103 protein-coding genes and 1 tRNA gene (2 of these 104 only partly in view) are annotated in these 115343 nt (G+C 39.2%); 52 read left to right on the top strand and 52 right to left on the bottom strand.

What is annotated here, in order from left to right:
* The 4 genes from CHU_RS13180 to CHU_RS13165 form a co-directional block, all read left to right on the top strand.
* Window positions 1-99 carry the end of a T9SS type A sorting domain-containing protein gene (locus CHU_RS13180; RefSeq protein WP_011586069.1) on the top strand. The gene continues 894 nt to the left of window position 1, outside the view, so 99 of the gene's 993 nt are visible here — the last part of the coding sequence; the start codon falls outside the window, past its left edge; the stop codon is at window positions 97-99.
* 188 nt (window positions 100-287) lie between these two features.
* Window positions 288-1607, top strand: coding sequence for a saccharopine dehydrogenase family protein (locus CHU_RS13175; RefSeq protein ID WP_011586068.1), 1320 nt, complete (start codon window positions 288-290; stop codon window positions 1605-1607).
* 86 nt (window positions 1608-1693) lie between these two features.
* On the top strand, window positions 1694-2173 hold the full coding sequence (gene rnhA / locus CHU_RS13170) for a ribonuclease HI (protein ID WP_011586067.1): 480 nt from the start codon (window positions 1694-1696) through the stop codon (window positions 2171-2173).
* Between the two features lie 6 nt (window positions 2174-2179).
* A complete protein-coding gene (locus CHU_RS13165; protein ID WP_011586066.1) occupies window positions 2180-2896 on the top strand; it encodes a tRNA1(Val) (adenine(37)-N6)-methyltransferase in 717 nt (238 codons plus the stop codon).
* Window positions 2897-2925: 29 nt separating this feature from the next.
* Here the strand turns inward: CHU_RS13165 and CHU_RS13160 are convergent, their stop codons facing one another.
* Together CHU_RS13160 and aroQ are read right to left on the bottom strand one after the other, a co-directional pair.
* Window positions 2926-3966 carry an aminotransferase class V-fold PLP-dependent enzyme gene (locus tag CHU_RS13160; RefSeq protein WP_011586065.1) on the bottom strand — a complete coding sequence of 347 codons (1041 nt, stop codon included), beginning with the start codon at window positions 3964-3966 and terminating at the stop codon, window positions 2926-2928.
* Window positions 3967-3968: 2 nt separating this feature from the next.
* On the bottom strand, window positions 3969-4388 hold the full coding sequence (gene aroQ, locus CHU_RS13155) for a type II 3-dehydroquinate dehydratase (protein ID WP_041932754.1): 420 nt from the start codon (window positions 4386-4388) through the stop codon (window positions 3969-3971).
* A 197-nt stretch (window positions 4389-4585) separates the two neighbouring features.
* Between aroQ and xerD the strand changes: the two genes are divergently transcribed.
* The 5 genes from xerD to pyrF all read left to right on the top strand — a co-directional run bounded on the left by xerD (window position 4586) and on the right by pyrF (window position 11192).
* Window positions 4586-5485 (top strand): site-specific tyrosine recombinase XerD, encoded by a 900-nt coding sequence (xerD, locus tag CHU_RS13150; protein ID WP_011586063.1) that lies wholly within the window; start codon window positions 4586-4588, stop codon window positions 5483-5485.
* A gap of 358 nt (window positions 5486-5843) precedes the next feature.
* The gene (locus CHU_RS13145) at window positions 5844-6884 is read left to right on the top strand and encodes a quinone-dependent dihydroorotate dehydrogenase (RefSeq protein ID WP_041932753.1); all 1041 of its coding nucleotides are present in this window, start codon (window positions 5844-5846) and stop codon (window positions 6882-6884) included.
* 217 nt (window positions 6885-7101) lie between these two features.
* Window positions 7102-9675: an FtsK/SpoIIIE family DNA translocase gene (locus tag CHU_RS13140; protein ID WP_011586061.1), complete on the top strand. Its 2574-nt coding sequence runs from the start codon at window positions 7102-7104 to the stop codon at window positions 9673-9675.
* 34 nt (window positions 9676-9709) lie between these two features.
* Window positions 9710-10354, top strand: coding sequence for a LolA family protein (locus CHU_RS13135; RefSeq protein WP_011586060.1), 645 nt, complete (start codon window positions 9710-9712; stop codon window positions 10352-10354).
* A gap of 13 nt (window positions 10355-10367) precedes the next feature.
* A complete protein-coding gene (pyrF, locus tag CHU_RS13130; protein WP_011586059.1) occupies window positions 10368-11192 on the top strand; it encodes an orotidine-5'-phosphate decarboxylase in 825 nt (274 codons plus the stop codon).
* On the opposite strand, the gene CHU_RS13125 is transcribed toward pyrF, so the two are convergent.
* Complete coding sequence (locus CHU_RS13125; protein ID WP_011586058.1) at window positions 11182-12297, bottom strand: AI-2E family transporter; 1116 nt, start codon at window positions 12295-12297, stop codon at window positions 11182-11184. The two genes, pyrF and CHU_RS13125, sit on opposite strands and share 11 nt — an antisense overlap.
* Before the next feature lie 84 nt (window positions 12298-12381).
* On the opposite strand from CHU_RS13125, the gene CHU_RS13120 reads away from it, so the two are divergent.
* Window positions 12382-13677, top strand: a complete 1296-nt coding sequence (locus CHU_RS13120; RefSeq protein ID WP_011586057.1) for a DUF2851 family protein — start codon at window positions 12382-12384, stop codon at window positions 13675-13677.
* Window positions 13649-14914: a hypothetical protein gene (locus CHU_RS13115; protein ID WP_238379280.1), complete on the top strand. Its 1266-nt coding sequence runs from the start codon at window positions 13649-13651 to the stop codon at window positions 14912-14914. Before CHU_RS13120 ends, CHU_RS13115 begins: the two co-directional genes overlap by 29 nt.
* Here CHU_RS13115 and CHU_RS13110 read toward each other — a convergent pair.
* Window positions 14869-15966: a hypothetical protein gene (locus tag CHU_RS13110; protein WP_238379279.1), complete on the bottom strand. Its 1098-nt coding sequence runs from the start codon at window positions 15964-15966 to the stop codon at window positions 14869-14871. The two genes, CHU_RS13115 and CHU_RS13110, sit on opposite strands and share 46 nt — an antisense overlap.
* Window positions 15967-16093: 127 nt before the next feature.
* On the opposite strand from CHU_RS13110, the gene CHU_RS13105 reads away from it, so the two are divergent.
* The 3 genes from CHU_RS13105 (at window position 16094) to CHU_RS13095 (ending at window position 18832) form a co-directional block, all read left to right on the top strand.
* On the top strand, window positions 16094-16738 hold the full coding sequence (locus CHU_RS13105; protein ID WP_011586054.1) for an acetyltransferase: 645 nt from the start codon (window positions 16094-16096) through the stop codon (window positions 16736-16738).
* A 188-nt stretch (window positions 16739-16926) separates the two neighbouring features.
* Window positions 16927-17865 (top strand): rhodanese-related sulfurtransferase, encoded by a 939-nt coding sequence (locus CHU_RS13100; protein WP_011586053.1) that lies wholly within the window; start codon window positions 16927-16929, stop codon window positions 17863-17865.
* A 274-nt stretch (window positions 17866-18139) separates the two neighbouring features.
* Entirely contained in the window at window positions 18140-18832 is a 693-nt protein-coding gene (locus tag CHU_RS13095) for a lysophospholipid acyltransferase family protein (RefSeq protein ID WP_041932391.1), read from the top strand.
* A gap of 472 nt (window positions 18833-19304) precedes the next feature.
* Here CHU_RS13095 and metG read toward each other — a convergent pair whose 3' ends face one another.
* Window positions 19305-21374 carry a methionine--tRNA ligase gene (metG, locus tag CHU_RS13090; protein WP_011586051.1) on the bottom strand — a complete coding sequence of 690 codons (2070 nt, stop codon included), beginning with the start codon at window positions 21372-21374 and terminating at the stop codon, window positions 19305-19307.
* A 585-nt stretch (window positions 21375-21959) separates the two neighbouring features.
* Between metG and typA the strand changes: the two genes are divergently transcribed.
* The gene (typA, locus tag CHU_RS13085; protein WP_011586050.1) at window positions 21960-23768 is read left to right on the top strand and encodes a translational GTPase TypA; all 1809 of its coding nucleotides are present in this window, start codon (window positions 21960-21962) and stop codon (window positions 23766-23768) included.
* Window positions 23769-24088: 320 nt separating this feature from the next.
* Window positions 24089-25033, top strand: coding sequence for a tetratricopeptide repeat protein (locus CHU_RS13080; RefSeq protein ID WP_011586049.1), 945 nt, complete (start codon window positions 24089-24091; stop codon window positions 25031-25033).
* 433 nt (window positions 25034-25466) lie between these two features.
* Here the strand turns inward: CHU_RS13080 and CHU_RS13070 are convergent, their stop codons facing one another.
* Window positions 25467-25937 (bottom strand): hypothetical protein, encoded by a 471-nt coding sequence (locus CHU_RS13070; protein WP_011586047.1) that lies wholly within the window; start codon window positions 25935-25937, stop codon window positions 25467-25469.
* A 204-nt stretch (window positions 25938-26141) separates the two neighbouring features.
* Between CHU_RS13070 and guaD the strand changes: the two genes are divergently transcribed.
* The gene (gene guaD / locus CHU_RS13065) at window positions 26142-27479 is read left to right on the top strand and encodes a guanine deaminase (RefSeq protein WP_202944117.1); all 1338 of its coding nucleotides are present in this window, start codon (window positions 26142-26144) and stop codon (window positions 27477-27479) included.
* 247 nt (window positions 27480-27726) lie between these two features.
* Window positions 27727-27975, top strand: a complete 249-nt coding sequence (locus CHU_RS13060; protein WP_011586045.1) for a hypothetical protein — start codon at window positions 27727-27729, stop codon at window positions 27973-27975.
* A gap of 20 nt (window positions 27976-27995) precedes the next feature.
* On the opposite strand, the gene CHU_RS13055 is transcribed toward CHU_RS13060, so the two are convergent.
* From CHU_RS13055 to CHU_RS13040, 4 genes are all read right to left on the bottom strand, one after another.
* Window positions 27996-29516 (bottom strand): ArnT family glycosyltransferase, encoded by a 1521-nt coding sequence (locus tag CHU_RS13055; RefSeq protein ID WP_011586044.1) that lies wholly within the window; start codon window positions 29514-29516, stop codon window positions 27996-27998.
* Complete coding sequence (locus CHU_RS13050) at window positions 29516-30454, bottom strand: glycosyltransferase (RefSeq protein WP_011586043.1); 939 nt, start codon at window positions 30452-30454, stop codon at window positions 29516-29518. The genes CHU_RS13055 and CHU_RS13050 overlap by 1 nt, the downstream gene beginning before the upstream one ends.
* 173 nt (window positions 30455-30627) lie before the next feature.
* The gene (locus CHU_RS13045; protein ID WP_011586042.1) at window positions 30628-31608 is read right to left on the bottom strand and encodes a pyruvate dehydrogenase complex E1 component subunit beta; all 981 of its coding nucleotides are present in this window, start codon (window positions 31606-31608) and stop codon (window positions 30628-30630) included.
* A gap of 152 nt (window positions 31609-31760) precedes the next feature.
* Complete coding sequence (locus CHU_RS13040) at window positions 31761-33554, bottom strand: tetratricopeptide repeat protein (protein WP_011586041.1); 1794 nt, start codon at window positions 33552-33554, stop codon at window positions 31761-31763.
* Window positions 33555-33699: 145 nt separating this feature from the next.
* Here CHU_RS13040 and CHU_RS19300 point away from each other — a divergent pair, with 145 nt between their 5' ends.
* Window positions 33700-33918 (top strand): PspC domain-containing protein, encoded by a 219-nt coding sequence (locus CHU_RS19300; RefSeq protein ID WP_072355981.1) that lies wholly within the window; start codon window positions 33700-33702, stop codon window positions 33916-33918.
* A 50-nt stretch (window positions 33919-33968) separates the two neighbouring features.
* Window positions 33969-35183 (top strand): OmpA family protein, encoded by a 1215-nt coding sequence (locus CHU_RS13035; protein WP_072355989.1) that lies wholly within the window; start codon window positions 33969-33971, stop codon window positions 35181-35183.
* On the opposite strand, the gene CHU_RS13030 is transcribed toward CHU_RS13035, so the two are convergent.
* From CHU_RS13030 to hisS, 4 genes are read right to left on the bottom strand one after another with little or no spacing between them, the layout of a single operon-like run.
* Window positions 35175-36191, bottom strand: coding sequence for a glycosyltransferase family 2 protein (locus CHU_RS13030; RefSeq protein ID WP_011586038.1), 1017 nt, complete (start codon window positions 36189-36191; stop codon window positions 35175-35177). The genes CHU_RS13035 and CHU_RS13030 overlap by 9 nt on opposite strands.
* Window positions 36191-36529 (bottom strand): YbaB/EbfC family nucleoid-associated protein, encoded by a 339-nt coding sequence (locus CHU_RS13025; protein WP_011586037.1) that lies wholly within the window; start codon window positions 36527-36529, stop codon window positions 36191-36193. Before CHU_RS13025 ends, CHU_RS13030 begins: the two co-directional genes overlap by 1 nt.
* Window positions 36530-36537: 8 nt before the next feature.
* Complete coding sequence (locus CHU_RS13020) at window positions 36538-38436, bottom strand: gliding motility-associated C-terminal domain-containing protein (protein ID WP_143144016.1); 1899 nt, start codon at window positions 38434-38436, stop codon at window positions 36538-36540.
* Between the two features lie 4 nt (window positions 38437-38440).
* Entirely contained in the window at window positions 38441-39802 is a 1362-nt protein-coding gene (gene hisS / locus CHU_RS13015) for a histidine--tRNA ligase (RefSeq protein ID WP_011586035.1), read from the bottom strand.
* A gap of 134 nt (window positions 39803-39936) precedes the next feature.
* On the opposite strand from hisS, the gene CHU_RS19600 reads away from it, so the two are divergent.
* The gene (locus CHU_RS19600; protein WP_018344838.1) at window positions 39937-40074 is read left to right on the top strand and encodes a hypothetical protein; all 138 of its coding nucleotides are present in this window, start codon (window positions 39937-39939) and stop codon (window positions 40072-40074) included.
* Between the two features lie 57 nt (window positions 40075-40131).
* On the opposite strand, the gene CHU_RS13010 is transcribed toward CHU_RS19600, so the two are convergent.
* Window positions 40132-40632 carry a metallophosphoesterase family protein gene (locus tag CHU_RS13010; protein ID WP_011586034.1) on the bottom strand — a complete coding sequence of 167 codons (501 nt, stop codon included), beginning with the start codon at window positions 40630-40632 and terminating at the stop codon, window positions 40132-40134.
* Window positions 40633-40699: 67 nt separating this feature from the next.
* Window positions 40700-41341 (bottom strand): DUF6134 family protein, encoded by a 642-nt coding sequence (locus CHU_RS13005; RefSeq protein WP_011586033.1) that lies wholly within the window; start codon window positions 41339-41341, stop codon window positions 40700-40702.
* A gap of 141 nt (window positions 41342-41482) precedes the next feature.
* Between CHU_RS13005 and CHU_RS13000 the strand changes: the two genes are divergently transcribed.
* Window positions 41483-43858, top strand: a complete 2376-nt coding sequence (locus tag CHU_RS13000; protein WP_011586032.1) for an AsmA family protein — start codon at window positions 41483-41485, stop codon at window positions 43856-43858.
* Window positions 43859-43924: 66 nt separating this feature from the next.
* On the opposite strand, the gene pyrE is transcribed toward CHU_RS13000, so the two are convergent.
* Window positions 43925-44554, bottom strand: coding sequence for an orotate phosphoribosyltransferase (gene pyrE, locus CHU_RS12995; RefSeq protein WP_011586031.1), 630 nt, complete (start codon window positions 44552-44554; stop codon window positions 43925-43927).
* 147 nt (window positions 44555-44701) lie between these two features.
* Here pyrE and CHU_RS12990 point away from each other — a divergent pair, with 147 nt between their 5' ends.
* Window positions 44702-45382, top strand: coding sequence for an NUDIX hydrolase (locus tag CHU_RS12990; protein ID WP_041932390.1), 681 nt, complete (start codon window positions 44702-44704; stop codon window positions 45380-45382).
* Here CHU_RS12990 and coaD read toward each other — a convergent pair.
* The 3 genes from coaD to CHU_RS12975 form a co-directional block, all read right to left on the bottom strand.
* Window positions 45365-45817, bottom strand: coding sequence for a pantetheine-phosphate adenylyltransferase (gene coaD, locus CHU_RS12985; RefSeq protein ID WP_011586029.1), 453 nt, complete (start codon window positions 45815-45817; stop codon window positions 45365-45367). The two genes, CHU_RS12990 and coaD, sit on opposite strands and share 18 nt — an antisense overlap.
* Window positions 45818-45829: 12 nt before the next feature.
* A complete protein-coding gene (locus tag CHU_RS12980; RefSeq protein ID WP_011586028.1) occupies window positions 45830-46729 on the bottom strand; it encodes a DUF3822 family protein in 900 nt (299 codons plus the stop codon).
* 175 nt (window positions 46730-46904) lie between these two features.
* Window positions 46905-47390, bottom strand: a complete 486-nt coding sequence (locus CHU_RS12975) for an NUDIX domain-containing protein (RefSeq protein ID WP_011586027.1) — start codon at window positions 47388-47390, stop codon at window positions 46905-46907.
* Window positions 47391-47425: 35 nt separating this feature from the next.
* On the opposite strand from CHU_RS12975, the gene CHU_RS12970 reads away from it, so the two are divergent.
* The gene (locus tag CHU_RS12970; protein ID WP_011586026.1) at window positions 47426-48850 is read left to right on the top strand and encodes an ATP-dependent DNA helicase; all 1425 of its coding nucleotides are present in this window, start codon (window positions 47426-47428) and stop codon (window positions 48848-48850) included.
* 205 nt (window positions 48851-49055) lie between these two features.
* Window positions 49056-49451 (top strand): DUF1573 domain-containing protein, encoded by a 396-nt coding sequence (locus CHU_RS12965; RefSeq protein WP_011586025.1) that lies wholly within the window; start codon window positions 49056-49058, stop codon window positions 49449-49451.
* A 202-nt stretch (window positions 49452-49653) separates the two neighbouring features.
* On the opposite strand, the gene CHU_RS12960 is transcribed toward CHU_RS12965, so the two are convergent.
* Together CHU_RS12960 and CHU_RS12955 are read right to left on the bottom strand one after the other, a co-directional pair.
* On the bottom strand, window positions 49654-50031 hold the full coding sequence (locus tag CHU_RS12960; protein ID WP_011586024.1) for a DUF423 domain-containing protein: 378 nt from the start codon (window positions 50029-50031) through the stop codon (window positions 49654-49656).
* Between the two features lie 264 nt (window positions 50032-50295).
* The gene (locus tag CHU_RS12955; RefSeq protein ID WP_011586023.1) at window positions 50296-50958 is read right to left on the bottom strand and encodes a YggS family pyridoxal phosphate-dependent enzyme; all 663 of its coding nucleotides are present in this window, start codon (window positions 50956-50958) and stop codon (window positions 50296-50298) included.
* A gap of 61 nt (window positions 50959-51019) precedes the next feature.
* Here CHU_RS12955 and CHU_RS12950 point away from each other — a divergent pair, with 61 nt between their 5' ends.
* Entirely contained in the window at window positions 51020-52558 is a 1539-nt protein-coding gene (locus tag CHU_RS12950; protein WP_011586022.1) for a GH3 family domain-containing protein, read from the top strand.
* A gap of 40 nt (window positions 52559-52598) precedes the next feature.
* On the opposite strand, the gene CHU_RS12945 is transcribed toward CHU_RS12950, so the two are convergent.
* The 7 genes from CHU_RS12945 to CHU_RS12915 form a co-directional block, all read right to left on the bottom strand.
* Entirely contained in the window at window positions 52599-53909 is a 1311-nt protein-coding gene (locus CHU_RS12945) for a TolC family protein (RefSeq protein WP_011586021.1), read from the bottom strand.
* Between the two features lie 11 nt (window positions 53910-53920).
* Entirely contained in the window at window positions 53921-57013 is a 3093-nt protein-coding gene (locus CHU_RS12940; protein ID WP_011586020.1) for an efflux RND transporter permease subunit, read from the bottom strand.
* Window positions 57014-57015: 2 nt separating this feature from the next.
* Window positions 57016-58089 carry an efflux RND transporter periplasmic adaptor subunit gene (locus CHU_RS12935; RefSeq protein ID WP_011586019.1) on the bottom strand — a complete coding sequence of 358 codons (1074 nt, stop codon included), beginning with the start codon at window positions 58087-58089 and terminating at the stop codon, window positions 57016-57018.
* Between the two features lie 204 nt (window positions 58090-58293).
* Window positions 58294-58722, bottom strand: a complete 429-nt coding sequence (locus CHU_RS12930; RefSeq protein WP_011586018.1) for an SET domain-containing protein-lysine N-methyltransferase — start codon at window positions 58720-58722, stop codon at window positions 58294-58296.
* Window positions 58723-58727: 5 nt separating this feature from the next.
* Window positions 58728-59783 carry a vWA domain-containing protein gene (locus CHU_RS12925; protein WP_011586017.1) on the bottom strand — a complete coding sequence of 352 codons (1056 nt, stop codon included), beginning with the start codon at window positions 59781-59783 and terminating at the stop codon, window positions 58728-58730.
* Window positions 59776-60666: a hypothetical protein gene (locus tag CHU_RS12920; protein ID WP_011586016.1), complete on the bottom strand. Its 891-nt coding sequence runs from the start codon at window positions 60664-60666 to the stop codon at window positions 59776-59778. Before CHU_RS12920 ends, CHU_RS12925 begins: the two co-directional genes overlap by 8 nt.
* A complete protein-coding gene (locus CHU_RS12915; protein WP_011586015.1) occupies window positions 60659-61549 on the bottom strand; it encodes a DUF58 domain-containing protein in 891 nt (296 codons plus the stop codon). Before CHU_RS12915 ends, CHU_RS12920 begins: the two co-directional genes overlap by 8 nt.
* Before the next feature lie 57 nt (window positions 61550-61606).
* Between CHU_RS12915 and CHU_RS12910 the strand changes: the two genes are divergently transcribed.
* Entirely contained in the window at window positions 61607-61960 is a 354-nt protein-coding gene (locus tag CHU_RS12910; RefSeq protein ID WP_011586014.1) for a DUF4296 domain-containing protein, read from the top strand.
* Between the two features lie 65 nt (window positions 61961-62025).
* On the opposite strand, the gene CHU_RS12905 is transcribed toward CHU_RS12910, so the two are convergent.
* From CHU_RS12905 to CHU_RS12895, 3 genes are read right to left on the bottom strand one after another with little or no spacing between them, the layout of a single operon-like run.
* Window positions 62026-62739 carry a hypothetical protein gene (locus tag CHU_RS12905; RefSeq protein WP_072355982.1) on the bottom strand — a complete coding sequence of 238 codons (714 nt, stop codon included), beginning with the start codon at window positions 62737-62739 and terminating at the stop codon, window positions 62026-62028.
* Between the two features lie 40 nt (window positions 62740-62779).
* On the bottom strand, window positions 62780-63514 hold the full coding sequence (locus tag CHU_RS12900; RefSeq protein WP_041932388.1) for an energy transducer TonB: 735 nt from the start codon (window positions 63512-63514) through the stop codon (window positions 62780-62782).
* Window positions 63507-64091, bottom strand: a complete 585-nt coding sequence (locus tag CHU_RS12895) for a sigma-70 family RNA polymerase sigma factor (RefSeq protein WP_041932387.1) — start codon at window positions 64089-64091, stop codon at window positions 63507-63509. Before CHU_RS12895 ends, CHU_RS12900 begins: the two co-directional genes overlap by 8 nt.
* A gap of 195 nt (window positions 64092-64286) precedes the next feature.
* Here CHU_RS12895 and CHU_RS12890 point away from each other — a divergent pair, with 195 nt between their 5' ends.
* Entirely contained in the window at window positions 64287-66680 is a 2394-nt protein-coding gene (locus CHU_RS12890) for an endonuclease MutS2 (protein ID WP_011586010.1), read from the top strand.
* A 144-nt stretch (window positions 66681-66824) separates the two neighbouring features.
* Here CHU_RS12890 and CHU_RS12885 read toward each other — a convergent pair whose 3' ends face one another.
* The 4 genes from CHU_RS12885 to CHU_RS12870 are packed head-to-tail and all read right to left on the bottom strand — an operon-like array spanning window position 66825 to window position 70919.
* On the bottom strand, window positions 66825-68162 hold the full coding sequence (locus CHU_RS12885; RefSeq protein ID WP_011586009.1) for a TolC family protein: 1338 nt from the start codon (window positions 68160-68162) through the stop codon (window positions 66825-66827).
* Window positions 68163-68167: 5 nt separating this feature from the next.
* Entirely contained in the window at window positions 68168-69292 is a 1125-nt protein-coding gene (locus CHU_RS12880) for an ABC transporter permease (RefSeq protein WP_011586008.1), read from the bottom strand.
* A gap of 5 nt (window positions 69293-69297) precedes the next feature.
* Window positions 69298-70230: an HlyD family secretion protein gene (locus tag CHU_RS12875; protein ID WP_011586007.1), complete on the bottom strand. Its 933-nt coding sequence runs from the start codon at window positions 70228-70230 to the stop codon at window positions 69298-69300.
* Entirely contained in the window at window positions 70227-70919 is a 693-nt protein-coding gene (locus tag CHU_RS12870) for an ABC transporter ATP-binding protein (RefSeq protein WP_011586006.1), read from the bottom strand. Before CHU_RS12870 ends, CHU_RS12875 begins: the two co-directional genes overlap by 4 nt.
* 88 nt (window positions 70920-71007) lie before the next feature.
* Between CHU_RS12870 and CHU_RS12865 the strand changes: the two genes are divergently transcribed.
* Window positions 71008-71643 (top strand): MarR family winged helix-turn-helix transcriptional regulator, encoded by a 636-nt coding sequence (locus CHU_RS12865; protein WP_011586005.1) that lies wholly within the window; start codon window positions 71008-71010, stop codon window positions 71641-71643.
* A 34-nt stretch (window positions 71644-71677) separates the two neighbouring features.
* Here CHU_RS12865 and CHU_RS12860 read toward each other — a convergent pair whose 3' ends face one another.
* The 5 genes from CHU_RS12860 to CHU_RS12840 all read right to left on the bottom strand — a co-directional run bounded on the left by CHU_RS12860 (window position 71678) and on the right by CHU_RS12840 (window position 75433).
* The gene (locus CHU_RS12860; protein ID WP_011586004.1) at window positions 71678-72409 is read right to left on the bottom strand and encodes a DUF4197 domain-containing protein; all 732 of its coding nucleotides are present in this window, start codon (window positions 72407-72409) and stop codon (window positions 71678-71680) included.
* A 12-nt stretch (window positions 72410-72421) separates the two neighbouring features.
* The gene (locus tag CHU_RS12855; RefSeq protein ID WP_011586003.1) at window positions 72422-72937 is read right to left on the bottom strand and encodes a DUF4199 domain-containing protein; all 516 of its coding nucleotides are present in this window, start codon (window positions 72935-72937) and stop codon (window positions 72422-72424) included.
* On the bottom strand, window positions 72930-73763 hold the full coding sequence (locus CHU_RS12850) for an ion transporter (protein ID WP_011586002.1): 834 nt from the start codon (window positions 73761-73763) through the stop codon (window positions 72930-72932). The genes CHU_RS12855 and CHU_RS12850 overlap by 8 nt, the downstream gene beginning before the upstream one ends.
* 17 nt (window positions 73764-73780) lie before the next feature.
* Window positions 73781-74956 carry a trans-sulfuration enzyme family protein gene (locus CHU_RS12845; protein WP_011586001.1) on the bottom strand — a complete coding sequence of 392 codons (1176 nt, stop codon included), beginning with the start codon at window positions 74954-74956 and terminating at the stop codon, window positions 73781-73783.
* Window positions 74957-75019: 63 nt separating this feature from the next.
* Window positions 75020-75433 carry an OsmC family protein gene (locus CHU_RS12840; RefSeq protein WP_011586000.1) on the bottom strand — a complete coding sequence of 138 codons (414 nt, stop codon included), beginning with the start codon at window positions 75431-75433 and terminating at the stop codon, window positions 75020-75022.
* Between the two features lie 333 nt (window positions 75434-75766).
* Here CHU_RS12840 and CHU_RS12835 point away from each other — a divergent pair, with 333 nt between their 5' ends.
* From CHU_RS12835 to CHU_RS12815, 5 genes are all read left to right on the top strand, one after another.
* Complete coding sequence (locus CHU_RS12835) at window positions 75767-77908, top strand: nitrite reductase (protein ID WP_011585999.1); 2142 nt, start codon at window positions 75767-75769, stop codon at window positions 77906-77908.
* Between the two features lie 2 nt (window positions 77909-77910).
* Window positions 77911-78681, top strand: coding sequence for a uroporphyrinogen-III C-methyltransferase (gene cobA, locus CHU_RS12830; RefSeq protein WP_011585998.1), 771 nt, complete (start codon window positions 77911-77913; stop codon window positions 78679-78681).
* A 59-nt stretch (window positions 78682-78740) separates the two neighbouring features.
* On the top strand, window positions 78741-79334 hold the full coding sequence (locus CHU_RS12825) for a precorrin-2 dehydrogenase/sirohydrochlorin ferrochelatase family protein (protein ID WP_011585997.1): 594 nt from the start codon (window positions 78741-78743) through the stop codon (window positions 79332-79334).
* Window positions 79335-79416: 82 nt separating this feature from the next.
* Window positions 79417-79734 (top strand): rhodanese-like domain-containing protein, encoded by a 318-nt coding sequence (locus tag CHU_RS12820; protein WP_011585996.1) that lies wholly within the window; start codon window positions 79417-79419, stop codon window positions 79732-79734.
* A 102-nt stretch (window positions 79735-79836) separates the two neighbouring features.
* Window positions 79837-81081 (top strand): cation:proton antiporter, encoded by a 1245-nt coding sequence (locus CHU_RS12815; protein WP_011585995.1) that lies wholly within the window; start codon window positions 79837-79839, stop codon window positions 81079-81081.
* A gap of 125 nt (window positions 81082-81206) precedes the next feature.
* On the opposite strand, the gene CHU_RS12810 is transcribed toward CHU_RS12815, so the two are convergent.
* From CHU_RS12810 to CHU_RS12795, 4 genes are all read right to left on the bottom strand, one after another.
* Window positions 81207-82670 carry a DUF5723 family protein gene (locus CHU_RS12810; RefSeq protein WP_011585994.1) on the bottom strand — a complete coding sequence of 488 codons (1464 nt, stop codon included), beginning with the start codon at window positions 82668-82670 and terminating at the stop codon, window positions 81207-81209.
* Window positions 82671-82724: 54 nt separating this feature from the next.
* Window positions 82725-83462: a TVP38/TMEM64 family protein gene (locus CHU_RS12805; RefSeq protein ID WP_011585993.1), complete on the bottom strand. Its 738-nt coding sequence runs from the start codon at window positions 83460-83462 to the stop codon at window positions 82725-82727.
* Between the two features lie 107 nt (window positions 83463-83569).
* Window positions 83570-84040: a hypothetical protein gene (locus CHU_RS12800; RefSeq protein WP_049755568.1), complete on the bottom strand. Its 471-nt coding sequence runs from the start codon at window positions 84038-84040 to the stop codon at window positions 83570-83572.
* A 98-nt stretch (window positions 84041-84138) separates the two neighbouring features.
* Window positions 84139-85110 carry an OmpA family protein gene (locus CHU_RS12795; protein ID WP_011585991.1) on the bottom strand — a complete coding sequence of 324 codons (972 nt, stop codon included), beginning with the start codon at window positions 85108-85110 and terminating at the stop codon, window positions 84139-84141.
* 133 nt (window positions 85111-85243) lie between these two features.
* On the opposite strand from CHU_RS12795, the gene CHU_RS12790 reads away from it, so the two are divergent.
* The 6 genes from CHU_RS12790 (at window position 85244) to murI (ending at window position 90026) form a co-directional block, all read left to right on the top strand.
* Window positions 85244-86119 (top strand): SDR family oxidoreductase, encoded by an 876-nt coding sequence (locus CHU_RS12790; protein ID WP_011585990.1) that lies wholly within the window; start codon window positions 85244-85246, stop codon window positions 86117-86119.
* A 609-nt stretch (window positions 86120-86728) separates the two neighbouring features.
* Window positions 86729-86801: transfer RNA gene (locus tag CHU_RS12785), tRNA-Gln, on the top strand.
* 72 nt (window positions 86802-86873) lie between these two features.
* Entirely contained in the window at window positions 86874-87800 is a 927-nt protein-coding gene (locus CHU_RS12780) for a ribose-phosphate pyrophosphokinase (RefSeq protein ID WP_011585989.1), read from the top strand.
* Between the two features lie 21 nt (window positions 87801-87821).
* Window positions 87822-88400 carry a 50S ribosomal protein L25/general stress protein Ctc gene (locus tag CHU_RS12775; RefSeq protein ID WP_011585988.1) on the top strand — a complete coding sequence of 193 codons (579 nt, stop codon included), beginning with the start codon at window positions 87822-87824 and terminating at the stop codon, window positions 88398-88400.
* 253 nt (window positions 88401-88653) lie between these two features.
* Window positions 88654-89220, top strand: a complete 567-nt coding sequence (gene pth / locus CHU_RS12770) for an aminoacyl-tRNA hydrolase (RefSeq protein ID WP_011585987.1) — start codon at window positions 88654-88656, stop codon at window positions 89218-89220.
* Window positions 89217-90026 carry a glutamate racemase gene (gene murI / locus CHU_RS12765; protein ID WP_011585986.1) on the top strand — a complete coding sequence of 270 codons (810 nt, stop codon included), beginning with the start codon at window positions 89217-89219 and terminating at the stop codon, window positions 90024-90026. Before pth ends, murI begins: the two co-directional genes overlap by 4 nt.
* A gap of 849 nt (window positions 90027-90875) precedes the next feature.
* Here the strand turns inward: murI and CHU_RS12755 are convergent.
* Window positions 90876-91166: a type II toxin-antitoxin system RelE/ParE family toxin gene (locus CHU_RS12755; RefSeq protein WP_011585984.1), complete on the bottom strand. Its 291-nt coding sequence runs from the start codon at window positions 91164-91166 to the stop codon at window positions 90876-90878.
* The gene (locus CHU_RS12750; protein ID WP_011585983.1) at window positions 91157-91396 is read right to left on the bottom strand and encodes a hypothetical protein; all 240 of its coding nucleotides are present in this window, start codon (window positions 91394-91396) and stop codon (window positions 91157-91159) included. The genes CHU_RS12755 and CHU_RS12750 overlap by 10 nt, the downstream gene beginning before the upstream one ends.
* 601 nt (window positions 91397-91997) lie before the next feature.
* Between CHU_RS12750 and CHU_RS12745 the strand changes: the two genes are divergently transcribed.
* The 10 genes from CHU_RS12745 (at window position 91998) to gldN (ending at window position 106159) form a co-directional block, all read left to right on the top strand.
* Complete coding sequence (locus CHU_RS12745) at window positions 91998-93095, top strand: complex I subunit 1/NuoH family protein (protein WP_011585982.1); 1098 nt, start codon at window positions 91998-92000, stop codon at window positions 93093-93095.
* Entirely contained in the window at window positions 93096-94379 is a 1284-nt protein-coding gene (locus CHU_RS12740) for a 4Fe-4S binding protein (RefSeq protein ID WP_011585981.1), read from the top strand.
* A gap of 2 nt (window positions 94380-94381) precedes the next feature.
* Window positions 94382-94900, top strand: a complete 519-nt coding sequence (locus CHU_RS12735) for an NADH-quinone oxidoreductase subunit J family protein (RefSeq protein ID WP_011585980.1) — start codon at window positions 94382-94384, stop codon at window positions 94898-94900.
* Window positions 94897-95202 (top strand): NADH-quinone oxidoreductase subunit NuoK, encoded by a 306-nt coding sequence (gene nuoK / locus CHU_RS12730; RefSeq protein WP_011585979.1) that lies wholly within the window; start codon window positions 94897-94899, stop codon window positions 95200-95202. The genes CHU_RS12735 and nuoK overlap by 4 nt, the downstream gene beginning before the upstream one ends.
* Before the next feature lies 1 nt (window position 95203).
* The gene (locus tag CHU_RS12725) at window positions 95204-97261 is read left to right on the top strand and encodes an NADH-quinone oxidoreductase subunit 5 family protein (protein WP_011585978.1); all 2058 of its coding nucleotides are present in this window, start codon (window positions 95204-95206) and stop codon (window positions 97259-97261) included.
* Between the two features lie 19 nt (window positions 97262-97280).
* Window positions 97281-98975, top strand: a complete 1695-nt coding sequence (locus CHU_RS12720; RefSeq protein WP_011585977.1) for a complex I subunit 4 family protein — start codon at window positions 97281-97283, stop codon at window positions 98973-98975.
* A gap of 39 nt (window positions 98976-99014) precedes the next feature.
* Window positions 99015-100496 carry an NADH-quinone oxidoreductase subunit N gene (locus tag CHU_RS12715; RefSeq protein ID WP_011585976.1) on the top strand — a complete coding sequence of 494 codons (1482 nt, stop codon included), beginning with the start codon at window positions 99015-99017 and terminating at the stop codon, window positions 100494-100496.
* Window positions 100497-100508: 12 nt separating this feature from the next.
* Window positions 100509-102401, top strand: a complete 1893-nt coding sequence (locus CHU_RS12710) for an amidophosphoribosyltransferase (protein ID WP_011585975.1) — start codon at window positions 100509-100511, stop codon at window positions 102399-102401.
* A gap of 117 nt (window positions 102402-102518) precedes the next feature.
* A complete protein-coding gene (locus tag CHU_RS12705) occupies window positions 102519-105266 on the top strand; it encodes a PrsW family glutamic-type intramembrane protease (protein ID WP_011585974.1) in 2748 nt (915 codons plus the stop codon).
* Between the two features lie 86 nt (window positions 105267-105352).
* Window positions 105353-106159 (top strand): gliding motility protein GldN, encoded by an 807-nt coding sequence (gene gldN, locus CHU_RS12700; protein ID WP_041932750.1) that lies wholly within the window; start codon window positions 105353-105355, stop codon window positions 106157-106159.
* A 58-nt stretch (window positions 106160-106217) separates the two neighbouring features.
* On the opposite strand, the gene CHU_RS12695 is transcribed toward gldN, so the two are convergent.
* Window positions 106218-106673: a DUF1801 domain-containing protein gene (locus CHU_RS12695; protein WP_011585972.1), complete on the bottom strand. Its 456-nt coding sequence runs from the start codon at window positions 106671-106673 to the stop codon at window positions 106218-106220.
* A gap of 225 nt (window positions 106674-106898) precedes the next feature.
* On the opposite strand from CHU_RS12695, the gene CHU_RS12690 reads away from it, so the two are divergent.
* On the top strand, window positions 106899-107228 hold the full coding sequence (locus CHU_RS12690) for a YegP family protein (protein ID WP_011585971.1): 330 nt from the start codon (window positions 106899-106901) through the stop codon (window positions 107226-107228).
* Between the two features lie 55 nt (window positions 107229-107283).
* Here the strand turns inward: CHU_RS12690 and CHU_RS12685 are convergent, their stop codons facing one another.
* From CHU_RS12685 to CHU_RS12670, 4 genes are all read right to left on the bottom strand, one after another.
* Window positions 107284-108075 carry a hypothetical protein gene (locus tag CHU_RS12685; RefSeq protein WP_041932386.1) on the bottom strand — a complete coding sequence of 264 codons (792 nt, stop codon included), beginning with the start codon at window positions 108073-108075 and terminating at the stop codon, window positions 107284-107286.
* A 191-nt stretch (window positions 108076-108266) separates the two neighbouring features.
* Window positions 108267-110399, bottom strand: coding sequence for an OmpA family protein (locus tag CHU_RS12680; RefSeq protein ID WP_011585969.1), 2133 nt, complete (start codon window positions 110397-110399; stop codon window positions 108267-108269).
* Between the two features lie 40 nt (window positions 110400-110439).
* Complete coding sequence (locus CHU_RS12675; RefSeq protein WP_049755566.1) at window positions 110440-111432, bottom strand: PorP/SprF family type IX secretion system membrane protein; 993 nt, start codon at window positions 111430-111432, stop codon at window positions 110440-110442.
* A 32-nt stretch (window positions 111433-111464) separates the two neighbouring features.
* The gene (locus tag CHU_RS12670) at window positions 111465-112265 is read right to left on the bottom strand and encodes a M12 family metallo-peptidase (protein ID WP_011585967.1); all 801 of its coding nucleotides are present in this window, start codon (window positions 112263-112265) and stop codon (window positions 111465-111467) included.
* Between the two features lie 86 nt (window positions 112266-112351).
* Here CHU_RS12670 and CHU_RS12665 point away from each other — a divergent pair, with 86 nt between their 5' ends.
* Window positions 112352-115343, top strand: the 5' portion of a protein-coding gene (locus tag CHU_RS12665; protein WP_011585966.1) for a PKD domain-containing protein. 1409 nt of this gene lie beyond the right edge of the window; only the first 2992 of its 4401 coding nucleotides appear in the window; its start codon is at window positions 112352-112354; its stop codon lies off the right edge, out of view.

Here is a 115343-nt window from a genome sequence, read left to right as displayed (position 1 = left end):
GCTGCATTCGAAACAGCTTCTTTAGCTAAAGGTATGTATACTGTTACGTACGTTTTAGATGGTACGCCTGCTAAAACTGAATTAGTAGTTGTTAAGTAATTAACCGCTCTATAATAGTATTAAAACCCTGATCTAACGGTCAGGGTTTTTTTTTGATTATTTTTTATTGTTGAAGAATCCTTTTTACAGAATGTGTGTGTGATCCATGTATTCAGATACATTTCAATCTTACAGGCAAAACGATTAAATTTTTAAAACGTACAATATAAAACTTTCTATCTTTAAGTATGCAACAAATCCTTATTCTCGGTGTTGGCCGCTCCACCTATTATCTGTTAAAATATCTGCACGATGTGTTGATTCCGGCAGGTATTCGGGTAAAAGCAATTGATCTTCAGCAAGCACTGATTGATAACCGCCAGCAGGAATTTCCAGCCATACATTTTATGCAGTCTGAAATCAATCCGCAATCTATTGCAACATGTATCCGGGACACTGATCTGGTTGTATCTATGCTGCCGCCTGCTTTTCACTTGATGGTTGCAGAGTTGTGTATACAGCAGAACAAACATTTTTTTACGGCATCGTATGTAAGCCCGGAAATAAAAGCATTACATGAAGAGGCTAAAAAGCGCGACCTGCTTTTTTTAATGGAATGCGGCCTTGATCCGGGCATTGATCACATGTCTGCGCTTTCACTTATTGATACACTTAAATCAGGAGGTGCAGCTATTACATCGTTTGAGTCTTTTACAGGAGGCCTTGTACATCCGTCTTATACAAATCCGCCCTGGAACTATAAAGTGTCCTGGAACCCTCGTAATGTGGTCCTGGCCGGACAGGGAAATCCTGCACAATATCTGAAAGATGGAACGATCCAGTCTGTTCCATACAACAAGTTATTTATGCAACCCTCTTCCTGGAAACTTTCCGGAGAGCAAATATATGAAGGCTATCCGAACCGTGATTCGCTGAACTACCGCAGTTTATATGCGTTAGAGCAGGCCGGAACGTTTGTGCGCGGTACATTACGGTATCCCGGTTATTGTTTTGGCTGGAATTGCCTTATTCAGCTGGGCCTTACAGACGATACCAACATGCTGCCGGAAGATCCTGCACGCACGGGAAGATCTTTTCTTAAAAACATGTTGTCTGTTGACGATGCCGTATTAGAGAAAGAGTTACCGGGCCGGTGTGCAAACAATGCAGATGCGCTGAAATACATTCAGGCACTTGGGCTATTTAACGAAACCCCTATCTATACGGGCGCTGGTACAGCTGCACAGATTCTTCAAACCATTATTGAACAGAAATGGAAGATGCTGCCCGCAGATAAAGACCGGATTGTCATGATTCACCGGATCAAATACAACGCAGACGGAAAAAAACATGTCATACAAAGCAGTCTGGTTGTTGATGGGGAAGATGCAGAACGCACAGCTATGGCAAAGACAGTGGGTTTACCGCTTGCCATTGCGATCGACTTATTTCTGCACAATCGTATTTCATTGCGCGGAGTTGTAATACCTGTTACAAAAGAATTATACGGTCCTATCTTACAAAAGCTTACAGCCTTTGGAGTTGTATTTAACGAGCGCAATGAATAATCCTGAAATTGTACAGACACTTCTGAATACATAAAAAACGAATTACACGTACACTTTTAACTCTGCACTTTTCTTACCTTCGTACCATGATTACTCTTTATACAGATGGTTCATCGCGCGGCAATCCTGGTCCGGGAGGTTTTGGTGTAGTATTATTATATAAGCAGCACCGCAAAGAAATCAGCGGAGGCTTTCGTATGACCACAAATAACCGTATGGAGCTTCTGGCTGTAATTACCGGGCTGGAAGCATTAAAAGATCCGGGGCATGACGTGCTGATCTACTCAGACTCTAAATATGTGATTGATTCGGTAGAAAAAGGCTGGCTGATGGGTTGGGTAAAAAAGAATTTTAAAGATAAAAAAAACGAAGACTTATGGAGACGTTATTTATATGTTTCAAGTAAACATAAAATACGGTTTCAATGGGTACGGGGTCATGCGGGTAATATAGAAAATGAACGCTGCGATGTACTTGCCACGCAGGCTGCAGATGGCCCCAACAAGCAGATTGATTTTGGTTATGAAACAGAAAATGGTATGTTGAATAAAAATCATTTGTCTTAGTCCGGCATGTCAAATTCCTGGTTTCAATTCAAACAGTTTACAGTACAGCAGGATAAGACCGCTATGAAAGTCTGTACCGATTCCTGTGTATTTGGTGCTACGGTTCCGGTAACTACTTCAACATATACTATTTTAGATATTGGTACAGGCACCGGATTGTTGGCGCTGATGCTGGCGCAACGCAGCAATGCGGATATTGATGCGGTAGAATTGAACAAAGATGCGGCACAGCAGGCAACAGATAATTTTTTTAACAGTCCGTGGAATGAGCGATTACATGTACATACGTGTTCTATTCAGGATTATTTTAAATTCACTACTAAACAATACGATCTGATTGTCTGTAATCCGCCATTTTTTTCGGCATCACTAAAGACAGGCAATACGTCAAAAGACATGGCTTTACATCAGTCACATTTACTGATTGATGAATTAATACAGGTTGTCAGCTTTATGTTAAAGCAGTCTGGCGATGCGTATTTACTGATCAGTATCTACGAAGAAGTTAATTTTTTTCAGGCTGCCAATCGGGTAGGTTTGAACGTGAAACGTTTTCAGGAAATGTATGATAACGAAACAAAATTAATTCGCTACGTGCTGCATCTGAGGAAAGATACGGAACACATGGATCATGAAACACAAAATTTTATTATAAGGAGTGCCGACAAACAGTACACCGCGCAGTTTGTCGAAGTGTTAAGAGCTTTTTATCTTAACCTATAAGGTTTTTAAAAACTTTATAGGTTAAATAATTAAATAACCAGCAGCAGCTTTTTAAAATCTTCATCCGTATGTGCCGGGAAATTTGCAAGCCGTATGGTGTTTTCTTTCCAGACACCATAACCGCTACCAATAATAATATCCTGTGCCTTTAATGATTTTTTTACTTGCTTGATATATTCTTCATCACCTTTTAATGTCAATACCGTAGCGGATTGTACGCTTTTTTCAATTATGAGCGGCTGTAACGATGGATGAGAAGAAAAATGATTGTATAAATAATTCATGCGTTCATTACGGTTGAAAAATTCAGTGACATCGATTTCTTTTAGCCGTTGAGCTAATAAATAAATACCCAAAATATTAGGTGTATGTGTTGTTTGAAAAGACGCGCCGTTTTCAACAATACGTTTCAGCGAATTGTAGTGAATATCTTTGCTCCTGAATTCAACCGTGTGTTGTGCGGTAGGGGACAGAATTAATATGCCCAAGCCGGAAGGTAATCCAAAACATTTTTGTACAGATGCAAACCAAATGTCTGCATGTTCCCAGGTAACGGAAAGGCCTGCCAATGCTGAGGTTGCATCAACAGCGATCAATGCGTCTGAAAATGTTTCACGCACGGCTGCCTGAATATCTTTTGATAAAAATGTTCCGTTAGAAGTTTCTACTAACGTAGTACAAACAATTTCTGCAGCAGTATCGGGATTGATTTCTGTTACCGGAAGTTCTCCATGAATGTCAAAAACAACAGACGTATGTTCAACTTCCAGTTGTTTGGAAACTTCCATCCATTTTTTGCCAAACGAACCGTTGTACAAATGCAGGAAAGAACGGTTCGGAAATGATTGTGCAAGAATTGTCCAGCATTCCGTTGCAGCGGATGTGAAATAGACTTTATAATCTTTGGGCAGATCATAAAACTGTTCAAAATTTTCCTGGACCTGTTGATACAACTGCATAAAATCCATACTTCTGTGATTCATGCTCAGTATGCCGGATGTTATTGCTTGCTGCAGGTGCAGGTCAATATTTGCGTGCAGTTTGGAAGGACCGGGATAAAAATTTAACATGTTTATAACGTTGAAAAGTGATGTACAGCTAACGCATAGCTTTTCATTCCAAAGCCGGTAATAATACCCATACAATTTTTAGCCATCAGGCTTTTATGGCGGTATTCTTCGCGTGCATATACATTGGAAATATGAACTTCGATCACAGGTGTTTTAATACCTGCTACAGCGTCGGCAATAGCAATAGATGTATGTGTGTAGGCACCTGCATTAAAAACAATACCGTCGTAATCAAAACCAACTTCGTGTAATTTATTTACCAGTTCACCTTCAACATTGGATTGGAAATACGAAAATGAAATAGCCGGATAGGCTTTTTTCAGATCGTTGTAAATATCTTCTGCTGATGCAGCACCGTATATACCCGGCTCTCTTTTACCAAGCAGATTTAAATTCGGGCCGTTGAGTATAAGTATTTTCATGGTACAAATATAAGCCATTAAAAGTGTATAGTGCAAAGTGTATAGTGTAAAGTCATAGGGCAGACCACATAATCAACCTCGGGGATGGTTAAGCATAACAGTTAAACGTTACACTCTAAACGTTACACTTAAGTTGTTAGCGAAATTAATATCCCTTACAATTACACTTTGTTAGCTGCCTGCATTAACTTTACACCATGAATTGGAAAATCCTGATCCGTCAGTTTAGAGATTATTTAAAACTTGAGCGTTCATTATCCGGTAATTCGGTTGAGGCGTATGAACATGATGTGATAAAATTCATGCAGTTTCTTGAACTGACAGAGCCATCTGTCGGTCCCTTACAGGTAAAGGGTAAGCATATTCAGCTTTTTCTGGAATACATTACAGAGCTTGGTATGTCGGCGTATTCACAGGCACGCATCTTATCCGGTATCAAATCTTTTTTCAGATTTTTGTTAATGGAAGAAATCAGGGATGAAGATCCTTCTTCTTTGATTGACAGTCCCAAGCTTGGGCGAAAGCTTCCGGATACGTTATCTTTTCCGGAGATAGAACAGATTCTGCTGGCAATAGATCTTTCAACACCAGAAGGCATGCGCAACAGGGCCATGCTTGAAACGTTATACAGCTGCGGACTTCGAGTATCGGAACTGACAGACCTGAAAATTTCAAACCTGTTTTTTGACGATGGTTTTGTGAAAGTTTTGGGAAAAGGAAATAAGGAACGCCTTGTGCCTATTGGTCGTGATGCGCGTAAATACATTGGAATGTATCGTAACGAAGTGCGGTGCCATCTGGACATTGTAAAAGGTGCAGAAAACTATGTGTTTTTAAATCGCAGGGGAAATAAGCTTAGCCGGGTAATGGTATTTACCATCATCAAAAATTTAGCAGTCAAAATCGGACTGAAAAAAACAGTAAGTCCCCATACATTCAGACATTCTTTTGCCACCCATTTAATTGAAGGTGGGGCAGATTTGCGTGCCGTGCAGGAAATGTTGGGCCACGAATCGATTACGACCACAGAAATTTATACCCATCTGGACCGGGATTATCTGCAACAGATCATCAAAGATTTCCACCCCCGTTCGTAGGGGCGAATTGCATTCGCCCCCGTCAACAGGTATTGCATTCGCCCCCTTCCACAGGTAATACATTCGCCCCCCTTCAACAGGTAATGCATTGCCCCCTTCAACAGGTAATACATTCGCCCCCGTCAACAGGTAATGCATTCGCCGCTGTCAACGAATTGCATTCGCCCCCTGTACAACAGAATTGCATTGCCCCCGTCAACGGAATTACATTCGTCCCCGTCAACGAATTGCATTCGCACCGGCAGCCTTTAGGGCTGTCCAACCGGGCGAATGCGATTCGCCCCTACAGTTTTCCACAATTCTTTCCTTCTCAATGTGTCTTTCCGTATTTTTACGAACGCATTTAAACGATACGATCTTGTATAAACTTCTTATAAAACCCATTCTGTTCTGTTTTACACCTGAACGCGCGCATCACATTACCTTTACGGGATTAAAAATCTTATTCAAAATTCCGGGCGTAAGCAGCATTTTCCGTTCAATATATGCCGTACAAGATAAACGATTAGAGCGTACCGTATTTGGTATCACATTTCCCAATCCGGTTGGTTTAGCAGCAGGCTTTGATAAAGATGCTAAAATTGTAGATGAGTTTTCATCGCTTGGCTTTGGGTTTATTGAGATCGGTACAGTAACACCGGTACCGCAGGCAGGAAATGATAAGCCACGTCTGTTCCGTTTGCCGGAAGATAAAGCGATCATCAACCGCATGGGATTCAACAATGGCGGTATGAAAGAAGTAGCTGCGCGCCTGCGTAAGCGCAAATCCAGGGTGTTGATTGGAGGTAATATTGGTAAAAATAAAGTGACACCAAATGAAGAAGCGTTAAATGATTATATCAAAGCGTTTAATGAATTGTTTGATTGTGTAGATTACTTTGTTGTAAATGTAAGTTCGCCCAATACACCCGGTTTACGTGCCTTGCAGGAAAAAGGACCGTTAACGGAATTGTTAAACCGGTTACAGGAAGTTAATAATCAGAAAAGCGTTCCGAAACCAATTCTGTTGAAAATAGCACCCGACTTGACGAACGAACAATTAGATGACATCGTTGAAATAATTACCGAAACAAAACTTAGCGGTATCATTGCAACCAATACAACCATTTCCAGAGATGGTTTAACAACGGAAAAAGAAAAGGTAGAAAAAATCGGAATGGGTGGTTTAAGCGGCAAACCATTAACGGTAAGGTCTACAGAAGTAATCCGGTATCTTGTAAAAAAATCAAACGGTAGTATTCCGGTGATTGGTGTTGGTGGAATTCATTCACCGAAAGATGCACTGGAAAAACTGGAAGCAGGCGCTTCGCTGATTCAGTTATATTCCGGTTTTATTTACGAAGGCCCGGCATTAGTGGGAGCGATCAATAAGGAAATTTTAAGAAATATAAAGTACTGAGTACAAAGTACAAAAAATGGTAATTAAACTGTTTTTTGTGATAGAATGAAATGGTAAAGAAGTTAGATTTTGCTAAAGAAAATTATTTGTACTTTGTACTCAGTACTTTATACTTGATTTTAGTAATAAAAAGTTTACTTGTCCGGCCTGGTAACGCGTACCTGATAACTAGCAACTAACATATTATTTAGTTAACTTTAAGGGTTATAACGCAAATATGGCTGAGAATACCTATAAGGCTGATAATACGCCTCTTCCGAAGAAAAATAATAGAACAAATACAGCATCTGCATCAAAGAAAGCTGCCAAAGCCGATCCTCAGCCTGAGGAAACGGAAAAAGGTCCTTCTGCAATTATAACATTCTTTAAAGACCGCCGCTTTCATCTGGTATCGGGAATGTTTATCATGCTTTTTTCCTTTGCCTTACTGATTGCATTTACATCGTTTTTATTCAGCGGACGCAATGATCAAAGTATCGTAGAAGCGTTATGGAATACCAGCGTGCAGGAATCGGGAAAAGAAGTTGATAATTTACTGGGCATTGTAGGTGCTGCGTTATCCTATATATTTATTTACAAATGGTTTGGTATGGCATCGTACCTGTTCCTGCCTATCTTCTTTTTTGCAGGCTACAAAATCGTATACCAATCGTCTCCGATTAATATTTCCACGTTAATCAAAAGCACATTCTTTTTCCTGTTGTGGATCAGTTCCACGCTGGGGTTTGTAGTACTGACATTTAAAAACGATACCTATTTGTCTTTTCTAAGCGGTGGTATCGGTTACGACATGGCAGAATATCTGGATAATATCATCGGATGGGGTACACCTTTCCTGTTATTGTTTTTTATGCTGGCATTCATGATCTATTTTTTCAACATAACAAAAATGCCGTTGTTCGGTGCACAGAATATTGATGAAGTAGAAGAAGTCAATGGACTTGCGGTTAATGAAACAGAGGAAGAGGAAGAAGAGGAATTGGCCGAAGAAGGGGAAGAAGAAATAGAAGAACTTGAAGAAGAAGAAATAGAGGAGCTGGAAGAAGAGGAGCTGGAAGAAGAAGAAACGGAAGAAGAGGAAGAAGAATGGGTAATCGAGCGCAAAGAACCTGTTGCTGTTAAAGGTCCTTCTGAACTTCAGATTGAAACACCAATTATTGAACCGATGGTGGAGCCGGTAGTTGCAGCAAGTACCGGAACAGATGATGAACTGGCGCTGGTTGTTGAAAAAGGCGGTGATCAGGAAGCAGAAGATCTTCCTGAAAATTTAGAAAGCTTTAATTATGATCCAACGCTTGATTTATCTTCTTATAAATACCCTACATTCGATTTGCTGAATGAATATGATGCAAGCAAAGTTGTTCAGGTTTCAAAAGAAGAATTAAGTGCCAATAAAGATAAGATCGTAGAAACACTTTCGCATTACAACATTGGTATTGCAAGTATCAAAGCAACGATCGGGCCTACTGTAACGTTGTATGAAATTGTTCCTGAAGTTGGTATTCGTATCTCGAAGATTAAAAACCTGGAAGATGATATTGCATTAAGTTTATCTGCTTTAGGTATTCGTATTATCGCACCAATACCAGGTAAAGGAACCATTGGTATTGAAGTGCCGAATAAAAATAAAGAAATGGTTTCCATGCGTTCTGTATTATCTACAGAGAAGTTCATGAAATCAGATAAGGAATTGCCCGTTGTATTTGGTAAGACTGTTTCGAATGAAGTATTCGTAGTAGACTTAGCGGAACTGCCGCATTTGCTTATTGCCGGTGCAACGGGCCAGGGTAAATCTGTCGGCTTAAACGTATTGCTGGCGTCGTTACTTTATAAGAAACACCCGTCGCAGTTGAAGCTGGTATTGGTTGATCCGAAAAAAGTAGAATTAACCCTTTTCAATAAAATTGAACGCCATTTCTTAGCAAAACTTCCCGATGGCGGCGATGCTATTATTACCGATACAAAAAAAGTAATTCATACACTGAATTCTTTATGTGTTGAAATGGATCTGCGTTATGACTTATTAAAAGATGCACAGGTACGGAATATCCGCGAATACAATAAGAAGTTTGTAGAACGTAAACTGAATCCGAATAACGGCCATCGTTTCTTACCGTACATCGTTCTTGTTATTGATGAGCTTGCTGACTTAATGATGACGGCAGGTAAGGAAGTGGAGACGCCCATTGCCCGTCTGGCTCAGCTGGCCCGTGCCATTGGTATACACTTGGTTGTTGCAACACAACGGCCTTCTGTAAACGTTATTACAGGTATTATTAAAGCCAACTTCCCGGCACGTTTGTCCTTTAAAGTATCTTCTAAAATTGATTCACGTACCATTCTGGATGCAGGTGGTGCAGACCAGTTGATCGGTAAAGGAGATATGTTATTTGCCCACGGAGACATGGTACGTCTGCAATGTGCGTTTTTAGATACTGCTGAGGTAGAGCGCATTTGTGAATTTATTGGTTCTCAGCGTGGTTATGAAATGGCATACAAATTGCCTGAGTTCTCCGACGATGAAACCGGGCAGGATAAAAGTGACTTCAATTTCTCCGAAAAGGACCCGTTATTTGAAGAAGCCGCTAAAATACTTGTCATGCATCAGCAGGGAAGTACTTCTTTGCTGCAGCGCAAATTAAAGCTTGGTTATAACCGTGCCGGCCGACTCATCGATCAGCTGGAAGCTGCGGGAATTGTTGGCCAGTTTGAAGGAAGTAAGGCACGGGAAGTATTAATAAAAGATGAATACTCGCTGGAATTTCATTTGAAGAGCCTGGATCAACGTTAAAAAATAATTTATAATAACACGAATACTAAATACCATGAAAAAAATAATTCTGATTTTATTGCCTGTATTTTTTATTGTGATTGCGGCCTTCGGACAATATGATCCTAAAGCCCTGACCATATTAGATGAAATGAGTAATAAATTTAAAACGTATTCTTCATTCAAAGCAACTTTTACCTATACATTGAAGAATGCATCTGCAAGCATAAATGAGGTTGCCAATGGTGAACTGATGGTACGTGGCGGCAAGTATAAGATCAAGCTTCCTAAAATGGAAATCATCAATAATGGAACAACGGTATGGAACTACATGCAGGAGGCAAACGAAGTAAATATCTCTACATACGATCCTGCCGATGATGATATTTCGCCAACAAAGATTTATACCATGTACAAGAAGGGATACAAGTATACGTATATTGGTGATCGCGTTGAAGCAGGCAAAACATACCAGATGATTGAACTGGTACCGGAAGACAGAAAAAACAGATTTTTCAAGATTAAACTGGAGATCAATAAACTTGACAAATCAATCAAGAACTGGAAGTTATTTGAGAAGAACGGAAACATCTACGATTATACTATTAAAACATTTACCCCCAACACCATTTCAGACGATACACCTTTCACGTTTGATAAATCAAAATATCCGGGAGTAGAAGTAATAGATCTGCGCTAATTAAAAAATAATCATGAACAAAGCAGATTTAGTAACAAGCATTAAGCATAAGAAGTCCTACCTGTGTGTGGGTCTGGATACAGATACTACAAAAATACCTGCGCATCTATTAAAAGCTAAAGATCCGATCTTTGAATTCAATAAATACATTATTGATGCAACCATTGATTATGCGGTTGCCTATAAACCAAACCTGGCATTTTATGAATCGCTTGGCAAGGCAGGATGGGAGTCGTTAGAGAAAACACTGGAATGGATGCCGAAAGATGTATTTACCATTGCAGATGCAAAAAGAGGTGATATCGGTAATACTGCTACCATGTATGCAAAAGCATTCTTTGAACAGTTACCGTTTGATTCTGTAACGGTAGCACCGTATATGGGAGAAGATTCGGTTACTCCTTTTCTGGCGTTTAAAGATAAATGGGCTATTGTATTGGCTCTGACGTCGAATGCAGGCAGCAAAGATTTTCAGCAGCTTTCATTAAGCGATACAAATCAACCGCTTTATAAAGAAGTGCTTAAGAAATGCGCGGCTTGGGGAAGTGATGAAAACCTGATGTTTGTAGTAGGAGCAACAAAAGCTTCGTATTTCAAAGAAATCCGTACGATTGTTCCGGATCATTTTTTATTGGTTCCCGGTGTTGGTGCGCAGGGAGGGAACTTACAGGAGGTTTCTCAGTTTGGATTGAACAGTTCATGCGGCTTACTGGTAAACGCGTCAAGAAGTATTCTATATGCTGCAAACGATGAAACGTTTGCAGCAGCTGCAAAAGCAGAAGCAAAGCAGATGCAGCAGGAAATGAAAACATATTTAGAAGATTACCTTAGCTGGTAATCTTCTTTTTAAATAATTTCATTTTTATTTTTTTAAACGTTTTAGTGAAGAAACTCTCTTCTTCACTTTCATCATCACTCAGCAGAATACTTAGCGGTTTCAGCGCTTCAATATGATCACAGAAGATTTTGAAAATGCCTAACAGCGGGATGAATAAAACCATACCTGCAACTCCCCAGATCATACCGCCAATAATAACAATGAAAATAGTTGCAAGCGAATTGAGGCGCACATAACCACCAACTACATTTGGTGTAGTAATATTGTTATCAATAAACTGGTTGAACATAAAAATGGCCAATACACCGACCGGATACCAAAGCGAATCTTTATAGATCAATGCCATGATCATCGGTAAGCCTGCACCAACAAAAGAACCGATGTAAGGAATGATATTTAAAAAACCTGCCAGTAAGCCTAAGAAAATACCATGTTCAATACCTAAAAGTGTTAAACCAACCGCATTCATCACACCAATAATTGATAAGGCAATACACAGGCCGGTTATATAATGCATAACCAGTGATTGTACTTTGTTCAGTATCGATAATGCTTTTTCATGTTGTTGTTCATCAATCAGCGATAAAATAAACAATTTGATCTTTCCTCTGTAAAGCTGCAGGAAGAAGGTATAGATCATTACAAGTGTAAGGCCGAATACAAAGTTACCTACTCCAACCAAAAGGGTTGTGCCTTTCTGGAAACCCGATTTTAATAACTGTTCAGACTCTTTATCAAACCAGGCTTCCTGTTCCTTTTCATCCATGCCTGTATACTCATTCACTGTTGCCTGCAAGGCATGTGCTTTTGTTTTTATCTTGCTTTCAATCATATCATAATCTGAAATGATGTTAGAAACCTGTGTGGAGATAAAATAACTGACGCTGCAGATTATAATCAGAAAAAGCACCAGCGATAAAATGATGGAGCATACCTCATTCGGAATGAATTTCTGAATTTTTTTTGATACAGGCAGCAGTAGTAAAGATAGCAGGCCTGCAAAAAATACAGGCACAAGAAATGCTTTCGCATAAATCATTCCCACGACCAATAAAAAGACAAATACCAATAGAAGGGTTATACGGAATAATACGGTTTGTTTCATAGCTTTTTAAAAAGTTCTTTACTGAATATACAAAATTAATGTAATATTGTACGGGGATTTTTTATTTAAACTTTTTATATAGCTATGGTTAATGAAGAACTTTTATGGGTGCTTTGGCAGCACCTGTTATTTTCAGTTGAGTCGTTACACACAACAACAGGTGAGCCAATCATTATTAAACATACCGGAACATTGAATGTGCATGCCGGTCCGGATTTCAGTCTGGCAAAATTATGTATTGATGGTATTGAGTGGGCCGGCGATGTGGAGATACATACGAAGGCTTCTGATTGGTACAAACACAAACATCAGCACAATCCTGCCTATGAATCGGTTATTCTGCATGTGGTGTATGAGGCAGACATTGATATTACCCGTGCAGACGGGTCATGTATACCGGTACTTGAGCTAAAGGACCGCATTCATACAATGCATCTGGAAACTTATGGATATCTGATGGAAGAAAAAAAAACTGTTCCCTGCGCGCATGCTATTCATGAAATACCAGCCATTGTTATGGAACAAATGAAACAACGTGTGCTGATTGAGCGGCTTGAGCGTAAAACAGATGGACTGTTTCAATTATTAACGGATCAGCCGAACTGGAAAATGATTGCCGGAAGATTAATTTTCAAATCATTTGGTACCGGTTTGAACGATTATTTATTTGAACGTATGGCGCAGCAGATGGATTTTAATAAACTGGATCGTTTATCTTATGCACCCAAATCGATAGAAGCATTATTTTTTGGTTGTTCAGGTATGCTTGAAAAAGACTGGGCAGATGATTTCCCTGCTGCACTGAAAAAGGAATATACGTATCTGCAACGTACGCAAACAGTAACGTGTACGATTGATAGTTCTGAGTGGAAGTTTCTCCGTACCCGTCCGGTGAATTTCCCAACCATACGCCTGGCACAGCTTGCAGCTCTTTTCTCAAATACAGACTGGTATGCATCTTTCAGTTCGATAACGTCTGTTAAATATGCAGAAGATTTTCTGAATGTTTCCTTATCAGATTACTGGCTGAATCATTACCGGTTTGATGTGCTCTCTAAACCAGCACCAAAGCACATCGGCAAAACGTTTGCAAATACGTTTCTGCTTAATGCTTATATCCCATTTCTGGTATTGCATGCACGGTATTATAAAAATGAAACGACCTGGGAACAGGTATTTGAAATGCTGGATACCATTCAGGCAGAAGATAATGCAATCACCCGGGTATGGAAAGAACTGGGCATCCGAATGGATACAGGTTTTGATAGTCAAAGCGGACTGGAATTATACAAGATGTATTGTACTCATAAAAAATGTTTATCTTGTAGTATTGGATTTTCTATCTTACGTAATGCATCTGTTTCTGCTGTTGTTAAGTAGTTTTTTATTGGGTCTGATTTGTTTTGTATCATACAGGCAGATTGCTGTTGATATGCGCAAGAGCTTTTTATTTCTGATAAGTTACCGGTTTGTTTTTTTTTGTATTCAATCGATATTGTTTTATACCGTTTATCAAAATCAATTAGATGCGGTATTTTATCATACAGCACTGGTTGAGTTGTTTCAGGATTTTAAAACGCATCCGTCTGATCTGCTTATATTCCTGCAAGGCAATTATTCTGATCTGCATGTAAGCAGCTGGCTGCAGGCATATCTGTCAGAAGAGGTACGGGTAGCTTTTTTCCTGAAAATATTAAGTCCGTTCTTTTTACTTTCTGCAGCTGATTATTATTTATTGGGAGCCTGGCTTACACTTTTTGGTACGCTTTGTTTTATGCCGTTTCTCCGGCTGGTCAGAAATGAAAAAACGTTTACTATATGGCTACTTGTTTTGTGTGTGCCTTCCTTTACAATCTGGACAGTTGGTGTATTAAAAGAAGCCTTTGTAATTCCGGTATTGTTCTTCCTGTATTATTTACTGCATCACATCATTCAATCAAAAGGAAAAAATGTATTGTACATTGTTTTTTTTATCGGATTCATTTTACTGGTCTGGTATATTAAATATTATCTGGTAGCAGTATTTTTACTTGTATGCTTTATTTATTGTGCCGGTACGTTTATAAAAATAAACAGCACATCCATATTGATCACTGCAATAGTATTTGTACTTCTTGTGATAGGCCTGGGCCATCTGCATCCTGCTTTACAATGGAATGTTTTACCGGAAGTTATTTATATCAGTTACACACTTACCTGTACAAAATTTGTAGATGCATACGCGTGCATACCGTTTGATCTGGATATGAGCTGGAATTCAATTATACTGAATTATCCAAAGGCTATGCTGTATGCTTTTTTTAGTCCCTTTCCGTGGCAAATACATAATGTTACCTCATTGGTAGCTGCTCTTGAAAGTTATCTGTTCGTGGGCTTGTTTTGTATGCTGCTGTATAATGTTGCTGCAAAAAAAATAACGATATCAAAGATTGAAATACTGACGTTGGTATTTGTCTTATTTGCCGGCGCTTTATTAATTCTTGCATCACCGAATATCGGGAGCTTTAGCCGTTACCGGATTTTCTATTTACCGTTTTATGTATATATACTGTTAAAATATTCAGGTATTGGTTATACAATACTGTATTTACGTTTTAAAAACCGGATCGAAAAATAACTACCAAGTCCCGCCCAGATAAATACCACTGGCAGGAGTGGAGCAAGAAACCTGCCATCCCAATCGGCATAGGTAAGCATAACCAGCATAGAATTTATACCGCCATAAAGCAGCGTAGCCAGTGCCAGTTCCGCAAATGCATTTTTATATTGAATGAACCCGATGATTGCCATTACATAGGCCGGCAATAGATACAAAACTATATACACATTATGCGGTAAGCTGTAATAACTCCGCACATCCATCCATAAAGCGGCAAAGCGGCCCGTAAAAAGCTCCATACTTTTTGCCGGGTTAGAAAAGACCAGATGCACTATTTTAGCAATACTTCCGCTTGACGGATCATCTGCGATGCACATTCCAGCAGATGTGGTCCACTGATCATAGCCGCAAATAATTTCTCCTTTATTAAAGGAATCAAGCAGGAACTGATAAAAAGTATCAGTAAAGCTGTTTAACAGAAACAATATGATTGCCGCGCCTGTTATAAAAAACAACCATAATTTTTTAGCCTGACGGAAAAATTGCATGCCATACATACAACAGCAGGTAAGTAATACAATTCCCCCATTAGGGCGTGTAAGCGCTGCCAATGCAGCAAGTGAAAAAAGCATAAACCATTTATGAGATGTTTTTTCAAGTGAAAATGCCCAGACAAATAAGAGGATCACACTAATGAAAACGGATTCGGTGAGCAGACACGTATTCCATTGCTGAATGGGTACATACATTATTACGAGGAGCGTTGCAATAAAGGCTGCCTCTTTATTTTTTAATAATGTAGCAAGGCCCCGATAAAAGAATACCGTTGCGGTAAGGGAAAATACGTATTGAAAAACGATCGTTGGATAAATGGAATGAAAGACGAGTTTTGATAACGACAGAAATACCGTGTATCCGGAATACCACAGCAAGTAACTGGCTTCAATGTTTCCGTTTAGCCACGCATCTGCTTCGGCCTCAAAGCGTGTGGTGTCAATAGCGTATTTGATTCCTAAGAAATAGAATACTATTCCATTTATCAAAAGCCAGCAGCTGATTACAATGTACATATGTCTGTCGGGATGCATCAATTAAATATATAGCTTATAAAATAGTTTTTATCTTATATCCTGTATGCAGATATGAAACAAGGGATAGTTTTAATAAATTGCAGGTAAATTTGTGAAAAGAATAGATATGGAAAAGAAAGATGCAGTAATTATTTTCGGCGCTTCTTCCTTAGGAAAAGCTGCCTTGGAAATATTTGAAAGCAATGGGATGGTAGCGTATGGCTTCCTGGACGATACAAAGGCATTACACGGAACTGAAATAAATAATGTAACGGTATTGGGTTCAACAGATGATGATACCTATCTGAAATTAATCGGTGCGAGCTGTGATGCATTTATTGCAAGCGACGAACCAAAGCTGCGCGAAGGTTTGACTAAGATGCTGCATGAACGCAGGCAGACACAGGCTGTGAACGCGATCCATTCTACTGCATCAATCGCGCACTCCGCTTCTATCGGCCATGGTAATTTTATTAACGGCGCTGCGGTGATCAGTTCCAATGCAGAAGTAGGCAGTCACTGCCTGATTCACACCGGAGCCATCATTGACTTTGAAGCCGTAGTAGAAGATTTTGTACAGATCGGTGCCGGCGCCATTATTAATGCCGGTGCTAAGATTGAGAAAGGTGCGTTTATCGGTACCGGCGCAGTTATCATTGGCGGAATTACGATCGGTAAAAATGCTCGTGTAGGTGCTGGATCTGTAGTGATTGCACCGGTGAAGGATAAAGAAACGGTGTTCGGAAATCCGGCACAGGCAATGAAAGCCTAAAGGCAAATAACAAATTACAAAAGACAAATTACAAATGAGCTGGCCCCAGTCTTAGCGTAGCAGTGACTGGGGCCTATTATTTAGTAGTCTTTGACTACATTTTTCATTGATTCCCATCATTTTTTCATTTTTCATAATTTTCTTATCTTTGTATCAACACTTAGATTGAAACTAAGCTACGTTATACAATGAAAGATTATCAGATTCTCCTTTATTACTGCTATACCCATATAGCAGATCCGGATGCTTATCGGGAAGAACACCACCTTAAATGTCTTGAACTTGGTTTGCTTGGCCGTATCATTATTGCGAGCGAAGGTCTTAACGGTACTGTTTCCGGTACGGAAGAAGGCTGCCGTCAGTACATGGAATATGTAAAAGCCGATCCGCGTTTTGAAGCGCTGGAGTTTAAGATTGAAGCACACGAAGGGCATGCATTTCAGAAATTGTATGTGCGTGTAAAACCTGAGATTGTACACTCATCCCTGAAGCATGTAGACCCGACAAAACGTACGGGAAAGCATCTGGAGCCTGCTGAGTTTAAGGCGATGAAAGACCGCGACGATGTGGTTGTATTGGATGTACGTTCCAATTACGAACATCAGGTAGGTCGGTTTAAAAATGCCGTTACCATTGATATGGAAAACTTCCGGGATTTTCCGGAGAAGATAAAAGAACTCGATCACCTGAAAGGGAAGAAGGTGCTGACGTATTGTACAGGCGGAATCAAATGTGAGAAGGCAAGCGCGTTCTTACTGGAACAGGGCTTTGAAGATGTGTACCAGCTGCATGGCGGTATCATTAAATATGGTATCGAACAGGGCGGCGAAGACTTTGAAGGGAAATGCTATGTATTCGACGGGCGTGTAATCGCGGACGTGAACAAAGTAAACCCAAGCATCATTTCTACCTGTTATGTATGCGGTACCTTAAGCGACCGCATGGTAAACTGCTCGAACCCGGTGTGTAACCGGCATGAGCCGATGTGTGAAGCATGCGGTGAAAAAATGCAAGGTGCGTGCTCGGAGGAATGTAAATGTCATCCGGAGAAACGTCCGTATGATGGCACCGGTGCGTATCCGAAAGAGTTGAACGGATACGATCCGTATCTGCACGTAAAGCGGTAAATTCTTTTCGCGAGAAAATTCCATTCGCCGCGGCGAAAACAAAAAACAAATTTCAAACGGAGTAAATATTTTAAAGAGTGGTACTAATTAGTACCACTCTTTTTTGTTTTATTGAGCCTATCTTGAAGTCGCAAATTGTGACTTCAAGATAGGCTCAATAATCATTTCTTAAAAACAACTTTCTTTGTATATCACTATTTTTTAGAAGTTTTTACCGATATTTGAAAGATTATTATTCAATCAAATAACCGTTTGTTGATATAAATTCATTCGCATGAGTGCTATCCGTTTAACGGGAATGATCATCTGGTCTATTCTCTGTATCACGTCTTCTATTGTTGTCCGTATTCTTACGTTTTCTACGCACTTAGGTGTAGCGATGGCGCGTACCGTATGGGCGCCGGTAATATTGTGGATGGCCGGAATAAAATTAACGGTGAAAGGACTTGAACACATTCCTGCAGAAAAGAAACCCTATATTGTTGTATCCAATCACCAGTCGGTGATCGATATTCCGATCCTGTTTTATGTGCTGCCGTTCAATGTATATTTTGTTGCGAAAAAAGAAATTGCGAAAGTGCCTTTTATCGGCTGGTACATGTACATGATGGGTATGATTTTCATTGACCGTGGCAGCCGCGATAAAGCGCTGCAGAGTATGATCAATGCCGGTACGCTGATCCGTGAAGGTAAAAGTGTGATGACGTTTCCGGAAGGCACGCGTTCGCTCAATGAGAAGATCGGTGTGTTTAAGGCGGGTACGTTTGTAATGGCTGAAAAAGCGGGCGTTGAAATACTTCCTGTAAAGATTTCCGGCGCAGGCAAGATCTGGCCAAGCGGCGGTTTTACAATCAAACGCGGACCGGTTACTGTTTCAATCGGCGCACCAATCTCTACAGCTGGCCTGAACGATCAAACGAGAGCGAAGTTTATCGAAGAGGTTAAGGGGAGAGTAGAAGGGCTGTAATTGCTTAAGGCTTAAAGCTTAAAGCCTAAGGCGGAATGGTGTGGAAAATTTATACTTAGAGTTAGTATTATGAAATCAAGCTTAGATGCATCAGATATTCAAAAGAAGCTTAAACAACATACGAAATAAGGAAATCCTTCGAGCGTTGGAGGACCGCTTGCCGTATCCGGATTACTGCTAACTAATGAGAGTCGTCGGTTGTTGGTGGCCACGCGTTGTCTCCGGTTCATTATACAGATATTAGTACTTGCGCGACACCAACAACAGCGAGCATTATTCCTATCATAAACAAACAAAAGCCCGCGATCACTCACGGGCTTTGCTATTAGCATTAAACGCTCAATCTCTATGAGTTGTTGGTGACGCCTGAGTTTGATTTGTTCCTAACGATATATGCAGGCAGGCTAAACACCAACAACGGCTGGCGAATCTCTATCCGTTTGTTTTCGCCGCGGCGAATGGAATTTAAACGTTATCCAATCATACTGCCCGCATTCACCACCGCCGCCGGTTGGACAAATTTCAACGAACCATCTGCATCTTCAGCCATTAAGATCATACCCTGAGATACGATGCCTTTAATCTCACGTGGCGCAAGGTTGGCAAGTAAGGATACCTGCTGACCGATGATCGCTTCCGGTTCGAAGTGTTCGGCAATGCCGCTTACTACCGTGCGTTCGTCGATACCAGTTTTTAGCGTAAGCTTTAATAATTTTTTTGTCTTCGCTACTTTCTCTGCTGCAATGATCGTTGCTACACGAATATCCATTTTGGCAAAGTCATCAAAAGAAACATTTTCTTTCAATGGTTTTACTTCCGCGTTCGCAAGCAAGTTTGCCTGTTTGGTATCTTCCAGTTTTTTTACCTGTGCTTCAATGGTTGCATCTTCAATTTTATCAAACAACAACTCTGCTGTGCCTAACTGATCACCTGCTTTTAACAAGTCGATTGTGCCCGCATTGTTCCAGGTGTTTGCTTTCAGGTTTAGCATCGTAAATAATTTTGCCGATGTAAACGGAATGAAGGGTTCAGAAACGATTGCTAAGTTCGCTGCGATCTGTAAGCCGATGTGTAAAATCGTTTTTACGCGTTCGGGATTTTCTTTGTAGATCTTCCACGGTTCGGTATCGGCTAAATATTTATTTCCCAAACGTGCCAGGTCCATCATGAAACCAAGTGCTTCACGGAAACGGTACTGCTCGATCGATGCAGCGATCTTCGCCGGAAATTCTTTCAGCATCATGATTACACCTTCGTCCGAAGCTTCAAGCTTTCCTAAAGCAGGAATTACGCTGTCATAATATTTATGTGTCAATACCAACGCACGGTTTACAAAGTTTCCGTAGATCGCAACCAGTTCATTGTTGTTGCGCGCCTGGAAATCCCGCCAGGTAAAATCGTTGTCTTTTGTTTCCGGAGCATTCGCACATAAGGCATAACGCAATACGTCCTGTTTGCCTTTGAATTCTTCCAGATATTCATGCAGCCAAACGGCCCAGTTACGTGAAGTAGAAATTTTATCGCCTTCTAAATTCATGAACTCATTTGCAGGCACGTTGTCCGGAAGTATGTAACTTCCTTCTGCCTTTAACATAGCAGGGAAGATGATGCAATGGAACACGATGTTGTCTTTACCGATAAAGTGTACCAGCTTGGTATCGTCTTTCTTCCAGAAATCTTCCCAGGTATTATTCTTATGAACGGCTTTAATTTCAGAATTTTTGAAATAATCTTTTGCTGCAGAGATGTAACCGATCGGTGCATCAAACCATACATACAATACTTTGCCTTCGGCACCGGCAACAGGTACAGGTACACCCCAGTCTAAATCGCGTGTAACGGCACGGGGCTGCAGGCCCTGATCCAGCCAGGATTTGCATTGACCGTATACATTGGTCTTCCAGTTTTTATGATCTTCTAAGATCCATTGTTTCAACCAAGGTTCGTATTGATCCAATGGCAGGAACCAGTGTTTGGTTGATTTCATTACGGGCTTCTCACCGCTAAGTGTAGAGCGCGGATTGATCAGTTCAGACGGACTTAAGGTTGAACCGCATTTCTCGCACTGATCGCCGTATGCGTTTTCGTTGCCGCACTTCGGACAGGTGCCGATGATGTATCTGTCTGCCAGGAATTGTTCTGCTTTCGGATCGTAGTATTGTTCGCTGGTCTGTTCAATGAACTTTCCATCTTCATATAATTTTTTGAAGTATTCGGAAGACGTTTCCGCATGGATCTTTGAAGAGGTTCTGGAATAGATATCAAACGAGATTCCCAGTTCTTCAAACGATTGTTTGATCTGTACGTGGTATTTGTCTACCACCTGCTGCGGTGTAACGCCTTCTTTTTTTGCACGGATGGTAATGGGTACACCATGTTCGTCTGAACCGCCGATAAACAATACATTTTCTCCTTTTGAACGTAAAAAACGCGCATAAATATCCGCGGGTACATACACACCCGCCAAATGGCCGATGTGGACCGGACCGTTGGCATACGGGAGGGCAGAGGTAATGGTATATCTGGATGGTTTGTTGGTCATAATCGTAATCTAATGAACTGCAAATATAGAAAATAAGGCTTAAAGCGGAAGGTATTTTAGCCCAAAGCTTAAAGCCTAAGGCCTAAAGCCCGAAACATTAAGTTAGACATGAGAAGACGGTTAGAACACTTTTCAGGCTGAAAGCCTGACATATTTTAACTTGGGGCATCGCCCCAAGTTGTGAAAGGGAAGAAGGCTAACTCTTGGGGCGATGCCCCAAGTTTTGCTATTACAGCCTTTCAGGCTGAGTCCTTTAATAGTTCACTTGATGTACTGGTTAGAGTGCTTTTCAGCCTGAAAGGCTGACATAGTTCAACTTGGGGCATCGCCCCAAGAAATTGAGGCAGGCTTTTACGTTTTTAGGTTCGCATTCTACTTTATCTTACCTGAAGCATATTACTTTTTCATTAATTTTAAGGGATTTAAAAACCTTGTTTTCAGCTTAAAAATAGCATTTTCAGCCTTAGGCTTTCGGCTTTAGGCCTCAGGGAAGATGTATTTTAGCTTCTTTTTCAAAGCTTTAAGCATTAAGCTTTTCGCATTAAGCTTTTTTTCCGTACTTTTGCACCTTATAAAATTCAATTTATGCAGAGTATCAGGAATATTGCGATCATCGCACACGTCGATCACGGTAAAACAACATTGGTTGATAAAATCATTCACGCGTCTAAAATCTTCAGAGAGAACCAAGTATTCGAAGACTTGATCTTGGATAACAACGATCAGGAACGTGAACGAGGCATTACAATTCTAGCTAAAAACGTTTCTATTCGTTATAAAGAACATAAAATTAACATTATCGATACACCAGGTCACGCCGATTTCGGTGGTGAAGTGGAGCGTGTATTGAAAATGGCTGATGGTGTAGTGCTATTGGTAGATGCATTTGAAGGCGCTATGCCTCAAACGCGTTTCGTATTGAGCAAGGCATTGGGCTTGGGCTTAAAACCGATCCTGATCGTAAACAAAGTAGATAAAGAAAACTGCCGTCCGGACGAAGTACACGAAGAAGTATTCGACTTAATGTTCAACTTAGGTGCAAACGAGCATCAGCTTGATTTCGTTACACTTTACGGTTCTGGCCGTGGTGGCTGGATGAGCACAGACTGGAAAAAGAAAACAGAAGATATCATTCCTTTGCTGGATGCAATCGTGGATCACATTCCACCTGCACCGGTGCATGAAGGTATTCCTCAAATGCAGATCACTTCATTGGATTACTCTACATTCACAGGCCGTATCGCAATCGGTCGTGTATTCAGAGGCGAATTAAAAGAAGGCGGACAGTATTCATTAACTAAAATGGATGGTTCGATCAAAAAAGTAAAAATCAAAGAACTTCACTCGTTCGAAGGTTTAGGCAGAGTACGTGTTGAAAGCGTTTTAGCTGGTGATATCTGTGCCGTAGTTGGTATTGAAGATTTCGAAATCGGTGATACAATCACAGATCTTGAAAAACCGGAAGCGTTACCACGTATCGCTGTTGATGAGCCTACCATGAGTATGCTTTTCACAATCAACAACTCTCCGTTCTTCGGTAAAGAAGGTAAGTTTGTAACTTCCCGTCACCTGAGAGATCGTTTGATGAAAGAGTTAGAGAAAAACCTTGCTTTACGTATTCAACCAGGTGAGTCTGAAGATAAATTCTTAGTATTCGGCCGTGGTATTCTTCACTTGTCTGTATTGATCGAGACAATGAGAAGAGAAGGATATGAATTACAAGTGGGTCAGCCGCAAGTATTGTATAAAGAAATTGATGGCAAACGTTGCGAACCGGTAGAAGTACTGGTAGTGGATGTACCTCAGGAAACTTCCGGTAAAGTAATTGAATTGGCTACGCAGCGTAAAGGTGAGTTGCTGATCATGGAACCAAAAGGTGACTTACAACACTTAGAATTTAAAATACCTTCCCGTGGTATCATCGGTTTACGTACAAACGTGTTGACGGCAACATTCGGTGAAGCAATTATGACACACCGTTTCGACGGATACGAGCCTTATAAAGGTGCTATCCCTGAACGTGTGAGTGGTTCTATCATCTCTATGGATAGCGGTGATGTTACTGCATACGCATTGGATAAATTACAGGACAGAGGTAAGTTCTTCATCGAACCGGGTGATGTTATTTACCAGGGTATGGTTATCGGTGAGCACAACCGTCAGAACGATATCACGGTAAACGTACAGCGCGAAAAGAAATTGACCAACATGCGTGCATCCGGTACAGATGATAACGCTAAGATCGCTCCGAAGATTAACTTCTCATTAGAAGAGATGATGGAATACATCCAGAAGGATGAATACATCGAGGTTACGCCTAAGTCTTTACGTATGCGTAAGATCCTTCTTGACGAGAACGAGCGTTTGAGAAACACGAAAAAAGAAGCTGTTTAGTCTCTTCACTAACATACATTCAGAGCCTTCCTGTATTCTACGGGAAGGCTTTTTTGTTTGTGTGTATAAGGCACTCATATGGCTATTGACGGATATTTACGAACTGGATTCAACCGTTTATTGTTGGTGTCCGGAGATGATACGCGATGAAATACAATTCAATTTCAACAGGAAAACATCTGGACGATAAAGCCGGTGAATCTATTTATTCTCTTTCTCTTTTCAACTATTTGAATAACCGATATAATTAAATATATTAACATAAGAATAGTATTTTCCCCTGAATATTATTTCATTTACTTAGAAATCTTTGTACTTACATGATAAGAGTTGTATGTCTTGCCGCAGCGTTATTTTTTTCATTTACCTATTCATTTGCCTGCATGCAAGGTATGCGCATGCTGAGCGACGGCACAGTCATTGCCAGGGAAAATCAAAGCCTGACGATTCCCGGAGGCAGTGTTCTGGTTCATCAGAATGAAAAAGTATTGCTGCGGTTAGATAGCTTATGGAAAGCCAAAAAGGATATAACGTATTTAACGGATTATGCATTGGTTCTTGTTGTAAATGGTAAATATGAGGAAGCTAAAAACAGTTACCTGGAGCTCGAAAAAGCAAAACCCGATCAGTATACCACGGCATCAAACCTGGGCACGGTATACGAACTGCTTGGCGATAATAAGAATGCCCTCACATGGATTCAGAAAGCTGTGCAGTTGAATCCTGCATCACATGATAGTTCTGAATGGCTGCATATACGGATACTTGAAGCAAAGATCGGTGGTAATAAATTCATGAATACAAATTTCTTATTGCATACGGATTTTGGCAGAGATTCCATGCCTGCTTCGGAATTGTCAAAAACAGAATTACAGCACTTGCGTAAAGCCTTATTTTATCAGCTGAATGAGCGGCTGACATTTATTCATTCAGAAGATAAAATTGTTGCCCAGCTTTTATTTGATCTTGCAGATCTTTCTTTACTTACCGGTATGAATATCTATCAGGTGAATGATCTTTACAGCATGGCAAAAAAGTATGGTTATGCAGGTCCGCTTTGGGAAAGACGTTATACCAACGCAAAGCAGTTGAGTCAGAAAATTAACCGCGGACAGGCTGCCGAAATACCGCTGCACGGGGCAGAAGCGCATACACCTGAAGTGAATTTTCCCTGGGCCATTATTTTAAGTATCTGCTTTTTGATATTTCCTGTATTGGCATTTCTATATCTGAAAGGACGGTTGAACAGTCATAAAGAGGATTAAATAACGAGGAGCATTTGAATAATTCTTTTTTGTTCTGATCTGTTCTCTCAGCAGCCTTTGTGTGTTTTTCCTGGTGTACTCCGGTGATCCTCTATTTTCCAGCAAACAGGATATGTAACCGGGAAAAGATATAAGGAGAATTATACACCTGTTAAAGTAAGAGGTATGTTTGATTCAACAAGGTTGTGTGATGTGATTATAAATACAGGAGTTTTACAGAGAAGAAAACGTGTTTATTTATTCGCCAACGTAATAAAAAATCAGATGAACGCATCCGTGCTATCAAAAAAAGTAGTCCGGGCTGTCACGATTTGTAAACCATTTTTAGAAGCTTGTTTATTCATTGGACGTTCCAATGATATTATACAGGCCCAGGTAAAATTTAACGCAGAACATCCTGTCTATGCAGGATGTTCTGCGTTAAAACCAATATTTAATTTGAAAATTCACCGATAAAAGGCAGTTCGTCTAAAATCTCAAATTTGATTGCCGTCTGAATATAATCGTCTAACTGTAAAAAATGTGCAGCTGTTTTAGAACCCAATTCTTTTTTCATTTTAGCATAATATTTTCCGCGTAATGCATCTTCTTTTTTGTCCAATGCAAGCCATTTTTTCATGAAGATGTCTGCATCGGTATTGGTCATTGTCTGATACTTTTCAACATACATTTTTAGCAGGTCAATACGCTCTGCACCTAATGTTGTACGGTCTGTTTCAAATGATCCGTAAACATTCCAGAATTTATCGAACTCGTCTGCTTTCAGATGCATGTTGTCAGAAAAATAAGCTCTTTTTTCCTGTTTGAAAACCGTGTTAAACATTTCATCATGTGTTTGCGCCTGTGCTAAAAAAGAAATGGATGAGAATAAAATAAAAGATAAAATGGTAGTTATTTTTTTCATGGGTGTAAGTGTTAAGTTTTACTAAATGTAGTTTTTTTTTACAGACAAATAGTAGCAGACTATCAAATACTTTTTCAAAAAACAATTTGATGAAAACCTGTTTTTTATTGTGCTATTTGAGTATATTCTGTACTGATTATGCATGCTGCCGGCCTTTTGATAAAAGTTATTCCGTTCAATCTTTTTTACAGGTATATTTAGCCTATGAATGAATTAATGCAGGAGTATGGATCAAATTGTTTTGCTGTACGCGGAGCCATCGTATACCTTACCGGCGATCCCTTTCTTGAAACAGCAGAAACCTGTTTGCAGTATATAGAAGATGGTTTACTGATTATTGATGCAGGCAAAATTCTGTCATGCGGAACTGCACAAAAATTACTTCGTTCGTTACCCGCCGCAGTTCCTGTGCAAACCTATCCGCATGGAATTATTTTACCCGGTTTTATTGATACGCATATTCATTATGTGCAAACGGATATGATCGGTTCATACGGCGAACAATTATTGGATTGGTTGAATACATATACCTTTCCGGAAGAATTGAAATTCAGTGATCCGTTTCATTGTAAAAATGTTGCAAAACGATTTATGGATCAGCTGCTGAAAAGCGGCACAACTACTGCTATGGTTTTTTGCGCCGTGTATCCCGAATCGGTTAATGCATTGTTTGAAGAAGCGCAAAAAATAAACATGCGGCTTATTGCGGGCAAAGTACTGATGGACCGTAATGCACCGGAAGGATTACTGGATACAGTACAGAGCGGCTATGCCGATTCTAAACGGCTTATTGAAAGATGGCATGGTACGGGCAGGTTGTCGTACGCTATCACACCGAGATTTGCACCTACAAGCTCCCCTGAACAGTTAGAGGCTGCGGGGCAATTATGGAAAGAACATCCAACAACGTATATTCAATCCCATATATCTGAAAATAAAAAGGAGGTAGCATGGGCTGCGTCTTTATTCCCTGAACGGAAAAATTATCTGGATATATACCACCACTACGGACTTACAGGAAAGCAGGCCCTGTATGCGCACGGCGTACATTTACTGGAAGAAGAATTTCAATGCTGTTACGATACAGGTACTTCATTGGCACATTGTCCTACATCCAATATGTTTTTAGGCAGCGGCTTGTTTGATGTATCGGCAGCGAAAAATAAAAAACGTCCGGTAGAAGTTGGCTTAGGTACGGATGTTGGAGCAGGGACAAGCTTTTCAATGTTGGTTACGTTAAATGAAGCCTATAAAACCGGTCAGCTGAGGAATGTTCCCCTGGATGCAGTAAAGCTGCTGTATCTGGCAACGTTAGGAGGCGCAAGGGCATTGTCGCTCGAAGATAAGATCGGTACACTGGAGGCAGGGAAAGAGGCTGATTTTATCGTATTGAATACACACGCTACTTCCTTAATGAAAGAGCGTATGGAACGCGTAACATCTATTCAGGAAGCATTGTTTTTGTTAACGGTGCTGGGAACAGAAGAAACCGTTGAAGCAACTTATGTAGCCGGGAAATTGGTTTATAAAAAACAATTTTAATAAGAGTATGTTGTTGAACATGTGATGTATTACATCAATCTGTTTTTTTATTATAATAAAACGAATTTGTTGTATCGGGTATGTTAATTTTTCAATAATTCATCCTGTTAAGCTTGAATTCTTTGGTAAAAATAGCGATATTCAAATACCGTAATTTTTAATTGCGGCTACAATATAATTCATGTATAAGCGTCTTATATGAAAGGATTATTTGAAGCCTTAGGTATTAACAATAAAAATTGAAGCTATGAATTTTGAAAAACTGACAGACGAATTAAATAACAAAGCTGTTGTTACACGCTTGAAGAAAGGAAGTTTATCTTATCTTAAATACGGAGAAGTATTTGTAGGTAGATTGGTTGGGCGTACAAAAAATTCTACGGATAAGATAGGTACAACGATTGCATCATTAACCGTATTAGCGGGAAATTATATTGCGTATCAAATTCCTACGCAGGATATTATTGAGATTACTGAAAAGTTAATGAAAAGATAGTTGAGCGTATTAACGCTCAGCTATCTTTTTAATTTATAGACATAAAAACTGCCCACAGAATCAATGCGTTGTTCCAGGTAGGGAGCAAGTTCTGTTTTTTCGGGCACCAGTATTGTATCCTTGGTTGAAATATAAAGATATGTTGCTCCGCGGTCTATATAATTTTTGATCCGCGGTTCTGTCATCAGTGTATCTGCTTTCAATAACTGGTCCCACGTATCGTATCCAAATCCTTTTTTGTGCAGGAAATAAAAATAGATGCAATGCGAATCGTCTTCTCCTACAATACATAAGGCATCTTTCGGAACCGCATTTGAAAGCTGAGCCCGGGTATCTTCGTTATACAATTCCATTGCAACATATTTATCCGGATTCATCCAGCGCGCAGGCAAGATCCGTAGTGCGGCTACAATCGGGTTGGCTGCTATCAAAAGCAGTACAACAGCTGCAAACCCGTGTCTCCACAATTTGTTAGCACCATAAGCAACAATACATGCTAAAAACGGGTAATAGGGCATCATATAATAGCTGTGATATTTCATTTGCTTCAATTCAACCATATGGTATAAAACAATACCAATGAATAAGAACAATGCCGGTATGAAATATGCTTTTTTATATCCTTTTCGTTTGAAAAAGTAATAACAGGCTGCAAGCACAAAACCTGTATTGGCAAAATTTAAAATTAATTCCGGTAAATCAGAGGTAATGTTCTGGGTAAGAATGTGGATGATGGTTCCGATGTTTGTTTCGGAACGGATCTCTAATCCGAAATCTGCCAGTCCGGATTTTTTTATCAGTTCAATCGCATACAGATACCATGCAATCGGGATACCAACCGATACCAGTCCGAATATGAACAGGTAGATAAGCACCTGTAGTGAAAGTAGCTGTTTGTAATCCTGTATGAGCATTCCAACGATGGCAAAACCAATCAGTAAAAAATAAAGTTTAACAAGTCCCGCTAACGACAACAGGAGCATACTGGCTATAAAAAAAACGATATTGTTTTCGGTTGTTTTTACGGTATCAAACCAGCGCACAAAGTAATAGAAGCCCCAAATCATTAACGTCAAAGCGAGAATGTCGGGCAAGGCATTGAATTGAAAATAAAACAGGTCGGGGAAAAATAATAAGGCAATGGCCCCGGAATTTGCTATGACATAATTATTGAAAAGGTAGTATAAGAGGCTAAATAATCCGGCTATACCGATAAAGAAGATAACGGTTGTATATACCCGGTGTACCCAGTTCTGTTCCCCGGTTATCTGGTAAATAGCTGCCAGGCCCCATTCATAGGCAGGAAAATTTGCTCCTGTAATACCCGATTGATCAAACCGGTTATCAACGCGTGGTTCAAGTATATTCATTCCTTCCTCATGGAAATTGCGTGCAATAGCAAGTGTATTGCATTGTCTCCAGATGTGTGCACTTTCAGGTGGCCTGTTAACAAAAGGAAGGTGAATCAAGGCATTGATAAGTAATGCCAGCAACAAGGGTTTGTTGCTTTTTGAAAATGCATGCTTAAAAAACGCAATCATTAGTCTTTTTTTGAGGTAGTGGTTTTTTCCCGAACAATATATAAGGGACGTTTTCTTACATTGGAACTGATGCGGCTGATGTATTCACCAATAATACCAATAGCGATTAATTGTATGCCGCCGATGAACATGACACTTAAGATCAGGGATGTCCAGCCGGGTACGTAATCCTGAAGGATAAATCTGGAATATAAGGCGTACAGCATAATGATAAATGCGATAAACGAAACCACAAATCCCGATATGGTTGCAAACCGGATCGGCAAATCGGAAAAAGAGGTAATACCGTCTAACGCAAACCGGATCATTTTTTTGTAGGTGTAGCCTGTAACTCCGGCTAAGCGTTCATCACGGTCATATTCAACAAATGTCTGGTTGAATCCGATCCAGGAAATCTGGCCACGTAAAAATTTGTGCTGCTCAGGCATGTTTTTTAGCACATCTACAATTTTACGGTCAATCATCCGGAAGTCTCCTGTATCAACAGGAATAGAAATAGAGGTAATGCTGGCAAGTGTTCTGTAAAAAACCTGTGCGGTATATTTTTTTAAAAAGCTTTCGCCTTTTCTGCTTCTGCGTTTGGCGTAGACTACTTCATAGCCTTCCTGCATTTTCGCATACATGTCGCCGATCAGCTCAGGCGGGTCTTGCAGATCGGCATCAATGATCACGATCTTATCGCCTGTACAGCCATCCAATCCGGCTGTTACAGCAATCTGATGCCCGAAATTTCTACTGAAGTCGATATACTTAACGGCAGGATCAATGGACGCCAGCTGTTTGATCAGCGTAATGGAATTGTCTTTACTGCCATCGTTTACAAACACAAATTCATAGGTTAACTCTAACGATGAAACAACATTTTTTAACCGCGCATATAAAGCCGGAATATTATGTTCTTCATTATATATAGGGATAATTATGGAGAGTGTTTCCATTTTTAATTCAATTTAACCGTAAATGTATCAATTTTATGTGGATTCATTTCCAGATAAAATGAATTATTGTCTGTAATCTGTTCCTGTAACAAGCTGGTTCATCTGCTTATAAAACACAAAAGACGCTGTGCAGCGTCTTTTGTGTTTTATATATTCAATCAATGAATATTCAATTACTTCTGGTACATAACTGTTTTAACAGCATCAATAGTACGTTTTACATTTGGAAGGATTTCCTGGATTAATGTTGGCGCATATGGAAGCGGTAAGTCACGGCTTGTTACACGAAGTATAGGAGAGTCCAGGTGGTCGAAGGCATAACGTTGTACATGGTAAGAGATTTCAGATGAAATACTCGCCAATGGCCATGTTTCTTCAACAATAACAAGTCTGTTTGTTTTCTTAACTGAATGAACGATTGCTTCAAAATCAATCGGACGAACAGTACGTAAGTCAATTACTTCAGCAGAGACACCTTCTTTTGCAAGGTCTTCAGCAGCTTGTAACGCTACTTTTAATATTTTACCGTAAGATACCAGCGTAACATCTGTACCTTCACGTTTTACATCTGCAACACCGATAGGCAATAAATATTCACCTTCAGGAACGGGTCCTTTATCGCCGTACATAACTTCAGATTCCATGAAGATTACAGGATCATTGTCACGGATAGCCGATTTTAATAAACCTTTTGCGTCATATGGATTTGCAGGAACAACAACTTTTAAACCCGGCGTGTTTGCAAACCAGTTTTCAAAGTTCTGAGAGTGTTGTGAACTCAATTGTCCGGCGTTACCTGTAGGCCCTCTAAATACAATAGGAGCTGTATATTGACCGCCTGACATAGACATGATTTTCGCTGCACCATTGATAATCTGGTCAATAGCAACAAGTGAAAAGTTGAATGTCATAAATTCGATAATCGGACGGAGGCCGTTCATCGCAGCACCAACGCCAATACCTGCAAAACCTAATTCAGAAATAGGGGTATCAATGATTCGTTTTGCACCGAATTCATCCAACATGCCCTGGCTTACTTTATATGCACCATTATATTCAGCAACTTCTTCACCCAATAACAATACATTTGGGTCTCTTCTCATTTCTTCGTTCATCGCTTCACGAAGCGCTTCACGGAATTGTATTTCTCTCATAACGTACTTTCAATAAATATCAAGCTGACAAAAATAAATATATTGCCCGCAATTACAAAGATAAATCGTTGAATATAGTGCGATAACTCTTAATATAAGGCAAAAAAAAACCTCTGCATTTCTGCAGAGGTTTTTTCGAAATATCAATAAGCTTATTTTAAAGCATTTTTGAAGTTATCAGAATTCCAGTAATCGTAGAACTCCATATCAGAAACAGCTCTTTCGCCAAATTTAGGGCTTAATTGTTTCGCCTTTTTAAGGTTAGTAGTTAATGTAGCTTCATCTTTAAGACGGGCAGCAGTAACTGCAGCTAAATAGAAACCAGCAGCGTCGTTTGGAGCAGCAGCTGTATAGTTAGCAAAACCAGCTTTTGCAGTATTGAAATCTTTTTTCAATAAGCTCGCTAAAGCAGTGTTGAATTTAACCTGAATTGAATCGTTAGATTTAGAGAAATCCTGTAATGCTAATTCATACTTACCGTCTTTGATGTCAACAGTACCTAAGATACCGTTAGCACCTTTTTTAACAGCGTCAGATGCATTAGATGCTACTGCTTTGTTTGCTTCATCACGTGCAGATGTTTTAACACCTGATAAGATGTAAGCAGAAGCTAAGTTAACATGAGCCTCACCGTTATCTTGTTTTTTGATAGACATTTCTAACGTGTTGATAGCCTTATTTACTAACTCAGTTTTTTTGTTTTGATCCACTTCAACTTTAGCCATTTCAACATAAACAGCACCTAAGTTGTTATAAGCAACCCAGTTGTCAGTCTTTTTAGCTAATGCTTCGTAGATTGCAGCTTTTTCAGAAAGAATAGGAGTTAATGTACCTGCATAGCCTAATTCTTCAACTGAAAGTGTATCCACTGAAACTTTACCTGAAGTGATCTGACCAGCTAATAAAGAAATCTGAGCATCCGTTTTCTTAGGTTTTACTGTCCAGATTTCAGTTCTTGCTGTACGTAATGAAGGATATAATTGCGCTAATACTGATTTGTTGTAGTATGGCAATTTTTCGATCTGCTGTTGTTTTGAAGTAAAATCTCCGCTACCAGCAATGATGTTCAATAATTCTGATTTTTGCTCAGGAGTCAATTTTGTACTCTTAGCAATTTCAGCTTTCATTGGTTCAAAATCCTTGATATCACCTTTTGTAACAAATTGAATTGTATTTACCAGAGAATCCTGTTTGAAATGTTTCATTCTGGCTTTAACATACTTCTCAATAACAACTGAACGCTCATTTGCAAGGTTCGTGTTTTTAGTTTCAGTACCTTCCGGAGAGTGCTGACCAATTACACTGATTGTACGTGTAACGTGTTTCGCAGTAATGAAGGCATCCAAAAATTTAGCATTCTGGCCTTTCATTTCAGAACTTCTCAAAACAGATTTACCTTGTTCGAAGTAGAAATTAACGGTAGATGCAATTAATTCTTCTTTGTTGTTGTAACCGTGATCAGCATAAGCAACATAAGAATAATCTTTTACTAAACGGGATGTTGTAATAAGACCTTTTGCAATCGGGAATTCTTCTGTAGACTTCGTTTTAGTTTTGTCTAAGTTAGAAGCAGTACCAACAGCAAGTAAATCGCCATTACCAATTTCCGGTTTGTAAGCGAAGGCCTGGTGTTTTTTAATTTGCGGAGCAGTTGTTTTTGCATCAGGGTAATCTGTTGACACAAAATCAAATGAACCCAATTCTACTTTGTTATCACCACTCTTATAGAATGTGCTAACAGAATATATTTTGTTCTTTTTCAACATTTTAACAGGGAGTGTTGCTGATATGTCAAAAGCTACACTATCACCATGAACTTCTAAAGGAGATGGTGTTACTGTTAATTCTTGGTCTTTAGCCATTTTAACCATTTGCTTTAATGAGCAAGAGTTAAATGCTAACAAACCAGCTGTCATTAATGCTACTGTTTGTCTATTTAATATCATAATTGTATCAACAAATTAGGTTTCCTTGAGTGCGAAAATAAGTCTATCAAACATCTAAAACAACCTATTTACACTTTTATTTTATGGAAATTGTGAAATTTTATCTATATTTAACTTGATAGAAAAGCGATTAATCAGAAATACAATGAATAAGCTAAGTTCTTTTTTCGAGTCAAGAGCATTTGGAGTATGTACCTATTGGGGAGAACGATTTGGTATCGCTTCTGCCAGCATTCGTTTATTTTTTATTTATTTATCTTTCTTCACATTTGGCTCACCCATTATTATTTACATGGGTATGGGGTTCTTAATGAACATGCACAAGCATTTAAGAAACAACCGTAAGCCTGTTTGGGATATTTAAAATCTGGTTTTATCGTTATCCTTGCTTTAAAGACAAAACCTGACCCGTTCATGCGGCAATTCGTTAGAGCAAGTAAACAAAGAGAAGTACTATATGTATTACATATAGTGTTGTTTCTGGTGTTGCATCCGTACTGCATATTTGCCCAGGCAAACACCAATATTATTCCCAATGGTTCTTTCGAATCCGGAAATACGGGATTTGAAAGTTCATTCCAGCATTCTTCTGCAAACGTTCCTCCAGGGTATTATACCATAACCGATCAGGCTTCCTACCATAATAAAGATTTTAAAGATCCTGTCGGCGGCGATCATACGGAAGGGGGATATGGTTTATATATGATTATCAATTCAGACGGTACACCGGGTAAAAAAGCCTGGTGCGGAATGGTAGATGTGATTCCCAATTCAGAATATAATTTCTCTCTCTTCTTTTGTAACCTGTATCGCCTGCTTCCGCCCAAAACAAACTTTGCATTTGAAAGCGGTGATGTGAAAGGGAATGATCCAAATATAAAAGTCACGATCGGTTCAGAAGAGATCCTGATCGAACGGGATTATTTTCACATGTTTAAATGGCTGAACGCTTCTACGATCTGGTATTCAGGGGAACACAAAGGACCGGTGCGTGTGTGTATTGAAAATTTAAACAGCAATGCAACGGGAAATGATCTGGCATTAGATGATATTTCCATGGTATATATCCGTACCATGCCTTTTGGATACAAACATCCGGAACGGATTTCTTCTATCATGCATCAGGATTATACCAAACCTGTTGTGCCACAACGTAAGGTAGCACTGTCTGAATACGGTATTGTGATGGATAAAAAAGATACGCTTAATAATGGTGTTTATGCCATTCAATATAAAAAACCTGTAGTGATTGAAATCGTTGCCGATACCGCTCCGGCATATATTAAAGTAGATCGGGTTGTATTGAAGAATTTACTTTTTTCACAAAGTAAATCGGAATTACTTCCTCAGGCAGCAAAAGAACTCGATATGATAGCAGAATGGATGAATCGGGAAACAGATGTGCGGGTGCGTTTTATTGGTCACACAGACAACCAGGGAGATGCTAAACTGAATGTGCTGCTTTCTGAACAGCGGGTATCTAAAGTGAAAGCCTATCTGGTTTCCAAAGGAATTGCTGCAGACAGAATAGAAACGGTAGGGTATGGCGGTGCATTCCCAATTACAGATAATGCATTTGAAGAAACCCGCAAGCTCAACAGAAGGGTAGAAATGGAAATTTTAAAATAATTGATTGAATACTTTTTTACCGCGGATGTAATACGCCCAGATCAGAGATTTTGATAGAATGACTGGAACATCGGTGTAGTAGAAAGGCAGCTGCTTAAGACGTTTGCGTTTGCCCTTGTTTTTAGCACTGAAATAAAACGACATGTGTGCATTAAACACCGCCAGGCATTGTCTCCATTGACCTTTGCTTAAGTAATGTAATCCTGCCAGTCCGTCTAAACACATTCTTAAAAAAATAACAGGAAATAATTTATTGGACGGCAAATGTTTTTGCAGCATCCATAAAGAATTTCTGAAATTCAGAAATGTTTTTTTAGGATTGTCTTTTTTTAAAGTAGCCGCGCCAACATGGTACACCAGACTTTCCGGAATATACTGAATGGAATAACCCATTCTGTGTATGGTCCAGCAAAGATCTATTTCTTCCATGTGTGCAAAAAAATCCGCATCAAATCCGCCGATGCGTTTAAAGATATCGTTGCGTACGGCTATGCATGCACCGCTTGCCCAGAATATTTCAGCCGCTTGATTGTATTGATTGGTATCTTCTTCCAGCTCATGAAAAACACGTCCTTTACAAAAAGGAATACCGTATTGGTCAATATATCCTCCGGCTGCACCGGCATATTCAAATACCTTTTTTTCTCTGTAACTACGTATTTTAGGCTGGCAGGCAGCAACAGCAGGATTGGTTTCGAATGTTTGAACCAATGGCTGGAGCCAGTCTTCCGTAACTTCTACATCTGAATTTAACAGTACCAGATAATCTGCGTCAACAGATTTCAGTGCCTGGTTATAGCCTCCCGCATAGCCATAGTTTTGATTGAGGGTAATAATGCGTACCGATGGATAGTTTTGTTGTATCCATTCAACAGAAATATCTGTTGATGCATTATCGGCAACAATGATTTCAGCGTTTGGCGTATGTGTAATGACAGATGGTAAAAACGTGCGCAGCTGATCTACACCATTCCAATTCAGTATTACTACAGCAGTAGTGTGCGGCATTACATTCCAAACATATTGCCCAGATCCATGCCGGGTATATTCGGCAACAGACCTTCTGTTTTTTTCTTGAATTCTGCCTGTGCTTTTTCTTCGGCGTTTTGAAGCGCTTTGTTTACCGCAGCAACAATCAGATCCTGAAGAATAATTTGGTCTGTTTCTTTTAGTAAAGAAGGATCAATATTGATGCGGACTACCTGCTTTGCTCCATTTGCTGTAGCTGTAACCAGTCCTGCGCCTGATTCGCCGTCAGCAGTAATATGTACCAATCCGTCTTTTACTTCTTTCATGCGGGCCTGCATTTCTTTAACCTTGCCCATCATGCCCATCATATCAAACATGCTCATAATTATCGTGCTAATGTTAGTGTTCCTGTGTGGATAAATTCGTTGTTGTGAATATCTGTGCCGATTATTTTATAGGTGTAAGCACCGTCTTGTGCATACTCTGTATTATTCATACCATTCCAACCGGCGTTAATGTCTGAACTTACATACACCACTTCGCCCCAGCGGGTATAAATAGTAATGTTATACGTGCTTACATATTTAGATTTAACAATAAAATGATCGTTTACGCCATCACCGTTTGGTGTGAAAATATCGGGAACAAAAACCTGTGCTTCAAATTTAAACAAGCTGTTATTGGAAAAACCTGTCGTAAACGCAGGGTTTGCGGTCGTTACCTTGATTCTATAATTTAAATAGGGCTCAGTAAGAGTTACTGTTTCTGTATACGTAGTACCTGTAGCAGGGATTTCTGTAAGCACATTCCCGGCTTCATCAATTTTTTGTACCGTATAGGATACTGCACCTGAGTTGTATCCGCTATAAGGGGTCCAGCTGAGTATGATATTGGAACCTGTTTGTACACCCTGTAATGTAACGGGACAGGTTAAATTGGATGGAAGGGATGTATTGTTGCAGTTGTCGCTGTATGTTAATTGGAAACAATATCTATCTGACGTGTTCGGAACTGAATAGGAATAAGGGCTGCTGCCTGGTTTTGCTGCTAACGAATAAGCACCGCCGTTTTGTGAAACATACAGATTGTAGCTTGAAATGCCAACAGCATTTGTCCACGATATGGTAGCTGTATTGCCGTTCATCGTTGAATTTACATCTGTAAGCGTTGGAGGAATTACGGTAGATGTTGCGATAATGGTTGTATCGATTGAATAGGATTTATGCGGAACACCTGATAATGTAGTAGTAGTGTATGTTGCTGTTGTCTGATACGTGTAAGAAAAACCGCAAATGACGGCATTGTCTGGATAACCTGTGCTTGCTCCGGGTAAATGAACAAGCACTACTCCGTTACGGTATACATCAAAGGAATTAACCGGCCCGTCGTTGTTCCAGAATATGTTATTTACCATATTAGCAGGTGTAGCGTCAATACCTACAGAATAAATTATGTCAGAAGGTATTTCTGTTCCGCAATCATTAAATGCTACAATGCGGTATTGATAATCATTTGCCTGCGTATTGAGGTTGATGTCTGTATACGTTTGTATTCCCGAAGCACCTGCCGTAAATGTTGATACAGGGAGGAACGTTCCTCCGGTTACACATTGTTCAATGCGATAGTTTTGCCCTTGCAAGGCATTAAAATTTAATCTGATGGAGCCTGCACTGGTGTGTTGCTTCAGCATCCTTAAATCAATGATGTCTGGCTTAACAACTGCGGTAAGAGCATAAACGGTAGAAGTCTTACTGCCGCAGGTAGTGGTATTGGGATTGAATGAACCGGTTACCGTAACCGATTTCATTCCTTCGGAACCATACATATAACTGGTAGTTGAACCGGGCGCTGCTGTTTGTTTTGCTGAACCATCGTTAAAATCAATCAGATATTGATCATACACGGCATCAACGGTAACGTCAACTATGTTTCCTGCACACGATTTCAATGTAATGACAGGAGTGGGGGAAGCAACCACGACTATGTCGACATCGTATGAATTTGCAGGAATATCAGTAGTGATGAACTGGTGGATGCGGTATGTGCCTGGCGTAGTGTAGGTATGTACTTTAGATGTGGTAAAGCCGCCCTGCGTACCACCCAGGTAATCGTAATTATAAAACGGTGTTGCAGACGTTGAACCGGATAAATCTGTAATGTTTACCGTAAAAGGAATACAACCTTTAGTCGCATCAACAGAAAACTCAGCATGAATTTGAGCATGCAGTTCCAGTACAGAAATGCATGCGGCTAATGCCAGAAAAAAAGTTGTTATTCGTTTCAAAAGATTATATAAGTTTATGGACAACTTCGTCAAACGTTACTTTAAACTGTTCTCCGCTAATTAAATTTTTCAGGGAATATAAACCCTGATTCATTTCATCTTCACCGATCAATAAAGCAAACGGAATTTTTTTATCGTCTGCGTAACTTAATTGTTTTTTGATCTTAACCGGATCGGGGTACAGCTCTGTATTAATACCTTGTGCACGTAGTTTTGTAACCATTGGCAAGGCATGCATGAACGTGTTTTCATCAAAGGCGCAGATCAATAAACGGGTAGAATTGGATTCCTGTGAAGGAAACAGATTCAATTCATTCATTACATCGTAAATACGGTCTATACCAAAAGAAATACCGACACCGGATACATTCGGCAGACCGAATACGCCTGTTAAGTTGTCGTAACGACCGCCGCCGCAAACGCTACCCATCTGCACATTCAGGATTTTTACTTCAAAGATCGCTCCTGTATAATAAGAAAGTCCGCGGGCTAAGGTAAGATCTGTTTCAATGGAAGCATTGCCCAGTCCTGATTTTTCGATCAGGGTAAATACTTTTTCTAATTCATCGATCCCTTTTAATCCAACGCTGCTTTGTGCCAAAATAGTACGAAGCAATGGGAAAATCTCTGCATTATTGCCTTTCAGGTCAAAAACAGGAAGAAGTCTGGTTAATTGACTATCTGTAAAACCTTTTGTTTTTAATTCTTCTAAAACGGCTTCTTTACCGATTTTATCCAGTTTGTCAATGGCTACACACAATTCAGCTTCACTGCCTTCTTTTCCGATAGCATCTGCAATACCGGAAAGGATTTTACGGTTATTTATTTTAACAACAAAATCTGTAATACCTAAGGCTGCAAAAGCTTCGTGGATCATCAGCACAATTTCGGCTTCACATAACAGCGAATCGGTACCAACTACGTCTGCATCACATTGCATGAATTCGCAGTAACGGCCCTTCTGCGGACGGTCTGCTCGCCATACGGGCTGAATCTGGTAGCGTTTAAACGGGAAGGTGATATCGTTGCGGTTCATGACAACGTGCCGGGCAAATGGCACTGTTAAATCGTACCGAAGCGCCTTTTTTGATATTTTCGGAATTAATTTTTTATATCCTTCCTGCAGATGATTTTGCTCAACGCCCTGAATAAAATCGCCGGAATTCAATATTTTATAAATTAACTGATCGCCTTCATCGCCATATTTACCTGTTAACACACTTAAATTTTCCATGGCAGGCGTTTCAATAGGTAAAAAGCCATATTTGGTAAATATTTCGCGTATTGTTTGCAGTAAATACTGCCTCTTTAACATTTGAGCAGGGCCAAAATCCCTTGTTCCTTTCGGTAATGAAGGTTTTTCCATTAGTTTGTATTCAAAATAGACCCGAAATTACAAAAAGGACTCCGGAATGCCTATTTGATAATAAACAGAAACTATTTTTATTATTGTAATAATATGCTATCTTTGCATTCCTTCAGAATAAAAACATTACCGACATGGGCGTTACTAGACTTAAAAGAAAAGACAGAAGAAACAAAGCGGTTGCGAATAATAGACAGGCAGTTATCAAACAAATGACTAGTGTTCCTGTAATTCGTCGCGTGGATGTAGAAGAATTGAAAAAACAAGCTTAATTCATTCGAATTCATTCATATCTTATTTAAAAGACGTTTACGGAGTAAACGTCTTTTTTATTTCCCCCTCAAGCCGAGTTCAATAACCTGCATATTGATCACTTTTCCGGCAACAAGTTCAAAGCGGAGCAGGGTACGCATTTTATGAAAACCTTCTTTACCTGCCGCACCCGGATTCAGGTACAGCATACCGCCATACATGGGGTCACTCACCACACGTAAGATGTGACTGTGGCCGCAGATAAAAATAGTTGGTTTGTGTGCAGCGATTACTTTTTTAACACGGGGTGAATATTTGCCTGGACTGCCGCCGATATGCGTCATATAGATGGTTGCACCTTCACGTTCAAAGATCAGATCTTCTTTTAATACGATCCGCACATCCTGCCCATCGATGTTGCCATACACACCTAATGTAGGTTTAAACGCATTCAGCTTATCGTACACACCAATGTTGCCGAAATCTCCCGCATGCCAGATCTCATCACACTCTTTAAAGTAATTCAATATTGTATCGTCTATATACGAATGTGTATCTGAAAGCAAACCGATTTTCATGATGGGATAACGTGAAGGGGCATAGTAAGAAGCTGCTGAATAGAAGTATCCTCAGGGGATAACTATACTATTTAATTTCAGCAAGCCTGAAAACAATTTTATATAATTTTTGCTTTGACTCTGCCCAGATACAAATACCGTTTTGATATTTATAGGAAGTGCTTTTTCCATCGGGGAAGGAAACAATATAATAATCGCCTGATTTTGTAACCGGGCAAAAGGCCATGTATTTTTCAGAAAACAATTGAGATATGCCTACCGGTTCTTTATAATATAAGTTGCCAATGGATTGTGTAATTTTTGTGCTGCCAATGTCGCTGTAACTTTTACCATCCCAACCAATATATTTTGCGCCGGTCCAATTGATATTTGAGAATGACTGCGTATCGCCATTTACTTTTGTGAAATAATTTGCTTTCAGCAATTCGCCTTTTTGATACGAAGATTCGGAACGGAATTGAATATCGTAATTGGTAATAACATTGACGTTTACTTTGGAGTCAATATTATAATTTATCAATCCCTGGTCAGGTGCTGTTGTTTTTGTGGAAGTCATCCAGCCAACTGTTTTATCCTGAATTTCTACATCGTATTTCAGGTAACTGAACTGAACAGCGCACGGAGACTTCGTATTGAAGCTGGAAGAAACAATGGTTGCAAAAAAAATAATCCCTATTAAACTACCTAAGGCAGATTTTGTATAGTTCATTGCATGAGTATTTACAGGTATCTTATAAATAGTTATATATATCCCACAAAAGAATGTTTACTCAATATATTATTATTATTTTTATAAAGCAACGGTAATTGAGGCATCAAGCAGATTTAAACCTCATCATTCCAATAACATATGTTTTTAAAATATTTAAAAAGAATTGGTTTAGTTTTAGCCGCTCTGGTAGCCTTATATTTTATAGCGATAGCAACAATATCTGTTTATTATAAAAAAGAAATTGAACAGGGTGTTGTTTCTGCGATTAATAACAGGATCAAAAAACCGATTACGATACGAAAAGTATCCATTTCTCCCTTTACGAATTTTCCTTTTATCGCATTCCGTTTACATGGTGTATCACTTCCTAAATCAACGGAAAGCACGGTTCCGTTTGTTGAAATCGGGGAATTTGAAGTGCTGTTTTCACCGCATAATATTTTGATGAAACGATATAAAGTGGAACAGATAACACTGGAAGATGGAAAAATCGATGCCCGTGTGGATTCATTGGGTGTACGCGATTTTGATATCTTTTATAAAGACGATTCTACCAGAAAGAAACCGAATGATATAGCTGATTTCAGTATTGAAACAGTAAAATTCAATAATATAGAAGTGTTTTATAAAAATATGTATAAAACCAAACAGGTTCATTTAACTTTTAAAGGAACAGAAACCCAGCTAACACTCACATCAAATGTGTTGAATGGTGATTTTGTGGGTGAGATTTATTCCAATGAAGTAACGTTAAGACCCGGTACGCTGTTTAAAGATTCTGAGCTGCATGCTGATTTTCATTTTAGCTATGATATCGATGCAAAATTATTTTCGTTTGAAAACAGCGTGCTTAGATCCAAAGAAAATAGTTTTCTGGCAAAAGGGAATATTGACTTCAAGAATAAATCCTTAATGCACTTAAATATTGTAACACAGGAAGCAGATATTAAAGAGGTATTCCGATTGATTCCTGTACGCTGGACGCAAAAGCTGGAACCTCTGAAACTGGCTGGAAACATAAATGCCGAAGCAGATATTCATATTCGTTTATTAGCAGGCTATCAACCGGAGTTTGATATTGATTTTTCTACCAATAATTTTTCCATCAATAATGAAAACATTCATACGACTATTGATCATATGAAATTTTCAGGAAACTTAACTTCAACAGATAGCATTAAGATTGAAAATTATAAAATCACATTCAAGGATTTTGTTGCATTGATCGGCAATACAGATACGGTGCGTACGAGTAATCTGTCTGTTGAAAATTTCATAAATCCGATTTTAAAAACAGACCTTAAAATGAAATTGAAAAGTAAAACCCTTTTCGATCTTGTCAAGTTTGATAAATATACAACGGTAGACGGCAGCATCGGTGTGGCGTTGCATTATGACGGACCGTTAAATTACATTTTCAGAAAATCCGATGTGACACCAATTATGATCGGAGACATACAATTGAATCATGTTAATTTAAAACTGAATAAGGTACATTTTCCCTTTAATGATATGAATGGCAAAATTGCTTTCCGCAATGATTCCATACGCATTGAGTCGTTAAGCGTAAAATCAGGTAAAACGGATATGCTCCTGAATGGCACGGCCAATAAGCTCTTCAATTCTATTTTTAAAGATACAACAGGCTTAATATTGAATGTGAATTTTACATCAAATGAATTTCATTTCAGTGATTTCAATTCTGCAGGACAATACAAGCAAGCTGATAACAATAAAAGCAAACCGAAAAGAAAAATTCATGTTGTTGAAAACAGCCGGTTTATATTGCCTTATGACATGAAGGGGAGCTTTAAAGGTAAAGTAAAAACATTCACTGCAAGAAATTATCACGGCAATAATATTGAACTGGATATTAAGATCAACAACAAGATTGTTAAGATTGTTGAATCCATGAATTCTTTTGGCGGCATTATGAATTTTACCAGCAGTTTCACGCCTGTTAAAAATGAAATTCATTGTAAGAGTAATATCAGTATGCAGAAGTTTAAGATTGATGAGGTATTCAGAGCCTTTAATAATTTCAAACAAAAAATGCTGAACTCAGACAACATTCATGGTATTGTGAGCGGAAATATTTATTCCTTTTTCAAATTAAGTTCGGGTCTTGAAATGGATACCAGCTCTATTTACATCAACGGAAATTATTCGATTAATAAACTTGAACTGACCAATGTTGAACCACTGCTGAAACTTACTAAGGTGGGCTTTGATGAAAAAGATCTGCGGCACGTTACGTTTGAAAACATAACCTCATCGATTAATATCAAGCACCATGTTATACATATTCCGCGTACGTTGTATGTTACCAATATTCTATATTTCTATTTAGATGTACAGATAAAACCAGATGGTGAATCGGAATTCTATGTATTGCTTCCGATTAAAAACCTTAAGAAAAAACCTAAGACGGATGGCTTAACCAATGATTCAAAAGCAGGTCTTTCCATTCCATTAAAAATTACCGGCAAGGCAGGTAAACTCACGGTTTTATAAACCATGTACTTTATATTAATACACTAAAAAATCCCACGAGTTAACTCGTGGGATTTTTTAGTGTATCTATTTTTTCCAGTCTCCCGGATTCTTTCTCCATTCACCCAGCGTTTGCAGTTGGTCCTGCTTTACGTAATTATTCGCAACGGCTTCCTTAATCAGCTCATCGTAATTGCTCAACGTGTGCAAGGTAATACCTGCGTTTTTGAAATTGTCTTCCGCTATTTGAAAACCATAGGTGAAAATCCCGATCATACCTAAGATCTCAAAGCCTCCTTCCTGTAAGGCTTCTACGGCTTTTAAGGAACTGCCGCCAGTTGAGATCAGATCTTCAACAACAACAATTTTCTGCCCTTTCGTAATTTTACCTTCAATCAGGTTTTGCATGCCATGATCTTTTGGCTTGGGGCGTACATAAATCATCGGCAAGTTCATACTGTCTGCAATGATGGCACCCTGCGGAATGCCTGCTGTTGCTACACCGGCAATGCATTCGCACGCAGGATAATGCGTACGGATCAGATCAACCAATCCATCACGAATCAGATTTCTGGATTCAGGGAAAGACAATGTTAAGCGATTGTCGCAATATATCGGCGAATTCCAGCCAGAAGCCCATTTGAATGGTTCTTCTGGACGTAAGCGCACCGCTTCAATCTTTAAAAGAGAAAGCGCTACTTCTTTTGTATAGTTCATGGAAGGATGCATTTGTTTGTAATCATCAAATTTAATACATTTTAAGTATTTAATCCCTAATTGCCCGCTTCTGTTAATAATTCCTTTGGGCTATCCTTTTTAATTCCCCATTACTTTGATAATTTGCCCGTGATTAGCCCAACACAGATGAAACTCTTTATAAACGATAAGCCGTTAAAAGTTATTCAATTTATTCCAACACTTCCTGTGTTTGAGTATGATACGATTATAGGCTCTGCGGAAGAGATTCTATCCATCAGATTAGTAGGTAAGGTGTTGATTCAGCAGGCTACAGCACGCCAGTTAGAGCGCCTCATTCGTATTATGGAATTGAAACGTTTGAAAAAACTGTTGTCCATTACGTTTGCGGTAGATGATTATGAGTTCATGGTTGAATTTATAAAAGATCAGTTTAAAGTAATCAAAGCCAGTGGTGGCGTGGTACGCAAGCAGGACAAAATTTTATTGATTTTCAGATTAGGTAAATGGGATTTGCCTAAAGGTAAATTAAAGAAGAAAGAAGAATCACTGAAGGCTGCTAAACGTGAAGTAGAAGAGGAGTGCAGCGTTAAGGTAGACGTAAAGGATAAAATCTGTTCTACCTGGCATACGTACGTGCGTAAGAATAAACGCATTTTAAAACGTACTGATTGGTATGAAATGAATTGCCTGGATGATTCAAACATGCAGCCGCAATTAGCTGAGTTTATTGAAGACCTGAAGTGGATGAACTACAAAGAGGTAATGAAGTCGGTAAAAGACTCGTATGCATCTATTCAGGAAGTAGCAAGCGAATATTACCGGTTACACTCAGATCTTATAAGGTAAAAAACCACTTACATCTCCATCGTATTTATGAATGTCGCGGATAAGGCTTGAGCTGATATAAGCCAGGTGGGGACTCGTAATCATAAATACGGTTTCCAGATCTTTCCAGAGATATTTATTGGCTTGCGAGATGCTGTTCTCGTATTCAAAATCGGTGGTGTTACGCAAACCTCTGATTAAAAATTGTGCGCCGCTTTCTTTGGCAAATTCTGCCGTTAATCCTTTAAAAACTTTTACTTCAACGTTATCTGTTTTCTCAAAACAGCTTTCGATTTTTGGAATAATGTAATCGATCTCAAAATATCTGTTTTTTTGTGCGTTGTTACCAATCGCAATAATCACCTTGTCAAACAGCGGCAGGCTTCTGCGTACAATGTCTTCATGGCCTTTGGTAAAAGGGTCGAATGAACCGGGAAAGATTGCAATTTTACTCATAAAAGGTATGGTTTAACCCTGGCACAGATGCATGTTGTACAAATCAAAATAACGGTGATCAAACACTTCATCAAATTGGTATCCAAAGCGAACAAATTCAGGTTTGGAACCAAAGGTCAGGTGCCTGATGTATTTGTATAATTTACTGAACGATTCTGAATCGTGCGTTATTTCACCGAATACGACAACAGGGCATTTTTCAGGATTTAATTCCAGCTGATCAAAGACAAATAAAATAAAGTAAACAAAATCTTCGCTGGTATTAAAAGTGAAACTGTTGCAGAAAATTAATTTTTTCCCTTGCTTGACAATGATCGTTAAAAAATATTGCTCTACCTGAATGAATACACTTTTTTCAGCAGCGTTTTTATCTTTCTGAAGCATGATGCCTTCAATCATAGAAGCCGTGTGGTGCACGTAACGGACCTGCTTTAACGGATAGGTTTTATTAAACCAGCTGGTAAGTCTTTGGTTGGTCGCAAATACATTTACCGCTTCTGTTTGTCTTTGTTTGTAGAAGTGATATTCTTCATCCGGCTCTCTATCCAGCGTTGTATTCAACGTCAGATATTCCTTCAGATAATCTTTTTCGAATAACGCTTCCGGAATAAGTGAAAACTGTGTGTTTTTAAAACCAACGGTAATACTTTTCCAAAAGCCTGCCTTAATCAGAATGTGATCTTCAAACAATATATCCAGCTGTTCCAGCAGATCATTCGTTGTGTAGATATCTGCCAGCGTGTAATCTTCTAAAAACAGACATCTGTTGGAATCACCATCGACAATACAAATCCTGAATAACTCAAAGTTGACCTGAAAAGACAAATGGTATTTAGCCAGATGTTCCGTTTCAAAACGGCTATCCTTAATTGAATTATTTAATTTATATCGTACAGTAATATCTGAAAGCATTTTATAAACTAGTATTGTTAATAAGTACTATTCCGGAAATTGTATTCTTAACTTTAAAATAATAGATAATTCCTTAAAATTAACCGATTTATTGTATTATAGCAATAATGTTGATAAGTATGTTGGTAAAATTGAAACCTTTTTTAAGTATTGGTATGCTTTATTGAAAATAGGTTTAATAATTAAAATAACCGGATAAATGCAGCACATCTGCAGATGCCTGTATGTTATGTAAAATTCCATGTATAGAATTTTTCGGGAGCAATTGAAGCGCATCAATAGAAAGCCATTCAACGTCTGTTATAATCTGCTGGTTTGCCTGCAGCTCAGGATCTGTACCTAGTTTGAGTGTACCTGTAGTTTTTACAAGGAAAAATAATTCAATGGCATGCAGCGGCAGACTTAAATATTCATTGACACACAAAAACTTTTCGATGGAGACAGATAGTCCGGTTTCTTCTAAAAATTCTCTTTTTAATGCTTCTTCAGCTGTTTCGCCGAAAGAGATGCCTCCGCCTGGTGGAGCCCATAAAATTCCGCTTTCCCCCAGCGAATGATGTTTCACCAATAAAATTTTATTATCGTCCATGCAGATGCCGCATACTCTGATACGTAGCTTGTTACCAAAACTGTGGATGATTCCGTTTTTTATTTCTTCCATACTTTTGCAATTTAGTAAACCTAAACAAACTTTGCTTGTCACTAACGCCATTCATTCTTTCTGCACTTCCGGCAGCACCTACAGCCAGTCAGACAAAAGCCATTGATCTGATCGAACAATTGGTAGAGAACAGAGGTGCTACCAACGCAACGCTGCTGTTGAAAGGCTATGCGGGAACAGGTAAGACTACGTTGTTAAGTGCATTGGTACGGGCAATTCCTAAAAATAAATTTCAAACGGTCTTGCTTGCGCCAACGGGTAGAGCTGCAAAGGTGATGGCATCGTATTCCGGACAGGGCGCGGCTACTATTCACCGGCATATTTACCGCAAAGAAACGGGTGTATCCGGTAGTATGCATTTTTCAAGAAAGAGAAATATGTTTGCCAACACCATTTTTATTGTGGATGAAGCTTCGATGCTGAGTGATGACAGTGAGTTTGGAAACAATGGGTTGCTGGGAGATCTTATTTCCTATGTGTTTGAGCAAAAAAATAACCGGCTTATTCTGTGTGGTGATACGGCACAGCTGCCGCCGGTAGGGAAGACTATAAGTCCGGCGCTTGATAAACGTTACCTCGAATCGCATTTCAGCCTGGATCTACTCGAAGTAGAACTGACCGATGTTGTACGGCAGGCACAGGCTTCAGGTATTTTATATAATGCTACCAAACTGCGGAATGATATCCGCAGCAAAGCAACGACCATACACTTTACAACCGGTTTCAAGGATTTTTATAAAATGACTTCTGACCGGCTGGAAGATGGTTTACGTTACGCATACGATAATTTCGGAAGAGAAGAAACCATTGTGGTTTGTAGAAGCAATAAGTCTGCAACCGGCTACAACAGGTACATCCGGCAGGCAATATTTTTTACTGAAAATGAATTGGATGCCGGCGATCTGTTGATGTCGGTACGAAATAATTATACGATTTTACCTTCAAACATTTCTTCCGGTTTTATTGCGAACGGAGATTTTCTGGAAATCCGTAAAGTGCTGCGGTATCAGGATCAGTATGGATTCAGGTTTGCAGATATTGAAGCTGTTTTCAGAGATTTTCCCGAGTTTGGAAACTTTCAGCTGAAGATTATGCTGGATACCTTGTATTCAAATACGCCCAATCTGGAACAGGATAAAATGAAGGAGCTGTATGCGGAAATTGAAAAAGAATATGCCGATATTGCAACCAAGCAGGAAAGAATGGAAGCGATCCGGAAAGATCCGTTTTTGAATGCTTTGCAGGTTAAGTTTGCGTATGCGCTTACCTGTCACAAGGCACAAGGCGGACAGTGGCATACCGTCTTTATTGAGCAGGGATATCTTACAGATGATAAAATAGATATTGAATTCCTTCGTTGGTTGTATACAGCCATAACACGGGGTAAAAACCAGGTGTTTTTAGTGAATTTCCATCCGAAGTTCTTTGAAGGGATTGTAGGAGTACAGAGTACAGAGTAATAAGTACAAAGTACAGAATTGCTTAACTAAGCGGTGTTCAAAATATTAATTATACATTGAAAATGAATTTTGTTAATTAAAAATTTATTTAAAGATAGAATTATATAATTACGTACTAACTTTAGTCGTCTTCGTACTAATACGCTGTACATAGTACTTCCTGGCTCAGTTATTGTAAACCCATTAATATATTAAATTCAGAATCATGAAAAAGTTTATTTTGGTTGCTCTCAGTATTGTTTTTTCAACCTTGTTGATTGCAAAAATTGTAGTTAATGGTCCGGTAATGACATTCGAAAAAAAATCACATGATTTCGGTGATGTGAAACAGGGCGGCAAAGTCACACATGTCTTTAAATATAAAAATACAGGTAATGATACATTAAGAATTGATAATGTAATTAGCTCTTGCGGCTGCACGGTTCCAAATAATTATGAGAAAGTAGTTGCACCCGGTGCAAGTGGTTCAATTGCTGTATCGTTTAATTCAGAAGGAAAAATGGGTGTAGTAAATAAAACGCTTACGATCTTATCAAATGCTGTGACAGGCGCAGAAGAGCCGGCAGAATATCTTACGATACGGGTAAACGTAATTCCTTAATAGTTCCCAGCTACCAGGTTCCATCCGCCGCGGCGGAACAAAACGATATACTAAAAATCCCTTCAAGATAATTCCTGAAGGGATTTTTATTCCATCTATACCATTAATAGGTAAGCTTTACAATTAATTTTCATTAGATGTATAACATTTCATATTGTCTGGCTCCGCGGCGGCGGATAGAAGCTGGTAACTAGTAACTAGTTTACTTACAAAAGCTCATGGATACCAAAACCCAGCCCGCGATCATACATACGCCACCTATTGGTGTAACAGCGCCCCATTTGGGTGTTTCTGTTAAACAAAGGATATATAATGAACCGGAGAAGATCAGGATGCCGGCAATAAAACTGTAACCGGCATAATTCAAATACTTTGCATTGAATTGCGCCTGCATAAGTAAGATACCAACGATCAATAAAGCGAAACTGTGGTAAAACTGATACATAACAGCTTTTTCAAATGTTTCTGTTCTACCGGTTTGAAGTAAGAAGTCTTTTAATTTATGTGCACCAAAGGCACCGATCGCAACGCCTAACCCGGCGAAAATGCTACCTGCAAGTAAGAATGTTTTGTGTAACATATTTTTTTAAATTATGAATTATGAATTATGATCCTCCGCGGCTGAATGAATGAATTATTTATAATTAAAGAAATTTATTGAGCAGTATTTATACTTATTTTAATCGTTGGCTAAAGCCAACGGCAATGAAACGCGGTAGTTATTCAAATTAAGATAGGCCGCGTTTCATTGCCGGCACATGTATGTGGCGGATAGTTAAAGCCTGAAAGCTGGCGTTGGCAGCGAATTGTAAATTAGCACTCTGTACTGCCTACTGCCTACTGACTACCTGTTTCCAAAGATCGCACTTCCGATCCGAACCATGGTACTGCCTTCTTCAACGGCAAGTCTGTAATCAGAGGTCATGCCCATAGAAATTTCTTTCCAGGCAACATTCTTTTTTTCGATGGTTTCAGCAAGCGATTTAAACAAATTTTTCAGATACCGGAATTCCTTTCTGACTTGCTCCTGATCATTGGTATTGGTAGCCATTCCCATCAATCCCTGTATTTGAATGTTTTCCAGTTGTTCCAGTTCCGGGTGCAGCAGCAGGTTGGTCAGTTCCTGTGTATCTAGGCCAAACTTTGTATCTTCATTTGCGATATATACCTGCAGCAGGCAGGCAATGACGCGCTTGTTTTTTTTCGCTTCTTTATTGATTTCCTGCAGCAGTTTAAAACTGTCAACGGAGTGGATCATATAAATGAAGGGCGCAATGTATTTTACCTTATTGCTTTGCAGGTGCCCGATCAGATGCCATTGTATGTCTTTAGGCAGTACTTCTGCTTTAGAAATGAGTTCCTGGACTTTATTTTCTCCAAATATCCGTAGTCCGCTGCTATATGCTTGCTGCAGTACTTCAACCGGATGTGTTTTTGTAACCGCTATCAACGTCGTGTTATAGGGCGTCAGAAATGTACGGATATCATGTAGTGCAGATTTGTTCATGTTGCGTTAACAGTTAAGTGATGTGAAAATATTAAATTTCATGAATTAACACGCTATCGTTATGGATCTGCTGGGGAAATTATTTTCAAGAGCATTAAAATTAAGCACATTACCAACTAAAAAAAAACGTGACGCATTCAGTCAGCAACGGAAAGTATTAAAAAAATTATTAAAAAAGAGTGCAAACACACAGTTTGGATTGCGGTTTAATTTTTATGAAATCCTGGTCCAGTTTTCTTCCGGTAATAAAAAAGTATTTTATGATTTTTATAAGCGCCGTGTTCCGGTGTATACGTACAATACGCTTTACAATGAATGGTGGTACCGGTTAAAAGAAGGAGAGGCTGATGTTACCTGGCCGGGCAAGGTACAATACTTTGCACTGAGTTCCGGCACTTCCGACGCATCAACAAAATACATACCGATCACCGAACAGTTTTTAAAAGCGAATAAAAAAATCGGTATCCGGCAATTACTTTCGCTGGCACATTATAAATTACCCAAAGACCTACTGGGGAAAGGTATACTGATGCTTGGCGGCAGTACACATCTTCACAAAACAGAAACATATTATGAAGGAGATCTGAGCGGAATACAGGCCAGTAAAATTCCGTTTTGGTTTCAGTATTTTTATAAACCGGGATCAAGAATTGCACGCAACCGGGACTGGGAAAGTAAACTGAACGATATTGTTGAATCTGCACCCGATTGGGATATAGGCTTTATTGTTGGCGTGCCGGCCTGGCTGCAGATCTTACTGGAACGCATTATCGCCCGCTATCAGCTTAAAACAATACATGATATATGGCCCAACCTGACCGTGTTTGTACATGGCGGCGTTGCCTTTGATCCATATCGCAAAGGCTTTGAAAAATTATTGGCGAAACCAATCATTTACATTGAAACCTATCTGGCTTCAGAAGGTTTTATAGCCTATCAGGCAGGGCCGGGAAGAAAAGGAATGAAGCTTATACTCGACAACGGAATATTTTTTGAATTTGTTCCGTTTAACGAACAGAATATAAATGCATCGGGAGATATTGTTGTAAATCCTAAAACCCTTATGATACATGAAGTAGAAGAAGGAGTGGATTATGTTCTTTTAGTATCTACCTGCGCAGGTACCTGGCGATATATGATTGGTGATGTGATCCGGTTTGTAGATAAAGCACAGGCAGAAATAATTATTACCGGACGTACCAAACATTTTATCAGTCTGTGCGGAGAACATTTATCGGTCGATAATATGAATCAGGCGATCAAACTGGTTGCAGAAGAATTAAATATAATCATTAAAGAATTTACGGTTTCCGGCATTGCGCACGATACCTTGTTCGCGCACCAATGGTATATCGGTACGGATCATGTTATTGATCCGGTTGTTGTTTCGGATCTGCTGGATGAAAAACTGAAACTGTTAAATGATGATTACCGCGTGGAGCGGACATCGGCATTAAAAGAAATTTTTGTAACCATTCTTCCAAGCCAAAGCTTTTACGACTGGATGCGCTACCGCGGAAAAGAGGGCGGACAAAATAAATTTCCACGGGTATTAAACAAAAAACTGCATGAAGATTGGAAAGCTTTCCTTAATCAATGATGCAGTTTTGTATGGAATGAAAAAATAAGGAACAATAGAATTAATATTCCATTGTTCCTGAAATCTGATTTAAGCTTACTTCAGCCACCTTTGCATTGTATTGAGCGGTGCTGTAACGTACCGTTGCATTGATATAATTTAATTGTGCCGCTCTGAATTCTACGGTTGTAATGCTTCCCAGACGGAATTTTTCGATTGTGATGTCTAAATTCTCTTTTGCGATCCGTTGATTCCGTTCTTCCAATGTAACAAGTACCAAGCTTGTCTTATAGGTTTGGTAGGCGCTTGTAAGGTTTGATATAATTGTTTGATTCAGTTGTTCATACCTAAGGTCTGCACTATTTATGAGTATTTTATAATTATGTTCAGCAATGTTCTGTGTAAAACCATTGAAAATAGGAACTGTAGCTGTAAGCCCGTATGTAAGGCCTTTACCGGAAGTCTGGGTTGCGAAGCCGAGCGCAGATGTTGAATTGGTAAAATTGTAACCGGTATTTACATTCAGAATGGGGTATCGGTAGGATTTTATAATTCTCAGATCTAATTGCGCTACACGTTTATTTATGATGGCTGCCTGCAACGCCGGGTTGTGTTTAGATGCCTGTTCGGTAAGTGTGCCAATCAATAAACTTTTATCTACCGGAATTTCATTCACTACTGTAAAGCGTATGCCGGGATCCCTGGCCATTAATTGATTTAATGAAGTCTGTGTATTGTTATACAATTCATTTTGACGAACCAGATTGGTGGTGTCGGTATTCATATCTACTTCTGCATTGAGTACTTCGAGTTTTGATGCTTTACCGACCTGATATCTGTTCTGTGCAAATTGTACCCGTTGCTGTGAAATAAAAACAGCCGTATCATATGCATTCAGCTGCTGCTGCTGCTGAACTAAATAGTAATATGTTTTTGTTACCTCGGCTACATTTTCCATAACTGCTACCTGCAGATTTTCTTCGCCTAAACGTTCAAGCTCTTTTAACTGATCGTATCGGGCAAACATTCCGAAGCCATCGAAAATGGTCCAGTTTAATCCTATACCATAATTCAAACCGGTGTTTCTGGCACCGGCTCTTTCCGTTACTGTTCCGTTGGCCTGCACCTGTCTGCTGTCGAGTACACTGTTGGTATTTGTAAGTGTACCCCCTACATAAGGCAATGCTCCGGCTACCCCGGGATTGACATTGTTTCTGCTGATTTCAAGATTATTGGCAATGAGCTTGATGTTATAATTGTTTTCTAACGTAATACGAATCGCTTCATCAAGTGTAAGAATATTCTGCGCTGCTGCCTGATTAAGCAGTGCCAAAAATAAAAGGCTACATGTAAATACAAGATATTTTTTCATGGTGAAATGTATTAGATGCTTTTTTCAGCTTTGTGCGCTTCTTCTAAAGCGGTGTTATGTTTGTGTTCTTTTGACCACATGGCGTAGAATGCAGGGATAACAAATAAGGTTAATACTAAGGCAAACAATGTTCCCCCTACAATTACAACACCCATTCCTATGCGGCTTTTGGCTGCAGCTCCTAAGGCTAGTGCAATAGGTAACGCGCCTAATGCAATGGCAAGGCTGGTCATTAAAATTGGCCGTAAACGTGCTTCAGAGGCTTCAAGTATGGCTTCCGCTTTTGATTTGCCTTGCTCTTTTAACTGATTTGCAAATTCAACAATGAGTATGCCATTTTTGGTAACCAGACCGATAAGCATGATGGTGCCGATCTGGCTGAAAATATTCCAGGTCTGGCCAAACAGCCAAAGCGAGAACAAGGCGCCCCCAACCGCCATGGGTACGGTAAGGATGATGATGAACGGATCAAGAAAACTTTCAAATTGTGCGGAAAGAATTAAATAGATCAATAAGATGGCTAAGCTGAATGCAAACAGCGTGTTTGAGCTGCTTTCAACAAAGTCGCGTGATTCACCTGTAAGTGATGTAGAGAAACTTTCATCAAGTACTTCTTCAGCGATGCGGTCCATCGCTTCAATACCATCTCCGATACTTTTTCCCGGTGCAAGACCCGCCGATACGGTCGCAGATAAATACCGGTCGGTGTGGTATAGCTGTGGCGGGCTGCTGCGTTCGTTGATTGTGATCACATTGTCCAGCTGAATCAATTGCCCGGAATTATTTTTTACAAAAATAGATGTTAAATCAATGGGTGCATCGCGGTCTGTTTTATCAAACTGAGCAATTACCTGATATTGTTTTCCATTCATGTAGAAATAAGAGAAGCGCTGCCCGCTTAAAGAAAGCTGTAACGTTTGTGCCACGTCAAGTACGGATACACCAAGGCTTTGTGCTTTATCGCGGTCAATGGTTACATTCAATTCCGGTTTGTTGAATTTTAAGTTCACATCTGTAGTAGAGAATGTAGGGTCGTTTGCCGCAGCATTCATAAATTCCGGTACTTTTTCTTTCAGTTTATCAAAATTCAATGCTTTAATGTTATACTGAACCGGCAGGCCGCCTTTTTTATTTACCGCAATAGTCGGCTGTTCTGTAACCATCGCGCGTGCCTCTGAATATTTTTTTGTCAGTTGCGTAAGCTTATTTGCAATTTGTTTTTGAGAACGATGCCGCTCATTGGGTTGAATCAGAGACATGATCATACGGCCGCTGTTAACGGAAGAAGAGCCAAAGCCCGGAGAGGTAATGACAAGGTTTATATATTTTTCAGGAATGGAATCGTTCACCAGTTTTGTCATTTCCTGCATAAACCGGTTCGTGTAATCATAGCTGGCACCTTCGGGTGTGTTGATCTGTACACGCAGGTAACTGCGGTCATCGTAAGGCGCTGTTTCTTTTTTCAACAAGGAATAAAACAAAACAATCAAACCGATGCATCCAAAGATGATCGGGTAGCTGATCCATTTACGTTTCATGAATACACCAAGTGCATCTGCATACATGGCATTCATTTTTACAAAAAATGGTTCTGTCCATTCATAGAATCTTGATTTTTTATGTACGCCGCCTTTCATCAGGTATGCATTTAGCATAGGGGTTAAGGTTAAGGATACAAATGCAGAGATCAATACTGCAGAAGCGATTACAATACCAAATTCACGGAAAAGCTGCCCCACAAAGCCCTGTAAAAATATCACCGGAAGAAACACGGCAGCTAATGTAATCGAAATGGAGATAACAGGAATTAATATTTCATTCGATCCTTTAATTGCGGCCTCTATAGGGGACATTCCTTCTTCAACTTTTTTGTAAATGTTTTCCGTAACAACAATACCATCATCTACCACTAAACCTGTTGCCAGTACAATAGCAAGCAGGGTTAATACATTCACAGAAAAGCCGCACAGGTACATGATGAAGAATGTTGCAATAAGCGACACAGGAATATCAATAAGCGGTCTGAAGGCAACGCCCCAATCTCTGAAGAATAAGTAAATGATAATGATTACTAAGACCAGCGAGATTAAAATTGTTTCGGCAACTTCTGTAACGGATTGTTTAATGAATAATGTATTATCTACCGCAACGTTCAGTTCAAGATCGGAAGGTAATTCCTGTTTTATTTTTGCAAGCTGTTCATAAAAGCTGTTTGCAATTTCAATGTAATTAGTTCCGGGTTGAGGAGTAATAGCAAGGCCAACCATAGGTGTGCCTGATTCGGTCATTTGTGTTTCCAGGTTTTCCGGCCCAAGCTGCACTTTCCCGATATCGCTGAAACGTATGATTTTATTACCTTGTGTACGGATGATCAGATTCTGAAACTGCTCTTCTGTAGCAAGGTTTCCAAGCGTGTTCACACTTAGTTCTGTATTTGCACCGGTGATTTTTCCGGACGGAAGCTGAACGTTTTCTTTGTTTAAAGCCGTCTTTACTTCAGCTACGGTAAGGCCGTAGGAAGAAAGTTTCATCGGATCAATCCATAAACGCATGGCATATTTTTTTTGCCCGTATATTTGCACACTACTTACGCCTGGTATGGTTTGTAACCGTTGTGCAATGGAATTTTCCGCGTAATCGCTTAATTGCAGTACATCACGTGAATTGCTTCGTACCGTAAGGATTACAATGGGCTCTGAATCAGCATCGGCTTTTGATACTACAGGCGGTGCATCAATATCCAGCGGCAGGCTTCGTGTTGCCTGAGAAACCTTATCCCGCACATCGTTGGCGGCTTCCTCTAAATTTTTATCCAGGTTAAATTCAATCGTAATGTTACTGCTTCCCTGATTACTGGTAGAGTTTATACTTTTGATACCGTCAATGGCATTGATGGCTTTCTCCAGCGGTTCTGTAATCTGCGATTCAATGATATCGGCATTGGCGCCGGAATAGTTGGTACGCACAGAAATAGTTGCAGGGTCAATGGATGGATATTCCCGGATACCTAAAAACGTATAACCAATGATTCCAAAAACAATCAGCAACAGATTGATTACGATTGTAAATACAGGGCGCTTAATACTTAGACTTGAGATGCTCATGATTATTTGGTATCAGCGTTTGTAAGTTTTACCTGAACGGACATTCCGGCTTTCATTGACATTACTCCGGTAGTAAGAACGGTATCGCCCGCTTTTAGCCCGGACAAAACCAGCAGGTCTTTATCTGTTCTGGAAGATGTTTCAATTTTAACTTCTTTTGCTTGCCCGTTTTCAACTATGAAAACTTTTTTACCATCCTGAATCGGAATAACAGATTCAGTAGGTACAAGAAGTGCATCCGGTATGATTGTTAACGGTAGTTTAACGTTGGCAAAGGACCCAGGGAGCAATGCTCCGTCTTCGTTAGAAGCGCGGGCACGAAGCTGAAGCGTACGTGTGGCCGCGTCAATCTGTGGTTCGATCGCATATACGGTAGCAGCATATGTTTTAGAAGAGCCGGCAAAAGTGAATTCAACTTTTGTATTGATTTTCATATTGGAAGAATATTTTTCCGGAACGGCAAAGGTAATTTTCACCGGATTGGTATTTACCAGATTGGCTATGATCAGGCTGGTTGAAAGGAATTCGCCTATAGAAACATTCCGTAAGCCAATGGTACCGTTGAAAGGCGCTTTAATAATGGTTTTTGAAATTTGTGTCCGGATAATATTTTCCTGTGCCTGTAAAGACTTCAGCGCAGATAAACTGATGTCGTATTCTTCTTTACTGATACCTTCTTTCTGCAATAATAACTTTGCACGCTTTTCATTTTCTGCTGCCAGATCTTCGCGGGTTAACAATTCTGAAAGCTGCGCCTGCAGCTCTGCATCATCTATCTTTACCAGCGCTTGTCCCTTAGAAACTTTGTTGCCTTCCTGAAAATAGATGTGTGTAATTACACCTGTAACCTGACTTCTTATCTGTACCTGTTCATTTGCTTCAATAGAACCTGAAACCATGAGGTTATCAGAAAAAGATTGTGGTTTTAAAATGATTCCATCAACCTGGACGGTTTTGTTTTTTGAAGCATCCGGTTTATTCGCTGATTCAGATTCTTTGTTTTGTCTGATGCGGTAAAATATCAGTGAACCAATAGAGAGTATAACAAGTGTATAAACGATAAATTTTATTTTCATAGAAGTAATGTTGTTACAGATTCATTAGCCGGGCAGCACCCGGCTAATGAATCATCATAGAATAAATTTAATCATTCAAACCCAATTTGTTGATACAAATAGACAAACTAACTTATTTTGGGGAAGAATTCTGTGGAAACATAGACGTTATGGATGAACATGAAAAGAAAATCAATAATACCTTGAATAAAGTACTGTAAAGCTTTATACAGTCAGATTCTTTTTAAATTTTTGCCAGTATTTTTTACCGTAGCTGCAGAAAATCTCTTCTCCCGATTTGATCTTTTTGAGTGCAACCAGACAAACGCGTTCCTCATCGTCCAGATGAATTTCAGCATTATATGAAAAGGACGTTTTTTTAAGTCCCTGCGAATCGTTTGCATACCGGGCAAAACAAAAAACGTTTTTGGAATCTAAGATAGAACCATCCAGCATGTTGATGAAATAACCATCTTCATGGGCTTTCGCACGGCGTGCAGCTTCTTTATCGGTTAACACTTCGCCTTTAAAAATTGAAATTACTTCATCCTTAAAAATATCGATAGAAGTATACAAGCCTTTTCCCGCATCGGGCAGCTGAGATTCCTTTGTGTACAGGTAATCGGATTCTTTTGCATCAATCGCGTCAGGCATAGGAACTAATCTTCTAAAAAATTATTTAAAAAGGAAATACGGGTAAGTGTCCATAATAAAAAGAAAATCACCGCCCAGGTAATGTAAATAGAATAAAAATCTTTGATGTCGGTAAATTGCAATTGAACAATTTTACCTTTCTCTAACTGATCAATATTGGCAATAACATCATCCAGACTTTTTTTATCATAAGCCCTGTAAAATTTCCCCTTTGTTGTAGCGGAAATATTTTTTAATGTGTTTTCATCCAGTTTGCTTTCAACGTACTGAATGGTCCCGTTATCATCTTTAAACTGATGCGTTCCGTCTTTACCCAGCCCAATGCAATATATTTTAATATTGTATTCCAGACACAGATCTGCTGCAGTTATCGGGTCCATCAATCCGGAAGTGTTTTCGCCATCACTGATCAGCACAATGATGCGCTCTTTGGTTTCAGCATTTTTCAGCCGGTTGATTGCAGTTCCTAATGCAGTGCCGATAGCTGTTCCTGATTGCAGATCCTTATTTTGTTTTAAATCATTTAATTGATTTTTCAGCAACACATAATCATTGGTCAGCGGAGATAACGTAACGGCTTCACCTGAAAAAATTACAATGCCAATGCGGTCATTCGAACGTTTATTTATAATATCTGTACAAATCTGTTTTGCTGCATCAAATCTGCTGGGATGTATATCGGTAATTTTCATAGACTCAGAAACGTCTATGGCAAAGATCATATTAATACCTTCTGTATACTGCGTATTGGTTTCGTTGCTCTTCTGGGGGCGTGCTAAACCTATTAAGATAAAAGAGAGTGAAAGCAGCAGTAACGTGAGCGGTATAAAACGCAGGATCTGAATCAGATTCAGTGATTTTGTATCCCTTTTATTTAACGCAACTTTATATTTTTTTCTGAACCGGTAATAAAATCCCCAGCGAAGCACGAGCAATAGAGGAGTAGCGGCGATGCCATACAAATAGGATGGATTTTCCCAGATATAACTTTTCAGTACCGCTGGCTGGAGCCAATAGTTTAACAAATACCACTGCGAAATATCGTATTGAAAATTATCCACCTGTTATATCGCGTCTTCGAAGTTGAAATCTTCTGTTCGTAAATCGTTTAATGGTTTGCAATGCATCCTTTGTATCTTTGGAAACAAGACCGCCGTATACATTGCGGTCTAATGACTGCAACGTAGATTCTAATTCTTCCTGATCATATAAAAGAATCAATTCTGTTGTTGTGTAGGTATTGATGGGTTTGTTTTCTAAACGTGTCAGATAGTTTTTCCAGATAGCAAGTGTTTGTTCAATGATCCGCAGGTCAGTGCTCTGTTCAAATTGTGCAGCTAACAGATCATACTCTTTGATGAAGCGGTTATGTGTTCTTTTTAAAATAAATAAGCGGTAGCGTATTAATATAAACCGGCCAAAGAGTTTGTATAAAAAAAATACAATCAATAAGGCAGAAGCCCATACGGCTATTATGTATGGATAGTTGAATGCTTCAGGCGTATCCTGTAACCGTGCATCTGCAATCACATCTTTTTCAGAATTGATCTTTACCAGACGCTGCAGAAAGATGCTGTCTATTGATGTAAACTGCTGTACCGTATCTGTCTCAACAATAAATTTTACCGGCACAAGTAAATATTGTGTCGGAATAACTTCATAACTGGCTAAAATATATACAATACTGTCGTAAGCAAATAAAGAATCGGTGCGGGTTGGAATGTATTTTTTATTGATGTATTCAAACGGATAATAATTGAACCCTGAATCCGGCACAAGCGCAATCTGGTCTTTCGGGTATTTTACAGAAAGCATGTATTGAATATGTTCCCCAATCTGAAAACTATCTTTTTCAAACACGGCAGAAATCTTACTGCCGGTATCAGGCTGTGCAACGGTAACAGCTGCGCATAAAAGAAATACTATGAGTAAGAAGTTACGCACTTTTCTTATGGAAATTTCGTACTCTGAAAAGTTCTACCAACTTGATAATATAATCTTCATGTGTCTTTATACACGTATAATTAGACTCATGAGATTTACTGAAGTTTTCCAGTTTTTCCTGAATGTTCCGCTGGCGTTTTTCCATGTTTACACGAAACGATTTAGAAGATGAATTTACCCAGATTGTTTTTTTTGTTTCTGTATCAATCAACGGAATAATTCCCATAGATGGTAAAAACATTTCTCTGGTATCCTGAATCTGAATTAAAACAAGATCGTGTTTTTTACTTAAACTGATCAGGTTTTTATCGTACTGGTCATCAATAAAATCAGATAATACAATAACAATGCTCTTACGTTTCAGGATGGATAAGGTGTATTGTGTTGCCTTATTCAGATCTGTGAGACTGGATTCGGCATCGAGACTGAAAAGTTTATTGATCAGATAATAGGCATGTTTGATTCCTTTGTCGGGAGCTACATACAATTCTTTTTTATCTGAATAACACACCAAGCCTATTTCAGAGCCTTCTTTTACAGCCGAAAGCATCAAAACCCCGGTTATTTCTTTAATGATATCCAGTTTTGTCTGATCGTTTTTTCCAATATGCAGGGAAGCGCTTACATCTACCAGAAAAATGATGTGCTGCTCTTTATCTTCTTGAAAAAGACGTACATAAGGACCGTGTCCTTTTGCCGTTACATTCCAGTCAATTGTCCGGATATCGTCTCCGTACTGATATTCACGCAGATCTGAAAATTCAATGCCCGAACCCTTAAAAATAGAATGATAGTTACCGTGCATATGAGAATGAACCGCTTTTCGGATTCGTACCTCATATTTGCGTAACTTACGGATGATATCTTTTAAAGATTGTTTCATAGGAACAATTTTAAAAATACAATAAAAAAACTAATTTTCGAGAAATAATCTATCGCTTTGAACTACTTTAAACTAATAACACTTGCTTGTATCTGTGCACTGTTTTCCTGCGGGCAGAAATCTTCTTTGGATGAAAAACCTGCGGATTTGCTAACGGAAGAACAAATGACCACTATTCTGGTTGATATACATATTACAGAATCGGCGTTGTCTTTAAAAAACTATAATCGTGATTCATCTTTAACCTTGTATGCAGGTTATAAAAAAGAGATTTTTAAAGAACACCAGATTACGGAAGAACAATTTAAATCAAGCTATGATTACTACAGCAAACATGCGGCATTATTCAATCACATTTATGAAGTGGTGATCGACAGCATTGCGGCTAAAGAAGCTAAGGGGCAGCTGTAGCCAGACGTTACCGGGGTTAGTAAATAATGACTTGCTGCATTGAAACGTGCAGGCAGTTGAATGTATCAATGCATCCATCCTTCTATCTTAAAATTCTTATTGAATATTTTTCTTTCATTTTCTCCTGAAGAAGGCCTCAGCCATACTTCAAATCTTGCGGCATAATATTTTCCCCAATCACCTTCATAAATAGTAAATATATTCGGAGAACTATAATGCACAATACTGTCAGATGGATTATTTACCCGGGTCAATGTATTTTCTTCTAAATATTCTGTTGAAAGTTCTTCATCCTGAGTAATTTCGAATGCCTTTAAATAAATAGTACCGCTTTCAATCTTAGCTGTGCGGAAAATATATTGATACATACCTGGCTGTCCGGAATTGTAAAGAATAAGATCTGTTTGCGCTTTTTTACCAGTTAAAATACTATCTGAACCGGAATATACATTAATAGGATTTTCAATCTGGATGTCTGACGGAATTATCAGATCATCGGCCCAATGATCACCATCAACCATTGATGTCATCATAGAAATAATACCTGCAGATAACAAAACCAAAAATGTATATATACCTTTCCAGAATTGTCTTTTATATAATTGATAACAGATCGATATGAATATGACAATAACAGAAACGTTAGAAAGGTAAAGTAATGGTTTTTTAATAAATCGGATATTTAATTCACTGTTAAGGATCAAAAGTCCTGCAATCAAAATGAAAAATAACAACGGCCGCCACCATTTATCAAAACAATATATAAATATGTTTTTCATAAGATTGATGCTGCTATGTTTTCTAATCGTTGCTGGTTCGTTATTCCCCAACATACGTAAAAGGAAAATACACAGTAACTGTTGAAGGAACTGTTTGTCCATGTTTTACACAAGGTTTCCATTCAGGCATGTTACCGATTACACGTTTTATTTCCGTACTGATCGCCGGATTGGGGCTGTGATAGATGGTTATGTTTCCGATTTTTCCTGATTTTTCAATCAGAAGATCTACTTCAATTTTTCCTGTGTAAGGTGATTCCACTGCATTGTACGGATACTTGATATTTTTCAGTAAGAAATTTTTTAAGGCATCGTCTCCGCCCGGGAAAGCAGCCAATGCGTTTTCATTCGTGATGACTGTATTTTCTACGGCAGTATTTGCCTGTTGGCTGGTATTTGTCTGCTGTTCGGTTGTTGCTGAAATGTTACTTTGAGAACGGGTTGCAGCTCCAGCCGGCGTTATTACTGACGTTGGTTTAGCGGGTTTAACAGAATCTGTTTGCTGTACAGGAGAATTTGATTTTATACTATCTTTCTGTTCGATCACTTTTTCAGCTGCTTCATCCTGTTCTGTTGTTTCAAACAGAATGATCAGGCCAACAGCAATAATAACCGCAACGGCACTTAATACTTTTGCATTTTTATAGATCGGTTTTGTCGCCTGCTTGTAATCAAGCATCGCCGCCTTTTTAACTACCTTGTCGAAGTTTTTGTATTTATTGATCTCTTCGTCGCTTGGTAATTCTTTGTTCTTATGTATATCGTATTTACTCATTACTTTTTCCTTTCATTTCAAGCATCCATTTCCTGATTTTTTCCAGAATGCGGTACGTTTTTACTTTAGCATTGTTTTCGGTCATATTCATAATTTCACCGACCTCTTTAAATGCTTTGTTTTCAAAGAAACGCCATTGTACTAATATTACTTCATCGGGTTTGAGCCTTTCCAGGCATAAGGGCAGAAAGGTGAGATAGATATTTTCCTCATTTGACTCCTGCAGATCTTCGTTCAGCAGATGAATGCTGGTATCGTCGATGCAGATCATTTCTCTTTTATTGTGTTTCCTGAAATACATGTTTGCTTCATTGGCTGCTATTCGGTAGAGCCAGGCTGAATACGGCACGCCTTTATATTCGTAGGATTGGATAGCGGATAAGGCTTTGGAAAATACGTCTGAGCAGAGATCTCCTGCAACATCCATATCATTCACTTTTCTGAACAGGTACAGGAATATTGTTTTATAATATTTCTCATACAGGACAGCAAAGTGCTGAGGATTTTGCTTGGCTTTTTCAATCCAAAGCTGTTCTTCCTCAATTTCTTCAGGTTTTTTATGGTATTTAGATTCCAAGGTCAATAGTATAATGCAAAAACAATGAAAAGATACAAAAAATATCGGTTTTCAAGCTATGAATGGTGGGTTCGAGCAGACTTTATTGTAATTTTGTATTCCTTTCAAAAGACCGTAGCCCCTGCCTGGAAACAGCTAATGCAACCGTTCTGGTTTTGAAAGAAATGTTACGTGATCATTATTAAGTAGAACTGAATGATATATCCATCTGATCTGGAAAGTAAAATAGGATTTGACCAAATCCGTGAATTGCTTAAAACAACATGCAAAGGATTGGCCGCGATGAATATGCTGGAAGAGTTAACACCTTCGTATGATATTGCAACAATCGAAAAAGAATTACAGGAGACAGACGAGTTTAAAAAAATTATTGAATCGGGAATGTTATTTCCCGATCGTGATTTTGTTGATATAACGCTGCTGGCTAATAAAATTCAGGTGCAGGGAAATTACCTGGAGATTGAAGAATTATTACAATGCAAATTGTTTTTAACAACATTGATTGCCTGCCAGTCTTTTTTCAAACGTACAGAAACAGATATTTATGTACGTTTGCAGGAACGTGCCAATGCCGTTAAAATTGATTCGTCGTTATTCAAAGCCATCAACCGCGTGATCGATGATCATGGTGTAATCCGTGATACGGCTTCCGATGAATTACGCATGATCCGCGAGGAATACCGGGAAGAACAAATTAAGCTGCGCAAAGAGGTAGACCGATTGCTGCGTGTGTTTAAAAAAGAAGGCTATACCGTTGAAGATACCGAAGCAACAATCCGTTCAGGCCGTTTGGTATTACCTGTACTGGCAGAATATAAACGTAAAGTACAGGGGATCATTCACGATGAGTCTGGTACGGGACAAACGGTTTTTATGGAACCTATATCTTTATTGCCGTACAACAACAGCGTACGCGAACTGGAGATCCGTGAACGTAAAGAGATCGTGCGCATACTCATGCAGCTTACGGATTATATCCGTCCGTTTGCAGAGGTGATGCTTGAAGCAAATCAATTGGTCGGCTGGTTTGATTTTATCCGTGCAAAAGCAACGTTTGCGTGTTCAGTAAACGGCGTGATGCCTGGTCTGCAGAAACGGCCGCTCATTAAATGGCGCAATGCACGCCACCCGTTATTGTGGCTCAAAAATAAAAAGATAAAAAAAGAAGTTATGCCGTTGTCTATTCAGGTAGACGAACAAAACCGCATCTTACTTCTTTCAGGTCCGAATGCAGGTGGTAAGTCTGTTTGTATGAAAACACTGGGCTTGCTGCAGTACATGCTGCAATGCGGCCTGCTCATTCCCGTAGAGGAGGGCAGTGTATCCGGCGTGTTTGAAAATTTCTTTATTGATATCGGTGATTCACAATCGCTGGATAATGATCTGAGTACCTATAGTTCGCACATTAAGAACCTGACGTTTTTCTTAGAACATGCAGATGCTAAAACTTTATTACTGATCGATGAATTCGGCAGCGGTACAGATCCGATGTATGGTTCTGCGATTGCTGAAGCTGCACTTGAGAAACTGAACGAGCGCAAGTCGATGGGTATCATTACCACGCACTATGCAGGCTTAAAAGCATTGGCATCTAAAACAGAAGGGTTGATAAATGGTTCCATGCGTTTTGATACAGACAAATTAATTCCGTTATACATACTGGATATCGGCGTACCGGGGAGCTCCTTCACACTGGAGATTGCAGAGAAATCCGGTTTGGCCAAATCACTTATTGAACAGGCACGTACAAAACTGGATCAGGAACAGGTTGATCTTTCAACCTTATTAAGAGACATTGAACGTGAGCGTACAACGCTTCAACAAGAGATTTTATCAGGCAGGGAACTGAAAGTAAAACATGAAAAACTTTCAAAGGAGTTTGAAGAAAAGCTAGCGGAGTTACAGGATAAGCGCAGACGTCTGTTGCTTGAAGCGAAGGAAGAAGCATATCGCATTGTTCAGAAAGCAGACGGAAAAGCAGAAGAGCTGATCCGTTCCATTTCAAATGCAAAAGATAAACACGGTGCACAAAAGCATCGTCAGGAAATACGTGAAGTAGGAAAGGCATTGGAAAAAGAACTGGAACCTGAAATAAACATTGCTGATAATGAATCGATCCGATACGATTGGAAAACAGGTGATATTGTGCGTATACGCAGCAATGGCGCGGTAGGTAAAATAGAAGCCGTGAAAGGTAAGCTGGCAGAATTATTTATCGGTGATCTGAAAGCTACGGTTCATTTTTCAGAACTAAGCAGTGCTTCTGCAAAAGAGTTGAAAGCTAAAACAGATGAACGCAGACCAAAAGCGGGTGGTGTTGATCTGGTACAGAAGCATCAGATATTTTCAATGCAGCTGGATTTGCGCGGCAAGCGGACCGAAGAAGCCATTGCATTTACAGACCGCTGGATTAACGATGCATTTATTCTGGGTATTGAAGAAGCACGGATTCTGCACGGAAAAGGAGATGGTATACTACGCAAAATGCTGCGCGAACATTTAAAACAATATAAGCAGATCGTTGCAATGAACGATGAACACATTGATAGCGGCGGCGCAGGCATAACGGTGCTGAGTATGCGGTATTAAAGCTTTAGGCTGAATGCTAAAAGCCTAAAGCTAAAAGCGCATTACGTAGAAATAATTTCTATGTAATGCGCTTTTAGCTTTACTAGCAATACTTTACTATTTATTTAGCTTTAAGCCTTCCGCCTTAAGCTTTTCGCCTTCGGCTTACAGTTCTCCCATTGCTTTTTTATAATTCACCTGTGCGATCAGCACATTATAAATGCTGGTTAAATAATTGTTCTGTGCATTCTGTAACGAGTATTCGGTATTTTTTAACGCAGCCGCGGTTAGTGTCCCTTCTTTATAGCGGTCCTGATCAACTTTCATAATGGTTTGTGCCAGTGCATAATTTTCTTTTGATGTTTGGTATTGGCTGTAAGCTGTATTCAACAGATTACGTGTGTTTATGGCTTCTGTTTGAATTTCGTAAGAAAGCTTTTCCAGATTGTTTTTATTTTGAATCGAGCGTAAACGATACCCAGCAATGTTTCTGCTTTTTTCCATACCGTCAAAGATTGGAATATCCGCATGAATACCTACATATACATAGGGGTACCAGGTATCGGTGTTAAATAATGTTACTTTTGAATTCTGATTCTGTAACGAAGCATTTCCATATAAATAGGCAGAAGGTAAATACGAACGGTTGTATCTTTTTGCCTGAATATCGTTTAATCGCATCATGCTTGATTCTATTCTGTACTCGTAGCGCTGTTCAATAGTTACATTGTTGTTTGCCAGTTGGTCTGAATTGGTAATCAAACCTTCCAGGTTGTCTGTTAACTGAACGGGTGTTTCTATCGGTAAGATCAGTTGTGTCTTAAGTAACAAGAGGCTGTTTTCATAATTGGTTGTTGCTGTCTGCAATTGATTTTTTGCATTAGATAAGTCCAGTTGATAACGGGAAAGATCTGTTTTCAACAACGTACCGTTTGAATATTCGCTTTCACCTTTTTTAACAATCGTTTCTGCATTGGCTACGTTTTCTGTAGTAAGTTTAATCTGTTCCTGATTCAACAGTACCTGATAGTATGCTTGTGTGATAGCAGATTTGGCATCTGTTTTATATTTTTCAAGACTTACCTGATCGTATTCTTTTTGTGCATCGTTTACAAGTTTATCGCCGGATACGCCTGCATTAAACAGGTTTTGTGTGGCGGTAATAGACGTAAGCGTATTGTAAGGCGTGCCAAATTTGATCGGGGTATATTCAGTGCTGTTGTTGATAGCACCCGGCGGCAGCAGGCTTGTCGCCAATACGGCATTGTATCTGAAATCAATACTCGCGTTCACCTGCGGAAGGTTTTTACTTTGTGTTTTTAGCCGGTTGCTTTCACTGATCTGAATGGCCAGCTCCTGATTTTTAATATCGAAACGTTGATTCAAGCCAATCTCTATCGCTTTCTTTAAGCTAAGCTGCATGCTTGAATCTGTCTGTGCGGCAGCTGAAAGCTGCAACGCTGCGCATAAACATATAAATAAATAGCGTACTGTATTTTTCATAACGGTTACCCTCTGAATACTTGTGCAGGTTCTAATTTTGTAATGCGTCTGATGGCAAATAGGCTGCCTCCAAGTGCAATGAATAATGTAATACCAAGGAAAGTTGCTTTAAGCCAGAACGGATAATCAAAGATGGTACCTGCATTGGCAATGCCATTTTTAAATGCAGTTACCAAACCGTAACCGATAATGAAACCGATTACCGCAATGATTGCTGCCTGTGTCATAATCAGCCTTCTGATGTAACCATTTGTAGCACCAATGGCTTTTAACGTTCCGTAATCTTTGATCCGGTCAATGGCGGAAGAATACAGCGTAAGGCCAATGATTACAAATCCCGTGATCAATGCAAAGATGATGAGCGTGCCGAAGGAAAGCGCAATCCCGCTTGATTTTAAAACGGTAAGAATGGTTTGATTGGCAAAGTTTTCGCTGTCCCAGGCTTTGATGCCACGCACATTACGTTCAATGTTGCGGATCACAAAATCCTTTGTAACGTTGTCGTCCCACTCAACCAGGAAAGCGCTTACTTTTGTTTTGGAAAATTTTGTAAGAGCACGTGCACGCTCAATGGTTGTGAACGAATAGGCCGGTCCGCCAAATCCACGGACGCCTTTTGTTTGTCCGGCGATGTATACTTTGTTTCCGTTGATCTCAAAATAATCACCAAGGTTTGCCTCTCCCAATGCTTTTTTGTCAAAGTAGTCAACAATGATTGCACCATCCTGCAGCATTATCTCGTTGCTTCCTTTGTATAGGTTCCATGGGCCACCTTTAAAATAAGGTGCTTCAGAACCGATCAACGTAATGCCGCTGGATTGTCCGTTTTCAAATTTTGCAGAGCCTCCGGCAATAACAATCGGAGATACTTTTTTTACACCAGGTACACTTGCTATTTCTTTTCCGATCCGGATGTCAATGGCAGACAATGCATTTACATTGGTTGTTTTAGCATCTGTTACCCAGATGTAGGCACTGTTGTTTTTAACCAGGCTTGACATGGCATTGGTAAGGAAAATAAATATCCCGCACTGCTGCCCGATTAAGAACACCGAGATAATTACACCGGCCAATGCACCAATAGACTTGGGTTTGTCGAACCAGATAAATTTTAATGCTGTAAAAAACATGGTTGTTATTTTAATTCAATGATACATTCCACACGGCTGCCGATCAGCAATGTTTCTGTGCTGTCAAGCTGTACACGTACTTCGCGCACACGTCTGTCTTCCAGGTTATCGGCTTTATCCGAGAACAAGGATTTTTTTCTTAAGTAAGGAGCCGCTAGAATTACTTTTCCCCTGGCAAGGACAATAGAGTCGCCTTGTGCTCTGACATACGCCGGTTGGCCCACTTTGATTTTATCTGCAAACAGTTCATCAATTTCTGTGATCGCCATAACAGGGCCGTCCGGAGCAAAATCAGATAATGCTGTAGAGGTTGCTACATTGGAACCTAGCTTTGTATCTACAGAAAGGATGGTGCCGTTTAACGGCGCTTTAATAGTTTTTTTACTTAAAATTGTCTGGTAATATTCTACATCAGATTTTAATTCAGCCAGACGTTTTTGTGCCTGCTGCAGGTCAGCCTGTGCAGATGCAGCCTGTAAGTTCTTTGTTTCAAAATTCAGCTGTTCATCTTCCCATTGCTTTTTCGTAATGGCGTTTGATTCGAATAAATTTTTAGAACGGCTGATATTTGTTTTAGCATTGCTCAGATTTGTTTCAGCTGTTTTTAATGCGGCTTTATTTTTTTCGATTACAGAGAGTTGTGTTGCCAGTTTCGATTCTGACTGATGTAACTGAGCCAGTTCCGTTTCATTATCCAGCACAAAAAGGATGTCGCCTTTCTGTACTTTTTGATTGATCTCAATGTTGATTTTTTTTATGATCCCGTTTGTTTCAGGCGTAAGGGTAAGAATACGTTGAAGCGGTTCAACATTGGCAATACCTGTTACTTCTTTGATTGTAATTGAATCGATTTTATTTAATTGTGCAGCTTCTTTTTTATCTGCTCCGCAGGCAAATACTGTTAACGCCAATCCGACAACTGTAATTTTATGTATCATAAGTTTTGATTTAAATCTGTTAGTTCTGTAACCGTTCCATTTTTTACTTCAACAATCCGGTGTGCATATTCTTTTAAACGCGGGTCGTGTGTAACAACCACAACAGCTTTCCCGTTTTCTGCCAGCGACTTTAATTCATTCATTACTACACTTACCGAATCTTTATCCAGCGATGCTGTGGGTTCATCACATAAAATAATTTTAGGATTTGTTACAAGCGCACGTGCAATGGCGATGCGTTGTTGCTGCCCCCCGGATAGCTGTTTGGGTAAATTCTTTTTACGATCCAGCATACCTACTTTTTCCAGTGCTTTCTCTGTGCGTTCTTTGGCCTCACCTGAAGCTACTCCCTGCAATTGCAAGGGAAGGATCACATTGTCAAATGCATTTAACGGAGCTATAAGGTTGAAATTCTGGAATACAAAACCAATTGTGTTCAGTCTAAGCCTGGCCATCTGGCTTTGGCTCATACCATTCACATGTTCATTATCTACGGTAAGTTCACCTTTACTTGGGTAGATAACACAACCGATCAGGGATAGCAGGGTTGTTTTGCCTGAGCCGGAAGGCCCGATGATCAGGAGAAGTTCTCCATCGTTTACTTTGAAATTTGTTGATTGGAGCGCCGTAATGGTCTGGTCTCCCATCTGATATTCTTTCGAAGCATTTTTTAATTCTGCAATTACCATGGATCAAATTTAAGTGATGTAGTTTGATAAACAACAAAAACATTATAAATTATTTAAAAATGTAACAAAAACATAGTAATTTTGTACTATGTCAGATAAAGTAGTTGAATTGGTTAATCTGTGGCATGCTTTTGAGAAGGAGAATCCCAAAGCTGAGATACAGGATTTCTGTAAGAATTATTTATTGGGTCAAGAGGTTACAGAACAGCCAAAGCCATTGTTTACCGAAACACATCCAAAGGGAAGGGTGCTGGGCGGTGCTTTAAACAGGCTGTATAAGATGTCAATCTTTTATTCTAAAAAGAATTTAGTGGAACTGGAATTCAAGACACTCGAAGATTTTGTATATCTGAATAATCTCAAAGAATTGGGAATTGTAACAAAAAAGCAATTGATTGATAAGCACGTTACAGAATATACAACCGGCATAGAGATCATAAAACGATTAATTAATCTTGGACTGGTAAAAGAAAAGCATTATCCGGATGATAAGCGTTCTACAGCTATTGAAATTACAGCGAAGGGTAAAAAAATGCTTCAAAAGTGTTATCCCTACATGCACCAGATAAGTGATGTGCTTTTTGATGCATTAACAGAAAAGGAAACATATCAGCTTGCAGCGTTGCTTACAAAGCTGGATAACTTTCACCTGAATTTGTATCACAATCACCGCGAAGACTCGCTTGATGAATTGCATGAAATAGTAAAGGCTATCCGATCATAACCGGATAGCCTTTTTATGTAATGCTTTGAACAGATTATTTAGATTGTGATCCGAAAACTTTTTTTAACAAGTCGCTTGTACGTGCACTGGCATCGTTACGGATTTTACCTTCTTCTTCTGCAACCTTTACAAATAAACCTTTTAACGCTCTGCCTGTTGTGAAGCCAACGATGTCGGTGTTCACTTTTGTTTTAGTAGTAGGCAGTTTGTTGTATCTCGTTGTAAGGTTTGCCCATTGCGAGGCTACCAGATTGTTGTCCAATGCTTTTTTTATGTGCGGTGTAAATACACGGTATAACGAGTCATACGTTGATTTTCTTAAATAACTTGTTGCTGCTGTATCCGAACCCTGTAGGATTGACTTGGCATCAGCGAAAGACATTTTCGTAATGGCATTTGTGAAAATAGGAGCGGATTCAATCGCAGCATTTTCTGCAGAACGGTTCATGGATAAAATAAATTTATCAATTTCTCCGCCTAGCCCGATGCTGCGTAATGAACTTTCCATCTTAGCCAATTCTGGCGGGAAAGGAATTTTTAACAACGGATTTTTATAATACCCATCTGTTTTATTCAGAGAATCTGCAGCCATCTTAGCCCCTTTTGTTAATGCTTCTTTCAAGGCATTTGCAATGTCTGTTTCTGATAAGCCAGCTGATTCAGTTGCTTTTTTAATGGATGAAGGAATTTTGATCTTTCCTACCTGCGCACAAGAGATAAAGGATGCGCTCATAAAAATGCTTGTGATAATAAGTATTTTCTTCATATTCGTTTACGGTTATTTATTTTCATTGAAAGTGTCTTTATTACGAACGAATAAGGACAGGATAGTAGAAGAGAATGCAGAGATCATTAATACCTGAATACCATTGCCCAATGCATATACATAGGGTTCTTTTACGTTGGCAATGAACTGATCAATTTCAGCCTGCGATTTCTTTTCTTTTATTAATTCCGGTATCCGTAGATTTATTGCATCTTCGATCAGATCGGGGATAAGTATGCCTGCCACTTCACACAATGCCAGCAGAATTAATACCAACAACGCAGCGAAAACAGAAATAGTGATTCCTGCATAAAATGCCTGGGCAAAATTGATCTCATTGCTGTATGCATGTTTTCGAATGGATAACAATCCGATGTATAGCGGAATACCGATGAGCAGGCTGTTAAATACCAATGGAATATTAAACCCCGTCTGGATTTTGGATAAATCAATGCTGATAATAACAAAAAGCCATAAGATGTATAATATGGCGATGATGGATGCGAATAGAGCTGCTTTTTTAATCATTGAATAAATCTTTTCCGTTAATTTTTCCCTGACAGTGCGGACAGGTATGAATAGTATTTTTTATGCGTTGTTTTTTTATCTGTTCTGTAAAGCCCGAGGAAAGCAGCGCGGCTGGCAAAGCAAACATGGCAATACCCAACATAGCTATGCAGGCTGAAAGTAATTTGCCAAAAGATGTTATCGGCACTATGTCTCCATAACCTACGGTTGTTAATGTTGAAACACTCCACCACATGGTTGCAGGTATACTGGAGAATAACTCAGGTTGCGATGTGCGTTCAATATAATACATTAAAGAAGCAGAAACTATCAGCAGGCCCAGTATGGTTACAAAAGTTATAACCAGTTCTTCTTTTTTATCTACAATAACTTTCCATAAGGTGTTTAGCGCCTGCGAATATCTTCTTAGTTTGAAGATCCGCAATAACCGGAAGAACCTCAGAATGGTTATGAATCTGAAATCAATCGGAAATAACAGGTTTAAATAAAACGGAAGTATTGCCAACAGATCAACGATCGCGATCGGGGTTAATGTGTATTTAAACCGTCCCCAGACAACGTGGCTGAATCTTTTATGCAGGTTTGAAATCCAGACACGAAGCAGGTATTCGATTGTAAAAAAGACAACAGACACGGTTTCTAATAACGAAAAAAAAGTATCGTATTTTGTTGCGATACTTTTTTCTGTTTGTATGATAACGGCAAAGATGTTTGAGAATACTAACGCAACGATTGAAAAGTTGACAATCATTGCTATCCAACCAAACTCTGAGGTTTTAGGATCTTTTTCAAGGATGGAAAAAACCGTTTTTTTAATGTCAGCCATTCCCGAAATTAAGGATATTATTTGGAATTTTCCAATGCCTGTCTGATTTCTGCGATTATATCATCCGAATGTTCAAGCCCAACAGAGATACGGATCGTGCCGGGGAAGATTCCTACAGACTCTCTGTCTGCATCCGATAATTTTGAATGTGTCGTAGATGCCGGGTGTGTAACAATAGTGCGTGTATCACCCAGGTTTGCAGAATGAGAAGCCATTTCTGTTGCATTCAGAAATTTACGCCCTCTGTCAACACCGCCTTTAATAATGAATGTAACAATACCGCCGCCTGCACGCATTTGTTTTTTGGCTAATTGATATTGCGGATGGCTTGGTAAAAACGGATATTTCACAAGCTCTACATCCGGATGCTGTTCTAAAAATGTTGCAAGCTTCAATGCATTTTCACAATGTCTGTCCATACGTACAGCAAGTGTTTCAAGGCTTTTAGAAAAAATCCAGGAATTAAAGGGAGACAGAGCCGGTCCGGTATGTCTGCAAAAGAAACGTACCTGTTTGATCAGTTCTTTGGATGCTAAGATGATACCACCGATGGCACGTCCCTGGCCGTCAATAAACTTAGTAGCAGAATGTGTAACAATATCAGCACCTAACTTAATTGGATTCTGCAAATATGGTGTTGCAAAACAATTGTCAACATTTAGTAAGATCTTGTGTTTTTTACACAAAGAAGAAAGCCATTCAAGATCAATTAAATCAAGCGCGGGATTTGAAGGTGTTTCGATCATAACCATTTTTGTATTTGGTTTGATCAGGCTTTCCCATGTTTCAGGTTTGTCAATCGGAGCAAAGGTATATTCAATACCCCATTTTGGAAATATCTGTGTTACGATCTGCAAGCTTGATCCGAATACAGATTTGCATAATAAAATATGATCGCCCGAGTTGAGAAACGGTGCCATACTTGAAAATACGGCAGACATGCCTGAAGCAGTAGCAAAGCCATCTTCAGCGCCTTCCATCAGGCACATTTTTTCAATGAATTCCGAATTGTTCGGGTTTGAAAAACGGGTATATAAATTTCCACCTACTTCATCAGCAAACATGGCTCTTGCCTGTTCTGCGTCTTCAAATACAAAACTGGAGGTCATGTAAATCGGAGCACTATGCTCTCTGTTTTGACTTCTTTCTGTTTGTGTACGGATGGCCAGTGTTTCGAAATTTGTATATTCCATGATGAATGATGTTCTGCTAAATGATGTATTTAATTTTTTATTTCCAGATTGGAAAATAAAAAATTAATTGACAGTTATTTTATAGGTTATGTTCGCTGATTTTTCAAGCGTTTTTGCTACGGAACAATATTTATCCATTGACAATTTAACCGCACGTTCTGCTTTAACCGGATCGATGTCGCCTTTGAAGATAAATTCAACAATAATGTCTGTGAACAAAGAAGGGATTGCATCTTTTTCACGATCTGCATGTAATTTGATCTGAAAAGCTTCCGGTTCAATTTTCTGTTTGCGCAGAATGCTTAATACATCAATTCCGCTGCATCCGCCAAGGCCCATGATCAATAATTCCATCGGGCGCGGCCCGTTGTTCTCACCTCCGATAGCCGGAGATGCATCTATGGATATAGCATTGCCCTGTTCATTTTTTGCTTCAAAATGATAGGCTTTATTTAAAAGATTTAATTCGATTTCCATAATGAAGGATCGTATGAAATGTGATATAGATTGAATCGCTTTTCGGTTTTAAATTAAACAAGATAAACGTGTCTAATTCCCAATTTTATTTCAGTTATTCTGTATTATGCCGAATATAGTTTTAACATGAGGGAAAGATCATATTCGATTATTTGCTATTTGTAAATAAAACGGAATTAAATTTGTTTTAATGGGTTTAACTACCACAAAATTAAAATAAAATTTTGATAATATCTATTTTTGTAAAATATTTATTAAATTTGAACTATTCATCTGTTACTTTCCTTTTCAGGAGTACAATACAGGCCCAAAATCAAGAAATTTCAATACATTATGAGTAATAACACACAGGAAACGGCAGGTTTTAATTTTGCTCCTCAAGTGTCTGCGGCAGCGCAAGCAGATATTGTTGAATTGAGTACGAAAATTAAAGGGTTTCGTGATAATACGATTGATTCAGAAAAGTTTCGTTCTTTCCGTTTAACGCGTGGTGTTTATGGCCAGCGTCAGGAAGGTGTTCAAATGATTCGTATTAAATTACCATACGGAAAAGTTACAACAGATCAGATCATTCGTATTGCTGATATTTCTGATAAATATGGTTCAAGCAATCTGCATTTAACAACGCGCCAGGATATACAGCTTCACTATGTGAAGCTTGAAAATGCCCCATTGGTTTGGAATGAACTGGAAGAAGTTGGTGTAACGCTTCGCGAAGCCTGCGGTAACGCGGTTCGGAATATTACGGCATCGTATACTGCCGGTGTTGATCCAAACGAACCGTTTGATGTTTCGCCGTATGCACACAGCATGTTCGAATATTTTTTACGTAACCCGATCTGTCAGGATATGGGCCGTAAATTTAAAATATCATTTTCAACCTCAGAAGCGGATACTGCGTTCGGTTTCATTCACGATCTTGGTTTTATTCCGCGTGTGAAAACGGTAAACGGTAAAGAAGTAAGAGGTTTTAAAGTTTTATTGGCAGGCGGTTTGGGTGCACAGCCATTTGTTGCGCATAACGTACACGAATTCCTGGAAGAAGATCAGCTGATTCCTTTCTCTACAGCTGTCATCCGTGTGTTTGACCGCTTTGGCGAACGTTCAAAACGTCATAAAGCGCGTTTGAAATATTTAGTAAATGGTATCGGCGTTGAAGCGTTCATGGAGCACGTTGCGAAAGAACGTATCGCGATTAAAGATAAATCGGTTGTTATCGACCGCAATCGTGTAGATGAAATCATTCTTCCTGCGGTAACTTCATTCACGGAAGCAACGCCGGTAGATGCTGTTAAGTTTGAACGTTTTGTTAAAGCAAATGTATTTGAACAAAAACAAAAAGGGTATTTTGGTGTTCAGTTAAAACAACACCTGGGTGATTTGAAAAGTGACAAGGCACGCGTGTTTGCTGCTATTGTAAAAAAATATGCATCGGATGATGTCCGCATCACAGTTAACCAGGGCTGGTTATTAAAGTTTGTAAAGAAAGAAGCACTTCCAGCATTGTTTAATGAATTAAACGAAATCGGATTGGCTGAACCGGGCTTTGACAGTATGGCCGATATTACAGCTTGCCCGGGTACAGATACCTGTAACCTTGGTATTTCAAGCAGCACAGGACTTTCTGTTGAAATTGAAAAAATGCTGCTGGAAGAATTTCCGGATACCGTATTCAACAAAAATATTAAAATAAAAATCAGTGGCTGTATGAATGCGTGCGGCCAGCATACAATCGGAAACATTGGTTTCCATGGTATGTCGATCAAAAATGGTACGAATGTATTGCCGGCGATGCAGGTAATGTTGGGCGGCGGTCTGGAGCCGGACGGCACAGGTACGATTGCAGATAAAATTCTTAAACTTCCTACAAGACGTTGTGTAGAGGCTGTTCGTGAAATCTTAACAGACTACGATACGAATGCAACGGAAGGGGAATATTTCAACGATTATTACAGAAGACAGGTTGCAGCGGAAAAAATGTATTTCTACAAATTATTAAAACCGTTGTCTGATCTGGAAACGTTGACAGAACTGGACTACATCGATTTAGGTCACGATGAAAAATATGTAACAGAAGTTGGTGTCGGTGAATGTGCCGGTGTAATGATTGATCTGGTAGGTACATTGATTCTTGATACGGAAGAAAAATTAAAATGGTCTAAGCGTTTACAGCAAAATGCGACACCTGCAGATGCAATCTATGCTGCGTATGCAACGTATGTATGCGGCGCCAAAGCAATCTTAACAGGCGAAGGTGTTGCATGTAATACACAGATTGCTATGATCAATGATTTTGACAAACATTTAGTAAGTACAAATAAATTCTCAATTGCAGGCGGTTCATTTGCAAGCCAGGTATTGTGCATGAGTGAGCATGAACCGACAAAAGAGTTCGCTGATAAATACATTGCTGATACAGAACAATTCGTTCAACAGATAAAAACGTACAGAGCGGCTGCGCTTGTAACCGTTTAAATATGCATGAACCACGGGTAACATTGGTAGGTGCCGGTCCCGGCGATCCGGAATTGATTACCTTAAAAGGCATGCGTGCATTATCGTCTGCTGATGTAGTTTTGTACGATGCGTTAATACACAAAGAGATTCTGAGCTTTGCACCGATCACAGCCATACAGGTTTTTGTCGGGAAGAAAAAAGGTGTATGTCAGTTTCCGCAGGATGAAATCAATGCGTTGTTGGTAGAGTATGCGTTGAAGCATGGGCATGTCGTGCGTTTAAAAGGAGGGGATCCGTTTATCTTCGGAAGAGGCCACGAAGAGCTGCTGTATGTAGAATCATTTAACATTCCAACAGAAGTAATTCCCGGAATTTCCAGCAGCATTGCTGTGCCGGAGCTACAGCGCATCCCGCTTACACGCAGAGGCGTGAATGATAGTTTTTGGGTATTGACCGGTACTACCCGCGATCACCAGCTTTCCGCAGATATACAGATTGCAGCTAAATCCAATGCCACTGTTGTTGTGTTGATGGGCATGACCAAACTTGCCGATATTATTCAACTCTTTATTGCTGAAGGAAAATCAAAACTTCCCGTTGCAATCATTCATAACGGTACCATGCCAGACGAAACGTATGTGCTGGGTACGGTTGAAACAATTGTTGATATTGTTGCACGATCGGGTATTTCATCACCGGCAGTCATTGTAATTGGTGAAGTAGTTCGTCTGCATCCAGAGTATGTGCTGGATGAAGTACAGAAGATTGTAGGGCCGGAAAAAGAAAGCTGACCGGTATAAAATATTAATTGTTTATTCGCATGGAAACAAACTCAATGGAACAAACAGAAATGAACGGGAAAGGGAACGAACTCTTTCCTGTTTTTTTTAGGCTGGATAAATTACGGATCGTTGTAATCGGAGGCGGTGCTGTTGGAACAGAAAAGGTAGGTGCAATATTAAAGAGCAGTCCTGCTGCGGCCATACATGTTGTCGCTCCTGAGATCAGTGCAGAAATTATTGCCTGGTCAAAACAATATCCGGCAGTAAAAGTATTTCATAAAGCATATGATCCGCACGATCTAACAGGTGCCGATCTGGTGATCGCCGCTACCTGTATTCATGTGTTAAATATGCAGGTACAGATAGATGCCAAACAAAAAAATATTTTAATAAATGTTGCCGACACACCGGAACTTTGTGATTTCTATTTAAGTTCTGTCGTGCAGAAAGGTGATCTGAAAATTGCTATTTCAACCAACGGAAAATCACCGACGTTTGCCAAACGCATGCGCGAAGTTTTGGAAGAAGCGTTGCCGGATAGTATTGATGCTATTTTACAGCAGTTGAATCAGATCCGGAATAAATTAAAAGGGGATTTTGAATACAAGGTTCAAAAAATGAATGAAATAACGAAAGCCATGAAGGATGAAAAGCCCGAATAAATTTCACTTAAAAATAATAATACTTCATTCAGAATACATAAAACAAATTGGTAACTTAGTCCAATAAATTAATACGACTCATATGAAAGAAATAAGTGTTAGCGAACTGAAAGCATTGATTGATTCAAAAGCAGATATACAATTGATTGATGTACGTGAGCCTGCTGAATTTGAATCCGCTCAAATAGGAGGCGAATTAATTCCTTTGGGTACAATTCCTCAAAACGTTGATAAAATTTCAAAAGATAAACAAGTGATCATTCACTGCCGCAGCGGTAAACGCAGTGCAAATGCAATCATGTTCCTTGAAAGTAATCATGGGTATACAAATTTATATAATCTGGAAGGCGGAATTTTAGCCTGGAGAGATGAAATAGATGAAGACCTGGATGTTATGTAATTTTAAAAAAGACTTGTTTGTAACAGGTCTTTTTTAATTTATTATTTGATGAAATTTATGTTGACGGGTAGAATATCTTTTAATTTTTAATACATACATATCGTGCTGGAGCCAATTGCTGAGTTGCCATTTTTTGTTGTTCTGTTATTATTATTAGCATTAGCCCGCGTAATGGGGGAATTAATGGAACGTATGGGCCAGCCTTCCATGATGGGAGAGATTCTGGCCGGAGTGATATTAGGACCTTCGCTGCTAAACCTTATTCATGTAAATTCTGAGCTGGAAGTTTTTTCTCAATTGGGTGTTTTTATGCTTGTAATCATTGCAGGTATGGAAATCAGTGTAGAAAGTATCATTGAAGGCTTGCGCGGAAAAAACATTTTCATTTCACTGGCAGGCTTTTTTATCCCGCTCTGTATGGGCTTGTCGCTCGGTGCTGTTTTTCAGCTCGATGTGGTGGAAACAATTTTCATAAGCTTATGTATTTCCATTACGGCACTGCCGATCAGTGTACGCATCTTAATGGATCTTGGAAAGTTGAATACAGATATCGGGAGTAAAATAATTTCAGTAGCCATATTTAACGATGTTGTTGCATTGTCAATTTTGGGTATTGTAATGGACAGCTTGAAATCGTCTCCGGGAAATATTCATGACATACCATTAGGTGCGATAGGTCTGTCTGTTGGCTATACATTGCTTAAAGTGATTGTATTTATGGCAGCAGTATATGTTGCATTCAGGCTTTTGGATAAACTCACCAAACACCGCAATTATACGAAGACACGGATCGACAGAATTGTGGGCAAACTGAAAAGTAAAGAATCGTTGTTTGCCATTATTTTTGTTTTCATTCTTGCTTTTGCAAGTTTATCTGAAGTGGTAGGCCTGCATTTTGTTATCGGAGCATTTTTCGGCGCCATGCTGTTAAGCCATGAATTATTAGGAAAAGAGAATTTTCATATCGTTGAAAAAAGTACCTCAACAATTGCTATGGGTTTTTTAGCCCCGATTTTTTTCGCAACCATTGGATTGGAATTTCAAATCTCTGCCCTGAATAATTTAACCTTATTAGCAGCAGTATTAATTGTGTCGTTTGTTAGTAAAATATTTGGCGGGTATATAGGAGGGAAGCTTGCAGGTTTCAAAGATAGAAGCGCGTTAACCATTGGTATTGGTTTGAATGGGAGAGGGATTATGGAACTGGTGATTGCAAACATTGCGTTGAGCGGCGGCTACATATCTTCTGCAACATTCTCCATCCTGGTATTAATGGGAATTCTAACGACTTTCTCAACACCTTTTTTACTGAAGAAAGCTTTTGCAGTACAAAGTACCAAGTATTGAGTACAGAGTATTGAACATCGTTTATTTAGGAATATGAATCACATGTACGGAGTAAAAAAAATAGTCACGCTACATGTAGCGTGACTATTTTTTTTACTCCGTACTATATACTCCGTACTCTAATTTTACACTCTGAACCGGAACATACAAATTCCGGCAGAATATAACGGGCTTTTGCCTTTCATATCAATCAGACTCACAATATCTCTTGTAGCCATGCTAAATTCCCAGCCGCCGTTTTCACCTGCAATCAAGGTGAAGCCTAATGGTACACAAACGTGCGTAGAATACCCATCAAGGGAGTTTGCATAGTTGCCGCCGATAGATGCACCGGAAGAAAATTTGATCCATCTTTTCAGGTAGAAATCACCGCCTACAGCAAAGCTCGCTTTGTTAATATTACCTGCGGCTTTATTTAACGGAACAATAATGTCACCGCCTACTTCAAGTCTTTTTTCAAATAACGCTATGCTGCCACCAAAACGTAAGGTTGTAGGAAGCTTAGCCGTAAATGATTTCCCTTCTGTCCAGAAAACAGTTTCATTAAATGCATCTGCTGTAAAAGAATCGTATTTCAATTCATACACCGTTGTATCTTTAACTTCATACGTATTGTTTGTGTATTTAATACCACCCACATTTACCAAAGAGATACCAACTTTAACTTTTTCATAAATCTCTGCTGTACCGCCAATATCAAAACCAAAACCATTACCCTGCGGACTTAAAAAGTTCCAGCCATTGTCCTGGTTGGGAACATTGAAGTTCTCAGAAAGTCCTGATAAAATCGGATTATCCGCTACATTACCTTTTAACAGGCCGTCTTTGGATTGAATATCCATGTAGTAGTAACCCATCACGTATTTTAAGCCTACCCCGGCACTTACATTGAATACATCGTTTCTGAAAATTTCTCTGCCATAAGCAGCATTAAATGTTCTGTAATAATGCGCTTTTACATCTGTTCCCTGAAATACACGCCCAAGAGACACCCCTTGTGAAGAAAGACCTGCATCAATGCCTACAGCTTGATAGGAGCCATATTGATTTGGATCATTGGGAACAATTGCTCCGTTTTTTAAACGCAACTGATCAAAGTATTGAGTAGCCAAAGCACCGGAGAACGTAAAATCCGTAAAATTCTGCGATAAGTTACCGTTGCCGCGCATAACATCGTTTACACTGAATGCAAGACCTCCCAGTTTGTCATATTGAAAAGCAATACCCAGCAGCATAATATCTACATTGGAAGAGATGTTGTTGTTAGCAAAAAGATTTGCAGCGTAGGATTGTATGTTTGGAGTCTGTTGACCGCCATCGAAAACCAAATCTTTCATTTGCTTTGAGGTAACCCCTTTTGCAAAAAAAGCAGCGTTCGTTTCCAGGAAACCAAAAGTAACGTGTTTGGTTTCATATTTAGAACGAAGGCCCAGGTTAGCCGGGTTAATACCGATACTTTGATAATCCGTAACAAATGTAGTTGCAACACCTGCCCGCGCAGTTGCCGAAACAACACTACCTTCAGATTGCCCGAAAACAGTATAGGTACTTGCTATGAGAAGAGAGAAGAGAAATAAAAGTTTTTTCATAGTGAAGTATAAGTTAATATATGGTGTTCAAATTTAGTGAATATGGATTAATAACTATGCATCCAGCGCTTTATCCTTTTCTTTCATGACCAGGTAATACAATATTCCGAATAGTGCCAGTGATACAATAAACAGTCCGATTTTCTGATATCTATATATCGGATCGGCTTCCATATTAACAATAGAGCTTATTTGTGTTCCGGTATAAACAGCTACAGCCAGACGTGCACTAATGCCTACAATACTCATTCCTATATAATTTTTTAGTGGTATGGATAAATAAGAACACAGCACATTTGTTACCGTGAAAGGCAGTACAGGAGTAACACGCATTACAAAAACCATAAAATTCATGCGTTTTTTCAACTTTTCAATGAAATTATAAACCACTTCATTAGCTCCGATCCAGCTCATAATTGTTTGTTGATCAAACACATTTCCCAGAAAATAACCGATCAGCGAACTGACTGTAAACATGGTTAACAAGACAGGAAAAGCAATCCAGCCGAATAAATAACCACAGGCTACGGATAACAGGGTTGTGGATATAATGGAAAAGGTAGAGGTGAAAAATATTAAGATGCCCCAGTAAATAAGCGTGATATAATCCAGTTGTTGTATGTAATCAATATAGGTTACCAATAAGGTTGCAAGGAGGATATTTGAAATAATCGGTAGTACGTACATCGCAAGCAAAAAAATCATTGACAGCTTAGCTTTTAATGTACTGTTAATCCAGAACGTTTTTAATTTTGTAATTTCATCCATTAAATTAATATTCGAGTTACTCATAAAGTATGGTTATAAAGATCAAATATAAGTAATCCATGTGCTCTGTAAATAAAAAAGTCTGAATAGTTTCCTATTCAGACTTTAAAATTAGATTATTGAATTATTTTTTAGAATAAATTCCCGATACCGCCGAGTAAATCTCCGCCTTTATCTTTACCGCCCAACAGGTTTCCAAGTGTACCTGAAATATCGCCGAAACCTAATTTATCTGCTAAGTCATTTGGAGAAGCAGCAGATCCGCTTTCAGAGCCTGCAAATTTTTCCATGATAAATGGTATTACAAGCGCCGAGATTTTTGTTGCCATAGATTGATCAAAACCAAGTTTTGAAATCAACGAAGAAACAAATCCATTGGATAACGAAGAAACGATAGAACTCGATTGGCCCGTCCCGCCTTGTCCATTGAACATGCTGAAGATAGAATCCAGTCCGCCGCCTGCAACTTCTGATTTTAAACCATCCGTAACAGATTCCTGTGCAACATTAAATACGCTGCCCAGCTGATCCTGTTTAACGCCGATTTTTTCTAATTGCGGGGCCAATTGTTCTTTTGCTGTCTGAATAAGTTGATCTAACATATGTTTAATAATTATGAATGATAAATTATGAATGAACGTTATTCGGCAGAACACTTTTTGTGTTCGCTGCGGCGAACGACGAATTGTAACGTATGAATTTATTTAGTTGTTTCCAGTAGTTTATATAATTCATTCAGATTAGGCGTAAGAATAATTTCTGTACGTCTGTTCTGACTTCTGGCTTCAGCTGTTTTAGCTGTTGCAACCGGAATAAATTCGCCGTGACCTGCAGGTACCACATGGATGGGATCAACGCCTGCTCCCGTTAAAATACGCGTGATAGAAGTAGCACGTAATACACTTAAATCCCAGTTATCTTTAATACCATTTGTACCTTTAGAAACCGGTACATCATCTGTATGGCCTTCAACCATGATTGTAATATCCTGCTGTTCTTTTAATACAGCAGCTAATTTTTTTAATGCTTCAACACCTTTAGGATCCACATCTGTAGAACCTGATTTGAATAATAACTGCTCTGCTAAGGATACATAAACTTTACCGTCTTTTACCTGTATTGTAAGGTCTTTATCTTTATAATTCAACAAGGCTGAAGTTACTTTATTGCGCAGCTCATTTACAGCACGTTCTTTGTCTGCAATAATTTTTTCCAGTTCATTTACTCTGCGTTCACGCTCGCTGAGATCAGCCTGTAGTTTACCAACTTCCAGCTCACGTTTTGCTAAGCTTTTATTTAATTTTTCTAATTCAGAAGCGTTGTAATTAATAATTTTATTATGTGTAGATAATAACCGTTCGTACGTATTATTTAAGGCTTCATAATTTGCCTGTGTTTTACGAAGTGCGGCGTTTAAATCAGTAGTATCCTGCAACAATTGATTGCTTATGGCTAACAGACTATCGTAGCGTTTTTTTAATGCGGTATGTTCAAGCACTAAATTTTTAAAATTCTCTTCACAGGCTGCTTTATCTGCTTCTAACGCGGATGTCCTTTTGTTTAACGCTTCATATTTCTTTTTTGAAACAATACATGAATGCATGGATAATACTGCTGCGACCATGAATACCCCGATTGCTATACGTAATAAACCTGTTTTTTTCATTTGCACGGATATAGTAAATTAGTTGTTGAACAAAATAATGTAGAAAGAGTATGTATATATATTTACAGTACGGTATATTGTAAAAATACATATTTATTATTTCGACCACATGTTTTTTAGACATTAACTTTTATAAAGTATGGAATTAAATTTATTCAAACCTATGCTTCAGGCAGAAGCATTTAAAAATAAAGTTGTCGTTGTTACGGGCGGCGGAACAGGCCTGGGAAAAAGCATGGCACAAATGCTGTTGCAGCTGGGTGCAAATGTTGTTATTACGAGCAGAAAATTAGAGGTATTGGAAGCAGCAGCGAAAGAACTCGAAACCTTAACCGGCGGCAGTGTATTGGCAGTTGCCTGTGATGTACGGGACTACAGGCAGGTAGAAGAATTGCTGCAAAAGTCTGTTGCCCGTTTTGGCCGTGTAGATGCCTTGCTGAACAACGCTGCGGGAAATTTTGTAAGCCCGACAGAAAATCTTTCACCAAAAGCATTTGATGTTGTTGTTGATATTGTTTTAAAAGGAACATACAATTGTGTGCTTACGTTTGGAAAATACTGGATAGATAATCAGATTCCGGCAACGGTATTAAGCATTGTTACTACGTATGCCACTACGGGCTCTGGATATGTGGTACCTTCAGCATGCGCAAAAGCTGGGGTAATTGCATTAACCAGGTCACTGGCGGTGGAATGGGCGAAATACAGCATCCGCTTTAATGCCATTGCACCCGGACCGTTTCCTACAGAAGGAGCCTGGAGCCGTTTGTTCCCCGGACAGATTGCAGAATTATTTGAGCCTGGCAACCGTATTCCCTTAAAACGTTTTGGTAAACACGAAGAACTCGCCAATCTATCGTCCTATTTACTTTCTGAATATTCGGCTTATATGACTGGAGAAGTTGTAACGATTGATGGGGGAGAATGGCTGAAAGGTGCAGGGGAGTTTAACGGCCTGGATGTGGTGAGTAAGGAAGAATGGGCCGAAATTGAACGCAGTATCCGTGGAAAATAAAATTTAGGTTTATCTGTAACGTTTCCGTTTCTATTTTCATAGTCGTCGGACCACTTTTTACAGTGTTCCGACGACTTATTTGTATAAAGCACCTTAATTTTATCGGTAGGCCGCTTCGCTAACTCTGCGGGATAAACTCTTTGGATAGAGAAAATCATTTATGTAAAGCACTTCATCTTTATGGGCATTACTCCGTTAGGAGTAACATACTGCAGAAAACTCACCGTAAAATCTCCATGCACGGAGCTCTGTTAAGGTACGACGGATAATTATATAAATATGTCGTCCCGATGGGACTCGTACCAATTTTCTATTTGTTATTTTAGCTTTTCTAGAGATGTTTGATCCCTATTGGATTTAAATTCTTGAAACGGACATATTCTATCGGTAGAGCGCTTTAGCTAACTCTACGCATAGAGAAAAAAGTTAACACATTCGTTTTAACCTGAAACTTCCTTATTATAAGGATCTTGAGTAAAATGTGTACATCTTTTTATGGAATTTTAAATAAAAACTAAAAAAAGATGGGTCAGGGTTTTGCTAAAAATGAGTTTTCCCTTATATTTGCACTCCGAAATGACAAATAAACACGTTATTTGTCATTCAGATTGTCCGATGGTGTAACTGGCAACACGTCTGATTTTGGTTCAGAAGAGTCCAGGTTCGAAACCTGGTCGGACAACAACATAAAAGACGATTTAATCCTAATGAATGGGGTTAAATCGTTTTAGTTTTATACCAAACCCTAAAAGGTATGTCATCCCTTAAATTATTTTCTGGAACTAACTCCCACTACCTGGCAGAGAAAATTGCTGCAGCGTATGGAGAGCCACTAGGCCATAGAACAATAAAACGTTTCAGCGACGGTGAGATCTATGTTAGTTTTGATGAATCTGTTCGTGGAAAAGATGTGTATATTATCCAGTCTACTTTCCCGAATGCAGATAATTTAATGGAATTGATGTTAATGGTTGATGCGGCACGCAGAGCATCTGCAGCAGAAGTAGCAGCCATTATTCCGTATTTCGGTTATGCGCGCCAGGATCGCAAAGACAAGCCAAGAGTACCGATTGCAGCTAAATTAGTTGCGAATCTGCTTTCAGCTGCTGGTGTTGACCGTTTAATGACATGCGATTTACACGCAGGCCAGATCCAGGGCTTTTTCGATTTTCCGGTAGATCACCTGGACGGCGCGGCAATCTTTATTCCTTACTTAAGAAGCATTCAATCCGATAAATTAATCATCGCTTCACCGGATGTTGGTGGTGTGAAACGTGCGCGTGAATTTGCAAAGCATTTAAAAGCTGAATTCGTAGTGTGTGACAAACACCGTGAACGTGCCAATGAAATTGCTTCGATGCAATTGATTGGTAATGTTGAAGGTGCCGATGTGATTTTAGTTGATGATTTGATTGATACAGGCGGTACCATTACACGTGCTGCTGAAGTAATCATGAATAAAGGTGCGAAGAGTGTACGTGCAATCTGTACGCACCCGATCTTATCTGGTTCAGCATACGAAAACATTGAAAATTCCGTGTTAACAGAAATGTTGGTTACAGATACAATCCCGCTTCGCAAAGAAACATCAAAAATTAAAGTTCTTACCGTTGCTGATTTATTTGCTAAAGCAATTTATCAGATCCAGCAGAACGAATCCGTTAGTTCATTATTTCTTTAATACATATAAAACAAAACAATTATGAAACAAGTAGAGATTATAGGGTATAGCAGAGCAAATCTCGGTAAAAAAGGATCAAAAGACCTTCGTCTTGATTCAAACGTACCATGTGTGCTTTATGGTGGCGAATCACAATTACATTTCCACGTACCAATGTTTTTGTTCCGCGATATTATTTACACAGGCGTAGCTTGTACCGTATTGTTGAATTTAGAAGGTAAACAATATAAATGTGTTGTTCAGGAAGTTCAATTCCACCCGATCAATGAAATGTTGCTTCACGTAGATTTCTTATTACTTGATGATAAGAAACAAGTGAAAATGAATATCCCGGTTAAATTTGAAGGAACTTCTCCAGGTGTTATCAAAGGGGGGAAACTGGTTCAGAAAGTAGCTACGTTACAAGTAAAAGCGTTCCCTAAAGATCTTCCGGATGTTATCCTTGCTGATATTTCTCAGTTAGAATTAGCTAAATCTGTAAAAGTTGGTGATATCAAAACAAACAACTACACAATTTTAAATGCTAAGTCTATTCCTGTTTGCACGGTTACGATTCCAAGATCGTTGAAACAAGAAGAAGCAGCAGCTGCTAAAAAGTAATAATTAGTTTCCCTGTTCATATTGAAGAAGGCCATGCTGAAAAGTGTGGTCTTCTTTTTTTTGATTAGGATTGATTAGATTTAAAGGATTGTTGGATTTTTCGTTTGTTTGAATCATTATAATTTAGCGATGTTGCTTCAGACATCTTTTAGCTTTAGGCATTAAGCTTTTAGCCTTCCGCGATTCTTAAAACCTAAAACATAATACTTAAAACATTCTTTCTTACCTTTACAGCGAATACTACTAGTTACATATGAAATACCTGATTATCGGATTGGGAAATATCGGATCGGAATATCATGAAACCCGCCACAACATTGGGTTTATGGTGCTGGATGATCTTGCACAGGAAAAAGGCGTTACGTTTGACTTGAAACGCCATGCACACATTGCCGAGGTAAAAGTAAAAGGCCGCACGTTGATTTTAGTAAAACCTACAACGTATATGAACCTGAGCGGGAAAGCCGTTCAGTACTGGATGCAGGAAGAAAAAATCGCGCTCGAAAATATTCTGGTTATCACAGATGATCTGGCGTTGCCGTTTGGTACACTTCGTATGCGGATGAAAGGATCGAGCGGCGGCCATAATGGTTTGTCGCACATTGAACAGACACTTGCTTCTGCAAACTATACGCGTTTGCGTATGGGCGTAGGCAGCGATTTTGCTAAAGGACAGCAGGTGGATTATGTACTTGCTCCTTTTTCTGCAGAGGAACAAAAAGAAATGCCGGACGTTCTTAAAAGAGCAAAAGATGCGGTAACAGGTTTTGCTACCATAGGCGTGGAGCGCGCCATGAATGCTGTAAACACAAAGAAATGACAGACGCACAAAGACCCATCGGTATATTTGACAGCGGCATTGGCGGCTTAACTGTTGCGTATGCCGTGAATCAATTATTACCCAATGAAAGTATTATATATTTTGGTGATACCGCGCATTTTCCATACGGTGATAAATCAACCGCTGCGATCCAATCGTATGCGGTAAAAATTACCGATATGCTGCTGCAGCAGCATTGTAAAGTGATTCTGATCGCCTGTAACTCCGCGTCATCGGCGGCGTATCAGCTGGTGAAAGAATATGCAGGCAGCAGAGCAAAAGTAATTAATGTTATTGATCCGATTGTGCGGTATGTAGGTGCCAAATATCCGAAAGGAAAAGTAGGATTGATCGGTACGAAAAAAACAGTAAGCTCAAATGTGTATCAGCGTAAAATTGATAAGCTGAATAAAGAGATTACACTCAAAGCACTCGCAACGCCGTTGCTGGCACCCATGATCGAAGAAGGTTATTTTAACAACGCCATTTCCGAAAGCATCATTTTAAATTACCTGCAGGATAAGTCTCTGGACGGAATTGAGTCACTGATCCTAGGTTGTACGCATTATCCGTTGATCAAAGAGCAGATCAATAATCTGTACAAAGGCAGTGTAGACGTGATCGACAGCTCGGATATTGTGGCCGCAGCGGTGAAGGATTATTTAGCGGATACTAATTTATTGAATACCGATGCAGACGTGCAGCATAAATTTTATGTGTCGGATTATACACAATCATTTGCAGAATCGACGCGCTTATTCTTCCGGCAGGAAGTGCATCTGGAGCGTTATCCGCTGTGGGAGTAGTCGTTGGTTTTAATTATAGAAATAAAATGGCTTTTAAAAAATTAATACGTACAATATTTTTTCTAACAAAAAAAATATTTGTAAAAATAGGCGTTGGAATTAGATACGTATTTTATGATGATATGGATAAAATTTTTTAGTTGTTCTTCCTAATCTATTATTTGGCATTTTAGGGGCTACTATTGTTGTTTTTAATTTCAAAAATTTAAAAGAAGATACAACTAACCTAACTAATTATGGCTTTGCCATTTTTATAGGTATAGCATCTGTTTGTTTTTCATGGGCAAGAAATCTTGATAAAGAAAAAGAATCTATAATGTTAGAAAAAATTTCAAATTGTGGTGAAGGGTTTTTGCACAGTGCGATTATTTTTTTATTGGCTTCGGCAATGAAATATTCAATTATTCATCTCAATATCTTAATACCAAAGACTTGGGAAATAGCCTATAATATTACTTATATGATTCTTACATTTATATATATGATGAGCTTTACTTTGGTTTTTTATAAAGTTGAGAAAGGCATATGCGGTATTAATAATTTATTGTATAAAAGGTTGTATAAAAATGAAAGGAATTAACTGAGTTTTATTCAAAATATATAATTAGGTTATCCAATAGTCAAAATTATTTAATGCTCCTTCGGAGCTCCTTGTGTAATTTTCATATCGGTGTTTTTTACTACCGATATGTTATCCTTCAGGGATAATCCGATCTCTAACCATCATCTCATCTTGACCTTGCCATCTCAATTACATAAGATACAGTTGTCTATGAAAAGACAACTCAGACTGAAAGTCTGCAATATTACAACTTTGGGCATTGCCCAAAGAATGATAGAGCTAAGGGTTTACTTCTTCTTTGAATCTTGTCTATTATTAAATAGATTCAGTATACGAACATGATCATCGTATACTTTATAAAAAATAGTTACTTGTTTTACGATTACAAATCCTCGGATTTGCTTATCGCTATGTTGAAGTGTTCCAAGTTCAGGGAAGTCTTTAAGGTTATCTAAAAAATTATGGACCTTGATTGCAAATGCTTTGGTTGGAATTTCTCCGAAATCTTCTTCTAAATATTCAAGTATTTTATCAAAATTGGCTAAAGCTCTTTTAGTCCAAAAAATTTTCAGAGCCATTTTTTATGTGATTTTTTAACGTCGTCGTTAGAGATTAAATTGTTTGTATCGTTGCTTTCTTCCAGACTTAGCAATACTTCCTGTTGTTGCTGAGAAGTTAATTTATTCCATAAATCGCCCTCTTTAGAAGAACTTTTTTTATATATAAGTTCATACACCTGAGTCAGTAAAGATTCGTTATCTATAGTGTCAATCAATGTATGAAGTTTTTGTTTTATTGAAGTTGCCATAAATAAAGATACTAAATTTTGTTGTGATTTGCTTTTGTTCTATACGTAAAAAATAGTATTGAAGATTCTCAATTAGGTACTTATTGCTATTACTAAAATTAAAATATCAAAAAAACCTCATTTGGAGCGGTGCATCTGATATTATATACTTGATTTATGCTATATCCGCCGCCGCGGCATGTTATAACTCCCGGGATAATCCGCTCTCTAACCATCACCTCATCTTAACCTCAACATTCCAATTCATAAGGTACAGTTGTATATGAAAAAACAATCAGACTGAAAGTCTGACATAGTATAACTTGGGGCATCGCCCCAAGAAGATGAAAGTATGAAAGAGGTATCGCCCCAAGAAACGTGAAACGAGCGTTTAGCCTTAATCTCTTCGCATTAGGCTTAAACAACATTCTGCCTTCCACCCAAAACCTAAAATAAAATTTCAACTTTAACACCCATTTCAATACAAACAATACCTTAATTTTGGTAGCGCATTCTTTGTGTCTGAAATGCAGTATTTAACCCGCTTTTTGCTTGGAATTTGTTTTTTGTGATTTGGGATTTTCCCCTAGGGTTTCCCCGCTTTTGTTCTTAAATTCGTAGCATGTTTGTAGTGCTATTTGTATTGACGCTGATTCTTCTATATGCCGTATTTGTGGTTTGGGCAGAACGGAAAGTTGCGGCATTTATTCAGGATCGTCTGGGCCCGATGGAAGTTGGTCCGTATGGCATGTTACAAACAATTGCCGATCTGATAAAACTGCTTCAGAAAGAAGACATCATCGCAACAGGCGCAAACCGTTTTTTATTCCGTTTAGCTCCTGTATTAATTTTCACCGCCATCTTTGCCGGTTTCGCAACACTTCCATTTGCACCCGATCTGATCGGTTCAAAAGCAGACGTTGGCGTATTTTTCATGATCACCATTGTTTCCTTAGACGTTGTAGGAATATTCTTAGCCGGTTGGGCATCAAACAATAAGTTCTCCATCCTTGGCGCGTTCCGTGCCATTGCCCAGGTAATCTCTTACGAAATTCCATTAACCTTAAGTATTCTTGCCGTTGTATTGATTTGCCAGACGCTGGACTTACAGGAAATCAGTTTTCAGCAGGGTATTTATTTTGTAAACAAACAGGAATTGAATACTTCCTTATTTGGAATAACATCCCTGGGAATTGATGTAAACAAGATCGGCGGTTTTGTAAGCTGGAATGCATTTAAGTATCCGTTCCTGTTATTGGCCTATGTCGTTTTCTTTATTGCATCATTAGCAGAATGCAACCGTGCACCCTTTGACATACCGGAAGGAGAATCAGAATTGGTATCCGGTTTTCATACGGAGTATACCGGTTTCCGTTTTGCCATTTTATTCTTAGCAGAATATGCCATGATGTTACTCGTAGCATTCTTAGGTGTGGTATTATTCTTTGGTAGCTGGAACACCGCCTTGCCAAATATAGGCAGTTTACATTTCGCTGATTGGACAAGCGGGACACCGGGCACTATAGCAGGTTACGCCTGGGGATTGTTCTGGCTGATCTCAAAAGGAATTACGGTTGTATTCCTGCAGTTGGTGATGCGCTGGACGTATCCGCGTCTGCGGGTAGATCAGTTAATGAATTTATGCTGGAAAATATTATTGCCGCTGTCGCTGTTCTTAGTAATCGTAAGCGGCGTGTGGGTAGTATGGATGAAAATATAAATGGCTAGACGTATTTCAAATATTCGCTTATTTATTGTATCGGTTCAATCGATGGCAATCGGATTGCGTCTGACGCTGAAACACTTTTTTGTTTCCATAGGCGTGAAGCGTAAGCCGCAGGTTGGCGTTATGGATGCGGATTATTTCACACACAAAGATGGTATTGTAACAAATCTGTATCCGCACGAATCCATTCCCGTGCCGGATAACGGACGGTACCGTTTGCATAACGAAGTAGACGACTGTATTGTATGCGATCTGTGCGCAAAAGTTTGTCCGGTGAACTGCATAGAAATAGAGCCTATAAAATCTCCGGTTGAAATCGGTAAAACATCCGACGGCAGTACGAAGCGGATCTATGCAGCTACGTTTGACATCGACATGGCGAAGTGCTGCTTCTGTGGGTTATGCACAACGGTTTGTCCGACCGAATGTTTAACCATGACCAAGACATACGACTTCAGTGAATACGATGTGCGTAACATGGTCTATCACTTTGCAGAATTAAGTCCTGCGGAAGGTGTGTTGAAGAAAGAAGAAATGGAAGTATTGGTTGCAGAAGAAAAAGCGAAAAAAGCAGCGGCTGCAAAACCGGTGCCTGAAGCAGGCGAAGCAACCACAGATACAGCAACAGCTGCACCGAAACCGGCATTCAAACCAAAGGTAGCGATACCGGCGGTAAAGAAAGCAGCAGTTGATGCAGCGGCAGAAAACACAACACCTGCAAAGGCGGAAGAAGCATCAGCATCTTCAGATACAGCAGCTGAAAAACCGGCAGTACCGAAGCCCGTGTTTAAGCCAAAGGTTGTAATACCAGCGAAGAAATCTATTACGGAAACTTCATCAGAAGAAACTTCAGAAACTAAACCAGCAGATGAGCCAGCAGCTTCTACCGAAGCAGGTACACCGAAGCCACAGGTAAAACCGGTCATGAAGCCTGTGATACCAAAGGCCCCTGTAGCGGAATCTGAAGAACAGGCAGTAAATCCGGCAACTGACGTTCCTGCTTCTGAGCAGACGGCAGCACCGGCGCAACACCTACAACCAGCGGCTAAGCCAAAGCCAATAATGAAACCGGTCATGAAGCCCTTGATACCAAAGGAACCTGCACCGGAATCTACACAGCAAACGGCAAGTCCGGCAATGGATCTTCCAGCTTCAGATCAATCAGACGCTCCGGCAGAAGAAGCTAAGCCTGCAGCCATGCCTAAACCAATCATGAAGCCCGTCATGAAACCCATTATTCCTAAAAAAACTGAGGAAGGAGGAGAAACAAACGCATGACAATGATCGAAATCGTTTTCTTTTTCTTCGCTATACAATTACTCAGTTCCGCTTTGGTAATACTTTTTACACGTAATGTAGTGTATGCAGCCATTGCATTGATGTCTAGCTTGCTGGGCGTTGCTGCTCTGTTTGTGATTGCGGGTTCTGATCTGTTAGCTGTTGTACAATTAGTAGTATATGTGGGTGGTGTCTTGATCTTATTATTGTTTGGTGTTTTATACACCTACCGCGACCCGGAATCGTATTTTGAAAAGAAACATATACTGCTTTCCATTGTAACAGTAGTTGTACTTGCTGTGGGCTTGCTGTTCTTATTATCCGACCTTTCCTTCAAGTATCCGCAGCTGCACACATCTCCGTATGATGAAAAAGGCATTACCAAATATACCGGTTATTTATGGATCACAGAGCATATTGTTGTCTTTGAAGTTGTCGCAATCTTCCTGTTAGTTGTGTTGGTTGGGGCAGGCTGGGTAGCGAGCAATGTATTGGAAAAAACTAAATCAGAAACGAAATGATACCGATTGATTATTATATCGCTGTTTCCATTTTATTGTTCAGCATCGGCTCGGCTATCGTATTCACACGCCGCAATATTTTATATGTGCTGATGGGTATTGAGTTAATCTTTAATGCAGCAAACATAAATCTGGTTGCCTTTGGACAACTTGATCCGAATCTGAACGGACAATTGTTCAGTATGCTGATTATAACGGTAGCAGCAGCAGAGTCTGTCGTAGCACTGGCTATTATTATCGTACTGTTTAAGAAATTAAATACAGTCGATTTATCAGAAATTAAAAATCTTAAAGAAAAATAGATTGAACGGCTCAGTTCCACATATTGAAGTGCCTTTATTTGCTGCTGATGGTATCAGTCAATTAGCGTTGACAATATTCTTTCTGCCGGTAATTACGTTTGTGGTATTATTTTTTGCAGGAAAGCATATTCCTGCTTCAATCCGCTCCTGGCTGGCTACAACCGTAATGGGTGTGATGTTTGTTTTATCCTTGTATTTGCATACACAGATTGAAGGCGAACATCTGTCGCGCTGGATCTGGTTTGAAATCGGCAGCATTCAATTTACAACGAGTCTGTTATTGACTAATTACAGCAGCACTATGATGCTGATCGCTACGTTTGTATCGTTTATGGTGCATCTGTATTCGGTACAATACATGAAAGAGCGCCGCAACCATTCTAAATATTTTCCTTATTTAGCATTGTTCGTTTCTTCCATGTTAGGTATTATTTTAAGTGATAACTTATTAATCACATTTATTTTCTGGGAGCTTGTTGGTCTGGCTTCATTCTTATTGATTGGTTTCTGGTATGAGAAAGACAGCTCAGCAGCAGCAGCTAAAAAAGCATTCCTGTATAACAAATTTGCCGATCTGGCTTTTGTTATTGCCATCATGATCTTATCGGCTGTGTATGGCACCACAGAAATTTCCGTTATAAAAGAACATGTGCATATTTCAGCAGCGTTGCAAACATCGCTGGTTGGTTTACCGGTACTGGCAGGTTTAGCCATCTGGTTTGCTACCGTAGGAAAGTCTGCACAATTCCCGTTATACGTCTGGTTACCCGATGCCATGGCTGGTCCAACGCCAGTATCGGCGTTATTACATGCGGCAACCATGGTGGCAGCCGGTGTGTTTTTATTATTAAAAACATCATTCTTATTAGGTGGCTGGGTAGCACACTTCATTGTGATTATCGGATGCATTACGGCATTGTTAGCAGCGCTGCAGGCTATCCGCACGTTTGATGCGAAGAAAGTACTGGCCTATTCAACGGTGTCACAACTGGGTTATATGATGATGGCTGTCGGAGCAGGCGCAACAGATGCTGCTTTCTTTCATTTAGCTACACATGCGTTCTTTAAAGCCTGTCTGTTTTTAAGTGTAGGTGCTGTGATTCATGCCATGCATCACATGCAGAGCCATCAGTTCGATCACGGACAATACAAAGAACTGGACACGCTGGATATGCGCCTGATGGGCAGCTTCAGAAAAAAGATGCCGATCACATTTGTCTCTTACACCGTTGCTTATGCCGCGTTAATTGGCTTGCCGTTCTTCTCCGGCTTTCTTTCAAAAGATGCCATTCTGGGTGGATTATACGATTGGGCACATGCAACAGGTGGCTGGTCCTGGCTGATCGTTGCTGCTGCGTTTGCAACAGTGGGACTGACTGCTTTTTATATGACACGCCAATTCATCTTAATCTTCTTCGGCGATTTCCGTCTGATCAAAATAGATGACTCCTATAAAAAATTCTTTGAGCACATTAAAGAGTCTGAATGGCTGATCAATATTCCCATGATGATACTGGCAGCATTAAGTATGTGGTTTTTCTTTTCACTCAATCCGCTGCATGCCCAGACGGGCTGGTGGATGAAAGAATCTTTTGTAACCGGACATGCACACGACTTTCATCTGTTCATTCCTGTTGTAGCCATCGCTATTACTACAGTAGCCTTATGGATCGCTTTTACAAAATACAAAGCGGTTGATGCTTTTGTTGATACACGGATCACACTTACACATTTGTTTGCGCATAACTACTACATAGAAAAAGGTATTGACGCGATGTTCATTCAACCGGTTTTTGCTTTATCTAAAGCCTGTTATTCGATCGATAAATGTATTGACGGAGCCATTCATATTAAGGTATATTTCTTTGTTGTGCTGGCACAGATTGCAGATGTCTTTGACCGTTGGGTGATTGATGGCTCAGTACATATTGTCGTTGGTATCAATCGCTTTGTAGGTTCGTATTTCCGCTCTTATCTAAAAGGAACCATTCAGGGATATTTCTATTTCACATTAATAGCTTTTGCACTTTTACTGCTCTGGTTGGGCTGGTATCTGTAAAAGTATTCGTACATATATTATGGCATCACATATTTTATCCATACTGATCTTTTTACCGCTGCTGGGACTATTGGGTCTGTTGTTTATTAAAGGCGAAGATCACCGCAACTACCGCTGGATCTCTGTTGCAGTTACGGCTTTGCAATTATGCCTGAGCATCTATTTGTTTGTCGCATTCAAACCGGAATATTTTCAGTTTCATAGTTACGATTCGCTGGTATATATGGAAAAGGCTAATTGGTTTCAATTGCGATTAGGTAACCTGGGCGTTCTATCGGTCAATTATTTTCTGGGAATAGATGGCTTAAGTTTATCCATGATACTTTTAAGTGGTATTGTATTGCTTACAGGCGCTTGTGCTTCCTGGAACATTACAAAGCAGGCAAAAGGATATCATGCGCTCTATCTGTTGTTATGTATTTCTATTCCCGGTTGTTTCTTAGCGCTTGATCTATTCCTGTTCTTTTTATTCTTTGAATTCATGCTGCTTCCGATGTTCTTCCTGATTGGTATATGGGGAGGCGTACGCAGGGAATATGCTTCAATAAAATTCTTCTTATATACCTTATTGGGTTCAATATTAATTTTAATTGTATTCATTGTATTGTTAATCAGTACGTACCATCCTGCTGAAATGATTGAACATCTTGCAGACAATTCCGGTTACACCATTCAGCATATTCATGAGGGGATACATTCAGGGGAGTTGACCAATAACTTTCCGGTCGTACATTCCTTAGATCTTATTCAGCTGAGTAATCCGGTAAATTATTTTCCAAATGGGTTATTAGGCGTGCACAATACATTAACAATATGTGGTTATTCCATACGTGCCTGGTGTTTTGCAGCATTGCTGGTTGGCTTCTTAATTAAATTACCTGCATTTCCTTTTCATACCTGGCTGCCCGACGCCCACGTAGAAGCGCCAACAGCCGTATCGGTAGTACTTGCTGGTATCTTATTGAAAATCGGCGGATATGGATTGATGCGTATAGCCTGGCCCTTGTTTCCGCAGGAAGCCGCAGATGCATCCTGGTGGGTTGGCTTGATCGGTGTCATTACCATTCTTTATGCTGCACTGGTTGCACTGGCACAAACGGATCTTAAAAAGATGATCGCTTACTCATCTGTTTCGCATATGGGTTTTGTATTACTGGGTTTAGCGGCTGCTACAACAGAAGGTATTACTGGTGCCGTGTATCAGATGTTCAGTCACGGCATTATTTCAGCCTTACTGTTCTTACTGGTAGGTGTATTATACGACCGTACACACGATCGTATGATCCCGAACTACAGAGGACTGATCTCGAAGATGCCGGCATATTCCGTAGTTGTTACCATTGCGTTCTTCGCATCGTTGGGCTTACCGGGTATGTCTGGTTTCATCGCAGAAATACTGATTTTCATCGGAGCCTTTCAGGCAAAAAGCATTACGGCAACCATTCCTCAGTGGATGCCTCTGGTTGCAACTCTTGGGCTATTATTGTCTGCAGCGTATTACTTATGGACGTTACAGCGCATGTTCTTCGGGAAGTTTTCTACCCATATGAATATAGACCGAAATACATTAACAGATATTACCGTGTATGAAAAAGCCCTGCTGTATACGTTGTGCGGTTTGATCATTTTATTCGGTTTATTTCCTGCGGTATTACTTGATAAAATCGGTGCGTCTATGGCAGCATGGACTGCTTTTTTTATAAATATGAAATAATACATAAAAGTATAAACGTAGTAAGACCTCTGAATCATTGTGCATATACCTATTGAAGAAATACGTCAAAGTTTAACCTACCTGATACCGGAAGCCTGGCTATTATTGGGCTTGCTGATCGTATTGTGCTTAGACATGTTTGCCGGTACACGGAAAAATATTTATTTTACCACAATTACCCTGGTCGTTTTGGGTGTTAGTACCTGTTACCTGCTGGGTGCCTTGATCGACCGGGACTCCTTGCCTCCACGGACATTTATGAATGAGATGCTGGAACAGAACACAGCAATATTATTCAGTAAAATACTGCTTGGTATAAGTGGAATGATTGGAGTTGTTTTTATACAGATCTCACCATCCTCGCAATGGCTGCGGGAGCGGGGAGAGACCTATATACTGTTGCTGGCAATTTTAATGGGGAGTTATTTTTTAGTCGCGTCCATCAATTTATTCATGGTGTTTCTTTCTCTTGAACTGATTTCTATTCCTTCTTATTTATTGGTAGCATCGCGTTTTGATAAAAAAAGTACAGAGGCCGGAATAAAATATTTGCTCTACGGCGCTTTTGCAACGGGCGTAATGCTGTTCGGTATTTCATTATTATATGGCTTAACGGCTGGCATGGATCTGTTTTCTGATCGCTGGATCCGTGTATTTGCCGAAGTACCTGTGTTCTCAAAATGGATTGTGCTGGGGCTGGTATTAGCCGCATTATTCTTTAAAACTTCGTTATTCCCTTTCCATCCCTGGACACCCGATACGTATGAAGGATCCGGCTGGGGAGTGTTGAATATTCTTTCTACCGTACCTAAAATTGCTGCTTTTGTCTTTTTATTGAAGCTTTCGGCCTTATTTCAAGGTTTTCAAACCTATACCCTTTTGCTGGCCGTTGTTGTTACCTTAAGCCTGGTTGTCGGCAATTTATCGGCACTCATGCAGGACAATACCCGGCGCTTAATGGCTTATTCCTCGATTGCACAAAGTGGCTTTATCGGCATGGCAATCATAGGAGGAGGCGATTTGAGCCAGCAATCCACGTTTTTTTACTTAGTTGTCTATCTATTCAGTGTGCCGGCGGCTTTGGCAATTTTGGATTATTTTGAGAACCTGACCGCCGGAGATGCTGTGAATAACTTTAATGGATTAGGCAAGCAGGAACCTGTAATGAGTATTATCTTTGTTATAGTGATGGCAACGCTCATTGGCTTACCTCCAACAGGTGGTTTCTTTGCAAAATTATTTGTCTTTACGACAGTTTGGGAGCAATATGAAACCATTCAGTCCCCAATACTGTTAGGGGTGGTAGGTGCAGCAGTTGTCGGTACCATAGCTTCTGTATTTTATTATATGAAGGTTCCTTACGCTTTGTTTTTCAAGGGGTTTGAAAACACGATAATACTTACATCCAAACACAAAAGTTCTCTTCTTTTCGTAAGTTTAATTATGCTTCCTGTGCTTGGGTTATTCTTCGCACCGAGTTGGTTGATGGATTTACTAAAATTAATTGTTGGCAACATTTAAAAACGATTATCTATGAGCGATGCGATTAAGCACGAATGTGGTATAGCACTCATCAGGTTGCGTAAACCATTTTCACATTACGTGGAAAAGTACGGTACTCCTTATTATGGTATAAATAAGCTGTACACCCTGATGGAAAAGCAATATAACAGAGGCCAGGATGGCGCAGGTATTGCAGTAATTAAATTAGATGTTCCCCAAGGTACGCGCTACATCAGCCGCTACCGCTCCGTAGATCAGCAACCCATCGCTGAAATTTTTGAGAAAGTAAATAAGAAATTCAGAAAAGCAATCCGTGATCATAAAGATAAAATCAACGACGCGCAGTGGCTGTTGGAAAATGTAGCCTTTACAGGTGAAGTTCTGATGGGGCACTTACGTTACGGAACGCACGGTAATAACGACATAGAAAACTGTCACCCGTTCTTACGTCAGAATAACTGGAGAAGCCGCAGCATGGTTGTTGCCGGTAACTTCAACATGACAAACGTTGATGAATTGTTCAATAAACTTATTGAACTTGGTCAGCATCCAAAAGAAAAAGTAGATACTGTTACGGTATTGGAAAAGATCGGTCACTTCTTAGATGAAGAAAACCAATTCTTATTCGAAAAACATAAAGATAAATTTTCAAATTCTCAGGTCTCAACCATCATTGAAAATGACCTGGATCTGCAGCGCGTATTAATGCGTTCATGTAAAGATTTTGATGGCGGATATGCCATGATGGGTATTGCAGGCCACGGTGCAGCTTTTGTTGCGCGTGATCCGGCAGGTATCCGTCCCGCATTTTACTATGCAGATGATGAGATTGTAATTGTAGCATCTGAAAGACAAGCCATCAAAAGTGCGATGGAAAAAATCAGCTACGAAGATATTAAAGAAGTGCAGCCGGGCTTTGCATTGATCATTGACCGTGAAGGAAATTACGAAGAAAAACAATTCATCGATCAGCTTCCTAAAAAATCATGCAGCTTCGAACGTATTTATTTTTCAAGAGGCTCTGATCCTCAGATCTACCAGGAGCGTAAGCAGCTTGGTAAAATTCTTACCCCGCAGATTCTTGAATCCATTGATTACGATATAGAAAATACCGTATTCTCATACGTACCAAACACAGCTGAAACCAGCTTCTTAGGTATGGTAGAAGGAATGGAAGAGTATCTGGCACGTTACCGGAAGAAAGTTATTTCAGAAGGTATCTCGGGCGAAGAACTTGAAAAAGTATTGTCATTACGTCCGCGTATTGAAAAGATGGTTATTAAAGACGCCAAGCTGCGTTCTTTTATTACCTCAGACGATGTACGCCAGTCATTTGTTGCTAACCTGTACGATACTACACATGGTGTAGTGCGCAGAGGTATTGATAATCTTGTGATTATTGATGATTCCATTGTTCGTGGTACAACGTTAGAGAATGGTATCCTTAAGATGCTGGATAAATTAGGACCGAAGAAAATCATCATCGTTTCTTCTGCACCGCAGATACGTTTCCCTGATTGTTATGGTATTGATATGTCGAAGGTTAAAGACTTCGTTGCGTTCCGTGCCATGCTTGCGTTATTGAAAGAAACCAAGCAGGAAAATCTTCTGGAAGATGTAAATGAAAAATGTAAATCTGCTATTGCCAACTTAAGCGGTAACATGGTAAACCATGTGAAGGAATTATATTTACAGTTCCCGTATGAGCAGGTAAGTAAAAAGATTGCAGAGATCATTACACCGAAAGGGTGTAACGCCGAGATCGAAGTAATCTTCCAGACTATTGAAGGTTTACACAGAGCTTGTCCGAACCACATTGGTGACTGGTATTTCACAGGTGATTACCCGACAACAGGGGGGAACCGCGTAGTGAATAAAGCATTCATGTACTACATGGAAGGTAAGACAGTAAGAGCCTATTAGAATTTTAGATGTATAGTATAAATAAGAGTCTTGGAGTAATTCAAGGCTCTTTTTTTGTTCTATCAGAAACGTTATTTTTTAGTATATTGATTCACCTCTTAACAACGTTTCTTTTCTATGTTTAGATATTTTTACATTGGCTTTGCGATCTTGCTTATCTGGGTGGTTATTTTAGTAAATAAATTAATCCCCGTTCCCTTATTTCAAGAGCCTGACGAAATTGTAAATCCTGTTTGGGAAAAAGCATCTCAATTTAATACCGAAGATTCGTTGTCTTTTCAGTTGGTGTATGCAAATCTGGAAAAACATTTTGCAAAGCCTGCCTATCAGGATGTATTGGGCGGGTTGTATTTTAGGGATGATAAAACACCGGAAGAATTTTACCGGAAGATTGCGGTCCGTTCTTCTGAAGAAGTGCGGAAATATGGCAGATTCGGATTGGCACTGATTTATAAGAACTGGCAGAATTATGATCTTGTTCTGGAAGAGTTAAATGAGATCACCGAAAAAGATGCAGGCTATTATACCTGTGAACTTGGCTGTGCGCTCTTAAAAAAAGGACACTATCAGGATGCTGTACATGCATTTAAAAAAGAACTGACGTTTAAAGACGGCAACCGTAAATCTGCCAATGAAGGGCTGGCACAGGCATATCATATGCTGGATGATTATGCAGCGATACATGCCCATATGGCCGATCCCGTTTTTGCACAGAACTGCCCGGATTATATATTAGAAAAAGAATACTATCTGCATGGTCCGTTAATCAAGTATTTATCGCTTGTATTAGCGGTGCAGGCATCCTGGGATCTGGTTGTAGCAGCAGCGCTGATTGCACTTTTGTGGGCTTTTTATTATTCCCGTTTCAAAATATTTGCCGCAAAGGATTATGTTTTATATACCTTCGTTTTTGTTGTTTCCTGTATTGTAACATTATCCTGCACGGTTTTATACGATACGTTTCATTATGTATTTAAATTTACACAGGGCCAGACGTTGCTGAGTGGATTAAGGTATATGATCTTTGGTGTCGGTGTTATTGAAGAGTTTGTAAAAAGTATTCCGGTTTTTATATGCCTGCTGATTTTTAAAAACAGAATAAAAGAACCTGTTGATTTTTTATTGCTGGCAACCATGAGTGCGATCGGTTTCGCCTTTATGGAAAATATTATTTATTTCGACCGTTACTTTGGAGCTGATTCTTATTCCATCATTCACAAAAGAACGGTGTTGGCGGTGATTATGCACGTCTTCTGTTCAGCAGTTATCTGGTACGGCTATATACAAACAAAACTCATTGGTAAATTCTATTATGTGCTGATCGGCACATTGGTTTCGATCTCAACACATGGATTTTATGATTTCTTTTTAGAACTTCCTTCCTCCGAAGGGTTTTATATTTTTTCCTTTGTAATGGTTGTCCTTTCCTTTTTTGCACTAAAAGCATTTTATAACAGTGCACTGAATCACTCTCCGTTTTTTCGGTTTGATATAAATTTTCCTACTGAAACAACTTCTTTTGCTGTAGTTGCAGGTTTGTGTTTTGTTATCCTGTTTGAATTTATTTTAAATGCAATCAGCTTTGGTGCGCCGCATGCCAATGATTCGTTGCTAAGCAGCTTGCTTGCTTATGTAACACTGGTAGTAATTTATTCCAGTAATATTTCACGCATTATTTTAAGCCGCAATCATTGGATAAAGATGAGCAGTATCTTTGCTTCCAGCTATTCCGCATACCGCACACACGGAAACGAAGTAGTGTTGCTGCCAGCAAAGAAGAGCCATCACGGAGGTATCTATCCGTTATATGGAAAAATAATCGGACAGGAAAATTATGCAGCACGTTCCGATAATTATATCATTCACTTATCTACGCCCATTCAGCACAATAATTTTCCTGTATATAATATATTGGCATCTTTTGTAAGCAATACAAATCAACCGCACCGGATCTATACAAAACTATATTATGAATCAAACAGATTTGTGCCGGATTCAAGAGGTATTGTTGAAACGAACATGGTGTTGCTGGACTATTGCATCATGGAAACAGCAATGGAAAAACCTTCCTGGTTATATCAGATTTCCTGGAACTGGAAATCTCTATCGGCAGCTGTAGCCGTTTTTTTAATATTGCTTTTCAGCTTTGTTGGTTTTATGAACTATTCTACCTCTATTGATTATTACAGAGGTGCCGAACGAAGCCTTTCCACACTGGATGTATTTAATGCCAGTGAATATTGTAAAGGCGCGTTGCATTTTAATAAAAAAAATTATGAGGCACGTATGCTTTTTGCAAAGATACGGATGGATGGAAATTTTCCTGAAGAAGCCTTAGATGACCTGCACGAAGTAACATCTGTACCAACCTATATCGGCGCCGATTATTACGCAGTAGAAGGACTTGCATATTATCAATTAGCTGCCTATGATCTTGCACTGCAATCGTTCTTAAAATGTCACGAATACAACAATCAGTTTGATAGTTTGTATTGGTATGAAAGTAATACGTACGGACATCTTAATAATTCCGTTGAAGCGCTTAATACCATACGTTTGTTTCTGGCAGATAAAAAACATGCAGGTAAGGATGCATATAAAAGAGCAGGAGATCTGTATATGTCTTTAAAAAAATACGACGAAGCCTATTTCTATTTTGATGCATTGGTTAAAAATAAAGAATATTATACACATGCCTTATTGCAGCGTGGAATCTGCAAGTATTATATGAATAAAAAAGAAGAGGCATGTATTGATATAGAAACCGCTCATTCGTACGACAATCCTGCTGCCATTGATTATTTAAATCAATGGTGCAGACAAGAAATAGAGGCTCAGGAACAGGTTCTTATGATGATTGAATAGTTCGCAGATTGATTTTTTGTACCGGTTGTGTATCTTTTATAAAAGACTCCATTATGTCTGTAACGTTTCACAAAAACTGTATAGCCATGAAAAAGACTTTTGTAATACTCACCACGCTTTGTTTGTCTAATATGCTGTTTGCACAAGAAAGCTATAATCCTTTATCTGTGCGGCCCGTGCATCCGTCTGATATAATGTATCAGAAAACAGTTACGCGCGCTATGGACCTGCGTGAGAAGCAAAATGAACCATTGTTTTCCCGTAACAGAGAAATAACAGCTTTACTGATGGATGGTGTTATAAATGGTATTATTAAAGCGTATGAAAATGATTCATTAAAAACACACGTATCGGTTTCGGATTTTTTGAAAAAACTAACCGGGCCCAATACTATTTCAACGGAAGATACGGTTGACCTGTTTTTGGAATATGGTTCGGATTGGAAGCAGATCATAGCAGCGATGCCTGTTGATCAATATGCGGCGCGTGATTTATATCAACTGGAGATCAAAGAATGTATACTGTTTGATAAACAACGTTCCGCCTTGTATTATGATATTCAAACCATCACGGTATTTATTCCTGCCGATCACCCGATGAATACAAGAGGCATACAGATACCGGTTGCTTCTTTCAGTTACAAAGAAGTGGCGGAAAAATTATTTCAGGATAATCCAAAAGCGATTTGGTATAACACGCAAAATGATCGGGAGAATAAAAATCTGGCAGATGCGTTCGATCTGCGTTTATTCAGTTCATATATCATAAAAGTATCCAACCCGAAGGATGCGTATTTAACAGACATTTATTCCGATCAGCAAAAAGCAATCATGGCTTCCAGCTGGGCCGCTTCAACGCTGATGGAATACGAACATAATCTGTGGGAATTTTAAACGGGCAGGAGCGTTGGAAGCACACGAGGTACACAGGTTTAACCTGCTGTATCTTGTGTTATTTTTTAGCTGGCATGGATGTTTCGTATATGTGAATCCAGTCCTTAACAGAAATTTTTCCGGCTAACTCCCCAATAAGTGTATACGGAATCGTATGAAGATTTTTAAAACGCATGCAGCTTTTTCCCATATCAGGTTTTGTTTTGTATAAGGCATAATATTCTTTTGTGAACCATTCTAATAATTCTTTGTGTGAATATATACCCATATGATAAACAGCGATATGGTTTTTTTGCGAAGCAATAGTTATAAAAGGCAGCGGCAAAGCCGGATCAGCATGATAGCCTTTGGGGTATAAACTATGCGGTACAACATACCCGATCATTCCATACGTAATGGTTTCTGCAAAACCCTTGGGAAGACTTGCTAATAGTACAGCGCGTAATTGTTCAACAGGTTTCTTTCTATCTTCCGGCAACTGTGTGATGTAATCGTTTACTGAAGTAATATCCATATACGTACAGGTATTTTATTGTTTTGAATACAGAACTGAAAAATAAATCAGGTGATCCAAGTAATACATAAATACGATATTTTTCAATATCTAGAGCTATATACGCAAACAGATTCAATTTTATGAATATATAAAATCGTTATGCCAAAACTTTTTTTATGGTATTCGTATACAGCAGTAGTACGGTATTACACATCGTTTAAAATTTAAACATTCAGTTACTTTATGGGAAAGTTTGTAATCACAAAAAGAGCTAACGGCGAATTTCAATTTAGTTTAAAGGCTGGTAATGGTCAGGAAATATTGGGAAGTGAAGGGTATAAAACAAAGGATGCCTGTGAAAACGGCATTAATTCCGTAAAGAAAAATTCTCAGGATGATTCAAAATTCGAATCAAAAAAATCTAAAAACGATAAGTTTTATTTTAACCTGAAAGCAACAAACGGACAGATTATCGGTACAAGTGAAATGTATGAAACAGAAGCTTCCTGTAAAAATGGGATTGCATCGGTTAAAAGCAACGCGCCTGCAGCAGAGATAGAAGATAAAGCGTAAGAAAATAAAAATATAGAAAGCCGTTGCTCAATTACTATTGAGCAACGGCTTTTAGTTAATATTCCTTTGAATATTCTTTATCCATTTTTATATACAAGGCATCAATTTGCTTTTGCATCTTTTCAATTTTTTTAGCCTGTTTTGGATGCAATCCCGAATATCTGTTGGTATTATTATCAATTACCAGTTCATCAGAATATAACTGATATGTAATCGCAGTTGTATCAGCAGGAACGATAACAACCGTATCATAGCCAGTCTCTTCATCATAACTATCCACTATATCATTGTAATCAGAAACGTCATTTAAATATTGATCGACTTTCGATATTTGTATACGTTCTCCGTATACCCATCTGTTATTAATGAATGCGGCCCCGTCAATTGAAATTTTATAATAGCTGGCTTTGTGTTTTACTAAAATAATACCATCAAGAACATTGAATGTTGTATTACTGCTATTGGAAATCTTATAAAACGTTTGAATGTAATTTAATTGAGAACTATCAATGGTGTCTTTTTTTATCCACGCTTCAATATTATCATAATTTTTATTCAGTGCCTGAACCATTTTTATTGTAATGCTGGAATCATGTATTTTTTCCTGATAGTTTTTTTTCATTTCCTCAGAAACATAGGGGTTGCTAAGCAGTTGTGTCGTTATCCATGAAATATCCTGTTTGCTCATAGAATATTTGTTTAGATAAACCGTTCTCGATTTTTTCTTTATCGTTTCAATAAATTCTTTTCCGAAAGCTTCCGGATCAGGCACCGGGTTGGAAATAAAGGAGCTAATGCCAATAAAAATCAGGCTTGAAAGCAATAGCAAAGAAATCTTGTTTTTCATAAAGAAATAAATAACGTTCTGAATATGGTAGGTATGTAGCAAACATGTATCGCAACATGCAGGAGCTAAATCCAAGATAAATAAATTTCACCTGCCATATACATTTCAATCCTTTTTTATATTCAATACAGGTAAAAAAATAAAGCCATGGTTTGTACCATGGCTTTAGATATAAATTGTTTATTACACTTTTATTTACTGATCAAAAATTCAGTACGTCTGTTAATGCTTCGTCCTATTTCATTTTCAGAACCATCCGGGTTGATATTTGACGCAATCGGTTTTGTTTCTCCGTAACCTTTCGCCTGGATCTGTTTTGCGCTGATCCCTTTCTGTATCAGGTATTGCATCACTTTTAATGCACGCTGATCGGATAGGTTTTCATTGTATTTATGACTTCCTACATCATCCGTATGTGAACTGATAATAATTTTATCCGTGGGATGTTCTTTTAAGAACGGGATCAAGATATTGTCGATAGCGGCTTTAGCTTCATCATTCAGATCTGTCTGATTTGTTTCATATTGAATGTCTTTTAATACAAATGCTTTTCCTTCAACCGGTGTTTCAATAACCGGCTCTGAATTTTTCATACTTACACTAACCGGAACAAGTGTAAGGGATTTTGTAATGGTTGGTGTTGCACACATATCGCGTGTTTCAAAGGATAAGGTATCTGTTACGTAGCCGGGTTTATTGATAAAGAAGGTGTACTTCACATGCTGTGCAAGTGAAACCGTATACTTGCAGCTGGATAAACGAACAGTATCTTTTTCAGCAGCTTTTGTTTTTAAATTAACCTGATTGATGTTAAGCAATTCTCCATCGCAGTTATTTTTTGCGGCAACATCCAGCACGCTCAGATCAAGCGTACACACAAATGGGGGAGGGGGAATTACTTCGAATGAAAAGATGTCATCGCAGCAGGTCTCATGGAAGAATGGTGTTCCGCCGGGTCTGTTAGATACAAAGAATCCTGTTTTTGCATTATCTGCCAGTACAAAGCTTAGTTCATCCTGTGGTGAGTTAACCGGGAAAGAAAGGTTTTCCGGACGGCCAAACCGGCGGCCATCTTTTTCCAGTTTATAAATATCCAACCCTCCGGCATTAACCAATCCGTTTGAACTGAAATATAAGGTTTGTGTAGGAACGTGGTAGAAAGGCGTACATTCTGTTTCTGGTGTATTTGCTACGGCCAGGTTTGTTGGTTCATTCCACGTTTTTTTACTTGCATTATACGAGGTGTACCAGATGTCAAGTCCGCCTTTGCCTTTAGGCCTGTCGGAAACAAAATACAGGTATTCAATTGTATTCACTACAGGTTTTGGTACAGGCTTGTTACCGCCGGTTTTACGCGGCGGCATATTTTTAGGCGTAGTAGTTGCAGCACTGCTTGATGTTGTATCAATTACAATGGTAGGCTGTGTTGCTGTATAACCTTCAATATTGATCGGGTCAGGAAGCTTAGAGGGGTGCGACCATTTACCGGATACTCTTTCTGAATAATAAATGGCACAACTTACTTTTCCGTGATGGTTTTTGGTGCATTTTGTAAAATAATACCGGTCTGTAGTAGGGGAGTAAACAAAATTCCCCATGTCCATTGCTGGGTCATTGATGGCTTCCAGTAAACCCTTTTCAACCCATTGCCCTTTTACTTTTTTTGCTTCATAAAGTTGTCTCACAGGCTGCTTTTCGTAATGCTCGCCGCGTGTATCATAATAGATTACAGAGTCAATTCTAAGAGAACCAAAGGCAAGTGTTGTACTGTCCAGAATCACAGGTGAAAACTCCGTATGCGGAAAGTTTACAGATTTGCCGGCATTTTTGATTTGCGTATTTTGAGGGAAATCTCTGTACGTTATTCCGCTGTCGCATCCGGAAATATCTCGTGCAAGTGTAGCCTTGAATGTTTTATCTGCAAGGGCAGCAGAATTTTTTCTGAATTCTGAAAATGTTTGTTTGGCATCTTCGTATCTGCCAGTCATTTTTTGCATCAATCCCTGATAGTACTGGGCTAACGGATAGTCTGCTGCCGCTATTTCATGAATTTTTCCGTAGGTAACTTCAGCTGCTTTATAATTTCTGGTGAAGCGCTGCATTTCTGCAACCTGGTAAAGTGCTTTCAGATCGGATGAATCGTTGCGTACAACTTCTTCATAATAAAAAAGTGCTGTATAAATATCACCTGTTTCTTCAGCAATGCGGGCCCTTGTCTTCATTTTAGATAAACTCAGACTTTTATCAATTCCATCTAAATTCTGAGCGGTAACGCGGGTAAATGCTGTTAGAATAAAAACAATACTAAAAGCTAGATATTTCATGGTATGTATTAAAGGATAATGCGGCAGTGTACATGAGGTACTAGTAACGGTCGCAGGGGATTGTTAATTTATTGGATGCTCTGGATGGTGTGGTATAAGAAATGGATATTTCCCACGCCGTTTTATTTCTGGCATCTTTGCTAAGGGATGAAACATTGAAGTCGCCACTTAGGCCAAATGCAATTCTGTTATATGTAAAACCTAATACACCGATTGCAGCGTCGCTGTTTGTAGTACTGCCGCGGTACCCTGCACCGAATAATATACCCAGGTTTTCTGTAAGCTTTCTATTTGCATTTACACCTAACATGAAGTCTGTTGCAGAAGCTGAATTCATATAAAATAAATGCGGGGTCACTGTCATTTTTGTTGAAAGGTAATACACAGCGTTTGCATTAAATACATGCCTGAATGGAATAGATTTATTGGCATTGCCATATCCTTCCGTTGGGCGTGTTGCATTAAACAGGGCATAACCGGCAGATAATTTTACTTTTCCGAAAAGATGTGCCCAGCCAACTCCTGCATTTACATTGATATAATTCCAGCTGTTTTTTACAGATCCTTCATTTGAATTAGCTGTAGGATCATAAGCACCAAGCTGGTAATCCCACTGGCTAGGAAATGTCTGGTCATTGGTATTGATATTTCTCATTACAATTCCGGATTGCACACCAAAACGCAATAAATGGCCCTTGTAATTTTTCTGATAACTTCCGGAAATGTATATTTTATTCGTGTGTAAAAAATAAGAACTTACCTGATCATTGATCAGGATCAATCCTAAGCCAAATTCATCGGGGCGTTTTAAAAATTTCTTCTCTACTGAAATCATATTCGTTTTCATGGAGGGAGAAATTTGTGACCACTGACTTCTGGAATTGGCAACTACTTTCAGATCTCCGTCAAAGTTCCCTGTATATGCAGGGTTTAATGAAAGATTGGATGTGTAGTATTGTGTAAGATGAATATCTTGTGCTATGGATATTGTATGAATAAAAACCAATACACAAAAAGTGCTTATAAATTTCATTTGTATAGTATAAAATAATCTAACTGATATATTTACCACGTACCAACGTGTGATAAGTAATATGTTGCCATTGAGTTATATTGGTCGTAGGTGAAGCTGGCGCAGCCACAGGGGTAATACGACATAATATTTGATACATCGGGTGAATAGGTGTCACCGTTTGCATCTCGCTTCAAGCTATTGAATTCACAGCCTATCATGTAGTCTGATGTTTCTTCTCCCATTACATAAGGGTCAGCTGGTGTATCGCAGATTTTATCGCCGGCTGTAGCACAGTTGCTGCCATTGGCTAATTCAGGAACTGTATTGTCAAACGTATGTGCCAGGCCAAAATAATGGCCAAGCTCGTGTGCTACTACACCAGCAGAAAAGCAGCCTTTTTTAAATACAATCTGGCCTGCCCGTACACTTGAACTGATTCCTCCGCCCTCGGCATAAGCACAAACCGTGTGTTCAATAACGTCTACTTCATTTACAAAGTAAAAGTTGATCCGGTTTGTTAAACCATATACAGGTTTTAACTCATTCTTTTTTTTGCTTATACTTTCCTGGTAGATCAGTTCATTGTACTGTACGTTATCTATCGTTCTGTATTCGCACACAGTGAATGTTACACCGATAGGTTTGAAGTACACACTGGCCTGAGTCAGCGCAGATTCTATCTCTTGCGCAGTAATACCGCCGCCCACCGTATGCACAACAATTAAAAAATTTTTATTAATTTGGGGCAATGGTTTGATAGAGTCTCCAGTAACCGATGCCTCTACCCATGAGGTGTGAGCGAATAGCATTGTTAGAGTTACTGCAATATTGAAAAGAAGTAATTTTTTCAAAATATAATTTTTTGTTGATTGTAAAATCTGTTTAATTTATTACGTTTGTAAAATATCGTTGCAATGTAATATTAGTTTTTCAAAAAATGATAAAAAATTTAAAGATTATATTTCTCTTCGGAATAATTTTTTCGAGAGGGGTATACGCACAGACAGCTGATGTTGTACAAGGCTGTGTCCCTTTAAAAGTCAACTTTACAAGCCCCTCTGCAAGTACCTCATACTTCTGGGATTTTAAAGATGGCGTTACATCCAATCTTCCAAATCCGGCCAATATTTTTACCAAACCGGGTATTTATCAGGTTACTTTTCAGGAAACGGTTGGCGGTCCGGTTTTAAAAACAATACCTATAGAAGTATTTCCGCAGCCTGTAATCAGCATCAATGTGGCTTCAGGCTGCTCCCCCCTGAACGGACAATTTGTAAGTACATCAGTGGTAAATCCAAAAATTTCCATAAATAATTATACATGGGTGTTTGGTGACGGCGTAATTTCACAAGGTGCAACGATGTCCAGTACCACGCACCAATACAATGCAAAGGGCGATTATAATGTTTCATTAGGTATTGAAACCCAATACCCGAGCTGTAACATGACAGCTGTTTTCAATAACGCTGTACACGTATATGACCCGCCTGCGGCATCATTTACAACCAATCCGGTAAGTACGGTATCCTGTAATAATACATTGCCTGTAACATTTACAAATACTTCTACGGGCTCGCAGCCCTTGTCGTATCTATGGAATCTTGGTAACGGACAAACATCAACCGCAGCGAATCCTCCTGCCCAAACGTATAACAAAGGATCTTATTCAGCTTCCTTAACAGTAAAATTTGCTTCAAATCTTGCCGGCTGCCAGGCGGTTGCCACAAAATCAATCGGTGTAGGGCGCCCCACACCTGCTATCGTAAAACAAAAAGATACAATCTGTATTGCAGATACAGCCAGACTTAGCTCTACTACTGCAGGTATTAAGTTGTGGACTGGAGATGCCAATACGATCATTATAGGTTCCGCTACGATGGATAATGTAATCATGCGATTTACATCAGGTGGTTTTCACACAATTAAATTGAAAGTTACCACTCCCGACGGACAATGTTTTGATGAGTCTACCACAAATATTTATGCAGATGATGTGCAGGCAACGATTCTGCATAACCCGCAATATTCCTGCTCAAGCCCCATGACGGTTGATTACAGTGTTGATGCAAATCAATCCAATCTGAACTATGACTGGAAGTTTCGTGACGCATCTACCAGCAAAGCGGCTACAGTAAGTAAAACATATACAAGTGCTACAAAGAATGAATATTATGGATTGAATACATTTGAAGCAATGAATACCTTACTGACAGTAACTTCTAAAAAAACCGGCTGCTGGGTTACTGCTACTTCGATAGATACTATGTGGCTTCCGAATGCCCGTATGATTCCCAATCTTTCGAGGGGGTGTGCACCGCTTAGTGTAATCTTCAGTGATTCCAGTAAGTCGAATGATCCGATCGTAAAATGGAAGTGGCTTTTTGGTGATGGAACAGATGTTGCAAATAACAGTGATGCTGCGGAAACTCATGTATTTACCCAACCTGGCATCTATGCAAATAAAGTAGTTGTTACTACAAAAAGAGGATGCATCGATACATCGTATGCGATTAACATTGAAGTTGGTTCAACCATTTCAAACATTGATTTTACTGCATCAACAAATGAAGTTTGTCCGGGACAAAATGTTGTGTTTACCCCTGTGTTACCATCCGGAGCAGCAGCACTTATTGATGCATACCATTTTTCAACAGAAGGCAGCAGATCATTTCATTGTTCTAACCAGCAGTCTTTGACCTGGTCGTATAAAAATTTACAGGGGCCTCAGAGCGTAGCACTGACGGTTGATTACAATGGTTGCTTTACAACGGTAACAAAACCCGGATTTGTAAATGTAAAAGGAGCGATTGCTAAAATTGATTACAGCGCACATTGTTCTGATCCGTTTAAATATACGTTTTCAAACACGAATTCAAATCCTGCTACAACAAGCACATGGGATTTTGGAGACAAAACAACTGGCAGTACTTCATATGAAGCACACCTGTACACCGTAACAGGCAATTATAAAATTGTGCTTACAGCAGAAGACAAAAGCAGCGGCTGTGCGGCAACGACTGATACGCTGACAGTAAAGCCAAGAGGATTAAAAGCGGTTATGGATATTGATACATTGATTTGCCTAAACATACCTTACCGGTTTGATGCAACACAATCTGTTGATGTTCAAAAAAGATGTTACCAGGGATATAACTGGAAAATGGTTGGTACAGACTTGCCTCAGCGTACAACAAGCGCTACCACTACCTATTACACGTTTACTAAACCGGGTATTTTCACGGCACAGTTAATTGTGACTGATGATAACGGATGTAAGGACACCGCTACTCAAAAAATAAAAGTCTTTGATATTCTGCCGGCCTTTACTCCGGATGATCTTATGATTTGTAATCCGGGTACGGTTAATTTTGCGGATAAGTCAACAGGCGATACTACATTAGTAGCCTGGTCCTGGAATTTCGGAGACCTTACCGGAAGTACCCAACAGAATCCGTCGCATCAATATCTGAACAAACCAAGTTCTTCTACAGGTTATAAAGTAGTCTTGCTTGTTACAGATAAAATTGGTTGTAAGGATTCCGCTAATGTGTACATTCAACAATATGATCCTACAAGCTCTATTACTGCTTCCAAGCCTGGCTTGTGTCTTGGAGAACCTGTTACATATACCGCTTCAGACTTTACTTCTCAGGGTTCCAGCTTAAAGTATAACTGGAATTTCGGAAATTCAGAAACATCTACACAGCAATCAAAAGTGGTACAATACACCACGGATCAGGTGTATGTGGTTTCATTGGATTTTGAAGAAATTGCAACAGGTTGTAAAGGGAATACAACTATTAATATGAGTGTTCAGACATACCCGACAGCAAGCTTTACAACAAATGTGGATACGGTAGCTATCTTATGTGCACCAAAGGTTGTTACCTTTACGGATCAGTCTACATCAAAATACACACCCATTTCAC

This window comes from Cytophaga hutchinsonii ATCC 33406, assembly GCF_000014145.1.
GTDB classification, from domain to species: Bacteria; Bacteroidota; Bacteroidia; order Cytophagales; family Cytophagaceae; genus Cytophaga; species Cytophaga hutchinsonii.
This window is presented reverse-complemented; position numbering and strand designations above follow the sequence as displayed.

Excerpts from the sequence above, each read along its gene's own strand:
- CHU_RS13175 (WP_011586068.1), top strand. The coding sequence starts at position 288 with ATGCAACAAATCCTTATTCTCGGTGTTGGCCGCTCCACCTATTATCTG.
- rnhA (WP_011586067.1), top strand. The coding sequence starts at position 1,694 with ATGATTACTCTTTATACAGATGGTTCATCGCGCGGCAATCCTGGTCCG.
- CHU_RS13165 (WP_011586066.1), top strand. The coding sequence starts at position 2,180 with ATGTCAAATTCCTGGTTTCAATTCAAACAGTTTACAGTACAGCAGGAT.
- CHU_RS13160 (WP_011586065.1), bottom strand. The coding sequence starts at position 3,966 with ATGTTAAATTTTTATCCCGGTCCTTCCAAACTGCACGCAAATATTGAC.
- aroQ (WP_041932754.1), bottom strand. The coding sequence starts at position 4,388 with ATGAAAATACTTATACTCAACGGCCCGAATTTAAATCTGCTTGGTAAA.
- xerD (WP_011586063.1), top strand. The coding sequence starts at position 4,586 with ATGAATTGGAAAATCCTGATCCGTCAGTTTAGAGATTATTTAAAACTT.
- CHU_RS13140 (WP_011586061.1), top strand. The coding sequence starts at position 7,102 with ATGGCTGAGAATACCTATAAGGCTGATAATACGCCTCTTCCGAAGAAA.
- CHU_RS13135 (WP_011586060.1), top strand. The coding sequence starts at position 9,710 with ATGAAAAAAATAATTCTGATTTTATTGCCTGTATTTTTTATTGTGATT.
- pyrF (WP_011586059.1), top strand. The coding sequence starts at position 10,368 with ATGAACAAAGCAGATTTAGTAACAAGCATTAAGCATAAGAAGTCCTAC.
- CHU_RS13125 (WP_011586058.1), bottom strand. The coding sequence starts at position 12,297 with ATGAAACAAACCGTATTATTCCGTATAACCCTTCTATTGGTATTTGTC.
- CHU_RS13120 (WP_011586057.1), top strand. The coding sequence starts at position 12,382 with ATGGTTAATGAAGAACTTTTATGGGTGCTTTGGCAGCACCTGTTATTT.
- CHU_RS13115 (WP_238379280.1), top strand. The coding sequence starts at position 13,649 with ATGCATCTGTTTCTGCTGTTGTTAAGTAGTTTTTTATTGGGTCTGATT.
- CHU_RS13110 (WP_238379279.1), bottom strand. The coding sequence starts at position 15,966 with ATGTACATTGTAATCAGCTGCTGGCTTTTGATAAATGGAATAGTATTC.
- CHU_RS13105 (WP_011586054.1), top strand. The coding sequence starts at position 16,094 with ATGGAAAAGAAAGATGCAGTAATTATTTTCGGCGCTTCTTCCTTAGGA.
- CHU_RS13100 (WP_011586053.1), top strand. The coding sequence starts at position 16,927 with ATGAAAGATTATCAGATTCTCCTTTATTACTGCTATACCCATATAGCA.
- CHU_RS13095 (WP_041932391.1), top strand. The coding sequence starts at position 18,140 with ATGAGTGCTATCCGTTTAACGGGAATGATCATCTGGTCTATTCTCTGT.
- metG (WP_011586051.1), bottom strand. The coding sequence starts at position 21,374 with ATGACCAACAAACCATCCAGATATACCATTACCTCTGCCCTCCCGTAT.
- typA (WP_011586050.1), top strand. The coding sequence starts at position 21,960 with ATGCAGAGTATCAGGAATATTGCGATCATCGCACACGTCGATCACGGT.
- CHU_RS13080 (WP_011586049.1), top strand. The coding sequence starts at position 24,089 with ATGATAAGAGTTGTATGTCTTGCCGCAGCGTTATTTTTTTCATTTACC.
- CHU_RS13070 (WP_011586047.1), bottom strand. The coding sequence starts at position 25,937 with ATGAAAAAAATAACTACCATTTTATCTTTTATTTTATTCTCATCCATT.
- guaD (WP_202944117.1), top strand. The coding sequence starts at position 26,142 with ATGAATGAATTAATGCAGGAGTATGGATCAAATTGTTTTGCTGTACGC.
- CHU_RS13060 (WP_011586045.1), top strand. The coding sequence starts at position 27,727 with ATGAATTTTGAAAAACTGACAGACGAATTAAATAACAAAGCTGTTGTT.
- CHU_RS13055 (WP_011586044.1), bottom strand. The coding sequence starts at position 29,516 with ATGATTGCGTTTTTTAAGCATGCATTTTCAAAAAGCAACAAACCCTTG.
- CHU_RS13050 (WP_011586043.1), bottom strand. The coding sequence starts at position 30,454 with ATGGAAACACTCTCCATAATTATCCCTATATATAATGAAGAACATAAT.
- CHU_RS13045 (WP_011586042.1), bottom strand. The coding sequence starts at position 31,608 with ATGAGAGAAATACAATTCCGTGAAGCGCTTCGTGAAGCGATGAACGAA.
- CHU_RS13040 (WP_011586041.1), bottom strand. The coding sequence starts at position 33,554 with ATGATATTAAATAGACAAACAGTAGCATTAATGACAGCTGGTTTGTTA.
- CHU_RS19300 (WP_072355981.1), top strand. The coding sequence starts at position 33,700 with ATGAATAAGCTAAGTTCTTTTTTCGAGTCAAGAGCATTTGGAGTATGT.
- CHU_RS13035 (WP_072355989.1), top strand. The coding sequence starts at position 33,969 with ATGCGGCAATTCGTTAGAGCAAGTAAACAAAGAGAAGTACTATATGTA.
- CHU_RS13030 (WP_011586038.1), bottom strand. The coding sequence starts at position 36,191 with ATGCCGCACACTACTGCTGTAGTAATACTGAATTGGAATGGTGTAGAT.
- CHU_RS13025 (WP_011586037.1), bottom strand. The coding sequence starts at position 36,529 with ATGTTTGATATGATGGGCATGATGGGCAAGGTTAAAGAAATGCAGGCC.
- hisS (WP_011586035.1), bottom strand. The coding sequence starts at position 39,802 with ATGGAAAAACCTTCATTACCGAAAGGAACAAGGGATTTTGGCCCTGCT.
- CHU_RS19600 (WP_018344838.1), top strand. The coding sequence starts at position 39,937 with ATGGGCGTTACTAGACTTAAAAGAAAAGACAGAAGAAACAAAGCGGTT.
- CHU_RS13010 (WP_011586034.1), bottom strand. The coding sequence starts at position 40,632 with ATGAAAATCGGTTTGCTTTCAGATACACATTCGTATATAGACGATACA.
- CHU_RS13005 (WP_011586033.1), bottom strand. The coding sequence starts at position 41,341 with ATGAACTATACAAAATCTGCCTTAGGTAGTTTAATAGGGATTATTTTT.
- CHU_RS13000 (WP_011586032.1), top strand. The coding sequence starts at position 41,483 with ATGTTTTTAAAATATTTAAAAAGAATTGGTTTAGTTTTAGCCGCTCTG.
- pyrE (WP_011586031.1), bottom strand. The coding sequence starts at position 44,554 with ATGAACTATACAAAAGAAGTAGCGCTTTCTCTTTTAAAGATTGAAGCG.
- CHU_RS12990 (WP_041932390.1), top strand. The coding sequence starts at position 44,702 with ATGAAACTCTTTATAAACGATAAGCCGTTAAAAGTTATTCAATTTATT.
- coaD (WP_011586029.1), bottom strand. The coding sequence starts at position 45,817 with ATGAGTAAAATTGCAATCTTTCCCGGTTCATTCGACCCTTTTACCAAA.
- CHU_RS12980 (WP_011586028.1), bottom strand. The coding sequence starts at position 46,729 with ATGCTTTCAGATATTACTGTACGATATAAATTAAATAATTCAATTAAG.
- CHU_RS12975 (WP_011586027.1), bottom strand. The coding sequence starts at position 47,390 with ATGGAAGAAATAAAAAACGGAATCATCCACAGTTTTGGTAACAAGCTA.
- CHU_RS12965 (WP_011586025.1), top strand. The coding sequence starts at position 49,056 with ATGAAAAAGTTTATTTTGGTTGCTCTCAGTATTGTTTTTTCAACCTTG.
- CHU_RS12960 (WP_011586024.1), bottom strand. The coding sequence starts at position 50,031 with ATGTTACACAAAACATTCTTACTTGCAGGTAGCATTTTCGCCGGGTTA.
- CHU_RS12955 (WP_011586023.1), bottom strand. The coding sequence starts at position 50,958 with ATGAACAAATCTGCACTACATGATATCCGTACATTTCTGACGCCCTAT.
- CHU_RS12950 (WP_011586022.1), top strand. The coding sequence starts at position 51,020 with ATGGATCTGCTGGGGAAATTATTTTCAAGAGCATTAAAATTAAGCACA.
- CHU_RS12945 (WP_011586021.1), bottom strand. The coding sequence starts at position 53,909 with ATGAAAAAATATCTTGTATTTACATGTAGCCTTTTATTTTTGGCACTG.
- CHU_RS12940 (WP_011586020.1), bottom strand. The coding sequence starts at position 57,013 with ATGAGCATCTCAAGTCTAAGTATTAAGCGCCCTGTATTTACAATCGTA.
- CHU_RS12935 (WP_011586019.1), bottom strand. The coding sequence starts at position 58,089 with ATGAAAATAAAATTTATCGTTTATACACTTGTTATACTCTCTATTGGT.
- CHU_RS12930 (WP_011586018.1), bottom strand. The coding sequence starts at position 58,722 with ATGCCTGACGCGATTGATGCAAAAGAATCCGATTACCTGTACACAAAG.
- CHU_RS12915 (WP_011586015.1), bottom strand. The coding sequence starts at position 61,549 with ATGAAACAATCTTTAAAAGATATCATCCGTAAGTTACGCAAATATGAG.
- CHU_RS12905 (WP_072355982.1), bottom strand. The coding sequence starts at position 62,739 with ATGAAAAACATATTTATATATTGTTTTGATAAATGGTGGCGGCCGTTG.
- CHU_RS12900 (WP_041932388.1), bottom strand. The coding sequence starts at position 63,514 with ATGAGTAAATACGATATACATAAGAACAAAGAATTACCAAGCGACGAA.
- CHU_RS12890 (WP_011586010.1), top strand. The coding sequence starts at position 64,287 with ATGATATATCCATCTGATCTGGAAAGTAAAATAGGATTTGACCAAATC.
- CHU_RS12885 (WP_011586009.1), bottom strand. The coding sequence starts at position 68,162 with ATGAAAAATACAGTACGCTATTTATTTATATGTTTATGCGCAGCGTTG.
- CHU_RS12880 (WP_011586008.1), bottom strand. The coding sequence starts at position 69,292 with ATGTTTTTTACAGCATTAAAATTTATCTGGTTCGACAAACCCAAGTCT.
- CHU_RS12875 (WP_011586007.1), bottom strand. The coding sequence starts at position 70,230 with ATGATACATAAAATTACAGTTGTCGGATTGGCGTTAACAGTATTTGCC.
- CHU_RS12870 (WP_011586006.1), bottom strand. The coding sequence starts at position 70,919 with ATGGTAATTGCAGAATTAAAAAATGCTTCGAAAGAATATCAGATGGGA.
- CHU_RS12865 (WP_011586005.1), top strand. The coding sequence starts at position 71,008 with ATGTCAGATAAAGTAGTTGAATTGGTTAATCTGTGGCATGCTTTTGAG.
- CHU_RS12860 (WP_011586004.1), bottom strand. The coding sequence starts at position 72,409 with ATGAAGAAAATACTTATTATCACAAGCATTTTTATGAGCGCATCCTTT.
- CHU_RS12855 (WP_011586003.1), bottom strand. The coding sequence starts at position 72,937 with ATGATTAAAAAAGCAGCTCTATTCGCATCCATCATCGCCATATTATAC.
- CHU_RS12850 (WP_011586002.1), bottom strand. The coding sequence starts at position 73,763 with ATGGCTGACATTAAAAAAACGGTTTTTTCCATCCTTGAAAAAGATCCT.
- CHU_RS12845 (WP_011586001.1), bottom strand. The coding sequence starts at position 74,956 with ATGGAATATACAAATTTCGAAACACTGGCCATCCGTACACAAACAGAA.
- CHU_RS12840 (WP_011586000.1), bottom strand. The coding sequence starts at position 75,433 with ATGGAAATCGAATTAAATCTTTTAAATAAAGCCTATCATTTTGAAGCA.
- CHU_RS12835 (WP_011585999.1), top strand. The coding sequence starts at position 75,767 with ATGAGTAATAACACACAGGAAACGGCAGGTTTTAATTTTGCTCCTCAA.
- cobA (WP_011585998.1), top strand. The coding sequence starts at position 77,911 with ATGCATGAACCACGGGTAACATTGGTAGGTGCCGGTCCCGGCGATCCG.
- CHU_RS12825 (WP_011585997.1), top strand. The coding sequence starts at position 78,741 with ATGAACGGGAAAGGGAACGAACTCTTTCCTGTTTTTTTTAGGCTGGAT.
- CHU_RS12820 (WP_011585996.1), top strand. The coding sequence starts at position 79,417 with ATGAAAGAAATAAGTGTTAGCGAACTGAAAGCATTGATTGATTCAAAA.
- CHU_RS12810 (WP_011585994.1), bottom strand. The coding sequence starts at position 82,670 with ATGAAAAAACTTTTATTTCTCTTCTCTCTTCTCATAGCAAGTACCTAT.
- CHU_RS12805 (WP_011585993.1), bottom strand. The coding sequence starts at position 83,462 with ATGAGTAACTCGAATATTAATTTAATGGATGAAATTACAAAATTAAAA.
- CHU_RS12800 (WP_049755568.1), bottom strand. The coding sequence starts at position 84,040 with ATGTTAGATCAACTTATTCAGACAGCAAAAGAACAATTGGCCCCGCAA.
- CHU_RS12790 (WP_011585990.1), top strand. The coding sequence starts at position 85,244 with ATGGAATTAAATTTATTCAAACCTATGCTTCAGGCAGAAGCATTTAAA.
- CHU_RS12780 (WP_011585989.1), top strand. The coding sequence starts at position 86,874 with ATGTCATCCCTTAAATTATTTTCTGGAACTAACTCCCACTACCTGGCA.
- CHU_RS12775 (WP_011585988.1), top strand. The coding sequence starts at position 87,822 with ATGAAACAAGTAGAGATTATAGGGTATAGCAGAGCAAATCTCGGTAAA.
- pth (WP_011585987.1), top strand. The coding sequence starts at position 88,654 with ATGAAATACCTGATTATCGGATTGGGAAATATCGGATCGGAATATCAT.
- murI (WP_011585986.1), top strand. The coding sequence starts at position 89,217 with ATGACAGACGCACAAAGACCCATCGGTATATTTGACAGCGGCATTGGC.
- CHU_RS12755 (WP_011585984.1), bottom strand. The coding sequence starts at position 91,166 with ATGGCTCTGAAAATTTTTTGGACTAAAAGAGCTTTAGCCAATTTTGAT.
- CHU_RS12750 (WP_011585983.1), bottom strand. The coding sequence starts at position 91,396 with ATGGCAACTTCAATAAAACAAAAACTTCATACATTGATTGACACTATA.
- CHU_RS12745 (WP_011585982.1), top strand. The coding sequence starts at position 91,998 with ATGTTTGTAGTGCTATTTGTATTGACGCTGATTCTTCTATATGCCGTA.
- CHU_RS12740 (WP_011585981.1), top strand. The coding sequence starts at position 93,096 with ATGGCTAGACGTATTTCAAATATTCGCTTATTTATTGTATCGGTTCAA.
- CHU_RS12735 (WP_011585980.1), top strand. The coding sequence starts at position 94,382 with ATGATCGAAATCGTTTTCTTTTTCTTCGCTATACAATTACTCAGTTCC.
- nuoK (WP_011585979.1), top strand. The coding sequence starts at position 94,897 with ATGATACCGATTGATTATTATATCGCTGTTTCCATTTTATTGTTCAGC.
- CHU_RS12720 (WP_011585977.1), top strand. The coding sequence starts at position 97,281 with ATGGCATCACATATTTTATCCATACTGATCTTTTTACCGCTGCTGGGA.
- CHU_RS12710 (WP_011585975.1), top strand. The coding sequence starts at position 100,509 with ATGAGCGATGCGATTAAGCACGAATGTGGTATAGCACTCATCAGGTTG.
- CHU_RS12705 (WP_011585974.1), top strand. The coding sequence starts at position 102,519 with ATGTTTAGATATTTTTACATTGGCTTTGCGATCTTGCTTATCTGGGTG.
- gldN (WP_041932750.1), top strand. The coding sequence starts at position 105,353 with ATGAAAAAGACTTTTGTAATACTCACCACGCTTTGTTTGTCTAATATG.
- CHU_RS12695 (WP_011585972.1), bottom strand. The coding sequence starts at position 106,673 with ATGGATATTACTTCAGTAAACGATTACATCACACAGTTGCCGGAAGAT.
- CHU_RS12690 (WP_011585971.1), top strand. The coding sequence starts at position 106,899 with ATGGGAAAGTTTGTAATCACAAAAAGAGCTAACGGCGAATTTCAATTT.
- CHU_RS12685 (WP_041932386.1), bottom strand. The coding sequence starts at position 108,075 with ATGAAAAACAAGATTTCTTTGCTATTGCTTTCAAGCCTGATTTTTATT.
- CHU_RS12680 (WP_011585969.1), bottom strand. The coding sequence starts at position 110,399 with ATGAAATATCTAGCTTTTAGTATTGTTTTTATTCTAACAGCATTTACC.
- CHU_RS12675 (WP_049755566.1), bottom strand. The coding sequence starts at position 111,432 with ATGAAATTTATAAGCACTTTTTGTGTATTGGTTTTTATTCATACAATA.